This is a genomic window from Pseudarthrobacter lactosi (assembly GCF_055412785.1).
Genome location: NZ_JBVAYS010000001.1, coordinates 1,371,094 through 1,484,699 on the forward strand (window position 1 = coordinate 1,371,094; position 113,606 = coordinate 1,484,699).

Below are 113,606 nucleotides of genomic sequence, written 5' to 3' on the forward strand. Positions count from 1 at the left end.
CCACGAATCCGGGGAACGCCCGGTCCACGGTCAGCAACAGACCACAGGAGACCATGGCCACCAGGCCGGCCCAGCCGAGCACAACCCGCAGGAGTTTCCCTGGTTTCAGGTGCGGCAGACTGAGCGCCAGCAGTGAGCCCAGTGCGAATTCCCACAGCCGTGTCCTGGTGTCGAAGTAGGCGTACGCCTGGTTCGTGGCCGTCTGGTCAATCGAGAACGCGAGCGAGACAACGAGGATCCCGGCGAACGCGGCTGCCACCACGGCCCGATAGCTGGCGTTGTACCGGTGCCGGAGGAGCCGCCACACTACAGCGGAAGCGGCAAAGACGAGCGGCCACAGAATAAAGACCTGCCCTTGGATGGACAGGGACCAGAAGTGCTGCAGGGGGCTCGCCGCGGCGTGGTCCTGAGCGTAATAGTCCACGGCGGTGTCCGCGAGCAGCCAGTTCTGCCGGTACAGCAGGGCCGCCCAGGCCTGGTCAAGGATGACGGGCCAACGGCCTTGCGGGAGGATGAGCCAGGTGCCTGCCAGGACCCCGAGGATCACCACGACGGCGGCCGGCAGCAGCCTTTTGAACAGGTGCAGCCAATGCCGGAGGAGATTGAGCGAGGTACCCGCTTCCACCTTCCGGACGAAGGACAGCGTCAGCAGGAAGGCCGAGATCAGGAGGAAGATATCCACCCCGCCGGACACCCGGCCCAGCCACACATGGTAGGTCACCACCATCAGTACGGCGAGCGCGCGGAGGCCTTGGACTTCGGGACGGAACGAGGGCTTGCGTCCGCCGTTTCCGGTGTGGGGTGCACGGTCCGAAGCAGCGTTGAATCTCGCTATCGACACAAATGACCTTTCGGGACCGGCACGGAAAAACATCAAGCCTACGGGGTTGGCAGGGGCGAGGACCAATCCGAGCCTGCAGGGCAGGGACGCCGGGGCCGGCCGGAAACTAAGCTGTCCCCAGTCCAGGAAAGGGATCTGACGTGATTGTCCAGATGCGCATATGTGTTCCCCAGGAACTCTCCCACGTGGTGCAGGAATGCTGTGAGGACCAGACCGGAACCGCAGAAGTGGCAGTTCTGAAGGGAGCGTCCGTGGAGCCTCGTGGCGACCTCATCGAAATCCAGATCGCCCGCGAATCGGTGGAGGAGCTGTTGGAGAAATTGCACGTCCTCAAGGTGCATGAAGCGGGATCCATCTCCATTTCAGCGCCCGAGCTGGTCATCTCCCGGCGCGCGGACTCCGCGGAACAGGCCGCCCCGGGCGACGGTGCGGATGCCCTGATCTGGGACGAAGTGACCCGGCAGACCGGTGAGGACTCACGGCTGACCTGGAGCTACCTTGCCTTCCTGGTCCTCGCCACCCAGCTGGCCGCCATTGGCATCGTGACTGACTCGACCATCGCCATTGTGGGTGCCATGGCGGTAGGTCCGGAGTTCGGCCCGCTGGCAGCCCTGGCCGTTGCGCTGGCGAGGGGCAAATGGCGGCTGGGCCGGCACGCCGCCGTAGCCCTGGGGGTGGGTTTCCCGGTTGCCATGCTGCTGGCTGCGTTGAGCGCGTGGCTGTCGGTGCCTCTGGGCCTCTTCCCCGCCGACGTCCTGGACAGTGGTTCGGCTGTGGAGTTCATTTACCATCCTGGGCCGTATTCGCTGATCGTCGCCGTTTTGGCGGGGGCGGCCGGAATGCTGTCAGTCATCAGCCGGCGTTCGGCCGCCCTGATCGGCGTCTTCATCTCGGTGACCACGGTGCCTGCAGCAGGATTCGTGGCCGTGGCGCTGGTCCTCGGCGAATACCAGAAGGCTGCGGGCTCGGCGCTGCAGCTGCTGGTCAACCTCGTAGGAATCGTTGCGGCGGCAGTGGCCGTGCTGGTTTTCTACCGGCTGGTCACCAGGCAGTTGCCGGAGGCCACAGCCCGCCAGCTCAGATGGAGGCTGCGGCGGACTCGCGGCTGACGGGGACCGGGATTTTTCCGGCGAGGTAACGGGCGTCGCGCCCGGCCCCGGGCAGCGTCGCCGAGGCCGCCGCGTACAGAAATTCCTGGCCCAGGAAGAACAGCCCAGGGGTATCAAGTGCCACGCCGCGCCGCTGCCTGGGCAGCGCACCGCCGTCGAGCATTGCCTGATCCATCCAGCCGAAGTCATCCCGGAACCCGGTGCACCAGATCACGTTCGAAACCTCAAGCCGGGTCCCGTCCGCCAGCACCGGCATCCCGTCCGCCACCCCGCTGATTCGCGGCACGAGCCTGACGCCTGCAGCGGCAAGGTCCCTTGACTTCGTCCTGATCAGGGGCGCCGCGTGTGCTGTGAAGGAGGGTGCTGCTTTGCGGCCGATCGGGTTGTTCAGCGTGAGGACGTGAAGCCCGACAAACCGCACCACCGGCAGGAAGTACCGTGCCGCCGTCGGGCCGTGCTTCACGGGAATCTCACCGCCGGGCTTGCCGGCCACGATGGTGGGATGGCTGCGGGACACTTCCAGGCCGATCTCCGCTCCCGAGTTCCCCCGCCCCACAACCAGGACAGGTCCTTCCTGCAGCTGCCCCAGGTTCCGGTACTCGCTGGAATGGAACTGGACGACGGCGGGGTCCAGGTCCGCGGCGAAATCCGGTATTTTCGGTGCTTGGCTGCAACCCGTGGCGACGACGACGTTATGTGCCTCCCAGCGGCGGCCGTTGGAAGCGGCGACGAAGTGGTTGTCTTCCCGCCACAGGTGGTCGATCCGGACGCCGTTATTCACAGGCAGATGGAACCTTGCGGCGTACCCCTCAAGGTATCCGGCAACATCGTCCTTCGTCGGGAAGGACAACGGATCCGCCGGGAACGGAAGGCCCGGAAGTCCGTCATACTTTGCGGGCGTAAAGACCCGGAGCGAATCCCAGCGCTGGCGCCAGGCGTCACCTGTCCTCGGATTGGCGTCCAGGATGAGGAACGTCCGGTTCTGCTCTTTCAGGTAGCGGCCCAGGGCAAGGCCTGCTTGCCCGCCACCGATGATCATGGTGTCCAGCGTGCCGGGTGAATGGTTGGTGTTCATGACTGCGCTCCTTGGTGATTGAAAGGGATTCCTTTGGCTGAACTTTCCGGCTGGCCGGGCGGCGTGCTGTCCGTCCCGTCGTGTTCTGCTTCCCGGTACCGGAGCCACCATGCCAGCATCAGCGCGGATGCCAGGAGGTATGCCAGGTGCAGGGCCCAGATGGGTCCGGCGGGGAGGTTGAAGACGTAGACGGAATGGACGGCGTTGGCAACGTTGGTCAGCAACAGGTTCCCGAGGCTGTAGGAGGCCAGGTTCTTCGTCCGGGCCGCCTTGACCAGCATCGGCAGCATTCCGGCGGCGAACAGCACCGTCGAAAGGGTGCCGGCGAGGACTGGAAGGTTCATGCTTTGAGGCTATGGCCGGGCCCCTGACGGCCGCGTCGGCCGAATTATGCAACTTCGGTCACGGCGCGGCTGGGTATTTCTATGTAGGCCGCGCTCGTGCCGTGCCGCCGCAGTTTGGACGTCAGCCTGCGAGCCCGTGCTCGTAGGCGTAGCTGGTGGCGGCTGCCCGCGAAGACAGTCCCAGTTTCAGGAAGATGTTGCTGACATGCCGGGCAACCGTCTTCTCGCTCAGGTACAGTTCGCCGGCAATGGCCCGGTTGCCCTTTCCGGTGGCCACCGCCTGAAGGATTTCAAGTTCGCGGCGGGTGAGGAGGCCGGCCGTGTGCGGCGTGGGTCCTGCGTCCGGCATGCCTTCGTGCAGCAGCGTCGCCGCCCAGGTTGCCGCCGGCGCCGCGCCCAGGTCCAGGAGCACAGCGTGGGACGCCTCCAGGTACATGAGCGCCGAGGCCTCATCACCGAGCACGCGGCAGGCACGGCCGGCCAGCGCCTGGCAGCGTGCCGCTTCGAACGGTACACCGAGCTCCTGCCACAGTCTCCACGCCTCCCGGAGCGGCTTCAGGGCAGCCGAGGGGTCGCCGTCGGCCAGGCGGACCGCGCCGTCCGCCTGGCCGGCAACGGCCCGGACCATGGGCATAGGGCTTTCGAGGGCCAGGGCAACAAGCTCCTGAGCGCCTCGCCGCGCGGCTTCCAAGTCGGAGGCGGCCAGCTCGATCTCCACCAGTGCCGGCAACATGTTCCGGCGGGTAGCCTCGTCCGCCGCCCCAGCTGCCCGCCGGATCATCGCCTGTGCCTGCTGCGCATTTCCGCGGGCCAGCCAGAGGAGCGCGAGGCCAGGCTGCGGCTCATAGCCAGAGCGGGCGGCCTGCCCATAGGAAGCTTCGGCGTCGTCCAGTTTTCCACTCAGCCGTTCCACTTCGCCCTGTTGGTAGTAGCCGCCGTAAAGCGCCTGGGGGTCACCATTCACGGAAAGTCCCTGGGCAGCCGCAGCCGCCATCAGCGCCTCGGCCCAGGCCCCGTGGAGAATGAAGAGTTCTGCGCGGTGTGATTGGCACTGGCCGCTGAACGACATCATGTCGGGGCGTGCACTGCACCAGCGATCCAGGGCAGCCGTCCATTCCAGGGCCCGCTCCAGGTCGAAGGCCAGGTGGCAATTGCCAATTACAGCACAGTAGATAATTCCTGACGGGATCGGGGAGAGTTCACCTGCCGTAACGGCCACCATGACCTCGTCGAACATCCTGAGTCCCTCGTCAGGGTGACCAAGCATCAGGGTGGCCTGCCCTGTGCCGAGGAGGCCCAGCGCGGACAAGTCTTTGTCCTGGAATCTTTGGCCGAAGTCCGCAACTTTGGAGAAGACCGTCAGGGCTCCTACCGGATCACCGCCATAGAGCTTGCCGAGGCCCATCGGAACGAGCAGTAGGCCCTGCACCGCGTCCGGCTCGGCCAGTTCATCCACGAGCCGCTGGCCGCGGGCAAACCACCCACCAGCCCGGGCCGGCTCATCCAGGAACATCAGCTGCATCCCCATCCAACCGGCACACCGGGCGGCACCAACGACGTCGCCCACAACCAGGTATTCCTCATGGGCCCGGGTGAGGGTCTCGAGCCCAGTTGTGCTCTCCCCGGTCAGGATCTCGGCCGTAGCGAGCCGTTCCAGATCGGCAGCCGGCAGCCCGCCGTGCTTATCGGCTTCACGGAAGGTCTGGTTGGCCTCGGTCCAGCGATGTTCCTGGAAGGCTGACCTGCCTCGGTCAATGCCTGTTTCAGCTGACATCTGGCCCCTTTTCGGATACCAACCGTCCAACCAGTTGGCCCGCCGCACGCCGGGCGTGACGGCACTTAAGCGCCACGGTACGCCCGCTCAAGAACCGGCACAACCTACGAACGCAGCAGTGCACGCAATGTCTGAATGGTGTCGGCCTCCGCGGCCGTCTTGTCGTCGCGGTAACGCTTGACGCGTGCGAACCTCAGCGCGATTCGGCCCGGATACCGCGAGGACTGCTGCACGCCGTCGATCGCTATCTCAACCACCGTGACAGGCTCAATCCAGACGGTACCCGCCGTTCGCCGCACCTCAAGCTGCTGGAACCGTTCGGTCTGCCAGCGCAGCAGCGCGTCGGTAAGGCCTTTGAAGGTCTTGCCCACCATCACGTAGGCGCCGGGTTCGCCGAACTCGCCAGTCGGGTCGAGGGCTCCGAGGTGCAGGTTAGACAGCAGCCCGGTGCGGCGTCCTGACCCCCACTCACAGGCGAGCACCACCAGGTCGTAGGTGAGCACCGGCTTCACCTTGATCCAGTTGGACCCACGCCGACCGGCCGCATAGGCCGCTCCGATCGCTTTCACCACAACACCCTCATGGCCCGCGGCCAGCGAATCGCGCGACACCCTCTCGGCAACGGCCGCATCCGCTGTGATCTCCCCCGGGATCCGGTACCCGGGAGCGATGTGCTCGAGCACGCCGATGCGCGTCGACAGTGGCTCCTCAAGCAGGTCGCGCCCGTCAATGTGCAGCACGTCGAAGAACCAGGGATGCAGCACGGTAGCGCGCACCGCATCCGCACCGAACCGCGACATGGTGTCCTGGAAGGGTCGGGGGCGGCCGTCCTCGTCGAGGGCTAGGGTCTCCCCGTCGAGGATCACATCGCGTACCGGCAGCCCGCGCACCACCTCCACCACCTCGGGCAGCCGGTGGGTCACCTCGGCCAGGGTACGGGTGTAGATGCGAACATCGTTGCCGGCGCGGTGCACCTGGATGCGCGCGCCGTCGAGCTTGTATTCCACAGATGCTTCCCCCGTTAACTCCAGCGCCGCGCTGGCGCTGGCCGCGGTGGAGGCGAGCATGGGCTGCACTGGACGGCCGACGACAAGGCCCACGTCGTCAAGCTCGGCTGCCGTACCCGTGATGGCCAGCAGGGCGGTTTCGCCGAGATTGCCTGAGAGCATCGCGGCGCGGCGTACGGCGTCGACGGGCCTGCCGGCAGCGCGGGCCACAGCATCCGTCAGGACGCCCTCAAGCGCACCCGTACGCAGTTCACCGAGGAGCACGCCGGCGATGAAGGCCTGTTCGCGCTCGGTGGCCGCGGCCGTGAGCAACCGGAGGGTCGCGGCACGCTCCGCGGCTGATCCAGCGCCTGCGGTGGCCAGCAGCCGATCCAGCGCAGCGTCCAGGTCGGTTACCGTCAGGCTGGGCTCGGCGGCCGGCTCCCCCATGGCCGCAGTCATGCCGCGCCAGCCGACTCCTACGCGGCCCTGCCGCGGCTGGGCGATGAGCAAGCCAACGGCCGTCGCGATGTCAACGGGCTCGAGCCGGCGCAGCAGATCGGCCAGTGCGTCGACCTTCGCGAGCCGGGAGCGGGTGGACGCGACGGCATCCGTGGTTTTCACGAGCTCGTCGAGCAGCATGGCACCAGTCTGCCACGGCCGCTGACTCTGGACAGTGCCGGAACGTAGTTCCAGACTCGAGGCATGGGAATCATCGTCGCAAACCTGTTCCTCACCCTCGACGGCGTCTACCAGGGCCCAGGCGGCCGCGAGGAGGACACCGAAGGCGGTTTCGCGTTCGGTGGCTGGCAGGCGCCGGTATCCGATGACGAGGCCGGCGCGGCCATCAGCGCCGAGATCGAACGCATCGATGCCCTGCTTCTCGGCCGGAAGACCTACGACATCTTCGCGGCCTTCTGGCCAAACCAGTCTGATGACATCGGCGCTACGCTCAACCGGGTGCCGAAGTTCGTGGTCTCGAACACGCTGACCGCTCCGACGTGGTCCGGAACTGCTGTGCTGCCTGACGCTGAGGCGGCGGGCCGACTCCGCGAGGAATATGACCAGATCCACATGTTTGGCAGCGGCGTCCTCATCCGTTCATTGCTCGCGGCAGACGTGATCGACCGCCTCCACCTCTGGCTCTATCCCATCACCCTCGGGCAGGGCAAGCGCCTCTTCGATTCCGGCACTATCCCCGCCTCCTTCCGGCTCGTTGAGCCGGCTCGCACGTTCCCGAAGGGCGCGGTGTCGCTGGTCTACGAGCGCGCGGGCGACGTCGAGACTCTGGACATGCCGGGCACATAGGGCGGGCGCACAAAAAACCGGCCCAGCCGAAGCTGGACCGGTCTTTTGATGCAGAGGCCTGGGCCTAGTGGCTGTGGCCTGCGTGCTCGTCTTCGTTTGCGGGCTTCTCCACTACGAGGGTCTCGGTGGTGAGAACCAGCGCAGCGATGGACGCCGCGTTGCGCAGTGCTGCACGCGTGACCTTGACCGGGTCAATGACACCGGCCGCGATCAGGTCCTCGTACTCGCCCGTCTTGGCATTGAAACCGTTGTTGGTTTCGAGCTCGGCAACCTTGGCGGTGACAACGTAGCCGTCGAAACCGGCGTTCTGGGCGATCCAGCGAAGCGGCTGGACCAGCGCGCGGCGGACAATGCCCACAGCAGCGGCGGCGTCGCCTTCGAGTGCCTTGACTGCAGGATCCTCGTCGAGGGCCTTCAGGGCGTGGATCAGTGCGGAACCGCCACCGGCCACGATGCCCTCTTCGAGGGCGGCGCGGGTGGAGGACACTGCATCTTCGATGCGGTGCTTCTTTTCCTTCAGCTCAACTTCGGTGGCTGCGCCGACCTTGATGACACCGATGCCGCCGGCCAGCTTGGCCAGGCGCTCCTGGAGCTTTTCCTTGTCCCAGTCGGAGTCGGTGCGGGTCAGCTCGGCGCGCAGCTGGGAAACCCGGGCTGCGACGTCTTCTGCGGAACCGGCGCCGTCAACGATGGTGGTGTTGTCCTTGGTGACCGTGATGCGGCGGGCGGTACCCAGCACCTCAAGGCCAACCGAATCCAGGCTGAGGCCCAGTTCCGCGGAGATGACCTGCGCACCGGTGAGGGTGGCAATGTCCTGCAGCATGGCCTTGCGGCGGTCGCCGAAGCCCGGAGCCTTGACGGCAACAACGTTCAGCGTGCCGCGGATGCGGTTGACGATCAGCGTGGACAGGGCCTCGCCCTCAACGTCTTCGGCAATAATGAAGAGCGGCTTGGAGCTCGCCAGCGCCTTCTCCAGCAGCGGCAGGAAGTCCTGCACGGAGGAAATCTTGCCCTGGTTGATAAGGATAAGGGCGTCTTCGAGGACGGCTTCCTGGCGTTCGGAGTCGGTCACGAAGTACGGGGACAGGTAGCCCTTGTCGAACTGCATGCCTTCGGTGAGGACCAGCTCGGTCTGCGTGGTGGAGGACTCCTCGATGGTGATCACACCATCCTTGCCGACCTTGCCGAATGCCTCGGCGAGGAGCTCGCCGATTTCGTCGCTCTGGGCCGAAATTGCTGCCACGCTGGCAACCTGGGTGCCTTCAACGGGGCGTGCGTTCTCGAGCAGGCGGGCTGCAACGGCTTCAACGGAAACCTCGATGCCGCGCTTGATCTGGCCCGGAGCGGCGCCAGCAGCAACGTTGCGCAGGCCTTCCTTGACCAGGGCCTGGGCGAGCACGGTGGCCGTGGTGGTGCCGTCGCCGGCAACATCGTTGGTCTTGGTGGCCACTTCCTTGGCCAGCTGCGCGCCAAGGTTTTCGTACGGGTCATCCAGCTCGATTTCGCGGGCAATGGTGACGCCGTCGTTGGTGATCGTGGGGGCGCCCCACTTCTTGTCGAGCACGACGTTGCGGCCGCGGGGGCCGAGCGTCACCTTGACAGTGTTGGCGAGCTTATCGATGCCGGCTTCAAGCGACCGGCGTGCAGCGTCGTTAAACGCAAGCTGCTTTGCCATGGTTTTGTCCTTTCAAAGACAGAACCCCGCGCTGCTGTTCAGTCAGGGACGGAACAGCGGCACGGGGATCCAAAGAGTTACTTTACGACGATCGCCAGGACGTCGCGGGCGGACAGCACGAGGTACTCGTTGCCACCGGTCTTGACTTCGGTTCCACCGTACTTGGAGTAGATAACAACGTCGCCAACGGCTACGTCGACAGGTACGCGGTTGCCGTCTTCAAAGCGGCCGGGGCCTACTGCAACAACTTCACCCTCCTGCGGCTTCTCCTGTGCGGAGTCCGGGATAACCAGGCCGGAAGCCGTGGTCTGCTCGGCTTCGAGCGGGCGGACAACAATACGATCCTCAAGAGGCTTAATAGAGACCGACACTCGGACCTCTCCTTCTACGTCAGCAAAAAATTCATGGACATTTGAGCTGCTTCACCGTGGCTGGCAAACCGTCGTCGCGGTGCCGGCAGCAGCCTGGCTGGCAGCTCTTCGTGTGTTAGCACCCTCCTAGGGAGAGTGCTAATGATGACTCTATGTACTGGTTAGCACTCGGTCAAGGCGAGTGCCAGAATTATGTCTCCGGCGAACAGACTTTACCGGCCGGTGAGGTCCTCAAAATCGACGTCCTCGTCCCCGTTGTCCCCTTCATACACGGTGCCCCGCCGCAGGTATAGCACCACGGCTCCGCCCACGGCAGCCAGCAGTGAGACCACCAGCAGGATGATGCCGCCTACGCGCGCCCCGGCGTAAAGGCCGCGGATCTCACTTGCCTCGTCCGTGGCGTCCTGGATGTTCTTGCCGCCCACGGAGTAGACCGTGGCGTTGAACGTGTCCAGAAAGAAGATGATCACGAGCAGCGCGACGCAGACCACGGCCACTGCGGATCCTGCAATCAGCGCGGGGCGGGCGAACTTCACCAGGTCCGGGTTACTGGCTTGGGGTAGTCCGGACGGCTGGGTGCCTGCGCTGTCTTCCATGCCTTCAACCCTAGCCGGATCTGGGCGCCGGGCCACCTCCACTAGGCTTGAACCCATGGCTCAAGCACCGCAGGACCAGATCGCCCCACTGCTCACGAGCGAAGGCTGGGAGCTCCTGGCGTCCCTGGGCCCATACCGCGAGGACAAGGCCTTCGAGCTCAACGCGGCCCTCCGCAAGGCCGGCCACTCCCCCGCACTGGTCTCCGCCGTCCTCACCCAGTCCCGGCTCCGGACCAAGGCCGAGCTGAAGTTCGGCGAGTTCGCCCGGAGCATGCTCTTCACGCAGGCCGGGCTGGAACAGGCCACGCGTCTCACTGTTGCTGCTCGCCATGCCGAGCGCTTTGCGCAGGCCGGCGTCCGGCATGTGGCGGACCTTGGGTGCGGCCTTGCCGCGGACTCCCTGGCACTGGCATCGATGGACATCACGGTCACCGCCGTGGAAATGGACGAAACCACCGCCGCCTGCGCCACCGTGAACCTCATCCCCTTCCCCAACGCCACCGTGGTGCATTCGGACGCCACCACTGTTCCCCTGGAAGGGGTCGACGGCGTCTGGCTGGATCCCGCCCGCCGCGTCACCTCCACGTCGGGTACCAAGCGGATCTGGGATCCTGAGGCGTTTTCACCTCCGCTGTCCTTTGTGGAATCGCTCGCGGCCACAGGGCGCGCCGTTGGCGTCAAAATGGGCCCCGGCATGCCGCACGAATCGGTTCCCGCCGGCTGCGAGGCGCAATGGGTATCGGTGGGCGGCGACGTCACCGAGGTGGCCCTGTGGTTCAACTCCGTGCGCCGGCCCGGAATCCGCCGGGCCGCGCTGCTGCTTGGCCCGCAGGGTGCCGCCGAGCTGACCAGCGCTGACGATTTCGACGGCGGTCCGGTGGCGCCAGTGGGGCCGGCGGCGGGCTATCTGTATGAGCCTGATGGTGCGGTGATCCGCGCCGGCCTGGTGGCCGACGTCGCACTTCAATTGGGCGGGCACCTGCTGGACGAGCACATCGCCTACATCTGCGCCCCGGAACTGGTGGACACACCCTTCGCCCGGGCGTACAAGGTCCTGGAAGTGATGCCGTACAACGTCAAGGCGCTCAAGGCCTGGGTGAAGGAGAACGGCATCACGGTGCTGGACATCAAGAAGCGCGGCACGTCGGTCACCCCGGAGGAACTGCGCAAGCAGCTGTTCGCCGGAAGCAAGGGCGGCAGCAAGAACTCAGGGAAGAAAGCCGGACAAAAAACAGCCACCCTGGTCCTGACCCGCATTGGGGAGGACCGGGTGGCCATCTCGGTGGAACCCGCCTAAAACAGTGAACTGGCCTGAGACCCTGTCCTACTGCGTGCGCATAAAGTCCTCGGCGGCCCGAACCTGCTCGTCGGTGGGCCGGACTCCTGTGTAAAGCACAAACTGCTCGAGCGCCTGAATGGTGGCTACTTCGGCGCCCGTGATTACCTGTTTCCCGGCGGCGCGGGCCGCCTTGATCAGCGGCGTCTCGGCCGGTAGCGCCACAACATCGAACACCACTTTGGCTGCCCCGATCGCGTCTTCCGGGAAGGACAGCGAGTCCACGTCCGGACCGCCCGCCATACCGATGGGGGTGACGTTGATGATCAGGTCAGCGGTGCCGCCGTCGAGCGTTGCCCGCCACTGGAACCCGTACTGCTCAGCGAGCGCCCGGCCGGTGTCTTCGTTCCGGGCGATGACCGTGACGTCCGTGAAGCCGGCGTCGCGCAGGGCCGCGACGGTGGCCTTGGCCATGCCGCCGGCGCCCTGGACCAGCACCGAATAATCCACAGGCACGGCGTTGCCGGCGAGGAGCTGCTCGATGGCGGTGTAGTCGGTGTTGTAAGCCTTGAGGTGCCCATCCGTGTTCACGATGGTGTTGACCGAATCGATGGCTTTGGCGGAAGGATCCAACTCATCCACGAGGGCCATCACGTCCTCCTTGAACGGCATGGACACCGCACAGCCGCGGATGCCCAGGCCCCTGACGCCGGCGATCGCCTGGGCCAGGTCGGTGGGGGCGAAGGCCTTGTAGATCCAGTTCAGGTCCAGCTGGTCGTAGAGGTGGTTGTGGAACCGGGTCCCGTTATTGCTGGGCCGGGCCGACAGGGAAATACACAAGGTCATGTCTTTATTCAGAATGGGCACCTGTCCATTAAAGCGCCATTGACCGATTCGGCGATGCGTTGTGGGCCAAATTACGGGCAGCCCGTCCCGGCCGGATAGCTTCCGACGGCGGCGGGCAGCTTTCCCGGGGCAGCCGCATTGCCTGCCAGCACGGCAACCAGGGCGTCAAAAGCACCCGGGGTACGGCCGTACAGCGCAATTTTCACCGGCGCGCTGGAATCCTGCAACGGCCACGGCGCATCCAGGGCCACGGCGATATCGCCACCGACCGGACGGCCGGCGTAACCGATGAGGCTGACCAGAGGGCCCGCCGCTGTGCCGAGCCCGGCCTTCGCCGCGGCCGCCTCAAACCGTGCCCGGTCCTGCGCTGATCCGCCGGCGATCCGGATGCTGCCCTGGACGATTGGCGCGCCGCAATGTCCGGACAGTACCGTGAGTGCGGCCGCGGAGACCCGCGCCGAGAGGTCCCCGCTGCTGCCTGGGGCGGCGCTGGCAGGGGCCGAACCGGCAGGTGGCGACGTGACGCGGCCGCGCCAGGTCATCATGGTGGCCACCCGGATGGCGGCTTCATCCAGGCGCGCCGCGGGCAGGGTTCCGGCGGCCACGGCACCCACGATGGCCGCGTGGGCCTGCCCCACGTCCGTAGGCATCAGCAGCAGGTCTGCACCGGCGGCCAGCGCCGCCGTTGCTGCGGAGCCGCCCGGGTATTGCTTTTGGACTGCCCCCATGTTGAGGGCATCGGTCACGGCCACACCCTTGAAACCCATGCCGCGCAACGCAGCGTAGGTGGGGCCGGACAACGACGCCGGGATGCCGGGTTCCAGGGCCGGTACGGCGATGTGCCCGGTCATGACCATGGGCACGCCAGCGGCGATGGCTGCCCGGAACGGCTTCCAGTCCCGGGCCTCAAGCTCCGCGATGCCCGCGGGCTGCACCGGGAGGTCCTGGTGCGAGTCGACGGTGACGGAGCCGTGCCCCGGAAAATGTTTGACGGCCGGCAGGACGCCGGCCTCCTGCATGCCCTGGGAGAACGCCACGGCCAACGCTGCCGCCGCATCCGGGTTGCCGGACATTGACCGGGCACCGATGGTTGGATCCGCGGGACCGATGGTCACGTCCGCATCGGGCGCGAAGTCCACGGTGAAGCCCAGAGCCCCGATCTCCGCAGCCAGGGCCCGGCCGGCGTCCTTGGTGAGCGGCACATTTCCGGTGGCTCCGTAGCTCAGGGCTGTTGGCCATTCGGTCAGGGGTGCGCCGAGCCGCGCCACGATGCCGCCCTCCTGGTCCACGCCGATGAGCCCGGGCCAGCGCCTGCCGTCGGCCTTCGTGGCCTGGGCGAGCCGGGCGTTGACCGCTGCCAGGGCAGCCGGATCCGCCTGCCCGCGCGCGTCGAGCGGGACGTTGTCGCCCATGATGATGGACCCCGCCAGATGGAGGCGTTCTATGGTTGCGGCCTGGGATTCGGCATCGGTGCCGGCATATACCGGCATCAGCACCTGGCCGGCCTTCTCCTCGACCGACATCGCCGCCACGGCGGCTACGGCGGCATCCTGGTCCCGCTGTTCGGGGCCCCAGCCCAGCGGACGGAGCCCGGGGTCAGGTGAGGGGGAAGCAGACGGGGGCGCCGTCGTCGGACGCCCTGATTCCGGGGTCGAGCCCGGCGCGGGGCTGGAGGTCGCCGGGGTGGGGGTGGGAACCGCCGTGCAGGCCGTCATGGCGGCCACGGCGGCGGCCGCGAAAAAGAGGGTGGATTTGTGAATACACTCACGGCTCCATATGAACAAGGCCATCAACTCGATGCTACCCCTGCACTAGACTTGAATGCGGCGCGTGCCCAGTGATATCCGAACAGTTAGGGGAACGCATGAAGATTGATTTCGCTTCATCGAAGCAATCAACTCTTGGTGTGGAATGGGAGCTGGCCCTGGTGGACGGCCAGACCGGCGAACTGGCATCGGTCGCCAACGAAGTGCTCAGCGGCGTGGTTGCCAAGCACCCCGAACTCAACGAAGACGACGAACACCCGCACATCAAGCAGGAACTGCTGCTCAACACCGTGGAGCTGGTCACCGGCATCTGCGAAACTGCCGCCGAAGCCAAGGAAGACCTCAGCAGGTCCCTGGCCGCCGTCCGCGAAATCACCGATCCCATGGGCGTGGAGGTTTTCTGCGCAGGCAGCCACCCGTTCAGCCCGCCGCAGCTGCAGCCCGTGACGGACAAGGCCCGGTATGCGAAGCTGATCGACCGCACGCAGTGGTGGGGCCGGCAGATGGTCATCTACGGCGTACACGTCCACGTGGGCCTGGACCGGCGCGAAAAGGCCCTGCCTGTGATGGACGGGCTCCTGAACTACTTCCCGCACTTCCAGGCCCTCTCGGCGTCGAGCCCGTTCTGGGGCGGTGAGGACACCGGCTACGCCTCGCACCGGGCCCTCATGTTCCAGCAGCTTCCCACCGCCGGTTTGCCGTTTACGTTCCGCTCGTGGACCGAGTACGAGTCCTACGTCCAGGACATGTTCACCACCGGTGTGATCGACACCCTGTCCGAAATCCGCTGGGACATCCGGCCGGTCCCGAACCTGGGCACGATCGAGATGCGGATCTGCGACGGCCTGGCCACCCTGGAGGAAGTGGGCGCCATTGCCGCCCTCACCCAGTGCCTTGTGGATGAACTCTCCACCACGCTGGATAACGGCGGGACCATCCCCACGATGCCGCCGTGGCACCTCCAGGAGAACAAGTGGCGTGCCGCCCGCTACGGCATGGAGGCCATCATCATCCTCGACGCCGCCGGCAACGAACAGCTGGTCACCGACCACCTTCTGGAGACTTTGAACCGGCTGGAGCCGGTGGCCGCAAAGCTCGGCTGCCCCGACGAACTGGCGGACGTCGAAAAGATCATCCGCCGCGGCGCCGGGTACCAGCGGCAGCGCCGCGTCGCTGCCGAGCACGGCGGCGACCTGCAGGCCGTGGTGCTGGACCTGGTCCAGCAGATGCGGAACGGGCCGACGGGCTGACCTCGCCCTCCCGAAACGGGGCACTTCGACACGGACACGCCCGCCGCCGTCGTAAATTACGACGACGACGCGCCCAAAGTGCCCCGCGACGGTTCGCCGGGGGTTTCGACAGGCTCAACCACCGGAAGCTTTACGGGAGGCGTTAGGCGGGGAGTGACACCGCGGTGACCGGCATCGAGGAGTCGGGAGCGAAGCGGATGCCGCTGGGCCCGATCCCGGCCATCACCAGCTGCGCGCCGAGGGCCGCCACCATCGCGCCGTTGTCCGTGCACAGGTCCAGCGGCGGCACATGGAGTTTGATTCCGGCTGACGCACAGCGCTGGCCGGTGAGTTCCCGCAGCCTGGAGTTAGCCGCCACTCCCCCGCCCAAAAGAACGTCCTTGATGCCATGCTCACGGCAGGCCAGGACGGCCTTGGACGTGACCACATCCACCACCGCTTCCTGGAAAGCTGCGGCGATGTCGGCCACCGGCACCTCTTCGCCGCGGGCCTCGAACTGCTCAACGCAGCGGGCGACGGCGGTCTTCAATCCGCTGAAGGACCAGTCGTAGCGGTGCGGGCCGGGTTCCTCGGCGGTGCCCATGTACTTGGGCTGGCTGAGACCGCGCGGGAACCGGATGGCTTTGGGGTTGCCGGTGCGGGCAAGCTTGTCGATGGCCGGGCCGCCCGGGTAGCCAAGGCCCAGGATGCGGGCCACCTTGTCGTAGGCTTCGCCGGCGGCGTCGTCGATGGTGGAGCCGAGGAGCTGGACGTCGCTGGTGATGCTGTTGATCTTCAGGATCTCGGTGTGCCCGCCGGAGACCAGGAGGGCACCCAGGTTCTCCGGGAGACGGCCGCCATGGCCGAGCCCAACCGCATGGCCGGCGGCATTGCCGGCCCCGCGGCCGGCGGCAGCACCGCCGTCGGGGTTTCCGTCCAGGAGCCCGACGCCGACATGCGCCACCAGGTGGTTGATGGCATACAACGGCTTTCCGGTGGCCACGGCCAGGGCCTTCGCGGCGCAGACCCCCACCATCAGGGCGCCAGCGAGCCCCGGGCCTGAGGTGACGGCGATGGCGTCCACGTCCTCCAGCGTCACGTCGGCGTCTGCCAGGGCCTGCCGCAGTGTGGGCACAAAGGCGTCAAGGTGTGCGCGGGAGGCGATCTCGGGGATCACGCCGCCGAACCGGACGTGCTCGTCCATCGAGGAGGACACCGTGTTGGTCAGCAGCGTGGTGCCGCGGACAATACCGACGCCGGTTTCGTCGCAGGAGGATTCGATGCCCAGCACCAGGGGCTGCGAGCGGTTCATGCCTTGCCTGCTTCTGTTGTGGGATCGGGGGTTGGTTCCGGATGGGCCGATGTGAGGTCCGGGGCTGCTGCGGAGTCGTGTGCTGTGACTTCGGGGACCAGCTGAAGCCGCATGATCAAGGCATCGACGCCGTCGCGGTAATACCCGCGGCGGATGTGGATCTGTTCGAAGCCGAACCGCATGTACAGCTGCTGCGCCCGGGGATTATCCGCTCGGACCTCCAGGAGGACGTCCGCGGCACCGCGGTGCCGGGCTTCGTCGATCAGCCGGGTCAGGAGCGTTGAGCCGATGCCCTTGCCTTCGAATTCAGGCACGACGGCGATGGTCTGGACATCCGCGATGGGCTCGATGCACATCAGGCCGGCGTAGCCCACAATGGCGCCGCCGCGTTCCGCCACCAGGTACCGGCGCGTTTCGTGCTGGGACAGTTCGGACAGGAACATGTGCAGCGGCCATGCGTCGGCCGGGAACAGGCGCTGTTCGATGGCGTCCACGGCGGGCACGTCTTCCAGGGTCATGTCCCGGAAGACCACGCCGTCGGCGCTGGGAGGGTCGGTGCTGGTCGGCATGTTCACAGCGCCCGCTTCCGTGGGCCGGGGACCTGGGCATCGGATTCGCGGAGGTACAGGGGTGTGGAGTCGAGCAGCTGCCCGCCGGCTGCGAGCCGGGCCAGGGCGAACTGTCCGAGGTAGAGGGCGTCGGGCTGCTCGTTGCTGAAGCCGGGGTCTGCGCGCAGCACCTCGCTGTAGAGTCCGGCGCCGGCGCCGTAGGCAGGGAGGCCCGGCAGGTCGGCGGCAAAGCTGACGTGCGGGCCGTCCTCGAGCTGCGGCAACTGGCCGTCGGCGAGGCTATACCGCGCCCAGTAGACCTCTTTGCGCCTGGCGTCCGTGACCACCAGGAATTCGGCTGCGGCATCGGTGGACTCCGCGACTTCCAGCGCCACAGCGTCCAGGCTCATCAGCCCGTACAGCGGTTTGTCCCAAACGAAGGCGAGCGTCCGGGCAGTTGCGATCCCCGAGCGGAGGCCGGTAAACGGGCCAGGGCCCACGCCCACGACGATCGCGTCAATGTCCGGGCCTGTGACCCCGGCCGTGGAAAGCAGGTCCTCGATGCCGGGGGCCAGTACCTCGGCGTGGCTGCGGGTGTCCTCGGTGGAGAAGCTGGCCACCACGCCTTCAAGGGCGTCGTCCGAAACCAGGGCCGCGCTGGCCACGGCGGAGGTGTCGATGGCGAGAATGAGCATCAGGAAGTCCCTTCGATGACGCCGCCCAGGGCAGGCTTGGTGCTCCAGCGGGGACCGAACCCGCGAAGCACGATGGTGCGGGGTTCGTCCAGGTCCTCGGAGTCAAAGTCCAGGATTTCGGTATGGCCGGGGATGTGTTCCGACGAGCCCGCCGCGTCCAGGCCGATCGCCCGGTGCAGGTCCACTTCCAGCCGGCTCTCGCTCAGGTGTTCCACCCGGCCGCGTCCCCACTCCACCACGGTCACGGACGAGTCCAGCGTGTTTTCCAGGTCAATGTCGTCAATTTCCGACGCCGATCCCAGCCGGTACGCGTCCACGTGCACCAGGTCCGGGCCACCAGGCCGCGGGCCGTCGGGCAGGTTGGGATGGATGCGGACCAGGACAAAGGTGGGCGAGATGATGCCCGCGCGAACGCCCAGGCCTTCGCCGAGGCCCTGCGTGAACGTGGTTTTCCCGGCACCCAGCTCGCCGGTCAGCACCAACAGGTCCCCGGCCTGCAGCTCCGCCCCCAAAGCGGCGGCGAGCGCGTGAGTCTGGTCCGCCGTCGTGACTTTCAGAGTCTCTTCCCAATGGGGCATCTCTACTGGGGGCACGCTCACGGTGTCGCCTGCCCGGCGTCGGGATTTCCTCCGGCAGGACGGCCGACGGCGGGACTTTCGTTAATGACCCGGCGCGGCACCCGCGGGCTGATCCGGGTCACGATCTCGTAGTTGTTGGTCCCGGCGGCGACCGCCCAGTCATCCGCCGTGGGACCGCCGTCGTCCCCGTTGCCGAACAGCACCGCTTCGGCGCCGAAGAGGTCTGCGCCGGCGGGGCCGATGTTGCCGAGGTCGATGACCATCTGGTCCATGGCGATCCGGCCCACCACGGGGTAGGTCCGCCCGGCCACCCGGACGGGACCGCCGGTGGCGATCCGGGGCACGCCGTCCGCGTAGCCCAGCGGGATCAGCGCCAGGGTGCTGGGGCCGCTGGTGCGGTAGCGCAGGCCGTAGGAGACGCCCTGCCCGTCGGGGACCTGCTTGCATTGGGACACCAGGGTGCGCAGCGTCATCGCGGGGCGGAGGCCGAGTTCGGCGGACGTCTGGCCTTCGAAGGGCGAGAGGCCGTAGATGCCCAGGCCCACGCGGACCATGTCAAAGTGAGTATCGGGGCGGGACAGCGTGGCCGGGGTGTTGGCCAGGTGGCGGACTTCGGGGTCCACGCCGGCGTCCTCGGCCACGGCCAGCACCTCGCGGAAGGCCGCCAGCTGTTCATCGGTTTCCGGCCGTTCGGGTTCATCCGCCACGGACAGGTGCGAGAAGATGCCCACCACCCGCAGGAGGCCCTGGTCCTGGTACTCCATGGCTTCGCCCAGCAGCTGGTCCCAGGCATCGAGCGCTACGCCGTTCCGCCCAAGGCCAGTGTCCACTTTCAGGTGGATCCGTGCGGGTCGCTCCTGGTCACGGGCGGCGGCCACAATGCGGTCCAGTTCCCAGCCGGAGCAGCCGATGTCAACGCCGGCAGCCACGGCTGCGGCGAAGTTGCTTTCCGCCGTGTGCAGCCAGGCCAGCAGGGGGGCTTCGATGCCCGCCGCCCGCAGTGCCAGCGCTTCGGAGATGTGCGCGACGCCCAGCCAGGATGCGCCGGCTTCGAGGGCGGCCCTGGCCACCGGAACCGCGCCGTGTCCGTACGCATCGGCCTTGACCACGGCCATGACCTTGGCGGGTGAGGCCGCGTCCGCCAGCCGCCGCACGTTGTGGCGGATGGCGTCCAGGTCGATGACGGCTGACCGCTCGTACCGAGGGTCAGGTCCTAAGGCCGCGCGGAAGTCACCGGTTATTACGGGATAAGTCACCTTAGTGATTCTAGTGCGGGCGGCCCGGCCGCAAATCACAGCGGGATAATCGCGGCAGGTTCCGGTGCCGCTGGCGCCGCTGGCGCCACATCCGGTGGCACTGAGGCGACGCCCCGCCGTCGGCCGCTACGCGTCGGACAGGTGCGCGATGGTGGCGGTGGCCCGGCGCTGCGCGGCCAGCGGGACGTCGCTGATAATGTCCGCCAGGAAACCGAAGCGGCGGAGCCACTGGCTGCTCTGGCGCTCCGGCCGGGCGTTGGCCCGCTTCCACCAGTCGGCGATATCGCCCCAGCCGGGGGCCGCCAGCGAACCGCCCACCTCCTGCACAGCCAGGGAGGCGCACAGATTGGCGAAACGGAGCCGGTTTCCCAGCGGCCAGCCGGCCAGGCTGCCCACGATGAAGGCCGCGTCAAAGCAGTCGCCGGCCCCGGTGGGATCGAAAGCAGTCACGGGCAGCGACGGCACCCACTCCTCCTCCCCTGTTTCCGAATCCACGGCCATGGCACCCTGCGCACCGAGCGTCACCACGGCCACAGGCACCCGGTCCGCCAGCGCATACAGCGCGGACCACGGATTGTCCTTCCCCGTGAAGGCCATCGCCTCGCGCTGGTTGGGCAGGAAGGCATGGAAATACTGCAGGTTCTCGAGCCGGACCGGTGACCACTTCCCGCTGGGGTCCCAGCCCACGTCCCCGAACAGTTTCACGCCTGCCTGCTGCGCGGCCACGGCCCACGGCTCAATCTCCTCGTCGAGCGCGGCGATGCCGGCGAGCGCAGTGGGCGGCGAACCGATCAGTTCCGACGACGTCACCGGGGCCGGGTGCCCATGCGTCACCAGGGAACGGTCGTTGTGGACGCTGAGCGAGACGGTGACCGGGGAATGCCACCCCGCGACGCGGCGCGACAGGCTCAGGTCAATGTGTTCCTGCCCGGCCAGTATTTTCCAGTTGTAGTCCCCGTAGCCGTCGTCCCCGAAGGCGGCTGCCAGTCCCGTGCGCAGTCCCAACCTGGCCGCGGCAATGGCCTGGTTCGCGACGCCGCCGGGGCAGCTGCCCATACCCTCGCTCCAGATTTCCGTGCCCGGCTCGGGCGCGTGCGGCAGCCCTGTGAAGATGATGTCCTGGAAAACCGTGCCGGCCAGCAGCAGGTCGAACCCGCCGTCGGACTGTGCGCGGACGGTTGAGAGCGGATCGAAGCGGCGGTCCGGGATGGCGTCCATGTCGGCAGACTACGCCCTGCCGCGGCGCCACGGTAGGGGCGCGCCCGGCGGCCCCCTAGACTGCTGACTATGCGGCTAATGATTGCCGGCGGCGGCGGATTCCGCGTGCCGCTTGTCTACCGGGCGCTGACGTCCGGCGCGTTTGCGGGGCTGGTCAGCGAACTGGTGCTGTTCGACGTCGACCCTGCCCGCCTCAGTGCCATCACCGCGGTTCTGCGCGCCATGCCGGAGTCGGCCGACCGGGAAGGCGACCGGCCCCCGGCGATCAAGACAACCACATCACTGCCGGACGCGCTCCGCGGAACGGACATGGTGTTCGCCGCAATCCGCCCCGGCGGCACGGCCGGACGCATCGCGGACGAACGCGTGGCCCAGGACCTGGGCATGCTCGGACAGGAAACCACCGGAGCCGGCGGCATTTCCTACGCCCTGCGCACCATCCCCGTGATGCTGGACCTGGCGCGGCAGATGCGGGAGCGCTGCCCCGACGCCTGGCTGATCAACTTCACCAACCCGGCCGGCATGGTCACCGAGGCCCTGCTGCCTGTCCTGGGCCGGAAGGTCATCGGGATCTGCGATTCGGCGGGCGGACTGGTGCACCGTGCTGCCCGCGCGTCCGGCCTGCCGCTGCCGGACGGAAGGCTCGACGGCGTGGGGTACTACGGTCTAAACCACCTGGGCTGGCTCTACCGGCTGGAGTCCGGCGGCCGGGATCTGCTGCCCGGCCTGCTGTCAGACCCTGTGGCCCTCCATACCTTCGAGGAAGGCAGGCTTTTCCCGCAGCCGTTCCTCAAGGACCTCGGCGCCCTGCCCAACGAATACCTCTATTACTACTACAACCGCAACAGCGCCGCGGCGGCCATGCGCGCCATGGCCCAGACCCGCGGCGAGTCCATCCACCACCAGCAGGCCGAGCTGTACCCGCGGCTGGCCTCAGCCGGAAACCGCGCCTACCGGCTGTGGGACGCTGCCCGCCGCTCGCGAGAGGAAGGCTACCTGGCCGAGGCACGGACCCACGGCGAGCAGCGCGACGAGGACGACCTTGCCGGTGGCGGCTATGAACGCGTGGCCCTGGCAGTGATGCGGGCCCTGGCGGGCGGCCGCGGTGACAGCCAGCTGATCCTGAACACGCGCAACTCCCTTCCTGCAGCCGGGGCAGCCCCACCGAAACCGGCCATTCCGGGGCTGCCGGCGGACGCCGTCGTCGAGGTCCCCTGCACGGTGACGGCCGACGGCACGGTGCCGCTTCCGCAGTCAGCTCCGGGCCGGAAGCAACTCGGGCTGATGCGCCGGGTCAAGGAGGTGGAGCAGCTCACCGTCGGGTCAGCCACCCACGGTGACCGGGCGGCCGCCGTCGACGCATTCAGCCGGCATCCCCTGGTGGACTCCCCCGCCCTGGGCGCCAAGCTGCTGGCCCGCTACGAGCGCGCGTTCCCTGCGCTGCTGGAGCTCTGGCGCGGCTAAAGCTTCCGGTACATCACGTGCAGGCCCACGTATCCGAGCGTGGGATGGTTGAACGCCTCGGGGATGGTGCCGAGGATTTCAAAGCCCATCCCCTGCCACGCGGCCACCGCGCGGACATTGCTTTCCACCACGGCGTTGAATTGCATGGCCCGGAAGCCAGCATCCCGGGCCGCTGCCAAGGAGTATGCGCACAGGCCCCGGGCCACGCCCTTGCCGCCGTGGCCGCTGTGGACCATGTAGCCGGCGTTGGCCACGTGGCTGCCGCCGCCGCCCTGGTTGGGGTGCAGCTCGCCGGTGCCGATCACGCCGCCGTCGGCCGTCACGGCCACAAACGCCTGGCCGGGCGCGTCCTTGAACCAGCGGGCGCGGGCGTCGGCCTCTGTGGTGTCCCGGTCCCAGGTGAACGTCTCACCGGACCGGACGACGGGCTCCAGAACGGCCCACATGCCGGGCCAGTCGGCGTCCGTGGCGGGGCGGATCGAGTAGTCCGCGGAACTGGGCGGAGTTGTGGCTGCTTTCACACGCGCCACGTTAGCAGCCGCTCACGCGCCGGGAGTCCGCCCGGGAGCGGCTGGAGTAGTGTTTTACCGAGTGGGCAAACAGCGGGGCCCACGCCGCGCCAGCGGTGGGAAGGAGAAGCCATGACATTGATCCGCAGGGTCGCGTTGCTCTCCCTCCACACCTCCCCGATGGAGCAGCCAGGCTCCGGCGACGCCGGCGGGATGAACGTCTACATCCGCGAGCTGGCCTCGGCCCTGGCCGATACCGGCGTGCAGGTTGAGATCTTCACGCGCTCCACCTCAGCCAAGCAGGCCGCCGTCGAACATCCGAACCCCGGCGTGTGCGTCCACAACGTGCTGGCCGGGCCGCCGCGGAAGATCCCCAAGGAAGAACTGCCGGAGCTGCTGCACCACCTGGTGGCCGAGATCGACCAGATCCGCCAGCGCCAGCCGCACGGCCGCTACGACGTCATCCATTCGCACTATTGGGTGTCCGGGATCGCCGGCCTGGAGCTCTCGGAGCTCTGGGGTGTGCCGCTGGTCCACACGATGCACACCATGGCCAAGGTCAAAAATCTCCTGCTGGAGTCCGGCGAACAGCCCGAGCCGCGGCGGCGTGAGGAGGGCGAGCACCGGATTGTCGACGGCGCCGCCCGCCTGGTCGCCAACACCACCGCCGAAGCCGAAGAGCTGGTATCCCACTACGGTGCTGATTACGACCGCATCGATGTGGCGCCGCCGGGCGTGGACCTCAGCACCTTTACACCCGCGTTCCGCGCGCGGTCCCGGGCCGAACGCGGTGTTTCGCCGGAGACGTTCCACCTGGTGTTCGCCGGCCGCATCCAGCGGCTGAAGGGCCCGCAGATCCTGCTCAAAGCCGCGGCCCTGCTTCGCGCCCGGCGGCCCGAGATCGATCTCCGGCTCACTATCCTGGGCGCCCTCAGCGGCAACAAGGACTTCAACCTCCGGCACCTGATCGCGGAGTCCGGACTGGACGACGTCGTCACGCACCTTCCCCCGGTCAGCGCCAGTGACCTGGCGTCCTGGTTCCGGGCGGCAGACGTTGTGGTGATGCCCTCCTACAGCGAATCGTTCGGGCTGGTGGCCATCGAGGCACAGGCCTGCGGGACGCCCGTGCTGGGCACCCGTGTGGGCGGCCTGTCCCGCGCCATCTGCCATGGCCGGACCGGGCTGCTCGTGGACGGGCACCATGCCAAAGACTGGGCGGACGCGCTCGAAGCGATGTACGACGATCCGGACACCCGCGCCGACATGGGACGGGCCGCGGCCATCCGCGCGGAGAACCTGGGGTGGAACCGCACAGCCGCCATCACGCTTGATACCTACCACGCCGCCGTCGAACAGCAGCTGGCCAGCCGGTTGATCCCGGCGGTGCCGGCACCGTAAGCGGCGGGCAGCCGCCGTCGGCCTTCAGCAACCGGCCCCAACCAAAGGACAAGGATGTCTGAACGGGATACCCTCAGCGACCTCGAGATCGCACGGCAGGCAACGATGAGGCCCATCGAGGAGATCGCGGCTGCCGCGGGAATCAACGCCGAGGCACTGGAACTGTACGGGCGGTACAAGGCGAAGGTTGATCCGGCACTGCTGAGCGCTCCGGCGCCAGCCGGGAAAGTGGTGCTCGTGTCCGCAATGTCGCCCACGCCCGCTGGTGAGGGGAAGTCCACCACCACCGTGGGGCTCGCCGATTCGCTGGCCCGGGCCGGGCACAAGGTGATGATCGCGCTGCGGGAACCCTCGCTGGGTCCTATCCTGGGCATGAAAGGCGGCGCCACCGGCGGCGGCTACTCCCAGGTGCTGCCGATGGACGAGATCAACCTGCACTTCACCGGTGATTTCCATGCCGTGACGTCGGCGAACAATGCCCTGATGGCGCTCGTGGACAACCACATCTACCAGGGCAACGAGCTGAACATCGACCCCCGGCGCATGACGTTCAAACGCGTCCTGGACATGAATGACAGGTCGCTCCGCGAGGTGATCATCGGCCTCGGCGGGCCCACCCAGGGTGTCCCCCGGCAGGACGGCTTCGACATCACCGTGGCGTCGGAGATCATGGCCGTCTTCTGCCTGGCCACCAGCCTGGCTGACCTCCGCGAGCGCCTGGGCCGGATCACGTTCGGCTACACGTACTCCCGGGTTCCGGTCACCGTGGCGGACCTCGGCGTCCAGGGCGCCCTGACCCTGCTCCTGAAGGAAGCCATCAAGCCCAACCTGGTGCAGACCATCGCCGGCACTCCCGCGCTGGTGCACGGCGGGCCGTTCGCCAACATCGCGCACGGCTGCAACTCTCTGATCGCCACCCAGACGGCGCGGCGGCTCGCGGACATCGTGGTCACCGAGGCCGGTTTCGGCGCAGACCTGGGCGCGGAGAAGTACATGGACATCAAGGCGCGGATCGCAGACGTGGCGCCGTCCGCCGTTGTGGTTGTGGCCACCGTCCGCGCGCTCAAGATGCATGGCGGCGTGCCCAAGGACCGGCTGACTGAGCCGGACCTTGAGGCGCTGCAGGCCGGCGTCGCGAATCTCCGGCGGCATGTGCACAACGTGGAGAAGTTCGGAGTGGCGCCGGTGGTTGCCATCAACAGGTTTTCGTCCGACACCCAGGAGGAGCTGGACTGGCTGCTGGAGTGGTGTGCGGCTGAGGGGGTCCAGGCCACAGTGGCGGACGTATGGGGCCGGGGTGGCGGCGGGGACGGTGGCGACGATCTTGCCGCCAAGGTCGTTGCCGCGGTTGCTGCGCCGAACAGCTTCCACCATCTGTATCCCCTGGACCTGCCTGTGGAGGAGAAGATCCGGACCATTGCGCGGGAGATCTACGGGGCCGACGGCGTGGACTTCTCTGTCCCCGCCCTCAAACGCCTGGCCGAGATCGAAAAGAACGGCTGGTCCGGGCTGCCCGTCTGCATGGCCAAGACCCAGTACTCCTTCACTGATGATGCTTCCCGGCTTGGGGCTCCCAAAGGCTTCACCATCCACGTCCGGGACCTCATCCCCAAGACCGGCGCTGGCTTCATCGTGGCCCTGACCGGAGCCGTCATGACCATGCCAGGCCTGCCCAAGGAGCCCGCCGCGATGCGCATGGACGTAGACGGGCAGGGCAACCCGGTCGGCCTCTCCTGAACGCTCTCTCACCTTTGGGGGCCTTTCGAGGCGACGCTCTCTCACCTTTAGAGCCTTTCCGGGTGACGCTCTCTCACCTGTGGATAACTTCTGCGAAGGCCGGCTACTCTGAGGAACAATGCCGGTATGGACAAGCAGACCGCGCTTCCCACCACATTGGCATCCGGCCCGTTCACGCTCACGGACGCCAGAGCAGAAGGCGTCCGTCGGGATCGTCTCCTCCGGCCCGACGTCGCGCATGTCAGCCGCGGACTGTACCGTCCCGCAGACTGGGATTTCGAACTGGAGGCGGCCGCCCGCGCGCTCTCGGCGGCCACTCCGGGTGCGTGGATATCGCACGTGACGGCGGCCCGGCTTCGCTGTTCATGCCTTCCACCGTGGCTCTCCGACTCCACAGAACTACACCTCAGCAAACCGCGCGCCTTGCCGAGTGTTCGCCGCAAAGGCGTGATTGGGCATACCGTGATCGCGGCTGATGACGAGGTCGAATCGGTCGACGGAATCCGCTTCAGCACGCGGTCGCGCACATGGCTGGACATGGCCCGGGTCCTGCCTTTGAAGGACCTCGTCAGCCTCGGTGATGAGTTGATCCGGATGCCACGGCAGGAGTTTGAAGGCCGTGACGTACCGTTTGCCACCGTTGGGGAGCTGCGCGCCCTGACGAACCGCCACAAGAACCTGCAAGGAATCGTCCGCGCCCGCGAGGCCCTGGAGCTCATGCGAGTGGGAGCGGATTCCGGCCCGGAGACCCTGCTCCGGCTGGCAATGCTTGACGCCGGCGTCCCCGAGCCCCAGCTTCAGGTCACACTGCGTGACGCAGACCCGGTGTCGCCGTCGGCGGACTTGGGATACCGCCATCGGCGCGTGGCCATCCAGTACGACGGCGGCCATCACCTCATGCCCAAACAGCAGCTCAGCGATCGGCGAAGGGACAAAGCCTTCGAAGCCGCTGGCTGGACTGTCCTCACCTTCGATAAGGATGATCTGGCCGACGGATTCGAACGCGCCGTCAAGATGATCAAAAGGGAACTGCGGTCCGCCTGGGTGGATCCCGCCGTCGTGTCCGGCTTTTCGCGCTCGATGTAGCGAGAGAGCGTCCGCCAAAACCGCGCCAAAAGTGAGAGAGCGTCGCACGGGGGCCTTAAACGCCGGACGCTCCCCCACCGAAAAAAGTGAGAGAGCGTCCGTCAAAAACCCACCAAAGGTGAGAGAGCGTTTAGCGCTCCAGGTCGCCGCGGATGAAGGCCTCGACCTTTTCGCGGGCGAGGTCGTCGTTGAACTGCTCCGGCGGGGACTTCATGAAGTAGCTCGAGGCGGAGAGCAGCGGGCCGCCGATGCCGCGGTCCAGACCGATCTTGGCGGCGCGGATGGCATCGATGATCACGCCGGCGGAGTTGGGTGAGTCCCAGACTTCGAGCTTGTATTCCAGTGATACAGGGGCGTCACCGAAGTTGCGGCCTTCGAGGCGGACGAAGGCCCATTTGCGGTCGTCGAGCCACTGTACGTAGTCGGACGGGCCGATGTGGACGTTGCGCGGTGCAATGTCGGCTTCGACGTTGGACGTGACGGCCTGGGTCTTGGAGATCTTCTTGGACTCGAGGCGGTCGCGCTCCAGCATGTTCTTGAAGTCCATGTTGCCGCCGACGTTGAGCTGGTACGTGCGGTCCAGGGTGACGCCGCGGTCTTCGAAGAGCTTGGCCATGACGCGGTGCGTGATGGTGGCACCGATCTGGCTCTTGATGTCGTCGCCCACGATCGGGACGCCGGCGGCGGTGAACTTGTCGGCCCATTCCTTGGTGCCGGCGATGAACACGGGGAGGGCGTTGACGAACGCCACGCCGGCGTCGATGGCAGCCTGCGCGTAGAAGTGGGCGGCATCTTCGGAACCAACCGGGAGGTAGCAGACCATAACGTCGGCCTTGGATTCGCGGAGCGCGGCGACGATGTCAACGGGCTCTTCGGCGGACTGTTCGATGGTCTCGAGGTAGTACTTGCCGAGGCCGTCGAGGGTGTGGCCGCGCTGGACGGTCACGCCGGTGGGGGGCACGTCGGCGATCTTGATGGTGTTGTTCTCGCTGGCCAGGATGGCGTCGGCTAGGTCCACGCCCACCTTCTTGCCGTCAACATCAAAAGCGGCAACAAACTGGACATCGTTGACGTGGTACTTGCCGAACTCTACGTGCATCAGACCCGGGATCGTGGCCTGGGGATCGGCGTCACGGTAATACTGCACGCCCTGGACGAGCGAGGCGGCGCAGTTACCTACACCAACAATGGCAACACGAATCGGATTTGCAGACACGGAACTCCTTTGAAGAAAACTTCAGCCGCCAGGACGGTCAGAACCTGAAGGGTACGACGGCGGCACGCTGGCAGTGCGCCAGTCGGCGCCATTTCATCTTACCCAACCAAGAGGGGGCCGGGATTGTTCCCGGCCCCCTCAGTTGCTGCGTTACGTGGCTACTTCTGCTTCCACAGGTTGATGTCCGATTCCACGGCGAACTCGTCGATGGCATTGACCTCATCCGCGGTGAAGTCCAGGTTGTTGACGGCGGAGAGGGTGTCTTCGAGCTGCCGGACGCTGGACGCGCCCACGAGTGCCGATGTTACGGAGGAGCCTTTGCCCTGATCGCGGAGGATCCAGCCGATCGCCATCTGCGCCAGGCTCTGGCCCCGGCCCTCGGCGATGCGGTTGAGCCCGCGCACGCGGTCCAGGTTCTCGTCCGAGATCATGGCTTCGTCCAAAGACTTGTGCTGCGCTGCCCGGGAATCCGCGGGCACGCCGTTGAGGTAGCGGCCCGTGAGCATCCCCTGGGCCAGCGGTGAGAAAGCGATACAGCCCGCACCTACCTCTTCCAGGGCCTGGTAGAGGTTGGGGCTGCCGTTCTCGGTCCAGCGGTTCAGCATGGAATAGCTCGGCTGGTGGATCAGCAGCGGCGTGCCGAGTTCCTTCAGGATGCGGGCCGCTTCGAGGGTCTGGGCCGGGGTGTAGGACGAGATGCCGGCGTACAGGGCTTTGCCCGAACGGACGGCGTGGTCCAGTGCGCCCATGGTCTCTTCCATCGGCGTTTCCGGGTCCGGCCGGTGGCTGTAGAAGATGTCCACGTAGTCCAGGCCCATGCGCTCCAGGGACTGGTCCAGGCTGGCCAGCAGGTACTTGCGGGAGCCAAAGTTGCCGTACGGGCCCGGCCACATGTCGTAGCCGGCCTTGCTGGAGATGATGAGTTCGTCGCGGTACGGCTTGAAGTCGTCCTTGAAGTGGCGGCCGAAATTGGTCTCGGCGGCGCCGTAGGGCGGACCGTAGTTGTTCGCGAGGTCGAAGTGGGTGACGCCCAGATCGAAGGCCCGGCGCAGGATGGCGCGCTGCACTTCGAAGGGCTTGTCGTCGCCGAAGTTGTGCCAAAGTCCGAGGGAAATGGCCGGCAACTTCAGCCCGCTGCGTCCGACGCGGCGGTAGGGCATGGTGTCGTAGCGGCTCTCCGCAGCTGTGTAAGTCATATCTACTATCCTGCCAGCCATGTCTCACATAACAGCACAAAATCGAACTATTAAGCCCGGAGCTAAGGTCCGGCCGGAGGCAATCCACTCACGACGTCGTCAATCGCCTTTTGGTATTGGGGCGCCTGTAGGTAGTCGCTGTGGCTGACCACGAGGAACTGGTACGTGAACGGATCCATCTCCTGGGCATAGGGATCTGCCCCGGCGTTCTCGGCACCTCCCGGACCCTGATAGAGAACCGGGAAACCGAGGTAGTCGGTCTTGCGGTAGAGATTCACCCATCGATTTGGCCCGGGCCCGAGGACGTGGCTTAGATTCACATCGAACTGAACCGTCGGTTGGCCCGTGATGATGCGCTCATGGTCAGGACCTCCGGCCGCGGTGAGTTTTGTCCGGCCCCCCGGTGCCGTGGCAAGCACAGCCGGCCCCAGGAGTTCCGGGAAGAACCGGCCAAAATAGGACCTCAGCTGGGTGCCGTAGGTCAGCAGGCCGATCCTGTTAAAGGGCAGGTCAGGCCGCGTGGACTTGAGGTGGAACAGAGCGCTGACGGCGATCACCGCTCCCAGGCTGTGCGCGGAGATCGCCACCATGCCGGTTTTGGCAGGCGGCGCGCCGTCCGTACCGTCCAGCCAGGCGGCGATCCTGGCGGCAAATTCGGGGACCGCCCGCTCGCCATAACTCGGCGGACCGAACGGGTGCGCGGTCTTGGGCATAAAGCACATCAGGTCCCAGAGGAGTGCCAGTGGCCGGGAGTTCGGTTTGGCCGACATCACGGCCAGAACGGCAATCGTTGTGCCGGCAGCGGCAAGTCCAAGGGCCCCCATCCCTTCGAGGAACCCGTACAGACCAGCCGCGCCGGTGACCAACCAGTCCTTTAAGGCCCCCAGAACCAGGGCTAAAAGTAGTCCCAGGAATATGAGGATGGCCAGCAGCGAGACCACAGCTTCTGCACGGTGCGCGAGGGAAGCGGTCCGCCGCGCAGAGACGAGTTTCCGGGCGGCGGATTTCTGGTGCGGCAGAGGCGGCGGAGCGCCATAGGCTCCGAGGAGGTCCGCGACGGCGTTGGCGTCCGTGTTCCATGCCATCGATCGCACGGCTTTCCACGAGCACAGAATCCAGGTGATGGCCGCCGCCAGAATCACGGCCAGGAGCAGCCCGCTGAAGGCCGTGAAGACGGACGGCGGAACCAGGACGTCGTCGGCGATGGGTCCGAATCGCCACATTTCATCGTTAGTGGTGCTTCGCCGTTCGTAGTTGCGCTGCAACAGCGTTGCGGCGGCTCCCACAATCGCGCAGCTGAGGATGGTGGCCGTTCCCAGCGCGAGCGTCGCCAAGACGGCCGAGCCTTTACCCCGCCAGCCCAAAGTGCGCCTGTCGTGTCCCTTCCTCGCGAGGAGGCACATGCTGAAGATCAAGGCCAGCATGACCAACATGAGCCCTGCAGGGGCGAAGCCCAGACCCAGCATGACTTTTGCCCCCGTGCCGGCGGGTACGCCACCGCTGAAAACTGATGCTCCCACCGCTGCGAGCGTGGTGGCACCGGCGACCCAGGCAATCGGCCACAGCCACGGCGCGCCGTTCCGGGAGGGCAGATCGGGATTCTCCGAGGACTGCCGGACCGTTTCGATCGCGGCGGCGAGCACCGTTCCGGCGGCAACCAGCCACACCACCAGCATGATGAAACCGAAGGGCCAGATTCGCTCCGGTGCCAGATTCGCGATGCAGGCCGTGAGCGTTTTCAGGCCTCCGCAGTTCTCGGCGTCGATTCGCGTCCAGAAGCCATCCCACCCGATGATGGCGGCAACCGCGGCCAGCGACGCCCAGACATGCAGCCAACCGTTGTAGCGGACCATATCGTGTGCAACCCATATGTCCCGGATCATGAGGCTGGGGATGACCTGTGGTTCTTCGCTTGCCGTTTCGGGCGTTTCGGGCGAGCCGGGCCGAAGGTTTGGCCTGGGGTGAAACCGCGTCCGTGCCAAGTATGCGATGGCAGCCACGATGCCTACGGCCACAAGGGGTATCAGTGCGAACAAGGCGACACGACGGCCGCGGGTCCAGCCGGCCAGGCCGTCCACGAACGCAGGCAGCGCGGAGCAGACACGGCGTTCCTGGTCCGGAACGTCGGCCGGAAAACATTGGACGGCGATGAGGTCCATCGAGACCACGGCCGCCGTCACCACAAAGTAGAGGGTCAGAACCAGTGCGAAGAGCCGGATCCGTCCCGCGCCGTCGCCCCCGTGCGCTACTCCGTCGGCGTAGCCGATGTGCGATTCTTCCTGCCCGGACACCGGGCCCGTAACCGCCTGCTGCTTCACGGCGGGCAGCGGGCGGCTCCAGTACGCGGCGTTAGTCAGTCCGAACGGCATCAGTAGGAACCACGCCGTCCGGACCGCGGCGTCGGCCACTTTGCCGGCCAGCCCTACCCCGGTGAACCGTGCCAGCCGGCCCCAGGAATACGCCTCCACCACGCGCGGGCTGCCACGGTTGGCCCCGGCACCGTCCCCGGCACCGCCCGCACCGGAGTCCGCAGCGGCTCCCGTCCCGGACCTGGCCCGGTAGAACCCGGCAAGCTCATCACCCCAGGACAGCTCGACGTCGTCGGGCGTGAGCGTCCGCTTGCCCGATCGGAGGAGCTCGTGGGGCGGCGTGTTGCGGATGCCGTGGATCCGGAGTTCAAGCGTGGCAGAAACCGTACTATCCGCTGGTTCACCCATGACGGCCTCCATCGCCCGTACACTTCCGAGCCGCCCATCACGGCCGGTCAGTACGCGAATAGTACGCCCGGGTCACTCCAGTGTCTACGTTACCTCGAGGCTACTTCCGCCCCAGCAGTAAGAACCGCCCCACTATGCGCCGCCAACACGAACGAATCGCCGTCCAGCAGAGAGGCCTCGTCCGTCGACAGCAGCACCGTGCCCCCCACACCGTCCAGCCGCACCGGCGACGCCGAGAAGTTCAGCAGTACCTCAACGGACCCGCGCCGGAAGCGCAACCAGCGGGCGTCGTCGTCGAACGTCACGTCCGTTTCCGCGAATCCCAGCCCGGCAACGTCGGGGTAAGCGCGCCGCAGTGCAGTCAGCGCGCGGTAGAGCGAGAGGAGCCGCGCGTGGTCACCCTCAGCGGCCTCCGCCCAGTTGAGCCTGGAGCGCCGGAACGTTTCGGGATCCTGTGGATCCGGGACGACGGCGGGATCCCACCCCATGCGTTCGAACTCGCGGATCCTGCCCTCCGCCGTCGCCTTGCCCAGTTCCGGTTCGGGGTGCGAGGTGAAGAACTGCCACGGCGTGGACGCGCCGAATTCCTCGCCCATAAACAGCATGGGCGTAAACGGCGAGGTCAGCGTCAGCACTGCGGTCACGGCCAGCGGGCCGTACGGCAGTGACTGGGACAGTCTGTCGCCGATGGCCCGGTTGCCGATTTGGTCGTGGTTCTGGCTGCACACCACCAGGGCCGCGGGGTGGACCAGCGAGGTATTGATGGGCCGGCCGTGGTGGCGTCCGCGGAAGCTGGAGTAGCTGCCGTCGTGCAGGAAGCCGTCCTTGAGGACCTTAGCCAGCACGCCGAGCGACGCGAAATCGCCGTAATACCCGGCGGTCTCGCCGCTGACATTCACGTGCACGGCGTGGTGGAAGTCGTCGCTCCACTGCCCGGCAAGGCCGTAGCCGTTGGCATCGCGGGGGTAGATCAGCCGCGGATCGTTGAGGTCCGATTCGGCAATGAGTGTTTTGGGAAGCCCTGTCTCCGCGGCGATGGCATCGCCCAGCGCGCCGAACTCTTCCAGGAGGTGCACCGCCCTCTCATCGCGGAGTGCATGGACGGCGTCCAGGCGCAGTCCGTCCACGTGGTAATCGCGCAGCCACAGGGCCGCGTTGTCCAGGATGTATTCACGCACGACGTCGGATCCCGGGCCATCGAGGTTGACCGAATCGCCCCATGTGTTGGCGTCGCCCTGCTTGAGGTAGGGGCCGAACTTGGGTAGGTAGTTGCCGCTGGGTCCGAGGTGGTTGTAGACCACGTCCTGGATGACGCCCAGCCCGGCGGCGTGGGCGGCGTCCACAAAGCGCTGGTAGGCCGCGGGCCCGCCGTAGCCTTCGTGGACCGCGAACCACTGCACGCCGTCGTATCCCCAGTTGTGGGTGCCGTTAAATCCGTTGACGGGCAGCAGCTCCACGAAGTCGATGCCCAGGTCCGCGAGATAACCGAGCTTGTCCGCGGCGGCGTCCAAGGTCCCTTCGGGGGTGAAGGTTCCCACGTGCAGTTCGTAGATGACCGAACCGCGCAGTTCCTTCCCCTGCCAGCCGGCGTCCTGCCAGGCGTAGGAGCCGGGATCGAAGGTGCGGGAGAGCGCATGGACGCCGTCCGGGAGGCGGCGGGACCGGGGGTCCGGCAGCGGGTGCGTTTCGCCGTCGAGCAGGTAGCCGTAGTCCACGTCTTCGTCCGCCGGCGCGTCCGGCGCGGACCACCAGCCATCGGCGCCGGAGTCCCCGGACACCTGCTTCATGGGGTACTGCTGCCCGTTGGCGAGCAGCGAGACGGCCGAGGCGGCCGGGGCCCAGACATCGAACCGGCCGGAACCGTGGTGCGTCAGGCTCATGCGTTGTCTCCGTTCACGGGCGCCAGCAGCGCCACAGGGTAAGGCTGGAGGATATCGGCCACATGTACAGGGCCCGGGCCGTGCGTACGTCCGGTCAGTTCGTCCCGCATGGCCGTGGAAAGTTCGACGGCGGTGTCCCGCCATCCGCCGGCACTTTCCAGTCCGAAGGGAAGCCGAGTTGCCAGGGTCAAGGCGCCGGGTGTGCCGCCTGTGCCAGTGCTGTCCGCACCTCGGTCGAACGCCACCAGGTGGTCAGCGGCGGGGCCGGAAACAACAACGGGACGGTATCCCCGGAGAAGTTCGGGCCGGTCCCGGCGGAGCCGGAGCGCCCGGGAGGTCACCAGCAGTTTGGCGGCCTCGTCCCGGAAGTCTCCCGGGAGTGTGCCCGCATCCTGTGCGGCCAGGGCAGCCACGCGGCGTTCAAAGTCCACGGGCCGCCGGTTGTCCGGGTCCGTCAAGGACCGGTCCCAGAACTCGGTGCCCTGGTACACGTCAGGGACGCCAGGCATCGTCAGCTGGATGATCTTGGCCGCCAGCGAGTTGGTTGCGGCCAAGGCATCCGTCCGGGCGACGAAGTCCTCGATCACCGCGGTGACCCTGGCGTCGTCGAACACTGCATCCACGGCGGCCTTGACGCGTGATTCAAACTCCGCATCAGGGTTGGTCCACGTGGTGGAGTTGCCGGCCTCGCGGGCAGCCTTCTCGGCATACCCCTGAAGCCGTTCCCGGGACGCCGGCCACGCTCCGATGACTGCCTGCCACAGCAGGGTTTCGAACGGACCGTCAGGCACCGGGGCCAACTCCCGGAGGGTGGTCAGCGTAGCCGTCCACTCAGCCGGGATCTCCGAGATCACGGAGATCCGTGCCCGGGTGTCCTCGCTGCGTTTGGTGTCGTGCGTGGACAGAGTGGTCATGGAGAGTGGCAGTTCCTCCTGCCGGCGCCGCATGCGGTGGTGGAATTCCTCAAGGGACACCGAGAACTCGGTGGGTTCAGCTCCCACCTCGGTCAGCGTGCCCAGCCGTGTGTAGCGGTAGAAAGCCGTGTCCTCTACACCCTTGGCCATGACCATCCCGGAGGTTTGCTGGAAACGCACCGCAATGGGATTGGCAGGATCGAGAAGCAACGGGAGGAGTGTGCCCACTGCCTGGGCAAGGTCAGGACGGTGTTCCGCCGCGGACCCGCAGGCTTCCTTCAACACCTCGGAACCTAGCGGAAGGTAGCTGCGGTAGACCGGGAACGAGGCGATGATCTCGGCGATGGCATCGGCAGCCTGCTCCACGGAAAGCCCCTGGGAAGCGGGGACCAGACGTGCCAGCCTCAGCACCTCCGAGCGCAGGATGCCGTCCGCGATCATCCGCTTGGTACCCCGGATCATCTTTGCGTAGTCGGCGGGGACATCCGTACCCCGCAGGGCCGCATCCAGTTCGTCGAGCGCCGCCTCGCCGGCCGGGTCCACCAGGACCCGGTCCACGTCGGATAGGGCGTCGTAGCCCGTGGTCCCCTCACAGGGAAAGTCCCCGGGAAGGTCTTCACCAGGTTCGAGGATCTTTTCGACCAGGACGTAGGCACCCCCGGTGAGGTCCTTGAGCCAGCGAAGGTACCCGACCGGATCCGCCAGACCATCAGGATGGTCCACGCGAACGCCGTCCACCAGGCCGTCGGTGAACCAGCGGCCTACTTCGGCGTGTGCTTCCTCAAAAACATGGGGAAGCTCCACCCGGATGCCCGCCAATGTGGTGACCGCGAAGAAGCGCCGATAGTTCAGTTCGGCATCCGCGCGGCGCCAGGACATCAGCTCATAGTGCTGGCGTCCGTGGACCTCCTGCGGGGAATCCCCCGGCGTGTAGCTACCTGCGGCCAGCGGAAACCGGTGGTCGTAGTACCTGAGCTCCCCATCCTTGACTTCAAGCTTGTCCAGGTCCGCATCCGATCCCAGCATGGGAAGACGGATCTTCCCGCCGGCCAGGTCCCAGTCGACGTCGAACGCTTCCGCGTACGGTGAGCCGCGCCCTTCCTGCAGCAGTGACCACCACCACGGGTTCTGCGCCGGCGTGGCCACGCCCACGTGGTTGGGCACGATGTCCACCAGCACGCCCATGCCATGCTCCCGCGCGGCTGAGGATAGGGCCAGCAGCCCTTCCGGGCCGCCCCGCTCCGGGTCCACCGACGACGGGTCCGTCACGTCATAGCCGTGATCGGAACCTTGTTCCGCCGTCAGGATCGGAGACAGGTAGACCCAATCCACGCCCAGTGATTTCAGGTACGGAACGGTCGCGGCAGCATCGAAGAGCGTGAAGCTGCTGCGGATCTGGAGCCGGTAGGTGGATGCCGGAACCTTCATTTGGCCTGGTCTTTCGGCTTGCTGACCTTCTTCGTTTTCTTTGGCTCCGGCACGGTGGGCGTGCTGAGCGCTTCGGTCTCGCTGGTGCTCGTCTGGGTCAGTGCCGCCAAGGACGCAGCTACTGAGTGGTCCGGTTCGGCTTCCTCCACCATGTGTGCTCGAAGGACCACCAGGGACTTGGAATCAACAGGAATGGCCTGGCCGGCCTTCACCGGTGCAGTGTCAGCGTTGTGGCCGGCAGTGTCGATGATGATGTCCCATGCAGGTGCGTACTCGTCATTAGGAAGGGTGAACTTCACGATGTCGTCATGCGCGTTGAAGTACAGCAGGAAGTTCACATCGGTGATCCGGCGCCCGCGGACATCCTTGCCTTGGATCCCGTCACCGTTGAGGAACATGCCCACCGAACGGCCGAAGCCGCTGTCCCAGTCCTCGGGTTTCATGGTGTCGCCTTCGACGTCAAGCCATACGATGTCCGGCAGCCGCTCGCCTTCGCCTCGCAGCACAGGGCGCCCGTCGAAGAACCGGCTCCGACGGAAAGTGGGGTGTTTGGCCCGCAGCGCGTTGACGGCGGCCGTGAACTCTACGAGGGGCTGGTCGATGTTCTCCCAGTTGATCCACGTCAGCTCGGAGTCCTGGCAGTATCCGTTGTTGTTGCCCTGCTGCGTGCGGCCCATTTCGTCACCGTGCAGCAGCATGGGCACACCCTGGGACAGCAGCAAGGAGGCAATGAAGTTCCGCTGCTGGCGGGCGCGCAGCCCCAGGACAGCAGGATCGTCCGTGGGACCTTCGGCCCCGCAGTTCCAGGACCGGTTGTGGGATTCGCCGTCGTTGTTGCCTTCGCCGTTGGCGTCGTTTTGCTTCTCGTTGTAGGACACGAGGTCCGCCAGGGTGAAGCCGTCGTGGGCGGTCACGAAGTTGATCGAGGCCACGGGGCGGCGGCCCGAGTGCTCGTAGAGGTCGGCGGAGCCGGTGATGCGCGAAGCGAATTCGCCAAGGGTGGCCGGCTCGCCGCGCCAGAAGTCGCGGACCGTGTCGCGGTACTTTCCGTTCCATTCCGTCCACTGCGGCGGGAAGTTGCCCACCTGGTAGCCGCCGGGTCCAACATCCCAGGGTTCTGCGATGAGCTTGACCTGGGACACGACGGGGTCCTGCTGGATGAGTTCGAAGAATGTGGAGAGCTTGTCCACATCGTAGAATTCACGGGCCAGGGTGGAGGCGAGGTCGAACCGGAAGCCGTCCACGTGCATTTCCGTGACCCAGTACCGCAGCGAGTCCATCAGCAGCTGCAGCGAGTGCGGCTGGCGGACGTTCAGCGAGTTGCCCGTGCCCGTGTAATCCATGTAGTGCTTCTCGTCGCCCTCCATCAGGCGGTAGTACGAGGAGTTGTCGATGCCCTTGAAGGACAGTGTGGGGCCGAGGTGGTTGCCTTCGGCGGTGTGGTTGTACACCACGTCAAGGATCACCTCGATGCCTGCCCGGTGCAGGGAACGGACCATGGCTTTGAAGTCCTGGACTTGCTGGCCGGTATCGCCCGTGGAGCTGTAGGTGTTCTGCGGCGCGAAAAAACCGATGGTGTTGTAGCCCCAGTAGTTGTTCAGGCCCTGGTCCTGCAGCGTGCCGTCATTGACGAACTGGTGCACCGGCATCAGTTCAATGGCGGTGACGCCGAGCTTCTGCAGGTGCGAGATGACGGAGGGGTGCGCCACGCCGGCGTAGGTGCCGCGCTGCTCCTCGGGGATCTCAGGGTGAAGCTGGGTGAGGCCCTTCACATGGGCCTCGTAGATGACCGACTTGTGGTACGGGATGCGCAGGTTGTGGTCGCCGTCCCAGTCAAAGAACGGGTTGATCACCACGCCCATCATCATGTGCGGCGCGGAGTCCTCGTTGTTGATGGAGTCCGGCTCGCCCAGGTTGTAGGAGAAGAGCGACGGGTCCCAGTCCACCTGCCCGTGCACAGCCTTGGCATAGGGGTCCATCAGCAGCTTGTTGGGGTTGAAGCGGCTGCCGGAGTCCGGGTCGTAAGGCCCGTGGACGCGGTAGCCGTATTTCTGGCCTGGCTGGACCTGCGGGACATAGCCGTGCCACACGTAGCCGTCCACTTCATCGAGCGTGAACCGCGTTTCCACGCCGTCGTCATCGAAGAGGCACAGCTCCACCTTTTCGGCGTGTTCGCTGAACAGCGCAAAGTTGGTGCCGGTTCCATCAAAAGTGGCTCCAAGCGGATAAGCCGATCCGGGCCAGATTTCCATGCATGCTCCTCATTGTTGTGCGCCAACGCGCTCCGGACACTCCGGACCACGCTGCCGTGCAGAACCTATGCCTACCGTAACGGGTGGCTGTGACTATTACGTTTCCCGGCCACCAATTAACGAAGCATGCTGACTTTACCCCAAATCTCCGGTATGGCATCCGCAATCCGGCCAGCCGTGAGCGGCCCGTCGCCGGACGCGGCCGCCCCGGCCCGGCCATGGAGGCTGGCGCCGAGGGCGGCGATTGCCGCCCAGCGCTCATCCGGATCGATGCCCGCGTCACGGAAGCGCCCGACGTCGGACCCCAGCTGGGCGAGCAGCGCACCGATGATCCCGGCCAGGACGTCGCCGCTCCCGGCGGTGGCGAGCCACGCCGTGCCGTCCGCCTGGCTGTAGAAATCCTGGAAAGGCGACGCCACCAGTGTGGTGGCGCCTTTCAGCAGGACTGTGGCCTCGGTCAGCACCGCGGCATGCCGGGCAGCACCGAGGGTGGAGGCCTCGACGGCGGCGCGGTCCGGGGCGGGATCGAAGTCGGGGCTATCCGGGGACGAGGCGAGGCGCTGCAGGAGGGACGCCAGCTCGCCGGCGTGCGGCGTCAGCACCACCTGCGGCCCCAGGACCGCGGGCAGGGCAGGCAGGGCACCGGCGTCGGCAATCACGGGCAGGCCGGACTCCACCGCGTCGCGGGCGCGCCGGAGCTGTTCAGTGTCGCCGGGGCCCATGCCTGAACCCACCAGCCACGCCTGGACGTGTGTGTCCGCCACGGAGCCCGTGCTGCACACCACTTCCGGGCAGGACTGCCGCACCAGGTTGGCTACCTCGGGCGGGCCCAGGTAGCGGACCATCCCCGCACCTGCAGCCAGTGCACCCCGGCAGGCCAGCACGGCGGCGCCCGGATAATCGGCGGATCCGGCCACAACGCCCAGGACGCCGCGGGAGTACTTGTGCGAGCGCCTCCCGGGCTGCGGCAGGAGCCGGGCAAGGTCCGCCGGCTCAAACCGCCGCAACGCCGGCCACGGCAGTTTCTCTTCGATGCCGATGGGCACAACGTGGACGCGGCCGGCGTGATCGGCGCCCGGGTCGGCCAGAAGCCCCACTTTGGCTGCCCCGAATGTTACGGTCACATCCGCAGCCAGGACCGGCGCATTGGCTTCCCCGGTGTCGGCATCCACGCCGCTGGGGACATCGCAGGCCACCACAATGCCGGGCTCTCCGGATGACATGCGCACATCCGAAAGACTCCTGACCAGGTCGGCGGCAGCTCCGCGAAGGCCCCCGCTGGCGCCCGTTCCCAGGATTGCGTCAATCACGACGTCGGCACCCGCCACGTGTGCCGCCAGCTGGCTGGCGTTGGATTCGGTGAGGAGGTGCACTCGGCCGCCGGCGCGCTCAAAAGCAGCCAGCGCCTCGGGGTGGGCCGTTCCGGCGGTGAGCACCGCCGTCGTACGCATTCCCCTGGCAGCCAGGAACGAGGCGGCGAAGAGGCCGTCTCCCCCGTTGTTGCCTTTGCCCACCAACACGGCCACGCTGGCGCCGTAGAGCCGCCTGCCGCGTGCCTTCAGCTCGTGGACCACCGCGTTGGCGAGCCCGTGGGAGGCCCGTTGCATCAGGACAGCGCCCATCCCGGCATTCAGGAAAGGCTGTTCGGCCGCCCTGATCTGGGTACCGGTATAGGCGCTGATCATGGGGTCAGGTCCGTTGGTGGGTTGAGCAGCGGGTGGCTCAGCCTTCGGCCAGCACCGTGGCGGTGGCGATCCCGCCGTCGTGGCTCATGGAGACGTGCCAGCGCTTGACGCCCTTGGCCTCGGCCACCGCGAGGACGGTGCCCTTGACCTGGATCGTGGGGCCGTGCTGGTCCAGGCCGATCCAGCAGTCCTGCCAGTTCATGCCGGCCGGCGCGCCGAGGACCTTGGCCACGGCCTCCTTGGCGGCGAACCTCGCAGCCAGCGAGCGGGTGTTCAGTTCGCGCTCCGCGGGCACGAACAGCCGGACCCGGAGCCCCGGGGTGCGCTCAAGCTGGCGGCCGAACCGCTCGATGTCTACAACGTCTACGCCAATGCCAACAATCATGGCGCTATTCTACGGGGACGCTCATGACCTGCTGCACACAGCGCGCTGTGCGTCAGTCAACAAAAGCCCCGAGCCTAGGGCTCGGGGCTTCCGTTTCGCTGGCAGCTGACCGGCGCAGGGCAGGTCAGGCCGCGGTTATTCTACGGTGACGCTCTTGGCCAGGTTGCGCGGCTGGTCCACGTCGTAGCCCTTGGCCGAGGCGAGTGCCAGGGCGAAGATCTGCAGCGGGACCGTGCTGAGTAGCGGGGCCAGCAGGGTGTCGGTCTCGGGGATGTAGAAGACGTGCTCGGCGTAGGCCTTCACGGCCTCATCGCCCTCTTCGGCGATCACGATGGTCTTGGCGCCGCGGGCCCGGACCTCCTGGATGTTCGAGACCACCTTGGCGTGCAGGGAGTCGCGGCCGCGCGGAGACGGAACCACCACAAACACGGGCTGGCCTTCCTCGATCAGCGCGATGGGGCCGTGCTTGAGCTCACCGGCGGCGAAGCCTTCGGCGTGGATGTAGGCGAGCTCCTTGAGCTTCAGCGCACCTTCCATGGCCACCGGGAAGCCGACGTGGCGGCCCAGGAACAGCACGGACTTCGCATCCTTCATGGACTTGCCGAGGTCCTTGATCTCGCCCTCGTGGTCCAGGATCGTCTGGATCTTGGCGGGGATCTTGTTCAGGTCCGCCAGGATGTCCTTGATCTCGCCCTGGAACTTGTTCCCGCGCAGCTGCGCCAGGTACAGGCCCAGGAGGTACGCAGCGGTGATCTGCGCCAGGAACGCCTTAGTGGAAGCAACCGCGATCTCCGGGCCCGCGTGGGTGTAGAGAACGGCGTCAGATTCCCGCGGGATGGTAGAGCCGTTGGTGTTGCAGATGGAGACAGTCTTGGCGCCCTGTTCCTTGGCGTAGCGGACCGCCATCAGCGTGTCCATGGTCTCCCCGGACTGGGAGATCGAAACGATCAGGGTGTTCGCGTCCACGATCGGGTCGCGGTAACGGAACTCGTGGGAGAGCTCCACCTCGGTGGCGATCCGGCACCAGCGCTCAATGGCATACTTGGCCACCTGCCCGGCGTACGCGGACGTGCCGCAGGCCAGGACAATGATCTTGTCAACGTGCTTGAGCAGTTCCGGGTCGATCCGCAGCTCATCGAGGGTCAGCTTCCCGTCGATGTCCGAGCGGCCCAGCAGGGTCTGCAGCACGGCGTTGGGCTGGTCATGGATTTCCTTCTCCATGAAGGACGGGAACCCGCCCTTTTCCGCGGATTCCGGATCCCAGTCCACCTTGTATTCCTTGCCCTCGGCCGGGGCACCGAAGAAGTCGGTGATTTCCACCGTGTCGGCGGTGATGGTGACGATCTGGTCCTGGCCCAGCTCTACGGCACGGCGGGTGTAGTCAATGAACCCGGAAACATCCGAGCCCAGGAAGTTCTCGCCCTCGCCCAGGCCAACCACCAACGGCGAGTTGCGGCGGGCCGCCACCACAACGTCCGGCTGGTCAGCGTGAACGGCGAGGAGGGTGAACGCACCCTCAAGGCGCTGGCAGGCGAGCTGCATCGCGGCGGTCAGGCCGCCGTCGGACGCCCCACCATCGAGCTGGGTGCGGAAGATATCGCCCAGCAGCACGGCCGCGACCTCGGTGTCCGTCTCGGACTCGAACGCGTAGCCCTTGTTCACCAGCTCCAGCTTGAGCTCGGCGAAGTTTTCGATGATGCCGTTGTGGATCACGGCCAGCTTGCCGCCGTCGGCCAGGTGCGGGTGCGCGTTCTGATCCGTGGGGCCGCCGTGCGTGGCCCAGCGGGTGTGCCCGATACCGGTGGACGTCTCCGGCAGCGGGTGTTCCTCCAGCTCGGCGAGGAGGTTGCTCAGCTTGCCGGACTTCTTCCGGGACTCGATGGACCCCTCGGAGACCACCGCCACCCCCGCAGAGTCGTAACCCCGGTACTCCAGGCGGCGCAATCCCTCAAGGACCACATCCAACGCACTGTGACCGACATTCACACGGCCAGCAGAATGGCCCACATATCCCACGATTCCACACATGCGCACCAGCTTATCGGCAGCCGGGTTGAGATCTAAACTTACGGTGCTCCATTTCGCTCTCAGCCGCGTGAGGGGCAGAATCTCTAAAGTGACTTTGCAACGCAATGAAGCGAACGGTGAGGGTGTCTCCCCGTTCGTTGAGCTGGACCGCCAGACCTGGTCCCGGCTCGGCGCCCAGATGGAGCAGCCCCTTAACGAAGAGGACATTGTCCGCCTGCGTGGCCTCGGCGATCCCCTGGACATGAAGGAGATCCGCGAGGTCTACCTGCCCCTGTCCCGGCTGTTGCACCTGTACGTGGAGGCCGCGGGCCAGCTTCATTCTGCCACCACCACCTTCCTGGGCGAGAAGACCCAGCGCACTCCGTTTGTCATCGGCGTGGCCGGCTCGGTGGCCGTGGGCAAGTCCACCATCGCCCGCGTGCTCCGGGAAATGCTGCGGCGCTGGCCCGGTACGCCCAACGTTGAGCTGATCACCACGGACGGCTTCCTCTACCCCTTGGCCGAGCTCAAGCGGCGCCAGCTGCTTGAACGCAAGGGCTTCCCCGAGTCCTACGACCGCCGCGCGCTGCTACGTTTTGTGAGCGAGATCAAGGGCGGCGCGGAGGAAGTCCGGGCACCCTGGTACTCGCACGTTACGTATGACATCGTGCCGGAGAAGGAAGTGGTGGTCCGTCGCCCGGACGTGCTGATTGTGGAGGGCCTGAACGTGCTGGCCCCGGCCCGTCCGCGCCACGACGGCAAGCAGGGGCTGGCGCTGAGCGATTTCTTCGATTTTTCCATCTATGTGGACGCCAAGACCTCCTTCATCGAGGAGTGGTACGTGGAGCGGTTCCGGAAGCTCCAGAGCACCGCGTTCGCGCAGCCGGAGTCCTACTTCCACCGCTACGCCTCGCTGTCCCCCACCGAGGCGGAGAGCACTGCCCGGGACATCTGGAAACGCATCAACGAGCCCAACCTGGAGGAGAACGTCCTTCCCACCCGGGGCCGGGCACAGCTGGTCCTGTCCAAGGACGCGGACCACTCCATCCGCCGCATGCTCCTGCGGAAGGTTTAACCCACATGTGCCACAACTGCGTGGCAGGCGGCCCCGCGGGGGCCAGCCGCCGCTCCTTCGCCCGCTTCCTCGCGGCCGGAGCCGGACTGACGGTCTTGGCAGCGTGCACGCCGGAGGCACCGGCGGAAGTGACGCCGTCGTCGTCCTCTGCTGCCCCGGCAGTGACCTCCGCGTCCCCCTCCGCAGTGGCCGCCCCGTCAGTGGAAAGCACGACGGCGGCAGTTGAGCCGCCGCCGCAGGCTCCCGTAGCGCCGTCGGCAGCGCTGCCCCGCCAGTTCCCCCTGACCGATCCGGCCAGCCCGTGGCTTGTGGTCAACAAGCACCGTCCACTGGCGCCGGCGGACTACGTACCGGCAGATCTGGTCCAGCCCAACATCCCGCTGGCCGTTTCGGGCGAGGCGTCCCTGCTGAACAGCACGACGGCGGCGGCCGCGGAAGCGATGTTCGCTGCGGCCGCGGCGGACGGCGTGAGCATGACGCTGGCGAGCGGTTACCGTTCGTATGGGACGCAGGTGGCTACGTACAACGGCTATGTGGCAGCGCGTGGCCAGGCTGATGCGGACACCGCCAGCGCCCGGCCCGGCTACTCAGAGCACCAGACCGGCTGGTCGTTCGACATCGGCGACGGCGGCGGTGCATGCGGCTTCCAGCCCTGCTTCGCCGATCAGCCGGCGGCGGTATGGGCAAAAGCGAACGGCCACCGCTTCGGATTTGTGGTGCGGTACCCGTGGATGTTCCACCCGATCACCGGCTACTACTACGAGCCGTGGCACCTGCGGTACATCGGTGTGGAGGCTGCCACCGACATGGCGACCCGGGGCATCAGCACCGTGGAAGAGTACTTCGGTGTGGAAGCGGCTCCCGGTTACCCTTGAACACCGTGCCGATGTGTTGCAGGGGCGTCATCCCCTGTCAACGGCGATGCGCTAGCTTGGTACTCATGCTGACAGGATTCAAGAATTTCATTATGAAGGGCAATGTCGTTGACCTTGCCGTAGCCGTTGTGATGGGTGCCGCATTCAGCTCCGTCGTGACCTCTATCGTCCAGGGCCTGCTGACGCCCCTGATCGGACGTCTATTCAGTGCCAAGGGCGTTGAAGAGATGCAGTGGGAGGGATTCATGTATGGGTCCGTCATCTCCTCCATCATTTCTTTCGTGCTGGTGGCCGCCTCCATCTACTTCGTGGTGGTACTTCCCATGAACCACATGATCGAGCTCCGTAACCGCAGGCTGGGAATCAACAAGGACGTCAAGGAAGAGGCTGCGGAAGACCCGCAGATCGCCCTGCTCACCGAAATCCGCGACTCGCTGCAGCAGCGCACCCCGTAACTTCACCGCAACTAAGTGTGGCCCGCTTCCTGATGGAGGCGGGCCACACTTGTTTGCGTCTTGGATCAGATACGCGGCAGTTAGTCAGTGACCAGCTCGAGCGCGAGTTCGGTGCGGACCACGTTGACAAGGCGCTCGGCGATGGCTTCAGCCGTCGCTTCATCGGCCGCTTCCACCATGACGCGCACTACAGGCTCAGTTCCAGACGGACGGAGCAGGACACGTCCGGTATCGCCCAGTTCGGCCTCGGCCACGGCCACAGCCGCTGCCAGAACCTCGGAGCTGTGTACGCGGCTGCGGTCAACTCCCCTGACGTTGATAAGTACCTGCGGGAGCTTGGTCATCACGGTGGCGAGCTCCTTCAGCGTTTTGCCCGTCAGTGCGATCTGCGCCGCCAGCTGCAGGCCGGTGAGGACGCCGTCGCCGGTGGTGGCGTAGTCAGCGAAGATCACGTGGCCGGACTGTTCGCCGCCGAGGTTGAATCCGCCGTCGCGCATGCCCTCCAGGACGTAACGGTCCCCCACTGCTGTTTCGCGGACGCTGATGCCCGCTTCACGGAGCGCGATCTTGAGGCCGAGGTTGCTCATGACGGTGGCCACAAGGACGTCATCGGTCAGCTTGCCGGACGCCTTCAGGGCCACAGCCAGGATCGCCATGATCTGGTCGCCGTCCACTTCGGTGCCTTCGTGGTCCACGGCGAGGCAGCGGTCAGCGTCGCCGTCGTGGGCGATGCCCAGATCCGCTCCGTGCTTGACCACGGCGGCCTGAAGGGGGCCGAGGTGGGTGGAGCCCACGCCGTCGTTGATGTTGTGGCCGTCCGGATCGGCGCCGATGACGATGACGTCAGCGCCGGCGTCCTTGAAGACCTGGGGTGAGCAGCCGCTGGCCGCGCCGTGGGCGCAGTCCAGGACAACCTTCAGTCCGTCGAGGCGGTGCGGGAGCGTCTGCAGGAGGTGGACGATGTAGCGGTCCTCGGCGTCGGAGAAGCGCTGGATCCTGCCCACGTCGCTGCCGACCGGCCGCACGGGCTCCTTGCTCATCTGTTCCTCGATGGCGTTCTCGACGTCGTCGGGGAGCTTCTGGCCGCCGCGGGCGAAGAACTTGATCCCGTTGTCCGGTGCCGGATTGTGGGATGCCGAGATCATCACGCCGAAGTCGGCGTCGAGGTCGGCGACGAGGTAGGCCGCGGCCGGGGTCGGGAGGACTCCGGCGTCGTAGACGTCTATACCGGAGCTGGAGAGGCCGGCCTCGACGGCGGCGGCGATGAATTCCCCGCTGGCGCGGGGGTCGCGCGCCACCACGGCGCGGGGCCTGGTGCCGTTCGTATTGCGGTCATGACCGAGCACGACGGCGGCCGCCTGGGCCAGGTTCATCGCCAGCTCGGCAGTCAACAGGCCGTTAGCCAGGCCTCGGACACCATCTGTTCCAAATAATCTAGACATCGTGGACAAGTCTAGAGGATGGGGCGAAACGCACCGCTTTGCGGGGCCGCACTCAAAATTGCTCCGGCCGCCGTCCGCCCGTGATCCCTCCGGATTCTGCAAAAGGCAGGTTATGCTCGCTGCAGCAATCTGGACCGACGGCAGGGGACGTAGGCATGCTAGCACCTCGCATTCAACTGAATAGCCTCACGGGCCTTCGTTTCTTCGCAGCAATAGCGGTTGTCCTCTATCACGTCCATCTGTATTTCCCCGCGTTATCCGACAGCCTTGCCATATTCGGTTACGGCTACACGGGTGTCAGCTTCTTCTTCATCCTGTCCGGATTCGTTCTGGCGTGGTCGCACCGTCCGAACGTCCGACCCGGGCGGTTCTATTGGCATCGGGTCGCCCGGATCTGGCCTCTTCACGTTTTGACCATGATTCTGTCCATTTGGATTCCGATGTTGAGTGCCTCGTCATCGGCAAGTTGGTTCGCGGCGCCGTTCGTCTTGACCCTCACTCAAGCCTGGATTCCGGCAAGTGGCTTCCTTAGCGCATTCAATGGAGTTTCATGGTCGTTATCGTGCGAGGCATTCTTCTATTTGCTATTCCCACTACTTTTCAGGCAGCTGAGCCGTCGCGGACGAATGGCCGGGCTTGCCGGGATTGCCGGAACAGTCTTTGTAGTCATGATCCTTATTGGCATCGGACTTTCCGCGTACACGTCGATTCCGCTGGCGAATTACTTGTTGGGAACCATGCCGCTTTACCGAATGGGAGAGTTCGTCCTTGGTATATGCCTCGCGATAATGATGAAACGGGGCTGGCGCCCGTCCCTTCACCTAGTCCACGCAGCCGGGCTGACAGCGCTCCTTGCAATGGGCTTATTCGTGGCGTCACTGATCTTGAGCGGGATTCCTGGGTCCGTGCCAGTGATCTTCGCCAACGCGACCATGATCCCCGGCTTCGTCGCACTAATCTCTGCGGCTGCAAGCCGTGACCTATCCGGGAATAGCACCGTGCTCGGTTCAAAGACTTTGGTCCGACTGGGCCAGTGGTCGTTCGCGCTATACCTCGTTCACGAGCTGGTGATCCGCCTGGCCAGACCTTTCCTGGCTGAGATGTCCGTAGAGGCAACCGTCGGTACCGCAATCCTTGCCGTCACTGCTTCGATCGCGTCATCCGGACTTCTCCACGAGTTCGTTGAGAAACCCGCTGAGCGATGGTTGCGCCCTCTGGCTACTCGAAACAAATCGTCCGCTGGAGTCCTCCAAGACCAGCCGCCCTCCAGAGAATAGGCAGTCCGGCGATTCCCTGAGACCACCCGGCGCAATACCAGCCCAGGCTGGTGCCACTTACACGCCGTTGGCCTGGGGTGTTTCTGGTGGCTGAGGTTCTTCCGGCTCAAGGGGGAGACCTGCCTGGATACGCCTACGGTCTTGCCTCCAAGATTCCTGCAGTCTCAACAATCGTCTTCCTCCGCCTCCGATAATGAAGACAGCTGCCGTGATCATGAGCAAAGCCACAAGGCCAATGGCCCAATAGGTTCCGGGATCGTCTGCGTTGGGCCTGAAGATCACAAGGACAAGGATCGATAGGAGCATGAGGATATTGCCGGAGTGAAACGGCCCGAACATAGCGAAGAATGCATCACGCGTGGCACTGCTTGATCGGCACCTCATACATGTTCCCATCCTGTTCCTGAGACTCCTAGCGGACCTGGCAACGCGGAAGCCCGGATATTCCTTGGCGAGCCATTCCCCGAATTTCTTATTGACACCATCGAGACCTCCTGCGCCCTGCGAAATCATCGCGTCCACAGCGTGAGTCTGCATTTCACCGACCTGGCCGTTCCCGAAGCCCCCTACATTGAACCTCAAACCCGTTTGGATCAGCTCGCAGCTGGTCCGGGGGAATCCCGTTTGAGGAATTTAAGCGGGAAACTCTCTCGCTTTCGCTGGCATGGAACCTGTGAATCTCATCGATAAATGGCGGGATTTTCGCGGCGCTAAATGGCGCCCCGGATGCCCGTAAGCCAAACCTTCGGTGGGACGTTCGCTTTATTTGACTATCAGCCTGCTTCCTAGAGTTCGTCGGTCGCTGTTTCGTGCTTGGTGAATTCCTTTGGGTCTGTGCCGGCTCGTCAGGCCCACTTGCCGAGCAGTTCCTTATTGGCCTCCCGCAGGGCCTCGAACCCTGCCTCGGGGAAGCCTTCGCGGCGCCGCCACCAGGCGTCCGGCGTTCGAGAGATCACCATCCGCTTGCCAGCACCGAAGGGAAGTATGTGCCAAGCGTCTTTGGGTTGCAGGTCAGCGTGCTCTGGTCCGAGGACTTGCAATGCGAAAATCCCTGGAGCTGTCGTCTTTACGAGGGAGTGGTCGGATTCGCACTCCCGATCCGAGGGGCCGGGGATTCCCCACTGGATCATGACGCTGCGGGCTGTTACCGCCCCGAAGGTATCAACAACAACAGCCGCGTAGTCGTACAGCGGTGCGAGGTCCTGAAGTAGGGCTGTCAGGGCATTTATGCCCTCGGGAGCCCCGTCCTTGTATTCGGTGCCGGGCACGATCCACCCCTCACGGGTGAACTCGACGTACCAGTCGCCGTGGGGTGTGGGGAACAGGAGCCTCGCCACCCCGATGTCTGCGCAGCAGCGTGTCAGTACAGCCGCGACCTGGTTCGGCTCGCACCTGGACATGGTGAGAGGGAGACCCGCGTGGATGGGCCCTTTGGTGTTGTCCGCGGCCCACCGGGCCAGACGAAACACCAGGTCCTGGAAAGCGGACGATTCGACTGCCCAGCACGATTGGTTGTCCTTCACATCCCGGAAGGCCAGCGGCGCCCCGTCCCTGTCGATGGCGGCGTCCACCGAGCAGATGGCCGCGTTATAGGCGTACCGTCCCATCCGTGGCCGTGGACCGAGACGGTCGGCGCAGGCCGTGATGGTGCCGGTGAAGCCAAGGGGTTGAATCGCCTCGGCGATGCTCTCCGCGATCTGCACGGCGTGGCTGGGGCCGCTCACCGGGAAGACGTAAATGGCTATTCCTTGGCTGACCTCGACGGCATGGAAACGCTGGTGGGGTGCATAAGTCACTGTTATCCCCTCAATAGCCTCGTCGACGTCAGCGACCGATGGCTGTTCAGAGTCCGGGGCAGGGATGCAGAGGAACCCTTGCGTGAAGGTCGCAAAGGTACTGACCCTACGGATCTTGGCGGCCTCAATGGTGACTCCACCAACCATCACCAGCTTGCTTGGTGCATTCATGAAGTGATCCAAGCGTGATTACGTGGCAATGGCAAGGGTGTTCGCCCCGAACAACGGGGTCGTTTGATTCTGGGAAGGGTCGAAGAAATGCGTGTAGAGCGATGCATACCAGCGGGTTACCTGGGTCCCCCTCTGGCCTGGCCGGAGGCCCAACCGCTGCTTCCGAAGACCCATGTCATTCCGCCTCAGGAAGGTTCCCGTAGGACCCTCCCGAGAAACTGCCGGTGAAGGTGCGACAAACGGACGCCGACGCGCCTCTTAGCTGCCTGATGACTTGAAAAACAGAAGCTTTTCAAGACAGCACTTTGAGCTTGGGGAGGGGTTAGTTGTGAATCGCAGCTGTATTTGACGTTGTTCTGTCGGCGGTAAATGGCGGGTGTACGTTGGGGGGAAACCGTCCAGGGGACAACCTTGCGTGAGCGTTTCGGGCCCCGCGCCGGCGGTGGCGCCTGGTCATGGGATTTCGCGACCTTGACGAGTACGAGGCATGACGGGCAGCGTGACTAGGTCAGTCATGCCGGCCAGTCTCGCGTCGATTCCTGTCGTGCCAGATCCGGGTAGAGAGGCAGAACACCGTGAAGGTCAGGGCCGCCAGAACCAACGTCAGCCAGTGCATGACTGGGTTGAGTGGGCCCACGCCATGCAGGAAGCTCGACAGCACGGACCAGCCTGCTATCCCGGAAACTGCCATGACGACAAGGAACAACCAAGATGGCGAGTTCAAAATCGTGTCCCAATATGCCCGAAGCATATGGCTCCTCACATCGAGAATCTACAATTCGACTTGACGGGCTGATTTCGCTGGAGTGACGGATTTGATTCCGGGTAAGCGCCCGTTGGCGAGGGTTGAGTTCACGGTGAAGCGACGGCGTTACTTGTCTTAGAAACGTCTTCTCGCTGAATGGTTCATATCGTCCAGGCCAAGCGCCCTTGTTTCCGGAAGCGGGAACTGAACATGTCCGTCTGAGTCCTATTCGTTGGCGTGCGACGGCCAGATCGTCCGGGTCGTGGCCGACAGGTGTAGTTCCATACTTCCCTTTGCCCGACGGCGGCAGCTACGCTCACGATGAGACGAACTTGGGGGAAGCTAGCGACATGGGCGGCGACGGAACCACCAAGTGACGAGCAGCAGGGCCACGTGGCGGGCCGTGTACTCCATGTTCGGACCCTACGCAATCGCCAACGTCTTCATGGTCGTGGCCGGCGTCCTTGCCATCGTGTTTCAGCCCAAATATGGCGATCCGGATAGCCTATGGCCAGCAGTCGCGATGGCCGTCGTCATGTTCGTGGCATGCATCTTCCTGGTGAAAGGATCGCTCCGGTTGAGGCAGGTCGGCAAATCGGCGAGAGAGGACCGTCGGCGTATCGCAGCGGGCTTCCACTGGACCCCGAAGACCACGAAGACAGGGACAGATAAGCCAGTCGCTTCGGAGGAGCAAGAGTGCAACTTGGCGTGGTCCTGATGATCATCGGTCTGGGTTGGTTTGTTTTTAGCAAGCGCACTGCGCGGCGCCAGGCAGTCATCATCGAGGGCATGCTCAGGCTTCGGGCTCCGTTGGGCGGCGAGCAGGTCCGCGGATTGCAGATCGTAGGACTCTTGTTCTGTTCTCTGCTCTTCTTGGCGGGCCTTGCGATAGTGCTTTTGAACGCTTTCCTGGGGTAGCAGCCGGTGCCAACTCAGAGGCCAATCGGAATGTGGCACTGTGGCCTGATGAACAGGACTTATCGGGGCATTGTGCCCTTCCCGGCATGACCGGCCTTGGGGGACGCCGGCATCGACAGCGTGTTTGAACGCCCAGGGCCACGGCCGGTTCCATGGCTGGGGGTATCTATCGCAAGCTCTCACGTTGATCCGTTTGGGGAACTTCGATCGGGACGCTCGTCGGCTTCGTTGTGGGTTGCCGGCACGCCGTGACTACGTGGCATAGACCAACGATTCCGGCAGTATCCCCAGCTTTACAGCCTCCTCGGGTTCTCCCACCGATACTGCGCCCTCGGCAGAGACGAGCTCCTCTTTGTTGTGGACCGACACTTGAAACGCCTCGGCCGGAGCTTCGACCCGGATGACTTCACTGATGCCCAGGCCATTGCCGCAGTAGAACGGATCACCCGCGGCAACCTACGGCTCCTCGAACGGCAATTTCCCAGACCACCCGCGTCCTCAAAATCAACCAACTCCAAACCATCACCGATGACGTCGTCGAAGCAGCAGCAAGCATTCTCGTCATCGGGAACTAGCGACAGAGCGAAAATAGAACACCGCCACCTAGCGCCACACTCCACACATGGAACCTACAGGTCGATGATCTTGGCCTCAGGACGGCAATCTGCCTAGATTCAGGCCGGCCACATACACAAGATCCAATCCACGGGGTAGTCGAGATGCTTGAGACGAGCTACCTTTCGAACATCTCGAGTCCGTCACGATTTTCGGTCTGTTCCTCAGAGACGGAGGCCGGTCTGAAAACGTCGTGGACACTTTCCATATCGGATGCGGCACGCCATCAGGGCGCGGACGGAGACGGACTAAAGGTATTGGTCGAGTCGGGCCACAGTGTCACATGCAAGTTTTGGTCTAATTCCGAAGGTTCGCCCGTGACATTGATACATCTGATTCGCATGGATGAACAAGACCTGTATTGGCGAAACTCCCGGCTGCTCTACGTGTGCGCACTCCGTCACTACCTGCCCTCCGGCCAGAGCGTTCACGTCAACTACTTGGAATAACTGGGCAGTACCTGTCTTTGCCGAAAAGCCTCGCCCCCGGCCTTTCGGCACGCCTACGATTCCATGCATGACACCTAGCTATGGGGGCTTGGCGCTCGAAATTGTAGTACCGGTTTTCAATGAGGAAGCCGTACTCGAAAACAGCATCTCAAGGCTCGCCGAATACCTGACGCACGAAATGCCTTCGACGTGGAAAATAACCATTGCCGACAACGCAAGCACCGATCGGACACCGGTGATTGCGGCTCGACTCAGCGAGCAACTGCAGAATGTTGAATATCGCCGTCTTGAGGTTAAGGGGCGCGGGTTCGCGCTCCGGGATGCATGGGGCGCCTCCGAGGCAAGAGTCCTGGCCTACCTTGACGTGGACCTCTCCACCGACTTAGCCGCACTCCCGCCGTTGGTCGCCCCTCTTCTTTCAGGGCACTCCGATATTTCCATCGGCACGCGTCTTGGCCAGAGTTCGCGGGTGAGCCGAGGGCCGAAGCGGGAATTCATTTCGCGGTCCTACAATTTCCTGCTTCGGCGGACAATGCAGGTACGTTTTTCCGATGCCCAATGTGGATTCAAAGCAATACGGGCAGATGTCGCTCAGCTTTTGCTCCCGTATGTAGAAGACAACGGATGGTTCTTCGACACTGAATTGCTGATCATCGCCGAACGTTCCGGGCTGCGTATTCACGAGATCCCCGTTGATTGGGTGGATGATCCGGACAGCCGCGTTGACATCAAGCAAACCGCCCTTGACGATATTCGAGGCATGATTCGCGTGGCCGGTTCGCTGGTCAAGGGCTCCATTCCTGTCCAGGCAATCTATGCAGAGCTCGGACGACGCCCGATAGTTCCCCCAGGCCGCCCCAGCTTCTTCGGACAGGTGCTGCGCTTTGGCCTTGTTGGGATGGTTTCGACGCTAGCTTTTGCGCTGTTGTATCTGGTTCTTCAGGGACCGTTCGGCGCCCAGGAGGCGAACTTCTTGGCACTGCTGCTGACGGCCGTCGGCAATACAGCTGCCAACCGAAGGTTCACCTTCGGTATCACTGGGCCAATGAAATTGTTTACCCAACAGTTCCAAGGGCTCATCGTCTTTCTGCTTGCGTGGGCAATCACTTCGTCGTCGCTACTTGTCCTGCATTCGGTTAATCTAGACGCCGGGCCAAGTGCCGAGCTGCTGACGCTGACGGCTGCCAATGTATTAGCAACGCTAATGAGATTTGTGCTGCTCCGGATCTGGGTTTTCCGGGTCCGCCGCAGTGACGAACGCTCCGCCCTACTCGCGCTTCGGCCTGCTGGACAGTCCGTCCGTTGAGTGTCTCCGAGGTGAGTCGGGTTGCGGCCCGGCGGAGTGGTCGCGCCGTCAACACGACTATTCCGTGGGAGAGGATTGGGCTGGCTGCCCTCTTAGTGGGCACGGCGGCATCGTTCCTTTGGGGTCTGGACCGCAACGGCTGGGCAAACCCCTACTACTCCGCAGCCGCACAGGCCGGCTCCCAGGACTGGAAAGCCTTCTTCTTCGGTTCCCTTGACGCCGGCAACCTCATCACCATCGACAAGCCGCCGCTCAGCATCTGGATCATGTCGCTCTCCGTTCGGCTCTTCGGACTCAATTCCTGGGCCCTGCTGGTCCCCCAGGCCCTTATGGGCGTCGCTACAACATGGCTGATCTACAAAATCATCCGCCGCAGCCACCCCGCCGGGCCCGCACTGCTCGGCGGCCTGATCTATGCCACAACCCCCGTCGTCGTACTCATGTCGCGCTACAATAACCCCGAACCCCTCATGGGCCTCCTCACCGTCGCCGCCGTCTACTTCGTCATCCGAGCAATCGACGACAACCGCTGGGTCTGGTACCTGCTCGCCGGAACGGCACTCGGACTCGGATTCATGGCCAAACAAATCCAGGCCTTCCTCCCAATCCCGGCCCTCATACTCGCCGTCCTGCTCTTCGGCGCCGGCACACTGGGATCCCGGATCCTCCGCCTCGTGGCATCCCTAGGAGCCCTCGTAATCAGCGGAGGCTGGTGGCTGGCCATCGTCGACCTCACCCCGGCCGCCAACCGACCATACGTCGGCGGATCCACAACCAACAGCATGCTAGAACTCACACTCGACTACAACGGCCTAGCACGGTTCATCAGGATTCCTATGAGTACCAGCGGAACAGCCGCCAGGCCCGGCACAGGCAGTGAGGCACCATACGACGGCGGCTTGTCCCGACTCTTTAACGGAAATTTTGCACCCGAGGCAACTTGGCTGCTTTTCACGGCGGGGGCAATCGTTCTGCTCCTGGCCGTCTTGCCGTATCTGTTGGACAAGTCCGCTGCTGCCCGAGCTATCGGCCTCGTAGCGGGCACATGGTTCGCGTCGACCTACCTGTTACTCAGTTTCATGGGAACAATGATCCACACGTACTACGTATACTCCTTAGCTCCGCCCATCGCGGTAACGGTCCCTATCGGTCTAGCCGTCCTGTGGAAGGCACGAAACCGCCTTCCGGTCCGCCTGATTGGTGCCGCCATAATCGGAGGATCTGCGTATTTGGGAATGCGAATCTTGCACTACAGCGACGAATATCCCTGGTGGCTCGCTACGGGCGTACTGCTTGCCGGGATCGTGGCAGCGATCGGTTGGACTTTCGAATTGCGCCCACTTGCTACCCGGGTCATGTGGTCCGTGCTTGTTATCAGTCTGGTCGGTGGTCCTGTGGCGACGAATTTGCATACTCTGTTCAGCCCGCAACAGGGTACAAATCCCATTTCCGGACCCCTCTCCAACGATCCTCGCGCAATTTCCCGTCATCTTGAGGAGATACGCAAGGGAAACCCCGCTTGGGCACAGCAAATTGCATACGGGGCCGTCCCCGACTCAGACGTTCTCGCGATGATGGCGGACACGGCTACTGAGGCGACTTGGATAGCTGCCACGTACTCGGCGCAAAATGCGGCCCAGTATCAGTTGGCTTCCGGCCGTCCCGTGCTGGCCATCGGCGGTTGGTTAGGAACGGATCCCGCACCAACGCTGGAACAGTTTGTTTCGCTGGTGGCCGAAGGGCGCATTTCTTACTTCATTTGGCAGCAGGATCTATTGGACCTCGACCAGCTAGGGCCCGAAACGGTTGCCATTTCGCGGTGGGTGGACGACAACTTTTCTTCAAGGACGACCAATGGGGTGCGAGTCTATGATCTTCGTGGGTGAAAGTTCGTTCACATGAGAACAACGACGACAACGAGCCCGGTTGCGGCCCGGCAGAGTGGTCGCGCCGTCAGCACGCCTATTCCGTGGGAGAGGATTGGGCTGGCTGTCCTCTTAGTGGGCACGGCGGCATCGTTCCTTTGGGGTCTGGACCGCAACGGCTGGGCAAACCCCTACTACTCCGCAGCCGCACAAGCAGGCTCCCAGGACTGGAAAGCCTTCTTCTTCGGTTCCCTTGACGCCGGCAACCTCATCACCATCGACAAGCCACCGCTCAGCATCTGGATCATGTCGCTCTCCGTTCGGCTCTTCGGACTCAATTCCTGGGCCCTGCTGGTCCCCCAGGCCCTTATGGGCGTCGCTACAACATGGCTGATCTACAAAATCATCCGCCGCAGCCACCCCGCCGGGCCCGCACTGCTCGGCGGCCTGATCTATGCCACCACCCCCGTCGTCGTACTCATGTCGCGCTACAACAACCCCGAACCCCTCATGGGCCTCCTCACCGTCGCCGCCGTCTACTTCGTCATCCGAGCAATCGACGACAACCGCTGGGTCTGGTACCTGCTCGCCGGAACGGCACTCGGACTCGGATTCATGGCCAAACAAATCCAGGCCTTCCTCCCAATCCCGGCCCTCATACTCGCCGTCCTGCTCTTCGGCGCCGGCACACTGGGATCCCGGATCCTCCGCCTCGTGGCATCCCTAGGAGCCCTCGTAATCAGCGGAGGCTGGTGGCTGGCCATCGTCGACCTCACCCCGGCCGCCAACCGACCATACGTCGGCGGATCCACAACCAACAGCATGCTAGAACTCACACTCGACTACAACGGCCTAGCACGGTTCATCAGGATTCCTATGAGTACCAGCGGAACAGCCGCCAGGCCCGGCACAGGCAGTGAGGCACCATACGACGGCGGCCTCAGCAGGCTATTCAACGCAAACTTTGCGCCGGAGGGAGCCTGGTTGCTGTTCACGGCGCTAACCTGTGCACTCGCGCTGGTGATGCTGTGGCGCCAGTCTGGTGATGCGTCCATAAATGCGTCGGCTTTGGCGACCATGGGCGTCATTTGGCTGGCCTCCGTTTACACAGTCCTAAGCTTCATGGGCTCCATGACCCACACGTACTACGTGTTCTCGATAAGTGCGCCAATCGCGGTGGTGGTCCCCTTGGGACTCTTCGTGCTCTGGAGCCAAAGGCATCGGCTTGTTTCTCGACTCATCGGCACCGTGCTGCTGATCGGAACCGGATATACCGCGGCCCGGATCTTCCAATACAGCGATGAATGGGGCGCCTGGCCGCTCATCGGCATGAGCGTGACTGTTCTCTCTGCAGCCGGATGGCTTCTTGCTGCGACAAAAACCCAACGAATGGTCACCCTCGGGCTGATGACGCTGGGTTTGGTCATAGCACCAATCGCAACGAATTTGATCACGTTGCCCCGTTCTCACAGTGGAACGAATCCGATCTCAGGCCCGGCAGGCAACCACCCGGAATCCTTGTCCGCTCATCTTGAAGCGGCACGAAAGGGCGATCCGCCAATAGCCAGGCACTTGGGGTTCGGTGTGGAGCCGTCGACGGCAGTAACCAGTCTGCTTAGGGCAACAGCGGGATCAGACTGGGCTGCCGCTACTTACACAGCCCAGAATGCAGCGCAGTATCAACTTGCTTCGCAACGCCCGGTCATCGCTCTTGGCGGATGGCTTGGGGAAGATCCAGCCCCCACTTTCGGCCAGTTCATTGCTCTCGTAGAAAGCCAGCGAGTTTCGTACTTCATTTGGCAGCAACCCATCGTGGACGAAGTGCCATTAGGCAGGGATGCTGTAGCTATCACAGATTGGGTTCGGTCGAACTTCAAGGGGGAAAGCATTGACGGCATCACAATCTTCGATCTTAGGCATTGACGGGGCCAGGCCCTACGGCGGACCCCCTTCAGAGCGCACACCAGCATGGGAACGGTGGGCACTCCTGGGCATAGTTTCCATGGCTGCTCTCATCTACGTCTGGGGTTTGGACGCCAACGGCTGGGCAAATGCCTACTATTCGGCGGCCGTTCAGTCGGGCCAGCATGATTTCGCAGCTCTCTTTTTTGGATCCGCAGACTGGGGCAACTCCATAACAGTAGACAAACCTCCATTGAGCCTGTGGGTCATGGGGCTGTCCGTTCGACTCTTTGGACTGAATTCGTGGGCCCTGCTTCTTCCTCAGGCGGCAATGACGGTGGCGAGCGCTCTGTTGATCTATCGTGTGGGGCGGCCACACCTTCCCGCAACATTGGCCCTACTCGCCACTGCTGTCTTTGCGACCACTCCAATCACGGCGCTATTGGCGCGTTATAACAATCCCGATCCCCTTATGGTGCTTTTAATGCTTTCGGCCCTCTATGCGGGAATTAGGGCCACCGTGTCGGAACGAAGTCGGCTCCTTTACATAACTGCCTCGCTTCTTTCGCTGGGGTTTCTGGCCAAGCAACTCCAAGCATTCCTGGTGCTGCCAGCCATAATCCTGGTCTTCCTGCTCTATTCATCATTTGCTTGGCGCAAACGGCTTGTCACGGTTCTCTTAGCTGGCCTGATTCTTGTTACCGGTTCGCTGGCGTGGCCTTTGGCCACAGATCTAACACCGGCCGAGTCTCGCCCCTATGTCGGGGGCACGGCCACAAACAGCACGATCGAACTAACGCTTGGCTACAACGGACTCGATCGAGTTCTGAAGCAGGAAGATGACCCTTCGCTGGCTCTTATGCCCGAAGAGATGCGGAGCGCTGATAGCGATGCCGGGTTCTTCAGACTGTTCAACGCCAACTACGGACAAGAGAGCGGTTGGCTACTAATCCCAGGTCTTCTTGCGTGTGTCGCCATCACAGTACAGCTATTGAGAGGGAGGTACGGTCGAAATAAGTCCATATTCTGTGCGGCCGCTGTTTGCTGGATGATGACTACGTACGTCGTACTGTCCTTCATGGGGAGCAGCTTTCACTCGTACTACACCGCATCTCTGGCAGCACCGATGGCTCTGTGTCTCGGCCTAGGCGCTGAGCTACTCCTCACTCCCGGGAGTACACGACTAAGCCGCGTCGGCGTTGGCCTGGCAGTAGTTACCAGCTGCATCTTTTCCCACGGAATGTGGCAGTTGAGCGAGGAATATCCAGGATGGCTAGGCCTGGTGCTCCTTTACACCGGTATGGTGTCCGGCGCGGCGGTCATGCTACCTGCACCGCGAAAATGGATCACTCAGACGGCTTCGTGGTTGGCTATCAGCAGCCTGCTCGTGGGGCCCATCTATTGTGCGGCGATCACCCTTGGATCTCCGCAGACTGGTTCCAATCCACTTTCCGGGGGCGTCGTCAGCAACCCGAATTCACTCAGCCGTTTCCTGCAAGGAGTCAAGGTTCAGAATCCGGCCTGGGCCACAGGGCTGGCCATTGGCAACAGTCCGACGCCTGGCATAGCGGAGCTTCTTCGCAGTGCGGACACCGGCTGTACATGGGCAGCCGCTACCTATCCTGGCCAGACCGCCGCCCGCTTCCAGTTAGAAGTGAACAGGCCAATAATGCCAATCGGGGGCTTCGCTGCAAAAGATCCGAGCCCGACACTGGAACAATTTCAACAGCAAGTGCAGTCTGGGCGGCTGTGCTATCTGGTCGAACAGCCTGAGCAACTCAGAGTTCCTGGAAACAGCTCAGAATTGCTGGCCATACATGACTGGGTTCGTATCACATTTCGAGCTGAAGAGATTGATGGAGTCAACGTCTACCGCCTCAGAGGTTAACTCGGGCTCCTGTCCACTACGTCGGAGCGGCGGCATCACCAAAATCACGTGGGCTGGATTCCCATCGCGGTGCCCCCGTTACCCCCGGAGGACGGAGGCCGACGATTCCTGATTCATACCCGACATTGAGGTCCGAGTGTTGCACGTAGATCAGCCCAAGTTTCGAAGGGCGATCGTAGGCGCGATTGGAAATGCTCATTAGATTCGTTCTCGCGCTCCTAGCCTATGGTTTACGGGTGGGTGACGCCCTTATCGCAGTCGTGTGGTTCCTGCCTCTGAACCTTGGTCTCGCATACATGGACATGAGGAAGAAGCCTGATTCGCCCTGAGCTGCACACCCACAAGGGACGTCTCCCGGCTTCGAATGAGTCTCGCGGACGTCCCTTCAGCCCGGTTGGGTTGCCGACCGGCCGTTAGACAGATTTCACGCCTTTGGCTCGCGGACCGGAGCGCTCCATACGCCCGTGCCAGCCGCTCCTGCAGACGGCTGTTCTCATCGGTGAGCTGTTGGAAGCGTTGGTGGCCAGTTGCAGCCGCCGCTGCGTAGATGTCTCCGACGCTCGAATAGACGACCCCGTTGGCGACGTTCTACCTGGCTATTTCCACTGCTGGAGCTGCTCCAGAACGTCTGGCTTGGTGTAGAGCCAGGAGGGTGATCTTCCGGCTGTTCTGGCCAGCTCGCTGACAGTTGGGGGTTGTGCGGTTTGGTCAAGTTGCTAGAGGGGGCATCCTCTGCTTGTTGGCGCGCTTTGTCTGATGGTTGGCGTGCGGCGGCCAGGAGGTTATGTGTGTTGTCAGTTCGCATCGTTGATGCTCCCGTGCCGGTGCTTTGGATGGTGCGATGACGCTTTCCAGGTTGGCCGCGACGTGTCGGTTCATTTCGACGACTCGCGTTTGCCCTGATGTCTCGGCCTAGGCTTTGAGTCTTTTGGTGGAGCGTAGATGGTCGAGGTGCTCGGTCAGGAAGTCGGTGAGGACGTCACCTTGATTCAGGACCACGGAGACGGCCTGATCCAAGACCACCCACAGTCATGCTGACCAGCGCCTAATGCGCACTCTCATCTGCCGTGCGGAAGCTTCATGACTGGGCTATTCGGCCGATTCATTAGCGCGGCGGATTCGCGGTTCCGCTGGGTCGGGCGAATCTCCATATCCGAGAATTATCCAGGGTTTGCACCAAGGGGGCTTCGGCAAGCGTGCCGAAACAGCTCAGCGCAAGTCGATAGTGTCTTATGCTGGCAAAACCGTTGGACTTTGGGTGGGAGCAGATATGAAAAGACGTCGGCTATTCGGCGTAACGGCAGCCGTCACGGGCCCACAGGCCGTTATTTCAGCGACATCCCGTGGAAAATCTTTCCGTTGATCAGGCTCCTGATCGTCTCTTACATCGTCATTGTGGCCTACACCGTGGGCTATTCCGGACAATTCAAACTTCCCACGATCATCCATCCGGGATTCCCCATTCACCGGTTCTTGGGAAAGGTGAACCTTGTCCTCCACGGATGCGCCATAGCCATAGCCCTTACTCTTCCGCCTCTGACGGAATTCCAAGGCATAACGACACTGTCGTACTTTTCGGCGCTCTTCGTGGCAGTATCACTCGCCATATACCGGTGGCGTCCCCTCAGCCTCTTCGTGCTCCTGTTTCGCCCGCAAGGAAAGCGGGGTAAACCGCTGGCGGAACAGGCCCGCACCCGATGGCCGTACGTTTGGCTGTGCAGTGCCGGGTACCTCCTGATGCTGATCTACATCCAGACCATTTTCGGAAGCCAGTGGTAAATGGGCGCCGTTGCTCCCTTTCTAGCTGCAGATAAGTGCTATTTCAATCCATGCCACACGAGCAAGAATCTGAATTCGGGTGAGGCGGTTGACACGTATTGAAGAGGGCCATCAGGCTAGCCTGCGGATTGTTGGGTGATCGTATGGGCGAGTCAGTATGAGTCGGTGCCGCTTTCGATGATGGCGCCATTGAAGGTCAGCCGGTCCACGATCGCGGCACAGAGACCTGGATCGGCGAAGGTCTTTGTCCAGCCCGAGAACGACTCTTTGCTAGCGATGGCCACGGAGTTCTTTTCCTCGCGTTCGGTAAGAACTTGGAACAACAGCTCTGCACCGCTGCGGTCCAGTTCCAAATAACCAAGCTCATCAATACACTGCAGGTCCACTCGCCCGTAGCGAGCAATAGTCTTGGCCAAGACTTTCTCGTCCGCGGCCTCGACGAGTTCGTTCACAAGCCGAGTCGCCTGGGTGTATTTGCCCCGGCAGCCCTTCTCCGCAGCCGCGGTCCCGAGGCCGATAAGCAGGTGGGATTTGCTGGTTCCGGAGTCCCCGATCAGGCACAGGGGTGCGCCTTTGCGGATCCAGTCCCCGGTGGCAAGGGTGTGGATGGTGGCGGGGTTGATGTTCGGGTTCGCGTCGAAATCGAAATCCCCCCGGCCACCTGTCCCGCGGAAACGCGGCTGCCTTGACGCGGCGGATCGAAGATCGCCGGTCCCGATCATCAGACTAGGCGAGCAGCAGTTCGGCCAGGAAGCCCTGATAGCTGAGTTGTTCCTTCCCGGAGATGGTCAGGGCTTCGTCCAGGACCGCCCGGACCGTGGGCAGGCGGAGCCTCCGGCATGCCTGGTCCACGGCCGCGACAGCGGCCTGTTCGGTCAGGCCGCACCGCCGGCGCAAGGTCGGTGTGATGGTGGTGGCCGGTGCGGTGGGACTCATGAGATGTTCTCCTTCGATGCTGTTCCTGCGGGGTGTTTGGCGCATTTCGCCAGCAGCTCGTCATAGGCACTGACCGATGGCACGGGCCGTGTGTCCGGCGGGAGCCCGGCGATGACGGCGGCGGGGTCCATGAGACGGCGCTGGGTGAGACTGACAACCCGTTGCACATTCACGTCCGAGTGAGCACCGGGCCGGACCCACCCTGGAATGAATCGTCGCGTGTCTGCGGGCTTCGATGGCGACAACATCGGCACTGACCGTGCCCACTCCCAGCGCCGCGGTGATACCTGCCTGCACATCGCCGGCGTCCATGGAGCGGTGGAGCAGCAGGACATCGATGAGTTCACGGGTTCCGTCGGCGCCGCCGTTGACCCGACGGGAGGCGGCCCAGAACGCCTCATGCGCGCTGGTGAATGCACCGGACTCCCGGGCCCGGGAGTTGATCAATGGGAACGAGTCGGGAAGCCTTATCTCAATGCAAAATATGGCCAGATGATTTGCTTAACCGCCATCATGAAGATGACTGTCGTGAAGATAGACTTCCCAGCCCCCAGCGCACGGATCGTCCCCGTGTCGACAAGCCATCCGAGCCCGGCCCTCTCCAGCCCTCGGCCTCTTACATTCTCCGCCCAAATCTCCGCAGTGCGTTCGTAGTTTCTCCAGGTCAGGAGGCCGACCCCAAAGACGGCTGCCAGAAATACTAGAACCGGAACGAGCAGGAGCAAATTGAAGACATGCGGTCCGAGGCGGAAACCTACAGAAATTGGAGCGCAGCAAAAAGCAGCTGCAGCACTCCCAGCCTGAATGATGCGCAACATCCGTACATGCCGTGGCAAGCGCCGGTGCTCAAATAGCGCTCTGCGAAACCCACCGCACATGTTCCCCCCAACTCTCGCTTATTAACCGCACCCTATACCGCCGCAAGGGGAGAGCCAATGCCGGAAGCCCTCATCAAGTGAGCCAGCAGAGGCGACAGCACCACAGCCTCTGGCACGGCGGGCAGGCAGCTCACTACTAAAGCAGGAGGGGTTAGTCGCCGCCCGCTCAAAGTTCCTGCAACGGAACGGCATGCGGTCCTGGATCAGGCCGTCCTCGTGGTGCTGAATTAGGTTGACATACGCAGGCTCTGAAGTCGGCCAGCCTCGGCCCACGGAAGCAATAGCGATCGGAGCACCCATGACGGCCCGAACTGAGCAGCTGGGTGACGCCAGGGAACTGTCTCACCACCGCGGTCCCAGAATGAAGTCGGGCCGGCCCGCGACTTCGGTATCGGCCAAACAAACGCCGCTTCGGCCATAAACCAGATTTCTGGATACGTGAAAAGCCCGCCCCGCCAATGGCGGGACGGGCTTCCGTGCAAGCGGGTTTAGCGCTTGGAGTACTGCTGAGCCTTACGGGCCTTCTTGAGACCGGCCTTCTTACGCTCGATGACGCGTGCGTCACGGCGCAGGTAACCGGCCTTCTTCAGGGTGGCGCGGTTGTTCTCGGTGTCGATCTCGTTCAGTGAGCGGGCGATCCCGAGGCGCAGGGCACCGGCCTGACCGGAGATGCCGCCACCGTGGATGCGGGCCATGACATCATAAGCGCCATCAAGATCGAGGATCTTGAAGGGCTCGTTGACGTCCTGCTGGTGCAGCTTGTTCGGGAAGTAGTTCTCCAGCGTGCGGCCGTTGATGGTCCACTTGCCGGTGCCGGGGACGATGCGCACGCGGGCAACAGCTTCCTTGCGGCGGCCAACTGCAGCGCCGGCAACAGTCAGTGCCGGGCGTTCCTTCTTCGGCGCTTCTGCTTCCGCAGGACCGCTCTCCGAGGTGTAGCTGGTCGGGTTTTCCTCAGCCACAACGGCCTCGGTGGTCTCTTCGTTCTGAGCCACGATTCTCCTTGTATAGATAAGTTGTTTGGTGGCCAGGACTACTGGGCGACCTGGGAAATTTCGAACGTCTTGGGCTGCTGGGCGGCGTGCGGGTGCTCTGCACCGCGGTACACCTTCAGCTTGCCCAGCTGCTGCGCAGCAAGGGAGTTCTTGGGGAGCATGCCCTTGATTGCCTTCTCAACGGCGCGGACCGGGTTGGACTCCAGGAGTTCCGCGTAGTTGACGGAGGTCAGGCCGCCCGGGTAGCCGGAGTGGCGGTATGCGCGCTTCTGCTCCAGCTTGGCGCCGGTCAGGGCTACCTTCTCAGCGTTAATAATGATGACGAAGTCGCCCATGTCCATGTGGGACGCAAAGGTGGCCTTGTGCTTGCCGCGCAGCAGGATTGCGGTCTGGCTCGCAAGACGACCAAGGACAACGTCTGTGGCGTCAATGACGTGCCACTGGCGGTTGATATCGCCGGGCTTCGGGGTGTACGTACGCACGGTTTTTGCCTCGTTCTTGTTCTGGCGTTCTTGTTTAGGTGTCACTCAAGCGTGTGCACCTACTATCTATGCGCTACCGGAACAGAGGTGAGGGCTCTATGTAACCAGTAATCCTGAAGTCCCGAATGTGCTCGTTGAGTAGTCATCCTGCAACCGGATTCTCAAGCGGGCACGCATCATCGAGAAAGGACACGCACAACGACTACCAATGTTAGCTTGAATCGGGCCTCGGGGTCAAAATGGGGTAGCCGGCCGCTCATTGGCCACCAGCCGGACTGACGCACGCAGGGGGATCAAGTGACTTCTTTGGAGCTGACCACTAGCAGCGGACCTTTCTTCACGGTCGGCATAGGGCTCATGGGAGCCACACTTTCGTTGCTCTCCGAGCTCCTGATCACTAGGTTCCTCCCCCGATTCGGCAGACGGCCATCGCTACTCGTGAGAGTTGCGACGGCGTCGATCACAGCGGCTGTTTGCTTCGCGTTTGCTCTCCGCATTGAAGATGTACTTCTACTGTCGGCATTCGTCTTTCTCGGCGTCCTCGGAATTCAGCTCGCACGAATTGATATCGAGCTGCATTTACTCCCCAATCCCCTCGTGTTGCTCCTCCTAGCAGGTGGGGCGGCACTCTTTGCGGCGTCCACTCTTGCCGGCCAACCGTGGAGCGACCTCCTGAACGCGGTCTCGGGTGGAGCAATCTTGTTCGTCCTTTACTTGGCCTTGGCCGTGATTTCCCCAAATGGCATCGGGATGGGCGACGTAAAGCTAGCTGCTCCGGTCGGTCTCTACTTGGGGTACTTAGGCTGGACCCAACTGTTTTATGGCGGGCTGCTCGGCTTCATCGTCGGCGGAGTTGCCTCAGCCATTTTAGTCAGGCGTGGCCGCGACAACAGGCCCACGGAAGTGGCGTACGGGCCATCAATGCTGGCAGCGGCCATTACGGTGATCCTCGCTTCAGCCTGAGTTTGGTGCCGTATTCCAGGCGCTTGACCGCAGCGCACCGGAGCCTCCAAGTAGTTCCACGCTGCCGAATCATCCAAAACTGAGTACTCCATTTACGTGGCCAAGTACGAGCTTCTTCGGTGTTCAAAAAATTCGAGTACAACTACGCATTGTTGCGATTCTCACCCGGTGCAATTCTTTAGCTAGCGAAAGTCCAGCAGCTAAAGAATTATGGGGGCCGCTGGAAATTCGTTGAAATAATCCACATCAATTTCACCGAATTAAGGAATCCTAAAATGACTGCAATCATGGTCTCCGTTCTGGCTTTTGTCTCCGGAGTCAAGGACCGTTTCACCTCCGAGAAGGGCGCAACCGCAACGGAGTACTCGCTCCTCGTTGCGTTCATCGCCCTGCTCATCATCCTCGGGGTGACCGCCTTCGGCACCGCGCTGAACAACTGGTTCTCAACCCTGGGATCTCGCGTAGGCACCTGGTAAAGACCCGGAGGCAAAGTGTGCCGCGTTCGATCAAAGTCTGACGCGGCACACTGTCCGGCCAAACCGATGCGGCAACTGCCACCAATGTGATGCCGGCACCCATTTGATCGCCTGGGGCGATTAGCCGGGCCACCATTTGGCCCACTCTCACGAAAAGGAAATCAAGAAATGACTTCACTCATGGTCTCAATGCTTGCCTTCGTATCAGGCATCAAGGACCGTATCGCATCCGAAAAGGGCGCAACCGCAACTGAATACTCACTCCTTGTTGCGTTCATCGCTCTGCTCATCATTCTCGGCGTCACCGCTTTCGGTACCGCCTTGAACAACTGGTTCTCATCTCTCGGCTCGACGGTCGGGACCTGGTAGCCGCAACCTTCCGCGGGTGTGCCGCTCCACGGGCGGCACACCCCAAAACACCAACCATCCTCGGGGGACCCGTTGAAGAAGACCTGCAAGGAAAGCACAGACCACAAGAGCCGTGGCGCCGTAGCTGTCGAGTTCGCCTTGGTCGCGCCGCTGCTGCTTGCTCTTGTCACCGGAATCGTCGAATTCGCCCACGCCTACAATGCCCAGATCTCGGTAACGCAGGCGGCCCGTGAAGCGGCTCGGACTATGGCCGTCAAGAACAATCAAACTGACGCCAAAGCTGCGGCAGTCGCTGGAGCACCTGGACTTACGGGGACCTTCGGGTACACGTTCGCGCCTACCGCCTGCGCCCCGGATACAACGATGAAAGTCACCATTTCCTACAGCTCGCCAACAATGACCGGGTTGTTTGGAAGTTCCGTAACCCTGACCGGAGTAGGAGCAATGCGATGCGGCGGTTAACTAGTCACCCCGAATCCCGGGAGCGGGGCGCCGTCGGTGCCCTCGTAGCTGTCGTGATGCTAGCGCTGATTGGCGCCGGCGCCCTCGCCGTCGACGCAGGGCAAATCTATGCAGAGCGGGCACAGCTCCAGAATGCTGCAGACGCCGGCGCTCTTGCCGGTGTTGATCTTTGCGCGGCCTCCGGATGTACACAGGCTAATGCTGATGCACTGGCGGCTTCGTTGGCCAACAGTAACTCCAACGACTCCAAATCGACGGTTCAATCTGTGGATCTATCGGTTGCAGGCCAGGTTTCCGTAACCACTTCAACCAAGGACGGCACCACAAACGCCGGGTTCCTTAGCAAGATGTTCGCGAGCGTCCTCAACGCTCCCCCGGCGACGGTGGGAGCCACGGCAACAGCCAAATGGCTGTACCCCACCAAGGGTATTTCGATCCTCCCGCTAACCTTCGCTACTTGCGAATTCAAGGATGACGGTATGCCTCACAAAATCCTTACCCAGGGTGGCGGCGGTGGCGCGCAGGACTGCAACGGACTCAACCCGTCCAACCAGATCATTCCCGGTGGCTTCGCATGGCTGAAACCCGATGCAAATGTGGGCTGCAAGGTCACCGCCGAAGTTGGCCAGTGGAGTCAAACAAGCACCGGCGCATCAGTACCTACCGGTTGCATGGATCTGTTCAATCCATCTATCAACCCGTCTTTGGCGGGCTCCACTGTTGCGCTGCCGGTCTACAAATACACATGCAATGGGATGACAGCGCAATTCGGTTCGTGCAGTGGAAACAACGTGTATTACTACATTGAGAAATGGGCAGGCTTCAAGCTCCAGGCGTGGAGCTTCTCAGGCCAAGCCAAGTACAACGAGAGCGTCTTCAGCAGCAGCGAGAAGGGCCTCTACGGAACCTTCGTGGGCTACTCCGCAGATCCGAACCTCTTCACCGGAGGCTCCACCACACCCAACGGCAATGTCATTGTCATCGGGCTGATCAAGTAAGAAACAACTAAGGGGAGAAATGAAAACACGCCTACTGGGAGGCATCGCCGCGCTACTCGTTGCAATCATCGGCACAGTCCTTCTCATAACATATGTTCAAAGCGCAGATCAACGGGCCATGGCAGGGACAGAAACGTCCGAGGTCTTGGTGGTTCAGAAAGCCATTCCGGCCGGGACTCCCGCGAGCGAAATCGGCGGCTCTGTCGCCCTGAAGCCCATCCAGAAGTCCAGCCTCACCGAGGGGACTGTCACGGAAATTTCAGAGCTCGGCAGTAAAGTCACCGCAGTCTCCCTGGTTCCCGGCGAACAGCTCCTGACTAGCCGTATGGTTGATCCCGACTCGTTCCTAGGGCCGTCAAGGGTTGCGGTGCCGGATGGTATGCAGGAAGTGACGATCAAGCTGCCCATCGAAAGGGTGGTGGGCGGAAAGATCACCGCAGGCGACACTATTGGCATCTTCATTTCGCTTCAGGAGACGTCTACCAACGGCGCAGGAGAGACGGCAACTCAGTCCTCGGGCACACAACTCACCTTCCACAAGGTATTGGTTACCGCAGCCCAGTTCAGCAACGGCAGCGCCGCCCAGCCTGATGCCGCCCAGAAAGGCGAATCCGACGGCGCGCTGAGTTCAGGAAACAGTAACCAAAGTGATGGCACGTTCCTGATCACCGTGGCACGCAACTCCGTCGAAGCAGAACGCCTCATCTACGCGGTCGAATTCGGCAAGATCTACTTGTCCAAGGAGCCGGCCGAAGCCACCGAAGGAAACACCGGTGTGGTTGATAAGACCAAGGTATTCCGATGAGCCGCTTCGTTCTCATCACGCCGAACACAGATTTCGAACGCCGCGTTCGGATGGCCACCGCCGGCATGCCTGGGTCCCTGCAGTACTTTCAGGCCGACTACCTTCCGCAGGGTCCGGCGGAAGTACTCAAGCAGCTCCTCGGTGAGCCGCCCGAGGTCTTCATCCTCGGTCCGGGACTTCCAGAAGACGACGCGCTGAAGTTCGCGTCGGTCATGGATTTGCAGTATCCAGAGATCAGCATGATCCTGGTGGCCGAGGAGTCCTCAGAGGTCGCCATCCAGGCGATGCGGGCCGGTGTGAGGGATCTTCTCGACCCTGCGGCTGAAGCGGACCACATCAGGATCATCGTGGAACGGGCCAGTCTGGCCGCTGCGGGTCGTCGTCGAGGCCTCGCACCGAGTAGCTCCGAACACCATGAGCATGCTGAAGGCGGCCGCATCATCGCCGTCATCTCACCGAAAGGCGGAGTGGGCAAGACCACGGTGGCGACCAACCTTGCTGTCGGACTGGGCCAACTGGCTCCTATGGGGGTTGTAATCGTGGATCTTGACCTGCAGTTCGGCGATGTTGCCAGCGGGCTAATGCTGGACCCCGAGCACACCATCACTGATGCTGTAGTGGGCGCCGCTAGCCAGGATTCCATGGTCCTCAAGACCTACCTCAGCGTGCATCCGGCAGGAATTTACGCCTTGTGCGCGCCACGGAACCCTGTGGAAATGGACCGCATCAGCGGCGACAACGTCAGCCACCTTCTTAAGCAGTTGCAGAAGGAGTTCCAATACGTGGTGGTTGATACGGCCCCGGGACTGGGTGAACATGTCCTGGCTACTCTGGATCTCGCGTCCGATGCCGTCTGGATCTGTGGCATGGACATCCCCAGCATCAGGGGCCTCCGCACCGGAAGCCAGATCCTCGCGGAACTGAATCTCCTACCCGACAGGCGCCACGTGGTCCTGAATATGGCCGACCGGAGGACCGGCCTGACGCTGCAAGACGTGGAAGCCACCATCGGCGCACCGGTCGACGTTGTCTTGCCTCGATCCAGGACAGTTCCGTTCTCAACCAACAAGGGCGTTCCCCTGCTTCAAGACGGTAGCCGGGACCCCGCCACCAAAGGACTGCGCCAGCTGGTCGACCGGTTCAAGCCGAATTGGGAAGCCAGACCTCATAAGAAACTGCACAGAAGGGCGGTAGTCCAGTGAACCTCTCACGCAGACTAGAAAAAGTGCGCGGTACGGAGTCACCGACGGCGCTGGTCGAAGCCGTACCGGCGAACCCGTTTGCGGCACAGGCTGGACCGGCAGAGCCGGCAACTCTGGGCCGAATTCACGAGGCCAAGACAGCAGAAACGGCCTACGCCGCGGACGTTGTTGAGCTCACACAAACGGCGGCCGTCGCAAGCGGCGCCCTTGGAGCCCTCAAGGAGCGTGCCAGCCAGGCACTCTACGAACGGTTGGGCGCACGCATCACCGACTCTTCGCTCGAAGAAGCCGAGTTGCATCAGTACGTCAAAGACGAACTCAAGATTGTCGTCGATGAGGAACAAGTACCGCTGACAGGGACTGAGCGCCAGCGGCTGATCCGGGAGATCATCGATGACGTCCTTGGTCACGGGCCAATCCAGCGCTTCCTGGACGATCCGACCGTGACTGAGGTCATGGTCAACCGATACGACCAAGTTTACGTGGAGCGCGATGGCAAGCTGACCCTGACAGACACGAAGTTCGCTTCCGATGATGCCCTCCGGCGCGTCATCGAAAGGATCGTGTCAAAGGTCGGCCGCCGCATCGACGAATCGTCGCCCCTCGTGGACGCGCGACTTGCAGACGGTTCCCGGGTGAATGCAATCATTCCGCCGCTGGCTGTCAATGGGCCCGCACTAACCATCCGAAAGTTCGGAGGAAGCGCCCTGACGGTCCAGAAGCTGATCGGTTACGGCAGCCTTTCGCCGGAGATGGCTGAACTGCTTCAGGCATGTGTCCTGGCCCGGATGAACATCATCGTCTCCGGGGGTACCGGCACAGGAAAGACCACACTGCTGAATGCCCTTTCGTCGTTCATTCCGTCTTCCGACCGCATCGTCACCATCGAGGATGCGGTGGAACTGCAACTGCAACAGGATCACGTGGTCAGGTTGGAAAGCCGGCCGGCCAACATCGAAGGCAAGGGTGAGGTTGCCATCCGCGACCTCGTGCGAAACTCTCTCCGTATGCGACCCGACCGTATTGTCGTCGGTGAGGTCCGCGGTGGCGAATGTCTAGACATGTTGCAAGCCATGAACACAGGACACGACGGATCCTTGTCCACAGTCCACGCAAACTCACCGCGGGACGCTATCGCCCGTCTTGAGACCCTTGTCCTGATGGCCGGCATGGATCTCCCGCTCAGGGCAGTGAGGGAGCAGGTGGCATCCGCTGTCAACCTCATCGTCCACATATCCAGGCTCCGGGACGGAACCCGAAGGGTTACGCACATTACGGAGGTCCAGGGAATGGAGGGTGACATCGTCACGCTTCAGGATGCATTCGTCTTCGACTACTCTGCCGGTGTTGATGCAAGCGGCCGATTCCTGGGCAAGCCTATTCCCACGGGTGTGCGGCCGCGGTTTACCGACAGGTTCGTCGAGCTCGGCATCCACATCTCTCCCCAAGTCTTTGGGGCCCAGCCCGTCAGGGGCCGATAGCCATGGGAGCCGAGTTGCCAGTGGGCATCTTCATCGGTGGGCTATTCCTGGTCTACGTGTCTCTCGGGCTCATCTTCGGAGTGGTCGTAAGGGGTCGGGCGGGAGTCGCGCTTTCGCGAAGGCGTCCTGATGCTGTTCAATATTCCTCAAGCTTGACCAGGCTGACGGAACATGCCACGGGGATTCTGAACCGAAGCCTGAAGAAGCGGCCCAGCGGTTTATTCAACCGCGAGAAGCTGGAGCAGGCAGGCCTCCACAAGGAGCCGGGCGACTATCTTCTGATGGCGGGAGCAATAACCCTGGTGGCGGGAGTGCTCGGGTTCCTCCTCGGGGGACTCGGGATCAGCATCCTCTCCGTTTTGCTATCCCCGTTTCTGCTCCTGGTGTTCCTGAACATGCTCATTTCGCGGCGCCGGCGGAAGTTTGACACGCAGGTGCCGGACACACTTCAGATGTTCGCCGGTGGTCTCCGCGCAGGACACAGCCTACTGAGGGCCATCGATGCGGCTGCTCAGGAAAACGACGGGCCGATGGCCGAAGAGCTCAGTCGCGTCATCAACGAGACGCGGATTGGACGCGACTTGGGCGAGTCCTTGGCTGACGTTTCCCGGAGAACGGCCAGCGAAGACTTCTATTGGATTGCCCAAGCCATTGAGATCCACCGAGAGGTGGGCGGCGATCTCGCCGAAGTCCTTGACCACGTCGGCGAAACAATCAGGGACCGGAACCAGGTTCGGGGACAGGTACGGGCCTTGAGTGCGGAAGGTAGGGTTTCGGCGGTCGTCCTGATGGCACTGCCGATCCTGATGTTCTTCGGTCTGTTGATCTTCAATCCCACTTACTCCAAGGTTTTCACCACCACGGTTGTTGGATTCCTTATGGTGGGTGCCGCCATTGTCCTGCTGTCCATCGGTGGGTTTTGGCTCAGCCGAATCATTAAGCCGAAGTACTAGGAGGCGGACGAAATGCAACCCATCGCATTAGCAGCAATCCTGGCCATCATTCTTCCGATCTCGGGCATGATCTGGCTGGCGTTCACGGGCGATCGCGCCGGAATTCGTAACATCCAAACCAATCTTGGACGCCGGCCCAGCCAAGTTGCCCAGTCGTTGAATGTCAATGAGCAAATCGCTGCCCTCTCCAAGCGGCTCACACCCCGAAGCTACGAAGCATGGCTGGACAAGCAGTTGGCTGGAGCAGGCAGGCCTAAGCAATGGCCACTGGCACGCATCATCATGGTGAAGCCGATGCTGGCTTTCGGCGGAGCAATTCTGGGGCTCCTCGTCTTCCTTGGCGCTCCGTCCGCTGGACGAGTCGTTATAGGCGTCGTGATCGTGGCGTTGGCGTACTTCGTGCCTGACATCCTGTTACGGAACCGGGCCCAGAAGCGTCGCGAGGAGATCCGGCTCGAACTTCCTAACGCGCTGGACCAGATGCTGATCTCGGTTCAGGCGGGATTGGGTTTCGAGACCGCCATGGGCCGGGCTGGTGAGAACGGGCGGGGTCCACTTGCAGACGAACTCATTAGGACACTACAGGATATCCAGGTGGGCCGGTCCAGGAAGGAAGCCTACTTATCGCTGGCCGAGCGCGTCGATGTTCCTGACGTGCGCAGCTTCATCCGGGCAGTTGTTCAGGCGGACACTTACGGCATTGCGATTGCAGGTGTGCTGAAGATTCAAGCCAAGGATATGAGAATCAAACGGCGGCAGCGGGCGGAAGAACATGCAATGAAGATGCCCGTCAAGATGCTCTTCCCGCTGATCTTCTTTATCCTGCCGACGCTGTTCATCGTACTGCTGGGGCCGGCCGTGCTTCAGATCATGGCCGTCTTTTCCTAGGAGTACCCGTGTTCTTGCAGCTAGCAGTCAACGTCCGTCGGCTCGTGGCAGCTTTGCAGTCCCTGATAAAGGACCAACGTGGCGCAACGGCCACTGAATACGGGATCCTCCTTTCCTTCCTGGCCCTTGCCCTGGTACTCGGAGTAACGGCTTTCGGACAGGCCTTAAACCTGCATTATTTGGGAATGACAACGACCCTCAAAACGGCCCTCGGGCTTCCTTGATCCCTGAGCCCCATTCCCATCGCGCCACACGGCGCCCCAAAAGCCGGACCCCCTCGGAACCCAGAACCGAGGGGGTCCGTTTGCGTGCCCGATTAGACACTACTTCGCAGCATCGGCACAGGATTTGCGTAGGGAAAGTGCAGGAAACGCGCAGCCGAGGAAATCCTTGCGCAGGATGCTGCAAGTTCTCATCAACATCGCATCAAGCGTTGCTAGTTTCGTGCTTGAGCTGGTGCAGGACCAGCCACCCGAACTCGCTCAGGAGTCGAAATGCTTTCTCTCTACACCAACCTCATGATCCGCCTTCGCAGTGAAGAAAAGGGCGCCACCGCCGTTGAATACGGCATCATGGTCGGCCTCATCGCTGTTGTCATCATTGTCGCCGTTGGCCTCCTCGGAGGGACGTTGACCACTATGTTCGAATCAGTGAAGTGCCAAATTGGTGGCGGCACATGGACCGACGTCGCCCAGACCACAACAACGGCCGCCGGCGGAACCTGCGCTCCCTGAGACGAGGCACCTCCCTCGAGCGCACCACCAGGCATCCGAGTGGCGGCGGCATTCAAGCCGCCGCCACTCTTCTCTCCCATACCCCGATGCGACTGACCGAAAGGCGCCACCATGTCCAGGGCATCCGAGCGTGGAGCCGTCGCGGTCGAGTTTGCGATCGTGGCGCCCCTCCTCGTCATGCTGCTCCTTGGCATCATGGAGTTCAGCCGCGCGTATAACGCCCAGGCCACACTCTCCGCCGCCGCCCGTGAAGGGGTCCGGGTCATGGCAATCTCCAACATCCCGGCGACTGCCAAAACAGCAGCCAAAAACACGGCACTTTCGCTGAAACCGGGGCTGGCGGACACAGACATCGCCTTCAAGAACCTCGATACGGGCACCGCCGTCTGCGCACCGGGCAACCGCATGAGCATCACCATTACATACAACCTGTCCACAATGACAGGCATAGCCGGCCCGTTTCCCATGACGGGAAAGGGAGCCATGCTATGCGGCGGCTAACTCCATCGAGCCCAAAGAACGACAGCGAGCAAGGCGCCGTCAGTGTGATCGTTGCACTCATGCTGGTGGCGCTGCTGGGGTTCGGAGCGATGGCTGTGGACGTGGGCATGCTGTATGCGGAAAAAACGCAGCTCCGCAACGGAGCCGACGCCGCTGCGCTGGCCATTGCTCAAAGGTGCAGCCGTGACCCGAACAACGTGGACTGCTCCACTACTTCATCCCTGGCAGCAGGTCTCACCAACGGCAACGCCACGGACGGTCTCAGCCATATCAAGTCCGCGGTGCTCGACAAAACCGCCCACACCGTGTCAGTTACCGCTGGCGCCCAGGAGTCTGGCCACTCCCCCAACGAAGTCTCACTATTCTTCGCCCGAGTCCTTGGGATGGACACTGCGGAAGTCACGGCCAGCTCATCGGCCCAGTGGGGTACGCCATCCAAGGGTCCCGTGATCCTGCCGTTGGCCATTGCCCGCTGCAAACTCAATCTGGTGCCGGGTGCGTTGACCGGCGCCGTCCAGGTGTTGGACCAAAGTTTCAGCGGCTGTGCTGGGATACCAGGCGGATTCGGCTGGATGCCGACCTCGGGAACGCAGTGCACCCTCACCGTGACCGCCGGGGCTTCGAACAACGCGGGACTTTGGTTCAGCGTCGATCCCGGCGCCAGTGCACCAACGGCCTGCGTGGCCGCGGACTTCGCCAAAGTGAATGATCAGACCGTACTCCTGCCGCTATATGACGTGGCGACAGGGACCGGCTCTGGAGGCAAGTACTACGTCAGCGGCTTTGCGGCATTTCACGTGACTGGCTACCACTTTGCGAACTTCAACTGGTCAACCGGCGGAACGATTCAGAACAAGACCATCCGAGGCTACTTCGTGAGGTTTGTGTCCCTTTCCGAGGCTTTCGAACTCGGCAACACCCCCGACTACGGGACGACTGTTGTCCGTCTCACCCCCTAGCAAGAACCGAAATTACAGGAGCACTCAGTGAAGTCACGTTTGTTGGCAGGAGTGGTGGCAGTCCTGCTGGCCATCGTCGGGGCTGTCATCGTTGTGTCCTACGCACAGGGCGCCGACCAACGGGCAGTCCGTGACCTGAACCCGGTAGGCGTCCTGGTGGTCACTAAGGCTGTGCCGGCCGGCTCTTCGGCAGAGACGTTGAAGGCAGCCGTGGCGCTGCAGCAACTACCGGGCACCGCCGTCGCCAAGACCGCTCTGGACACTCTGGACGGCTCGGGCGGAAAGGTCACTTCCGCAGATCTTGTCCCTGGCGAGCAGCTGCTGGCCGAACGCCTCGTCTCCCCAGAAGAACTGAAGTCCTCGGGCTCCGTACCAGTGCCCGCAGGGCTACAGGAAATCTCCTTCCAACTGGAGCCGCAGCGCGTCGTCGGTGGACGCGTGACGCCAGGCGACCATGTTGGCATCTTCATCTCCATGCCCACCGGCGGCATCGAAGCAAAGTCGGACAAGGAAACCGTCCAGCTGTCCATCCACAAAGCGCTGGTGACCGCCGTCCAGCGGGCGCCCGAAGGCGCAGCCGCAAAACCAGCACCGTCGGCGAGCGCGGAACCTGCACCGGACCCGCGTGACGTGAACCTTCCCACCGGATCGCTGATGGTCACGGTCGCTGTGGACGACATCAACGCCGGCAAGATCGTCTTCGCCGCAGAGTACGCGTCCATCTGGCTCAGCAGGGAGCCCCTCGACGCCCAGGACAGCGGACCACGCATCATGATCCGGCCGGACGTCTACAAATGAGCCGCTTCGTCCTCATCACCCCTGACGTAGACTTCGACGCCCGTCTCCGCCAGGCCGTTGCCGGTGGCCTCCAAGGCGGCGTGCAGACGTTCGTCACCAGCCTGCTGCCAACGGACCCCCATGAACTGTTCGCGCACCTGAACCAGGAGCAGCCCGAGGTGCTGGTACTCGGACCGGAAGTTCCCGTTGACGACGCCCTCCGGCTAGCCACTGTGCTGAGCGTCAGCTTCCCGGAACTCAGCGTCATCCTGGCCACCGATCCCGATCCCGATCCCGATCCCAGCTTCCTGCTTCACGCCATGCGTGCAGGTATCCGGGACATCGTCCCCCCGGACTCCGATGCGGCACAGATCCGCGTTCTCCTGGAGCGCGCCAGCCAGTCCTTCGCCAGCCGCCACCGTACGCTGGCGCCCCCGCAGGCAACGGAATCCGGCAAGGGCCTTGTCATCGGTGTCTTCTCACCCAAAGGCGGCGTGGGCAAGACCACCATTGCAACCAACATCGCCATCGGACTGGGCAAAGTTGCGCCGATGAGCGTCGTTATTGTGGACCTGGATCTCCAGTTCGGAGACGTCGCGTCAGGCCTCTACCTCGATCCCGAACACACTGTCACGGACGCGGTCTCCTCGGCAGCCAGCCAGGACTCCCTGGTCCTCAAGGCGTTCCTGACCGTCCACCCGGGCAGCATCTACGCCCTCTGTGCTCCGACCACACCCATCGACGCGGACGAGATCACACCCGACCAGATCAGCCGCCTGCTCGAACAGCTGTCCGAGCAGTTCCAATACGTGGTGGTTGACACCGCGCCAGGACTGCCCGAAATAGGGCTCGCGGCCATGGAAAAATGCACCGATGTGGTCTGGGTCAGCGGCATGGACATTCCCAGCGTGCGTGGTCTGCGGTCCGGGCTGGATATCCTGCGCCGGCTGGACATCCTTCCCGAGACCCGGCACGTGGTGCTGAACATGGCGGACGCCAAGAATGGCCTCACCGTCCAGGACCTGGAATCGACCATGGGCGCGCCCGTTGACGTAAGCATCCCGCGGTCCCGGGCGGTGGCCCTTTCCACGAACCGCGGTATCCCCGTGCTCCAGGAGCAGGTCAAAGACCCTGCGACCAAAGGGCTCAATCAACTCGTCGAACGGTTCAACCCCGCGTGGCGGGCAAAGTCCCAGCGCAAGCTGCACCGAAGGGTAGTGGTCTAGATGAAACTTTCAGAGCGCATTAGCGCTGCCGAGGCAAAAACCCAGACCGGACAACACGCGGTTCCCGTCAGGGCCTCGTCCCCCACCCTGGAACTGCCGCGTCCAGACGTCTCCGCCCAGCGGGTGCAGTGGTTTGACCAGAGTTCGGAACAACGTACGACGACGGCGGCACCGCCTGCCGCCGTCGTCGTCGCCGATCATCCGGAAGAGGTGAGAGTCAAACCCCAGCAACCAGTAGACGCTTTTGCCGCCCTCAAAGAGAGAGCTGGCACGGCCCTTTTTGAGCACCTCGGCGCCCGGTTCAGCGACTCAGCCATCACCGAACAGGAGCTGAAGTCGTCTGCCAAGGACGAACTCACCCGGATCATCGACGCCGAACAGGTACCGCTCTCCCCCGAGGAACGCGCGCGCCTGGTCCAGGACGTGGCCGATGATGTCCTGGGCTACGGCCCGCTGCAGCGGTTGCTGGATGATCCGGCAGTCACGGAAATCATGGTCAACCGCATGGACCAGATCTACGTGGAACGTAAAGGCCATCTCACCCTGGCGGATTCGCGCTTCAGCTCCGAGGAGCACCTGCGCAAAGTCATCGAACGCATCGTGTCGAAAGTGGGGCGCCGCATCGACGAATCCTCGCCCCTTGTGGATGCCCGGCTGGAAGACGGATCGCGTGTCAACGCAGTAATCCCTCCCCTGGCCGTTGGCGGATCATCCCTGACCATCCGTAAGTTCAGCAAGGTGCCCCTCACTGTCCGGAACCTCATCGACTTCGGCACACTCACGCCGGAAATGGCGGAACTGCTCAACGCCTGCGTCAAAGCCAAACTCAACATCATCGTGTCCGGCGGAACAGGTACGGGCAAAACCACGCTGCTCAACGTTCTGTCTTCTTTCCTGCCGTCCAACGAACGGATCGTGACCATCGAGGATGCTGTGGAACTCCAGATCCAGCAGGACCACGTGGTCCGGCTCGAGAGCCGCCCGCCCAACACCGAAGGAAAAGGTGAGGTGACCATCCGCGAACTGCTCCGGAATTCGCTGCGTATGCGCCCGGACCGCATCGTGGTGGGTGAAGTCCGCGGCGGTGAATCACTGGACATGCTCCAGGCCATGAACACCGGGCACGACGGCTCGCTCTCCACGGTGCACTCCAACTCACCGCGCGACGCCGTGGCCCGCCTGGAGACCCTCGTGCTCATGGCCGGCATGGACCTGCCGCTACGGGCCATCCGGGAACAGATCGCCTCCGCCGTCAACCTCATTGTCCAGATCTCGCGCCTGCGCGACGGGACCCGGCGCATCACCCATGTGACCGAAGTCCAGGGCATGGAAGGCGACATTGTGACTCTCCAGGATGCCTTTGTTTTCGATTACTCTGCCGGCGTGGACGCCCACGGGCGCTTCCTTGGCAAACCGGTGGCCACAGGAATCCGGCCCCGGTTCATCGACCGTTTCGAGGACCTGGGGATCCACGTTTCACCTGCGGTGTTCGCCACTCCGGCGGGCGCCGCAACAATGGGCGACGGCAAAGGCTAGGCAAAGATGCTGATTATTCTGGGAGCCGCACTCCTCTTCGTCGCCCCTGTCCTGGTGGGTATGGCGCTGGTGCTGCCGCGAACACCCGACATCGCGCTGGACCGGCGCCGGCCGTATGAGGCGGAGCCGCCGTCGGGCCTTACCCGGCTGACCAGCGCCACCGTGGGAGCCCTGGACACGTTCCTGGCAGCCAGGAACGTCCGGCTTTATAACCGCGACGCACTGGAAACTGCAGGGGTCCGGATGAGTCAGGCCGAGTTCATGGTGCTGGTCATTGCCGGTGCCATCGTGGGCGCGCTCGTGGGGCTGGTGATCGGCGCACCCTTTGTCTCAGTCCTGCTGGTCATCCTGGCTCCCGTCGTAGGGCACGTCCTGCTGGGGTTCCTGGCCGGCAAACGGCGGGCCAAGTTCGATCAGCAGCTGGGTGACACGCTGCAACTCCTGTCCGGGGGCTTGCGGGCGGGGCACAGTATCCTCCGTGCCGTCGACGCAGCGGCGGCCGAGTCGCAGAGCCCCACCTCCGAGGAGATGCGCCGCGTCATCACCGAGACCAGCCTGGGCCGTGACCTGCTGGATTCCCTGACTGACACGTCAGAGCGGATGCAGAACGAGGACTTCGTCTGGATCGCCCAGGCCATCCAGATCAACCGCGAAGTGGGCGGAAACCTGGCGGAAGTCCTGGACCAGGTCAACGAGACCATCCGCGAGCGCAGCGAGATCAAAGGGCATATTAAGTCCCTTGCTGCGGAAGGGAAGTTCTCCGCCTATATCCTCATCGCCATGCCCATCGGCATCGTGTTGATGCTGATGACGGTAAACCCCGGTTACATGAACTCGATGTTCACCCATCCATTGGGGTGGGGCATGATCGGCGCTTCGGTGGTCCTGATGACGATCGGCAGCCTGTGGATGCGCAAAATTATCGATCTGAAGTTCTGAGGCGACGATGAGTCCACTGATTATTTCCTCGCTCCTGCTGGTCTCCGTGCCTATCGGCTACCTGGCCTGGGCTGTCCTCTCCGTAGACCGGAAGGCACGGAGTGCCACGGTGGCTATCCTGAACCGGGGCCGACGGTCTGCCGAGGCGCCTGAGAAGAAATCCGCAGGTCTTTTGGAAGGCATCGGGTACCGTCTGGCGCCCCCTGTCTACGTCCGCAAACTGGACAGACTGCTGGCCCTGGCCGGCCGGCCCAATGGCTGGCCACTGAGCCGAATCCTTATGGCAAAGCCGGCGCTGGGTCTTGTGGGAGCCTCGCTGTTTGTCCTGATCAGCACGAGCAGCCCTATGCCCATGATGAAGCTCGCCGGCCTGTTCCTCCTCTTCCTGGGCTACTTCATCCCGGACCTGATGCTCTACAGCAAGGGCCTGGAGCGGCAAAAGGCCATGCAGCTGGAACTGGCCAACACCCTGGATCAGATGCTGATCTCCGTAGAGGCCGGCCTCGGCTTCGAAGGGGCGATGGCCCGGGCCGGCGAAAACGGCAAGGGGCCGCTGGCCGACGAACTGGTCCGCACCCTGCAGGACATGCAGGTTGGCCGCAGCCGCCGGGAGTCATACCAGGCACTGGCCGAGCGGACCAGCATCCCGGAACTGCGAAGCTTCGTCCAGGCGGTGGTGCAGGCCGATGCATACGGCATTGCCATCAGCCGCGTGCTGCGGATCCAGGCCAAGGTCATGCGAGTAAAGCGGCGGCAGCGGGCCGAGGAGAAGGCCATGAAACTCCCAGTGATGATCCTCTTTCCCCTGCTGTTCTTTATCTTTCCCGTGCTCTTCATTGCCATTCTGGGGCCAGCGGTTATCAACACGGTTGTCACATTCAGCGGGCAATAACGCCGGATACCACCAGTCAAGGCTGACTCAAGGTTTCCACAGGATCTACTGAAAATGGGCTCTCACGTTACTACAGGAAGTAGCCTTGAAGCATGGATAGTCCACCACTCACCTCCAGCAGCGGGGGTGTCCCTGCTGAGCCGTCGGCTGCGGGGGCTGCTGCGGGCGTGGGCTCGGTCCCGCCGAAGTCGGGCGACGAGCCCACTCGCTGGGTCGAACCGGATATCCTGGCGGAGCTGGAAGAAGAGCTGGACGGCCCCGAACTTGCCCTTGGATTCGCCCGCGATTACGCGTCTTTGTGGGACCAGCGCTACAGCCGGCTCGCGGCAGCGGTCCACACCGAGGACCGCCCCGTTGCGTTGGACGCCGTCATCAGCCTGCGGATCGCTTCAGCCATGGTGGGCGGGATCCGGTTGTCAGTTCTGGCCCAGGCCCTGGAGGATGCCATCCGCGGCAGCGACTTCGTCCAAGGCCAGGCCCTGCTGGGAATCGTGGCCGAACACGGCGTGCGGACAGTCTCCGAGCTCCAGGCGAGCTACATCCTCAAGAACGACTAGTGATCGGCCCCCGGCCAGCCCGGCAGGTCGGTCCGGTTCGGCGCCAGCCGGTAGCCCACTCCCCGCACAGTCTGAAGCCAGCGCGGTGACAGCGGATCCTCCCGCAGCTTGCGGCGAAGGTTTCCCACATGGACTTCCACGGCCCGCTCGTCAGCCTCACTGATGTAGGCATCAGCCTCATACAGGTCACCCCGGACCGCACGCACCAGATCGGACCGGGTGCATACTGCCCCCTCGCCGCGGAGCAACGTGTGCAGGAGGTCGAACTCGCTGCGCGTTAGCCCGGGGTCTACCTCACCAATAGCCACGGTGCGGGTCCGGTAGTTCAACGTGAGCCCGTTGTGCTGGAGAACGCCCGCGTGGGTGAACGTTGCCGGCGCGGCGGGAGTTGAAGCCCATGCAGCAGCCTCGGGAGGACTGGTGACCTCATGGCGCGGCCTGCGCATCATGGCCGCCACCCTGGCCCGGAGTTCACGCGGCCGGAAGGGCTTGGCGATGTAGTCATCCGCCCCGGCGTTCAGGGCAGAGAGCAGATCGGGTTCCTCGGTCCGGCCGGTCAGCATGACCACATAGGCATCACTGAAATTCCGGATGCGCCGCAGGACTTCGAAACCGTCAATGTCCGGCAGGCCGATGTCCAAGGTGACCACCTGGGCCTTGTTATGTCGGACAACCTCTACGCCTGCCCGCCCCTCGGCGGCAGTATGGACCTCAAAGCCCGCCTGACTCAGGATCCCCTCAAGGAGGTTCCGTACATCGGCGTCGTCTTCAATGACTACCGCTACCCCAAGATCTTCCATGTCTATCCCTGTTGCCAGGTGGACGAGGTCCCCATCAGCCCAGCGCTAATCCCTCGTCCACTCCAACTCTCTATACGGTACAAGTATGAACGGCAGATAACACGCCTTCCAGAGATTAGTTTTGGAAAAGTCAATTAGCATGACATCGCAGCACATTAGGATTCGAAGGGTTGATTACCTCAGCGTTGAGATAGTCGGCTGCATCATTTTATTGGGGACGGAATGGGGTGCCGTCAGGAAAGTTGGAGACTCAGAATGGTTCGACGTCCCTCGCCACGGGGAGTTGCCCTCTACTTCAGGAAGCTCGGCCCCCGCACCCAGGTGGCCTTGTGCCAGCTTCCGCTGTCCCTGATTGTCTCCGTCATTGGCGTGGTGACGCCCTTCGGCTGGCCATCGCTGCTGTCCAGCCCCGTCTATCTGGCCGGACTAGGACTGCACGCCGTCCTCTTCCTCGCATGTTTACTGATTCCCTGGGAGCGCATGCGCCATAGCGCCTACCTGATCATTCCGGTGCTGGACCTTCTCGCGGTGGGACTCTTGCGCAACGGCGCCGCGCCGCTCCTGCCGGGTCTGGCAATCCTGGTGGTGTTTCCGGTGATCTGGCTCGCCGCTTCAGGGATGCTGGTCCGGACCAGCCTCGTGCTGAGTGCAGTCGGTCCACTTGTGATCATGGTTCCCTCCACTGCCCCGAAATTGCCCAACCTCACGGCTGCGGACATCACGGCCCTCGTTCTTTTCCCGCTGGTGATGCTTGCCGTTTCCCTCGCAATACGATTCGCCAGCGTCAACATGCGCGTCCAGCAGCGTGAGCTGCAAGCCATGGGCCAGGAGCTGCGGGAGCTGCTCGCCGCGAGCCGGGAACGGGAGAAATTGCTGATGACCATCCTGGACGCCACCGACGTCGGCATAGTTGCCGTCGATTCGAACGGTGACCAGCTGCTGGCCAACAACATGATGCGGCGTTGGCACCAGACCGCCGCACCCGCCGGCGCCGTGCCTGGCGACCACAGCGAACAGCGGGTATTCGCCCAGGATAAAGTGACTCCCCTGCCGCCGGACAAACGTCCCCTCCGGCGCGCCATCGAGGGTGAATCGTTCGCGGACTACCTCGTCTGGATCGGCGATGTCCCGCAGCAGCGCGCCGTATCCAGCGCCGCCAGGCCACTAATGGACGACGGCGGCCGCCTCACCGGAGCGGTGGTGGTGTACAGCGACGTGACTGGGCTGGTTGAAGCCATGGCCGCGAACCAGGAACTGGTCTCGAACGTCTCCCACGAATTCCGGTCCCCGCTCAATTCCATCCTAGGCAACATCGACCTGGTACTCGAGGACAGCGACAGACTTCCCGACGTTGCGGTCCAGCGGCTGGAGGTGGTGCAGCGAAACTCGGAACGGCTGCTTGCCCTGGTCTCGGACCTGACGCTCGAGGCATCCGCAGCCCTGAACGTCCACCCGAAACGCACCGACATCTCCGGCCTCGTGGAGACCAGCATCGGCTCAGCCCAGGCGCACGCGGAGCGGTCAGCAGTAGCGCTGGTGGCCGACGTGCCCTCGCCGCTCTGGGCCTATGCCGACCCGCTGCGGATCGGCCAGGCATTGGACAACCTGGTGTCCAACGCCATCAAGTACTCCCCCGACGGCGGCACCGTGACCATCAGCGCCGCCGGCACCGCGGACTGGGTCAAGCTGGTTGTTCAGGACACCGGGATGGGCATGGAGCCGGATGACGCCGCCAAGGTCTTCAGCCGGTTCTTCCGCGCCGAGTCGGCACGGGACGCAGCCATCCCCGGAGCCGGGCTGGGCTTGTCCATCACCAAGACCATCCTGGAACGCCACGGTGGTCAGATCTCTTGCGTTAGCAGCCCCGGAAACGGGAGCACGTTTACCATGACCCTGCCCGTCGAGGTCGCTGGTTAAGCGAGCCCGGCTTCGACGCCAGGTGGTTGAGCCCATCGTCGCCAAAGGCGCTATTGCCAAGCGCGACGGCGGCCGGGTCCCCTTCGAGGTGACCTCGGCCGCCGCCTTCAATCGGTTACTTGCAGCTCACGTCCACCCAGTAGGTGACGTCAGCGCCCGGTCCCGCGGCTGCCACGTCGAAAAAGACAGTGGAACTGTTGCCCCGCACCTTCCCGGGGCTGCCGTCCGGCAGTTTGACTGCGGTGATGTCGCAGCCGGGCTGGTCCTGAACCTTGATGCTGTGCCGGCCCTCCTCTGTGGCCTCAAAGTGTGCCTCATGGTAAGCCAGTACCGCTGGGTTGTATTCGGAGAACTTGATGTTGGTGGCTCCATTGGTGTCGGTCCATTCGGCTGCGTAGCCGTCCATGGCGGCACCGTTCTTCCAGAACCTGACGTCAATTTCTACGATGATGTCGCTCCGGACCTTGAAGTTGTCCACCTTGCTGTAGCGGGGGACAAAGCAGTGCTTGTTGCCGGGTGCATCGCAATCCAACAGGTTTGTCGGGCTGACCCACACCTTGTACACACCGCCGTTGTTGGGAGTGGTGCTGTACGGGAACAGTTGAACAGTTGCGCCGCCGTCCTCCCCGTCCGCGCCGACGGCGTGCTTACAGGAATTGTCAACGACGCCCATGATGACGCCGCTGGCGTCCACAGTGAACTGACGGCATGACACGTCATCCGTGGAGAGCAGTGTCGCCCCCGAGGGGTCGGTCACCTGGAACGAGTACGTTCCCGCAGGCAGGCCGGCGGCGTCGTCGGGCGCGTTGATGCCTGGCCCGCCGTTGAGGTAGACGGACTCCTTGGAAGGATAGATGTTCAGGTTCACCGGAACACCGGAAGAGTCTGTGGTGAAGATGGCTCCGGAGAGTTGTACTGGGGGTGCCGCTGTTGCCGGCGCGGCGAATGGTCCTGCGGCAGCGAGGATAATCGCGCCTAAAATGGCGAACTTCTTATACATGGGTTCCTCTGATCAGCGAGTAGGGATAGCTACACCCGTTGCGCAGTTGATCGCAGGCACTCCCCAGTAAAGTCAACGATCCACCCCAACCCGGAACCTTAGGTTGGGTGAAAGCTGCACCTCAGATGCCCGCATCCTACGCCTCGTGGCGGCGGGCAGCAACGATCGGTGGGTGAGCCTGTCAGTAATCCAACAAGCTCAACCACCGCTCAGTGCTTGCGGACCGCCCTCGTCAGCTCGGCGCGGGCCAGCATCTCGTCGTCGGACGGGTAGGCCACTTCTTCAAGGACCAGCGGGTGCGGCGCGGCCAGCACGGACTTGGCGTCGCGCTTCTTGGCCAGCAACCGCTCATGCAGCCAACCAGGCTCCTCGATGCCCTCGCCCACGAACAGGGCCGAGCCAACCAGGGAGCGCACCATGTTGTGGCAGAAGGCGTCGGCCTGGACTGTGGCCACAATGACGCCGTCTTCACCGCGGTGGAACTCGAAGCGCTGCAGCTCGCGGACCGTGGTGGCGCCCTCGCGCGGCTTGCAGTAAGACAGGAAGTTCTGCAGCCCCAGCAGCTGCGAGGCACCGGCGTTCAGCAAGTCCACATCCAAGGGGCTTTGGTGCCAGAGCGTGAAGTACCGTTCGAGCGGATCCCACAGGGCGGGACCGTCCGCGATCCGGTAACTGTACCGCCGCCACAGCGCGGAAAACCTGGCATCGAATCCGATTGGCGCCAAGGACACGAGGTGGACCTCGATAGCCCCGCTCAGGTCCCCCAACCCCCTGCTGAGGGCGCCACGAATCCGCCGTAGGAAGGCGACGGCGGGATCCAGTTCGTGCCCGCGCGGCAACTTCAGCCACTCAGCCTCGGTCAGGTCCAGGTGCACCACCTGGCCGCGGGCGTGCACGCCGGCGTCGGTACGGCCCGCCACGGTGACCCGGATGGGCCGGCGGATCAACAGCGCCAGCGCCTCTTCCAGGATGCCTTGGACGGTCCGCAATCCCGGCTGCACTGCCCACCCGTTGAAGGGGCCGCCGTCGTACGATAAATCAAACCGGACACGCAAAAACCCGCCGCCCCCCAAAACGGGGGCAGCGGGTTTTTGGTCGTTCATAGACATAAGTCTACTGGAGCGTCAGAGACTGATTACTCAGCTTCGACGGCCTGTGCAGCTTCGCCACCGGCAGGCACGAAGCCTGCGGCTGCGGCGGACTCTGCAGAGTCGAACCAGACTTCAGCAGTCGTGGCGTCGTACCAGCGTGAGCCGGGAACGTGGTACTTCATGGAGTCCTCGTTGCCCTTGACCTCGAAGCCCTCAGGGGCGACGTTGTCAGCCGTAGCAGGCTTGGAGCCGGCGTACTTGGCTTCAGCAGCTTCGGTCTCGGCGGCTTCGGTCTCAACAACCGGAGCTTCTTCAGCAACCGGAGCAGCCTTGGCAGCAGCCTGGGTAGCCTCGGCCACAACGGCCTGCTTGGCGGAAACCGGCTCGAGAACCAGTTCGATGACAGCCATGGGAGCGTTGTCGCCCTTACGGTTGCCGATCTTGGTGATGCGGGTGTAGCCGCCGTTGCGGTTCTCCACTGCCTGTGCAATGTCGGTGAACAGCTCGTGGACAATGCCCTTGTTGCTGATCAGGCCGAGTACACGGCGGCGGGAAGCCAGGTCGCCACGCTTGGCGAAAGTCACCAGGCGCTCGGCGTACGGCTTCAGTCGCTTGGCCTTGGTCACCGTGGTGGTGATCCGCTTGTGCTCGAACAGTGCGGCGGACAGGTTCGCGAGCATAAGACGCTCGTGAGCCGCTCCGCCTCCGAGGCGCGGACCCTTAGCGGGGGTAGGCATAATAGTTTCTCCTCATATGGAAGCCAGTGGGCTGCGCACACCGTGGTGCATCCAGCCAGCCGGCCAAGATCTGTTTGTTAGAGTTCGTCGTCGCCGAAAGCGGCGTCGTCCTCTTCAATTGCTGCGGCGCGTGCTGCGAGGTCAAAACCGGGAGGCGAGTCCTTGAGGGACAGGCCCAGTTCAACCAGCTTTGCCTTGACCTCGTCAATGGACTTCGCACCGAAGTTACGGATGTCCATGAGGTCAGCCTCGGAGCGTGCAACGAGTTCACCCACGGTGTGGATGCCCTCACGCTTGAGGCAGTTGTAGGAACGGACGGTGAGGTCCAGATCCTCGATCGGCAGTGCCATGTCTGCTGCCAGGGCAGCATCCGTCGGCGACGGGCCAATCTCGATACCTTCAGCTGCGGTGTTCAGCTCGCGGGCCAGACCGAAGAGTTCCACCAGGGTGGTACCTGCGGAAGCAACAGCATCGCGCGGGGCGATAGCCTGCTTGGTCTCGACGTCGACAATGAGCTTGTCGAAGTCGGTGCGCTGCTCAACACGGGTTGCTTCCACGCGGAAAGTAACCTTCAGGACCGGCGAGTAGATCGAGTCGACCGGGATACGGCCGATCTCGGAGTCGCCGGACTTGTTCTGAGCTGCCGAAACGTAGCCGCGGCCGCGCTCGATGGTCAGTTCGAGTTCGAACTTGCCCTTCGAGTTCAGCGTGGCAATGTGCAGATCCGGGTTGTGGAATTCGACGCCGGCCGGCGGAGCGATGTCCGCGGCGGTGACGACTCCGGGGCCCTGCTTGCGCAGGTAAGCCACAACCGGCTCGTCGTGCTCGGAGGAAACCGACAGGCTCTTGATGTTCAGGATGATCTCAGTGACATCTTCCTTGACACCCGGAACCGTGGTGAACTCGTGCAGCACGCCATCGATCCGGATGCTGGTTACAGCAGCACCGGGGATGGAGGAGAGCAGGGTACGGCGGAGGGAGTTTCCGAGGGTGTAGCCGAAGCCCGGTTCCAGCGGTTCAATGATGAAACGCGAGCGGTTATCGGAGACTACCTCTTCGGAGAGGGTGGGGCGCTGTGCAATGAGCACTTAGGTTTCCTTTCGGCGAGCATCCGCTATATGACGCAACACAGGTGGTGGAAATTCGGTCTGAAGACTTAACGCGGCTGGGCTTGCCCGGACCGTTGACGGTCCGGGCAAGCTCAAGCTGCTGGAAAAGCCTTAGACGCGGCGGCGCTTCGGCGGACGGCAGCCGTTGTGCGCTGCGGGGGTGACGTCCTGGATGGAGCCAACCTCCAGGCCAGCGGCCTGCAGCGAGCGGATTGCGGTTTCGCGTCCTGAACCCGGTCCCTTGACGAAAACGTCAACCTTGCGCATGCCGTGCTCCTGCGCACGCTTGGCAGCAGCTTCGGCAGCCATCTGGGCTGCGAACGGGGTGGACTTGCGTGAGCCCTTGAAGCCAACCTCACCTGAGGAAGCCCAAGAGATAACAGCGCCGTTCGGGTCCGTGATGGACACGATGGTGTTGTTAAAAGTGCTCTTGATGTGCGCCTGGCCCAGCGCGATATTCTTTTTGTCCTTCTTACGCGGCTTGCGAACCGCGCCACGAGTCTTCGGGGGCATTTTTTCTCCTACAGAAAGTTATTGGGGGAAGACGAGTCAATCCCGAGGGATTTAACGAGCCTTCTTCTTGCCTGCAACGGTGCGCTTCGGACCCTTACGGGTACGTGCGTTCGTCTTCGTACGCTGTCCGCGCACTGGCAGGCCCTTGCGGTGGCGAATACCTTCGTAGCTGCCGATTTCAACCTTGCGGCGGATATCAGCTGCTACTTCGCGGCGAAGGTCACCCTCAACCTTGTAGTTGCCTTCAATGTAGTCACGAAGTTCTACCAGCTGAGCATCGGTGAGGTCCTTAACGCGGACGTCAGCGCTGATGCCAGTGGCAGCCAGGGTTTCGTGTGCACGGGTCTTGCCCACGCCGTAGATGTAAGTAAGCGCAATTTCCAACCGCTTTTCGCGGGGAATGTCTACGCCAGCGAGACGAGCCATAGAGGCAGTGCTCCTTGAATAAACCGGAGGTCGTAGGCAGTACACCCGCACGTTCTGTGCGGCCCCAGCCTCCGACCGGGGGTTAGCTGTCCGGGCTCATACGTCCCAGTTCAGCTTGTGCTGCCTTTTATTTACTTGCGTGGGTTAGCAACCCAGGATTTCCCTCAGGAGGGAAATTAGCCCTGGCGCTGCTTGTGGCGCGGGTTCTCGCAGATCACCATGACCCGGCCATTACGGCGGATCACTTTGCACTTTTCGCAGATCTGCTTGACGCTCGGCTTGACCTTCATGGCGTTCCTTTGCGTGTGGCAGTTGGTCAACTGGAGCAGCCGTCAGCTCACGCTGAGGCCGCCCAGAATTTACTTGTAGCGGTAGACGATACGACCCCGAGTGAGGTCATAAGGGCTCAGTTCCACCACTACCCGGTCCTCAGGGAGAATCCTGATGTAGTGCTGGCGCATCTTGCCTGAGATATGCGCGAGTACGATGTGCTTGTTGGTCAGCTCAACGCGAAACATCGCGTTAGGCAGCGCCTCAGTCACAACGCCTTCGATCTCAATGACCCCGTCCTTCTTGGCCATACCCTCCGCTAACTGTTGTTGCCGCAGCCCTGCCGGATTGCACCGGACATGACCACGAACGTTTTTGTTGGATCGGTTATCACCTCCGGCCCCAAACAGGGCACAGCTGGGCAGACAACCAACAAACCACTTTACTGTAAGTGGGTAGAAAGTCCAAACCAAAAATGAAAGTGCACACCCTACCCGGAAATTGAACTCGCCGAAATCCCGTCCAGGATCGCCAGGCGTACGACGTCGGCTGCCGCACTCTGCAGGGTAATGAGACTCACCTGCCGGGCAGTTTCAGTACTCCGGTCCAAGGGCACGTCGCCAGTGGCGAGGCAGAACACAGTATCCCCATCGGCGAGCGTGTGCGACGGGTTCAACGCCCGAGCGAGACCAGCATGCGCCGCGGAGGCAGTCCGATAGCATTCCGCCGCATCGAGCAGGGCGTTTGTCGCCACAATTACAAGTGTCGTATTCAACGTAGGCGGCGCGTCTAAGGTGGGCCCACGCGAGCCGGGTTCCCTGGCCGAGCTTGCGAGGTTAGGGGGCTCGTGGGGCGGCACGACCGAGCGCGCGGAGGGTTCGGGATTCCCCGGAAGCACCTCCACGGGAAACCCCAAGGCGTTCACCACGGCCAGCGCCCCCACAACCACACCGTTCTCGAGCGTGACCGAAGCCGTACCCACTCCACCTTTGAACTGTCCGTGTCCGATCATCGCCCCGGTGCCTGCACCCACGCTGCCGCGTCCGACGTCGTGCCCGTCTTTTTCGGCAGCGGCCGCAACGGTCGCCGCGTAGCCCATGTCCGCCGTCGGGCGTGCCGAGAAGTCACCACCGCGGCCCAGGTCGAAGATGGCGGCGGCGGGAACGATCGGCACCACGCCCCCGGTGACGGCGAAACCCCGGGCGTTCTCCTCGCACCAGCGCTGCGCGCCATGAGCGGACACGAGCCCGTACGCACTGCCACCGGTGAGGACGACGGCGTCCACTGTGGACACCAGCGTGGTGGGATCCAGGGCGTCAGTCTCATGCGTTCCCGGGCCCCCGCCCCGGACGTCCACCGACCCGGTCGTGCCGGGCGGCGGCAGCACCACGGTGACGCCTGTCAGCCAGCCGTCCCCGGTCTTCTGCTCGTGGCCAACCCTGATTCCCGGCACATCCGTGATTGCTCCCATGCGATCCATTCTGCGCTATCGCAGTACAGCACTTCCCGCCCGTCAGGCAAACACTATGCAATACTGCAAGCAACACAGCGTTAATGGGCAATGAAGCCTTCAATAACTATCCTCTGACGAGGGCTTATGCGGGATTCTGCCCACCAGCCGTGTGGTGAAGTATGCCTAGATCCCCTGCCCATCGGCCAGCCATTGCAGGCCCCGATCCGTTAGAGACACCAATGACCCGGCAACTCGCTTCCACGTCACCGGCCAGTCCGCCCGACCAATCCGGTCCGCCCGGCAAACACCAGACCCGGCGCTGGTCCGGCCGGGCCCGGCGGGACTTCTTCGTCTTCCTCGCCCTGGCACTCCCCAACCTGATACTGATCGCAGTATTCACGTACCGGCCCCTCATCAGCAACATCTACTACTCAACCCTCGACTGGACCCTTGGCTCCGCATCGGCCACCGTGGTGGGAATCGACAACTACGTCACATTCTTCACCAGCGACGACGCCCCCAAGGTACTGGGCACCACCGCCGTGTTCACACTGGTGACCGTCGGCGGCTCCATGCTGCTGGGGCTTGTCATCGCGTTAGCGCTGAACTCCAAGGTACGGGGCACCACGTTTGCCCGGTCCGCTGTCTTCGCTCCTTATGTGCTCTCCGGGGTGGGGGTTGGCCTGGTCTGGCTTTTCATCTTCGATCCGGGATACGGCGTCCTGGCCTGGATTCTCCGCGGCATCGGCCAGCAGAGCCCGCAATGGATCAACGATCCCCAGCTGTCGCTGGTGATGGTCATCCTGGTTTATGTCTGGAAAAACCTTGGCTACTGCGCCGTGGTATACCTCGCGGGCCTGCAGTCACTGCCGCAGGACGTCATGGAGGCTGCCTCGCTGGACGGGGCGAACGGATTCAGGCGCTTTCTCAGCATGTCCATCCCGCTCCTGTCCCCCACCACCTTCTTCCTCCTGATCACCACCATGCTGAGCTCACTCCAGGCGTTCGACCTGATCCGGATCATGACACCCCTCGGAACCGGCACCAGTACCCTGATCTACGAGGCCTACCTGCAGGCGTTCGGCGCGTTCAACAGGGCAGGGTACTCCGCAGCGATTTCCGTGGTCCTCTTCGCCATCCTGCTGGTCATCACTGTCCTGCAGTTGCGTTTCGTGGAACGGAAGGTGCACTACTCATGAGTTCGCTCTCTCCGGTCAACCCTGACCCAACGGCTCCCCCTGTCGCACCATCCGAAACTTTCATCCCCCGGGACCGGCCCTTCTCGGCACGGAACCTCATCCAGACCATCGCCGGCGGCTACGTTCCCCTGCTGCTGGCAACGCTGGTGGTTTTCCTGCCCTTGCTGTGGATGATCCTGAGCTCCTTCAAGCTGCCCGGGGAAATCATCACCATGGACCTTAAAATCCTGCCGGCGAGCCTGAACCCGGAGAACTACAACATTGCGATGACTACCGTGCCGTTCGCGCAGTTCTTCATCAACAGCACCATCGTCACGGTGGTGGGCTCGACTATTAAAGTCCTGCTGGCCATCCTCACGGCCTACGCACTGGTATTCGTGCGCTTCCCCTTCAGGAACGCCATCTTCATCCTCATCCTTGTGGCCCTGATGGTCCCGCCGCAGGTCTCCATCCTGCCGAACTACATCCTGATCGCCGGGCTGGGCGGCAAGAACACCCTGTGGGGCATCATCCTGCCGGGGCTTGGCACAGCGTTCGGGACGTTCCTGCTGAGGCAGCACTTCCTGACGCTGCCTGCCTCCATCCTCGAGTCCGCCGAGATCGACGGCGCCGGGCACTGGCGCCGCCTGTGGCAGATCGTGGTCCCCGTGTCCATTCCCTCCATTGCCACCGTGGCGCTGGTGACGGTGGTCAGCGAATGGAACGAATACATCTGGCCGCTGATCATCACCGACCGTCCGGAAACCATGACGTTGCCCGTTGGCCTGACGCTGCTGCAGAACTCCGAAAGCAACGCCTCCGGCTGGGGCATCCTCATGGCCGGCGCCGTGCTGGTCATCGTGCCCATCCTGGTGGTCTTCGCAGCGCTCCAGCGTTACATCGTCGCGGGCCTCACCCAAGGCAGCGTGACCGGCTGACCCCGGCTCCGCCGTCGTTCTTCCACCCCAACAGCAAGACCTTCCTAGGCAACAACCGAAAGGAACCATCATGGCAACAAATCTGGACCGGAGGCATTTCCTGGGGCTGGCTGGCGTAACGGCCGGCGCCGCAGCGCTTTCCGCCTGCGGGGGGCCTGATACCGGCGGCACCACCACCTCAACGGAAGCCGCGGAAATCGACTTCAGCGGCGTGAAGCCGGCGGCGAAGATCGACTTCTGGACCAACCACCCCGGCAAGTCCCAGGACGTCGAGAAGGCCATCATCGAAAAGTTCCACGCGAAGTACCCGGATATCCAGATCAACCTGGTAACGGCCGGCGCGAACTACGAGGAAATCGCCCAGAAGTTCCAAACGTCCCAGGCCGCCAAATCGGGACTGCCCGGAGTAGTCGTGCTGTCCGACGTCTGGTGGTTCCGCTACTTCACCAACGGCAGCATCATTCCGGTCGACGGGCTCATCAAGCAGCTGGACATCAAGGTTGACGATTTCCGCCAGTCCCTGGTGGATGACTACAAGTACGATGACCGGCAGTGGGCGCTCCCGTACGGGCGGTCCACGCCGCTGTTCTACTACAACAAGGACCACTTCGCCGCCGCCGGCCTGCCGGACCGGGCACCGGCAACATGGCAGGAATTCGGCGAATGGGCCCCCAAGCTGAAAGCGTCGTCCGGGGCGCAGTACGCCTACATCTATCCCGCCCTGGCTGGCTACGCCGGCTGGACACTGCAGAACAATCTCTGGGGCTGGGGCGGCGCGTGGTCCAAGGATTGGGAGATCACGTGCGATTCTCCCGAAGCCGTGGAAGCTCTGCAGTGGGCCCAGGACTCGATCTACAAGCACAACTGGGCCGGCGTCTCGTCCAAGGAAGCCGCTGACGACTTCTCTGCCGGCCTGACGTCTTCCACCATTTCCTCCACGGGCTCGCTTCTGGGCGTCCTGAAGTCCGCCACGTTCAACGTCGGCGTCGGCTTCCTGCCAGGCGGGCCTAAGGAGACCAGCGGCGTGTGCCCCACCGGCGGCGCAGGGCTGGGCATCCCCAGCGGCATTAGCAAAGAGGAACAGCTCGCCGCAGGAACGTTCCTGAAGTTCATGACCGAGCCGGAAAACACGGCAGCGTTCTCCGCTGCCACCGGTTACATGCCCACCCGTACTTCGGCGGACATGGCCACGGTGCTGGCACAGACCCCCCAGATCAAAACCGCCATGGACCAGCTCGCCGTGACCAAGGTCCAGGACCGGGCCCGCGTGTTCCTGCCCGGGGCTGACCAGGAGATGGCCAAGGCCGCCGCCAAGATCCTCACCCAACAGGGCGACGTGAAGGCCACCTTGACCGAGCTGAAGAAGACCCTCGAAGGCATCTATACCAAGGACGTCAAGCCCAAGCTCAAGGCCTGACCCCTGGACCGCGCCGCCCGCGCCGCCCGTGACGATGCGCTGAGTGCCCCGCGATACGCAAAATCCCTGCCGCTACCGTTATTTCGGTAGCGACAGGGATTTTGTGCGTCGGCAGGGCATCTGCGTGGCGAAACCTACGGGATCGGGACAGGCACGACGCCGAGGGGCACCAGGTGCTCCGCTCCGCCGTCGGGGGCTGAAAGTACCCAGATCCCCTTCTCATGGACGGCAACCGAGTGCTCCCATTGGCACGAGCGCTTGCCGTCAGTGGTCACCACGGTCCAGTCGTCCGCCAGCACGGCGGTGTCGATGCTGCCGCGGACCAGCATGGGCTCGATGGCCAGGCACAGTCCGGGCTTGATCTTGGGGCCGCGGTGGGTGGTGCGGTAGTTCAAGACATCCGGGGCCATGTGCATCTCGGAGCCGATACCGTGGCCAACGTAGTCCTCCAGGATGCCCAGCGGCTTGCCCGGTACGGACGAGACGTAGTCGTCGATGGCTGCGCCGATGTCGCCCACGTGGCTGCCGCTGGCCAGCGCGGCGATGCCACGCCACATCGCGGCCTGGGTGACGTCGGAGAGCCGCTGGTCCTCAGGGTCAACCTTGCCCACAATGACGGTCCGGGCAGAGTCGGAGTGCCAGCCGTCAACAATCGCGCCGCCGTCGATCGAGATGATGTCGCCGTCGTTGAGGACTTTTCCGCCGGGGATGCCGTGCACCACTTCCTCGTTCACGGAGGTGCAGATGGTGGCGGGGAAACCGTGGTAGCCAAGGAAGTTCGACTTGGCGCCGGCCTCGTTCAGCACCGCGGCGAAGACGTCGTCCAGCTGCTTGGTGGTGACGCCGGGAGCGGCGGCCGCCACGGCGGCGTCGAGCGCGCGGCTCAGCACCAGCCCGGCGTCGTGCATGATGCGCATCTGGGCGTTGGTCTTGTATTCGATACGGGGCTGGCCGAAGGCCATGGTGTGTCCTCTCAATGGCTGAGGCCCCTCCCGGATGCCGGGAGGAGCCTCGAAAAGCTGGTGTGCCTGGCTTAGGCGGCCTGCGCTGCCTTTATCGCCTGCATAACGCGGTCGGTGACCTCGTCGATGCCGCCGATGCCGTCAACCTGGGTCAGGATGCCGCGTTCGGCATACTTGGCCACAACGGCTTCAGTCTGCTCGTGGTACAGGTCCAGGCGGTGGCGGATAACGGCTTCGTTGTCGTCGCTCCGGCCGGTTTCCTTGGCCCGGCCCAGCAGGCGGGAGACGAGTTCCTCGTCATCGGCTGTGAGCTGCAGGACGACGTCGAGCTTTTCTTCGCTGTTCGCGAGGATACCGTCCAGGTAGTCCACCTGCGCCGTGGTGCGCGGGTAGCCGTCCAGGAGGAAGCCGTTTTCGACGTCGGACTCGCTGAGGCGGTCACGGACCATCTTGTTGGTGACGCTGTCCGGAACGAAGTCCCCGGCGTCCATGTACTTCTTGGCTTCGATGCCAAGAGGAGTTTCACCCTTCACGTTGGCGCGGAAGATATCACCGGTGGAAATCGCCACGACGCCGAGGCGCTCGGAAATGCGTTCCGCCTGCGTACCTTTTCCGGAACCGGGGGGTCCAATAATCAACATTTTCGTCATCGCAAAAGCCCTTCGTAGTGACGTTGCTGTAGCTGCGCATCTATTTGCTTGACGGTTTCAAGGCCAACGCCCACCATGATCAGGATCGAGGTGCCACCGAACGGGAAGTTCTGGTTTGCGTTGATCAGTACCAATGCCACCAGCGGAATCAGCGCCACGAAGCCCAAGTACATGGCGCCGGGCAGCGTGATCCGGGAGAGCACGTACTGCAGGTAATCCGCGGTCGGTTTTCCGGCACGGATACCCGGGATGAAACCGCCGTACTTCTTCATGTTGTCGGAGACCTCTTCAGGGTTGAAGGTGATCGCGACGTAGAAGTAGGTGAAGAACACGATCATGGCGAAGTACAGCGCCATGTAGATCGGGTGGTCGCCTCGGGTCAGGTTGTTGTTGATCCACTCAACCCAAGGCGCGAGAGCCTCGCCCGCTTTGGGCTGGTTGAACTGTGAGATCAGTCCCGGCAGGTAAAGCATGGACGATGCGAAGATCACGGGGATCACGCCTGCCATATTCACCTTGATGGGAATATAGGTGCTGGTGCCGCCGACGGTCCGGCGTCCGATCATCCGCTTGGCGTACTGCACCGGGACACGGCGCTGGGACTGCTCGACGAAGACCACCAGGGCAACGGTCACCAGACCGATGATCAGGACCATAAAGAACGTACCGGGGCCCTGTGAGCTCCAGATGGCGCCCAACGACGTGGGGAACGTTGCCGCGATGGAGGTGAAGATGAGCAGCGACATGCCGTTGCCCACACCCTTTTCGGTGACGAGTTCGCCCATCCACATGATGAGGCCGGTACCGGCGGTCAGCGTGATGATCAGCAGGATCGTGGTGATGATGCTGTCATCAGGGATGATCGGCAGGGCACAGCCCGGAAGCAACTGGCCTGAACGTGCCAGCGACACCAGCGTCGTGGCGTTCAGCAGGCCCAGGGCAATGGTGAGGTACCGCGTGTACTGGGTGAGTTTGGACTGCCCGGAGGCGCCCTCCTCGTACAGCTCCTGGAACCGGGGAATGACCACCCGGAGCAGCTGCACAATAATGCTGGCCGTGATGTACGGCATGATGCCCAGCGCGAAGATGGACACCTGAAGCAAGGCACCGCCGCTGAACAGGTTGACGAGCTGATATAGCCCGCCAGCGGTCTGACCGTTCTGCAAGCATTGCTGGACATTCTGGTAGTTCACACCAGGCGAGGGGATGAATGCACCCAAGCGGAAGATTGTGATGATTGCCAGCGTGAACAACAACTTGCGTCGCAGATCAGGCGTGCGAAAGGCCCGGCCAAATGCGCTAAGCAAGCGTCCTCCTGTGTTGTTTATAAGCGTGGTGTGATGGGGACAATAATCCCAACAACCGAGTCTAACGGGTGGATCGGCCATGCGAATAATCGGCGAACCCGCCATTGCGGCGAACGGGCCGAAATAGTCGGCAGGCGGATGCGAAAAAACTCCCGGCGTGCAGGGCCCTGGGGGCCTCGCACACCGGGAGTTCACAACGGGCGTTCGCCCACCGTCTACTAGAGAGCGGTGGTGCTTCCGCCTGCTGCTGCAATCTTTTCTGCGGCGCTGGCCGAGAATGCGTGGACGGTGACGTCAACCTTGACGGTGATGTCGCCGGTGCCAAGCACCTTGACGGGCTGGTTCTTGCGAACGGCACCCTTTTCGACCAGGTTCTCCACGGTGACTGTGCCACCTTCCGGGAACAGCTCGTTGAGCTTGTCCAGGTTTACAACCTGGAACTCAACCCGGAACGGGTTCTTGAATCCGCGCAGCTTCGGCAGGCGCATGTGCAGCGGCAACTGGCCGCCGGCAAAGCCAGCCTTGATCTGGTAGCGGGCCTTCGTACCCTTGGTACCGCGACCAGCGGTCTTACCCTTGGAACCTTCACCACGACCAACTCGGGTCTTGGCGGTCTTGGCACCCGGGGCGGGACGCAGGTGGTGAACCTTCAGCGTGTTCTGCTTCTCAGCAGTCGCGCTCTGTGCCGCTTCGGCGGTCTTCTTCTCGGCCATTACTTCGCCTCCTCTACAATCACGAGGTGCGGAACCGTGTTGAGCATGCCCACGGTCACGGCGTCGGCGGTGCGGACAACGGTGTGTCCGATCCGCTTCAGGCCGAGGGACCGAAGGGTCGCAATCTGGTTCTGCTTGGCGCCAATGACGCCCTTGATCTGGGTGATCTCCAACTGAGCGTCGGAGGGAATCAGGTTCTTAGCCATGGCTTAGACACCCGCCTTCTGGTTCAGGATTGCCTTCACCATTGCCGGCGGAGCAACCTCGTCCAGCGGCAGTCCGCGGCGTGCTGCCACTGCTGCCGGCTCTTCGAGCTGCTTCAGCGCAGCAACAGTCGCGTGAACGATGTTGATGGCGTTGGAGGAACCCAGCGACTTGGAGAGGATGTCGTGGATGCCCACGCACTCCAAGATGGCGCGAACCGGACCACCGGCAATAACACCGGTACCGGCGGAAGCCGGACGCAGCATTACGACGCCGGCAGCGGCCTCACCCTGAACGCGGTGCGGGATGGTGTTCCCAATGCGGGGAACGCGGAAGAAGGACTTCTTGGCCTCTTCAACGCCCTTCGCGATTGCTGCGGGAACTTCCTTAGCCTTGCCGTAGCCCACGCCGACCATGCCGTTACCGTCACCAACGACGACCAGAGCGGTGAAGCTGAAGCGACGACCACCCTTGACCACCTTGGAAACGCGGTTGATGGTGACAACGCGTTCAATGAACTGGCTCTTCTCGGCTTCGCGGCCGCCGTCGCGGCCACCACGGCCACCACGGCCGCCGTCGCGACCGCCCTGAGCACGGTCGCCACGCTCGCCGCCACGACGAGCGCCACCACGGCGGTCATCGGCAGCCGCTGCGGGCGCAGTGGTCTCAGTGGCCGGAGCAGCTACGGCTTCAGTAGCCTTCTGATCTGCAGACACAGTGTCCTTTTCCTTGTTTGCTTCCGTCACAGTGACAGCCCACCTTCACGTGCACCGTCAGCGACGGCGGCGATCCGGCCGTGGTACTTGTTACCACCGCGGTCGAAGACAACTGCTTCGATACCGGCAGCCTTGGCACGAGCGGCAACGAGCTCGCCAACGCGCTTGGCCTTGGCGGTCTTGTCGCCTTCGAATGCACGAAGGTCGGCTTCCAGTGTGGAGGCGCTTGCTACGGTCAGGCCCTTGGTGTCATCGACAACCTGGACGAATACGTGGCGTGCGGAACGGTTGACGACCAGACGAGGACGTACAGCCGTGCCGGAGATGCGCTTGCGGATACGAAGTTGGCGGCGGCTGCGCGAAGCAGACTTGCTCTTGTTCGTACGCTTCTTGTTAATTGAGATGGCCATGGTTACTTACCAGCCTTTCCGACCTTGCGGCGGATGACTTCGCCTGCGTAGCGGATGCCCTTGCCCTTGTACGGGTCCGGCTTCCGCAGCTTGCGAATGTTGGCAGCAACCTCGCCGACCTGCTGCTTGTTGATACCTGAAACAGAGAGCTTGGTCGGGGTCTCAACTGCAAAGGTGATGCCGTCCGGTGCGGTGACATTTACCGGGTGGCTGTAGCCGAGAGCGAACTCAAGGTCAGATCCCTTGGCCTGAACGCGGTAACCAGTACCAACGATTTCAAGCTTCTTCTCGTAGCCCTTGGTAACGCCCTCGATCATGTTGGAGATCAGGGTGCGGGTCAGGCCGTGGAGTGAACGGGAGGCGCGCTCGTCGTTCGGGCGGGCGACAGTCAGGGTCTCTGCTTCCAGGGAAACCTCGATCGGGCTGGCCACAGTGTGGTTCAGCTCGCCTTTGGCACCCTTGACGCTGACGACAGAGCCGTCAACCTTGATCTCAACGCCGGCAGGAACGGTGATGGGGAGACGTCCAATACGTGACATTATTCTCTTCCTTTCCCGTTACCAGACGTAGGCGAGGACTTCGCCGCCCACGCCCTTCTTGCCGGCTTGCTTATCAGTCAAGAGGCCGGAAGAGGTGGACAGGATTGCGACACCCAGGCCACCGAGCACGTGCGGGAGGTTGGTGGACTTTGCGTAAACACGCAGGCCCGGCTTGGAAATACGGCGAACGCCAGCGATTGAACGCTCGCGGTTCGGTCCGAACTTAAGGTCCAGGGTCAGCTTCTTGCCAACCTCTGCGTCTTCTTCTTTCCAGGAGGCGATGTAACCTTCAGCCTTCAGGATGTCGGCAACGCGTGCCTTGAGCTTGCTGTACGGCATGGACACGGAATCGTGGTAGGCCGAGTTTGCATTGCGCAGACGCGTAAGCATGTCTGCGACCGGATCAGTCATTGTCATTTGGGCTTTTGCCCTTCCTCATAACGGTTTCCTCGCTTCGGCCTCTGCACATACGGCAGTGCTAAAGCGAAGGACCTGTTACGTAGTTAGATTAGTCTTCGGCCTTGAACGGGAAACCAAGCGCCTTGAGCAGCGCGCGGCCTTCGTCGTTGGTCTTGGCGGTGGTTACAACCGTGATGTCCATGCCGCGTACGCGGTCGATGGAATCCTGGTCGATTTCGTGGAACATAACCTGCTCGGTCAGACCGAAGGTGTAGTTGCCGTTGCCGTCGAACTGCTTGCCACTGAGGCCGCGGAAGTCGCGGATACGGGGCAGAGCCAGCGTGACCAGACGATCCAGGAATTCCCACATGCGGTCTCCACGCAGAGTTGCGTGTGCGCCGATGGGCATGCCTTCGCGCAGCTTGAACTGTGCGATCGACTTGCGGGCCTTGGTTACCTGCGGCTTCTGGCCGGTGATCAGGGTCAGATCGCGGACAGCGCCGTCGATCAGCTTGGAGTCCTTAGCGGCATCTCCAACACCCATGTTCACAACGACCTTCACCAGGCGGGGAACCTGGTTGACGTTGGTGTACTTGAATTCCTCAACGAGCGTGCTCTTGATGGAATCGGCGTACTTTGTCTTCAGACGAGGAACGATCTTCGTTGCCGGAGTCTCGAGAGTCTCAGTCATTAGATGTCCTTCCCGGAGCTCTTGGCCACGCGGACACGCACTTCGCGCTTCACGCCATCGCGCTCAACGGTCTCGGTGCGGAAACCGACGCGGGTGGGCTTCTTGGTGGACGGGTCAACCAGAGCCACGTTGGAGATGTGGACCGAAGCTTCTACGACCTCGATGCCACCAGTCTTGGTGCCGCGCTGCGACTGACCGGCCTTGGTGTGCTTGGTTACGCGGTTAATGCCTTCAACCAACACGCGGTTGGTCTCGGGGAATACGCGCAGAACCTTGCCCTGCTTACCCTTGTCGCCGCCGCGCTCAGCCTTGGCGCCAGTGATGACCTGAACGAGGTCACCCTTTTTGATCTTAGCCATGGACTAGAGCACCTCCGGAGCCAGAGAAACGATCTTCATGAACTTCTTGTCACGAAGTTCACGACCAACCGGTCCGAAGATACGGGTACCGCGGGGGTCACCGTCAGCCTTCAGGATCACAGCTGCGTTCTCGTCAAACTTGATGTAGGAACCATCCGCACGGCGGCGTTCCTTCTTGGTACGGACGATGACTGCCTTAACAACATCGCCCTTCTTTACGTTGCCGCCCGGAATTGCATCCTTGACGGTAGCGACGATGACGTCGCCAATGCCTGCGTAGCGACGGCCAGATCCACCGAGAACGCGAATGGTAAGGATTTCCTTAGCACCCGTGTTGTCGGCGACCTTGAGTCGCGACTCCTGCTGAATCACTATTTACTCCTTGCGTCGCGCCGGTTCTCAGACCGAAAATCTTCCTACGGAATGAGCCTTGCGGAACGGTTGATCGGGGTGTCTCTTGACCTGCCTGGATTTTGCCAGACCAGGCCTAAACTCCCGTGCCAAAAACATTTGCTTCCCAGGCGGATTCGGACAGGTCCGAGGCGCTAGGGGGCACTATGCCGTGGCACGATTGTTTACGAGGTTGATGACGGCGCACAGAGGGCGCCATACAAACTCAATATCCTAGCACAGTTAGGGCCATCTCCCATATCACACGGCGGCTTACAGAGCACACCCATGGACACCGGTAAACGTGGACACCGGTAAGCTCCGCAGGGCCGGTAACGCACGACGGCGGCACGCACGGCACCCTTTCGGCCCACCACCGGTGCCACTCCCCCGGAAACCCGGCCTCCCGCCGTCGGCCGTCCCCAAAAACCCGCTCAGCGTGGCCCACCCAGCCAGCGCACCGGCCGCAAAATGCGGGAAACCCCCGCTCCCAAAAGGGAACGGGGGTTTCCGGTGCAGTACCTGCAGGCAGGCTGCGGGTGTTACTTAGCCTTTTCGAGGATCTCGACCAGACGCCACCGCTTGGTAGCGGACAGCGGGCGGGTCTCGGCGAGGAGAACGAGGTCGCCGATGCCGGCGCTGTTCTCTTCGTCGTGAGCCTTGATCTTGGTGTTGCGGCGGATGACTTTGCCGTACAAAGCGTGCTTTACGCGGTCCTCTACCTGGACAACGATGGTCTTTTCCATCTTGTCCGAGACTACGTAGCCACGCTTCGTCTTACGGTCACCGCGCTCGGCAGCGGTAGCTGCCGCGGAAACAGTTTCCGTCACGTTCTCGTCCTTTTCACTCACTTGGCATCCTCCTCGGCCTCAACCGTGTCAGCCTTTTCGGCCTTCTTGGTTGCAGCCTTCTTGGACTTCTTCTCTTCCTTGGCTTCCACAACCGGTGCGGCAACCTCGGCACGAATGCCCAGTTCGCGCTCACGGAGAACGGTGTAGATGCGTGCGATGTCCTTCTTTACCGCGCGCAGACGACCGTGGTTCTCCAGCTGACCGGTGGCGGACTGGAAACGCAGGTTGAACAGCTCTTCCTTAGCCTTACGGAGTTCTTCAACGAGTCGCTCGTTGTCGAACGTGTCCAGCTGTGCGGAGACAAGTTCCTTGGATCCTACTGCCATTTCTATTCACCACCTTCGCGACGCAAAATGCGTGCCTTCAACGGGAGCTTGTGGATTGCCAGGCGCAGGGCCTCGCGAGCTACCGATTCCTCGACGCCGGAGATCTCAAAGAGAACCCGACCCGGCTTGACGTTTGAGACCCACCATTCCGGCGAACCCTTACCGGAACCCATGCGGGTTTCGGCAGGCTTCTTGGTGATCGGACGGTCCGGATAGATGTTGATCCAGACCTTGCCGCCACGCTTGATGTGGCGGGTCATCGCGATACGGGCAGACTCGATCTGACGGTTGGTGACGTATGCCGGGCTCAGAGCCTGGATACCCCACTCACCGAAGGAGACCTTGGTGCCGCCCGTAGCAGCGCCGGAACGACCCGGGTGGTGCTGCTTACGGTGCTTGACTCGACGTGGGATAAGCATTTAAGCCTGTCCTCCTTCTACTGCAGCAGGTGCAGCCTCAACTGCCGGAGCAGCAGCAGCCGGAGCTGCCTCTGCTGCCGGACGGTCGGTACGACGACGGCGGTCACCACGGTCAGCGCCGCCGGCGCCACCCGGGCGGCCCGGACGGTCGCTGGCACCGCGGCCACGGGACGGAGCAGCAGCTGCCTGCTGAGCCAGTTCCTTGGCGGTGACGTCACCCTTGTAGATCCACACCTTCACGCCGATGCGGCCGAAGGTGGTCTTGGCCTCGTAGAAGCCGTAGTCGATGTTCGCACGGAGGGTGTGCAGGGGCACACGGCCTTCGCGGTAGAACTCCGAGCGGGACATTTCTGCGCCACCCAGTCGACCGGAGCAAGCGATACGGATGCCCTTGGCACCTGCACGCTGAGCGGACTGCATTGCCTTCTTCATCGCACGGCGGAAAGCCACGCGGGAAGTCAGCTGCTCAGCAACGCCCTGGGCAACAAGCTGTGCTTCCATCTCGGGGTTCTTGACCTCGAGGATGTTCAGCTGGACCTGCTTGCCCGTCAGCTTCTCAAGCTCGCCGCGGATGCGGTCTGCTTCAGCGCCGCGGCGGCCGATAACGATGCCGGGACGTGCCGTGTGGATATCCACGCGGACACGGTCACGGGTGCGCTCGATCTCAACCTTGGCGATACCGGCGCGCTCCATGCCAACTGACATGAGCTGGCGGATACGGATGTCTTCGCGAACGAAGTCCTTGTACCGCTGTCCGGGCTTGGTGCTGTCAGCGAACCAGTGCGATACGTGATCGGTGGTGATGCCGAGTCGGAACCCGTGCGGGTTAACTTTCTGTCCCACTTAGCGAGCCTCCTCTTTCTCAGGTGTAGCGACTACCACAGTGATGTGGCTGGTCCGCTTCTTGATCTGAAATGCACGACCCTGAGCACGCGGCTGGAACCGCTTCATGGTCGGGCCTTCATCAACGAACATTTCGCTGATGATGAGGTCGCTTTCGTCAAACGAAACACCGTCGCGGTCCGCGAGGGACCGGGCGTTTGCGATTGCCGACTGTACTACCTTGAATACCGGCTCCGAAGCTGCCTGGGGGGCAAACTTCAGAATTGCCAGAGCCTCATTCGCTTGCTTACCACGAACAAGGTTGACGACGCGCCGGGCCTTCATAGGCGTTACGCGGATGTGACGCGCAATTGCCTTGGCTTCCATTGCTTTCCTTCTCTCGTCTTTGACGTAAGTGCAGGCGCCTAGCGGCGCTTGCCCTTACGGTCGTCCTTGACATGGCCGCGGAATGTCCGCGTGGGAGCGAATTCGCCGAGCTTGTGCCCGACCATCGACTCGGTGACAAACACCGGAATGTGCTTGCGTCCGTCGTGTACGGCGATCGTGTGCCCGAGCATGTCGGGGATGATCATCGAACGGCGGGACCAGGTCTTGATGACGTTCTTGGTGCCCTTATCGTTTTCCCTGGCTACCTTTACAAAGAGGTGCTGGTCAACGAAAGGACCTTTTTTCAGGCTGCGTGGCATGTGTCCAGGCTCCTATCGCTTGTTCTTGCCAGTACGACGGCGACGAACAATAAGCTTGTCGCTCTCTTTGTTGGGACGCCGGGTGCGGCCTTCCCGCTTACCGTTCGGGTTGACGGGGTGACGTCCACCGGACGTCTTACCCTCGCCACCACCGTGCGGGTGGTCAACCGGGTTCATCGCGACACCACGGACGGTCGGGCGAACGCCCTTCCACCGCATGCGGCCGGCCTTACCCCAGTTGATGTTCGACTGCTCGGCGTTACCGACCTCGCCGACGGTTGCGCGGCAGCGCACGTCAACGTTGCGGATTTCGCCGGAAGGCAGACGCAGCTGGGCGAAGCGGCCTTCCTTGGCAACAAGCTGGATCGATGCGCCGGCGGAGCGGCCCATCTTGGCGCCGCCACCCGGACGCAGTTCAACTGCGTGGATTACGGTACCAACCGGGATGTTGAGCAGCGGCAGGTTGTTACCGGGCTTGATGTCAGCACCGGAACCTGCCTCAACAACGTCACCCTGGGAAAGCTTGTTCGGGGCGATGATGTAACGCTTGGTGCCATCAACGTAGTGCAGGAGGGCGATGCGAGCCGTGCGGTTCGGATCGTACTCGATTTCGGCAACGCGGGCGTTGACGCCGTCTTTGTCGTGGCGACGGAAGTCGATCAGACGGTACTGGCGCTTGTGGCCACCACCCTTGTGACGGGTCGTGATCTTACCGGAGTTGTTACGGCCGCCCTTTTTGGGCAGCGGACGTACCAACGACTTTTCCGGCGTCGACCGCGTGATTTCTGTGAAGTCCGCTACGCTCGAGCCACGACGGCCCGGGGTAGTCGGCTTGTACTTACGGATTCCCATAATTTATTTCCTCGTTAAAGTGGTCTCCGCTACGAGAGCGGACCGCCGAAGATGTCGATGGTGCCTTCTTTGAGGCTCACAATTGCACGCTTGGTGTTCTTGCGGGTACCCCATCCGAATTTGGTTCGCTTGCGCTTACCGGCACGGTTGATGGTGTTGATCGATTCGACCTTGACGGAGAAAATCTTCTCCACGGCCAGCTTGATCTCGGTCTTGTTCGAGCGGGGGTCCACCAGGAAGGTGTACTTGCCCTCATCGATCAGGCCGTAGCTTTTTTCCGATACGACGGGTGCAAGCACGACGTCGCGCGGGTCTTTGATGGTGGCTGCACTCACTTGGCATCCTCCTCGTTCTTTGCTACTGCCCGGTCAGCAACGAATGCTTCGTAGGCAGCCTTGGTGAAGACAACGTCGTCAGAGACGAGTACGTCGTAGGTGTTCAGCTGGTCTGCGTACAGAACGTGAACACCGGCGAGGTTGCGCACGGAAAGTGCTGCAACATCGTTGGCGCGCTCGATGACAACCAGCAGGTTCTTGCGCTCGGAAACTCCGCGCAGCGTTGCCTGTGCGTTCTTGACGGACGGCTTGGTGCCCTCCACCAGTTCGGCAACAACGTGGATGCGTCCGTTGCGTGCCCGGTCAGACAGTGCGCCGCGCAGTGCAGCAGCAATCATCTTCTTGGGGGTGCGCTGGCTGTAGTCACGCGGTGTGGGACCGTGGACTACGCCACCACCGGTCATGTGAGGAGCACGGATTGAACCCTGACGGGCGCGGCCGGTGCCCTTCTGCTTGAACGGCTTGCGACCTGCACCGGAAACCTCGGCGCGGGTCTTGGTTTTGTGGGTACCCTGGCGAGCAGCAGCGAGCTGGGCTACGACGACCTGGTGCAGCAGCGGCACGTTGGTCTGAACGTCGAAGATCTCTGCAGGCAGGTCAACCTTGACAGTGCTAGTCATTGAACTAGGCTCCCTTCACGGCGGTGCGTACGAGTACGACCTGGCCGCGGGCGCCGGGGACGGCACCCTTGATGAGGAGCAGCGACTTCTCGACGTCAACTGCGTGAACCGTGAGGTTCAGCGTGGTGTGACGAACGGCGCCCATGCGGCCGGCCATTTTCATGCCCTTGAAGACGCGGCTCGGGGTGGATGCGCCACCGATTGAACCGGGCTTACGGTGGTTCTTGTGAGCACCGTGTGAGGCGGGAGCACCGTGGAAGCCGTGACGCTTCATAACACCGGCGAAGCCCTTACCCTTGGTGGTGCCAATAACGTCGATCTTCTGGCCGGCTTCGAAGAGCTCAACAGAAAGCTCCTGGCCCAGCTCGTAAGTGTCAGCATCTGCAGTGCGCAGTTCGACGACGTGGCGGCGAGGCGTGACGCCTGCCTTTTCAAAGTGACCAGCCAGCGGCTTGGTGACCTTGCGGGGATCGATCTGGCCGTAGCCGATCTGAACAGCTACGTAGCCATCAGTGGCTGCGTTGCGCAGCTGGGTGATGACGTTCGAATCTGCCTGGACCACAGTGACGGGGATGAGCTTGTTGTTCTCGTCCCAGACCTGGGTCATGCCGAGCTTCGTGCCCAGCAGGCCCTTTACATTACGGGTTGCGGTCATAGTCTCTCAGCACCTCCCTACAGCTTGATTTCGATGTTCACGTCGGCCGGCAGGTCGAGACGCATAAGCGAATCAACAGCCTTCGGCGTGGGATCGATGATGTCGATAAGACGCTTGTGCGTGCGCATTTCAAAGTGCTCGCGGCTGTCCTTGTACTTGTGCGGAGAGCGGATAACACAGTAAATGTTCTTCTCCGTCGGCAGCGGCACGGGGCCAACTACCGTTGCGCCTGCGCGCGTGACCGTCTCAACGATCTTCCGTGCTGAAACGTCAATGACCTCGTGGTCATATGACTTCAGCCGGATGCGGATTTTTTGTCCCGCCATGTCGCCTGACTCTCTTTCAGTTAGTGCTGCTCCCAGTGAGGGCTGCTCTGTTCACTTTCTTGTTGCATGTGGCTGCCGAAGCATTTGAAGTCTGAACTACCACCCGCCGCACAAGCTGAATCCGGATTAATCCGGGTTCCTCAACCTGCCGACGTAACCGACCCCCGCGGTCGGGCGTGTCGCGCTTAGCACGCATACAAATCCGCAGTTCCATGGGGAGTGGGTTATGTTTGGGCTTCCACTTGGACCCTGACACCCGGCATTATCCGGATCGGGACACGAAGAAGCGCTTGAACAACTCATCTAGTATGCCGGATATTATGCCCAGAAGCGAATCTGCAGGCTGGTAGCTCCCATTACACCGGACGCGCCAGCACACTGCGCATTCGGACCTTGCGCCGCCCGGAGTCATTGCCTTCGGCAACATCCGAATGGATGATGGGGGGATGACCGTCGAACATGACGTTTCCGTCCAGGATCTGGCCGGCCGTCTGCCCCGCTCGTTCACCCTGGGAGTTGCCGCGGCCGCCTTCCAGATCGAAGGCGCCCTCGCCGCTGACGGACGGGGTCCCTCAGGCTGGGACGCCTTCTCCGAAAAACCTGGCGCCATCATCGATGGACACTCCCCCGCCGTGGCCTGCGACCACTACAACCGCTCGCCCGAAGATGTGGCTCTGATGCGGGACCTCGGCGTCGATTCCTACCGCTTTTCCATCTCATGGCCGCGGATCCAGCCGGACGGCCACGGCGCGTTCAATAGACAGGGCCTGGACTTCTACGACCGCCTGATCGACCAACTGCTCGAGGCCGGCATCTCGCCCATGGCCACCCTCTACCACTGGGATACTCCCCTGCCCTTGGAGCACCGCGGCGGCTGGATGAACAGGGCCACCGCCGAACGCTTCGCTGAGTATGCGGGCGAGGCCGGCCGGCGTTTTGGTGATCGCGTGGACCAGTGGGTCACACTCAATGAACCGGCCTCGGTGGTGCTCAACGGCTACGCGCTGGGCGTCCACGCCCCCGGACGGGATCTCCTCTTCGCCGCGTTTCCTGCTGTCCACCACCAGCTGCTTGCCCACGGCATGGCCGTCCAGGCGCTGCGTGCAGCAGGGGTCCGCGGCGGAATCGGCGTGACCAACCTCCACTCCCCGGTCCGGCCGGCAACCCGGAAAATCACGGACAAGTACATCGCCCTGGTGTTCGACCTGATGCTCAACCGTATCTATGCCGATCCGGTCCTGCTGGGCCGGTACCCGCGCCCGCCGCTCATCGCCAAGCCGTGGTTCCGGTCCTTCGGCAGAATCTCCGACGCCGACCTCCGCACCATCCATCAGCCCTTGGACTTCTACGGCCTGAACTATTACTACCCGACAAAAGTGGCTGCCGGCAGGGGTCCGGCCGAAAGCCCCACGGGTCCCGCCGAGGCCATGGTGCGGGTGCCGTTCCACCAAGAGACGTTTCCCGAATACGGCACCACGGGTTTCGGGTGGCCAGTAGCACCCGAGCATCTAGGCATCCTGTTGCGCGAGCTGAAGGACCGCTACCGGGATGCCTTGCCGCCGATCTACATCACGGAAAGTGGTGCCAGCTTCCCTGAACCCGACCATGTAAGCGGCCCCATCCGGGACCAGCAGCGGATCAATTACATAGCGGACCACCTGCGGCACGCGCTGGAAGCGACGGCACCGGGGGGAATCGCCCACGACGTGGACCTCCGCGGCTACTACGTCTGGACCTTTATGGACAACTTCGAATGGGCTGCAGGGTATTCGCAGCGCTTCGGCCTGGTGCACGTGGATTTCGAAACTCTGGAGCGCACACCCAAGGAATCGTTCTACTGGTACCGGGCGCTCAGCCAGGCCCGGAAAGCCCTGGCCGGCGAAGGCCCTCCGGCGTGAAGCCGCTCGGCTGAACTGGCTGGCACCCGACTGAACGGCCGGCGAACGCCCTGCTGACGCCTGCCGGCCGTCCTTGCTACTTGTCCTTGTTTGCCCGGTTGATGCGCTTGGCGCGGTCAATCTCAGTGCGGAAATGCTTCTTGGCCCAGAAAACTCCGGCGACCACGGCTACCGCGATGATCAGAAAAATCAGCCATCCCATGATGTACTCCTCTCGCTGTCAGCAACAGTATCAGTGCCGGCGTGACGGTTCCCTACCCTCGCTGGACGGCCGGTTGGACTCTGGACCAGGGGTTATCTCCGGCTCCTCGTCCGGCGCTTGGCCGGCCGTTCCACGGTTCAACCGCCAGACGGCAAAGACGATCAGCCCGACGGCGATGAACGCCAGCAGCAGGAACGTGTACTGCCGCATTGCCCACAAAATGCAGGCTGCCACCCCGGCGGCGCCCCACCAGACAAACAGCCGTTCCCCCAAGCCAAGTCCTGCCGTGAGCAGGAGCGCCAGAAGCACCAGAACCCACAGTTGCTGGCCACCGTTGCCGCCGAACACTACGCCCAGGCCGCTCAGGGAGAGCAACACCGACGCCGCGCCCACCAACAACCGGCCGGCAACTTGGTTGCCGGTGAGGTAGCGCAGGCCACCTAGGACAGCGGCCAGGAGCACGTACCACTGAACAACCCAGAACGGACTGGGAAGGCCGGTCAAAAGCCGGCCCGCGCCTCCACCCGGCGCGTCCAGTCCGAAGATGGCGGCACGCTGGACCGCCATGGTCAGGAACAACGCACCCACCTCCAGGGCGATCCTTCGCGCCCTCGCTGGTGCCTCACGGTAGGAGATTCCGACGGCGGCAGCCAGTACGGCCGAGGCCGCCCAGGACGTTGCATCGTGCCGGATTCCAACGAACACCACCAGGACGAGGCCGAGGAAGGCCGTGCCGGCCAGCGACCAACGACGCACCGGCTCAGCCTGCAACTGGTCGCTGCGCACGAGCCGCACCGCATAGAGGGCAGCCGAGGCCACGCCCGCACCCGTCAGCCACGGCAGGAACCCGCCCCAGGCGCCCGGAACATCCGGATAGGCCTCCGCCGCCAAGGCGACGGACCCGCCGAGCGCGGCCAAGGCTGCCGGCGGATACAGGACCGGCAGGTCCTCGACGTGCGACGCGGTAAAGCCCACCGCTGACAGGACCAGTACAGCCGCCCCCGTCACCCAGCCGGCCGCCAACGGCGAAATCAACAGCCCAGCACCGGCAAAGGAGCCGGCGGTAACCAGCCAGAGCCAGTGCTCGACATCCGCGGCGCCGGCGTCCTGCCGCCGACGCAGGATGCCAGCAGCGGTCGCGAGCAGCGCAATACCCAGCAGAGCCACGGCAGTTCCGGTGTGGCTCAGGACTGAGGTCACAAGGAACGTCCCGCTGAACGTGAACAGCGGGCCCAGGGCAAGCACGCCGAACAGCCCCGCATACACAGCGAAGTAGCGGGCCCCCCGGGCACTGAAGAGTCTCCTGGCCACCACAGCAGACACCAGCAGCATCACCAGTTCCAGCAGCACTACCCAGCGGCCGCCGTCGTCCTCCTGCCCCGGCAGCCCGAAACCACCGGGCCTGGTCACGTACGCGAGCGGGAGCAACGCCTGCCCCGCCAGGGTGATCCAGACTGCGGCCTGCTGGAAGGGGATGTCCGTCAGCCGTGAGCGCATCACCCAGCGGACGGCATGCTGGGCCGCGAGCACGACGGCAAAGGTTACCGACACCACGGTGGGCGAGGCGGTGATGTCGTAGCTGAGGACCAAGGCCAGGCCTGCGGTCAGCACCCGGGCTGCCACAAAGTACCAGCCCTTCCTGGCCCGCCGGTGCTCGGCCACCACCATCAGCGTGGAGTAAACCGCGAAGACACCGAGGATCAGTTCCACCCGAAGCGCATCGCCAGCGCCGAGGACCAGCAGGACAACAAATGCGAACGGGGCAAGCCAGGCGGCAGCCCTCTCGCGGCGGAGCAAGTACCCCGCGGCGGCGGCGCCGAGGGCCACAAGTCCTGCAGCTGAGGTCCCCTGCCAGTCGGCGGAACCTGCCTGCGCAAGGCTGGCGCTGCCCGCCAGTTGGAGAAGGATCAGGGCGCCCGCGTCCGCAAGAATCCCGCGGGGAGCACGACGGCGGATGGAGGCCACCAGCGGAAGGCACAGCTGAAGTGCCAGCACGGTCAGCAGGATCGTTGCCGGATGGACCACTTCGGCGGCGATAACCACCGGGCCGCTGTCCTGCTCCAGCTGGTGAAAAGCAGTCAGGGCCAGGACCGTGGCTGCTGCCCGGGCGAACCACCAGTACGCCCAGCGGTGTTGGCGCAGGCGCAGGCGCATCGCCGTGATGACCAGGTACGCCACCACCAGCAGCAGCGCCACGTTGCCGGTGCCTTGGGACACGGCTTGGAACCCGACGGTCGCGGCCACTAGGGACATACCCAGCGGCGCGGCCTCCCACACCGTTGCAACCCAGTCCGCTTCCGTGGCCGGCCGTGGAACCATCAGAGCTCCTATGGCAAACGCCACAGCAAGCTGGATGAGCAGGCCGATGGCCGTCAGGCCGTGGTCCGGTGAGGTCTCAAAGACCTGCAGCCCGGCCAGGACCGCCGCACCCCCGGCAGCGAAGACGCCCAGGGTTGCCTCTGGCGCCAACGTCCGCACCCCCGCGCGTTCCAGCAGCGCCGTAAGAAGTTGCTGGCACACCAGGGTCAGCAACAGCGCGAACACTGACGCCTCGGCCCGGCCTGGACCCTCACCCACCACGGCCGCGACCGATACTGGAACAGCAACCGTGAGGGCCAACCGGGCCCCCAGAACCAACCTGCCCCGGAAATCACCTGCTGCGACGGCCCCGCGGATCGCCCAGAAACCGGCCGCAGCGAACAGCATGCCGGCGAACGGCCACGCACCCATCGAAGGAGAAACGATGCCGGCCAATGCCAACGCTGCAACAGGCGCCCATTCCGCCCGGCCTGCCCACCTGGCGGCAAGCACCATGCCCGTGGCCAGCGATACGGCCACCGGAACCCAAAGCGGCACGGTTGCCTCAGCTTCGAGTGAACCGTAGCCGTCAATAGCATCGAAGAAGTTAGTAGCCATCTTCTGAATGCTGAACGCCGTCGTGGCAACAAGTTGGAGAGCGAATGTAACCAGCGCATCGATCTGCCAGCGCGCTCCGTTGGCAGCGGGGCCGTTGGCAGCGGGGCCGTTAGCAGCGGGGCCGTTAGGGGCGGCGGACGATTCAGCCTGCCGCAGCTCGGGGAACCACAGTGTCAGCCTTGCCGACAGAAGCGCCAGCCCCGCTGCCTGCGCGCCGAACAGTACGACGGCAACGAGGAGTGCATCGCTCCCCCGGCCGGTCAAATGCCAGATTTCGACGGCAGCAGCCACGGTGACGGCACCCCGTGCCGCGTAGAAGTTGATCAACCGGAACCGCCCCGGAACAGCGGCCATCAGGGCGAAATAGATACCGCACATCCCGATGACCAGGGCGTACTCTGCCTTGTCCAAGAGTAGGGGTACGCAGGTCGCGGCGACGGCAACGGCGGGAACCACCAACGGGTGCAGGACCATCAGCGGCCTGGCATACACCGGCGGCAGCCACCGCGGACGCGCGAGGGCAAGGCACGTCAGCAGCACGGCGACGGCTATGAGCACAGCGAAATACCAGACGAGCGCGCCGCCCAGGACTGAAACGCCGGAGAACGCCGTGGAGGCCACGAATGTGAGGGAAAGGTACACGAGGACCCTGCTCTCCAGCCGCACCGCCGCTGCAACATATGCGGCGGTGCCGATCAGCGACGTGATCATCCAAGCCGACGGGCCGTGAGGCAAGGCGAAATTGTACAGTGCCAGGCCGGTCACGGGAACCAGGGCGAGCCCGGTGCCGGTGAAGGCGACGGCGGCTGGCTTCAGCCGCGGGACCCTGGCATGCAGCACAAATCCGGCTCCATAGAACAGCGCCGTGACTGCGCAGACACCGGCAAAACGCAACATAGGCGGAAGACTGGTACCGATGAAGAGCGCTGCTGCAGCCACCAGCAGCAGGCTGGCCACGTACAGCGTGACGTTGATGTTCTGCCGGTCCCGCTTTTCACGTCGGGCCCGGCTCTCGGCAGGTGTCTCCGGATAGGTCTGGAACGACGCTGCCGGAGACTGTGGCGGAATCCCGCGCGGCGCAGGCGCGCTGTTTGATGGAGGCGAAGCGGGCGCCGAAACAGGGGTTGCCAGGGTGACCATTCGTTCAGAAGGTGATACCGGCCCTGACCCCGGCGGTGCAGGCGAAACTGCCGCCAAAGGCAACGCCGGCGCCAGAGGGATGCTGACTCCGGCGGGCACTGATG

109 protein-coding genes and 3 pseudogenes (2 of these 112 only partly in view) are annotated in these 113,606 nt (G+C 63.4%); 45 read left to right on the forward strand and 67 right to left on the reverse strand.

Annotation, left to right across the window (positions count from 1 at the left end; all coding sequences use genetic code 11):
- Positions 1-874, reverse strand: the beginning of a protein-coding gene (locus tag ACZY0Q_RS06290) for an acyltransferase family protein (RefSeq protein ID WP_463916267.1). Its footprint begins 1,229 nt before the window's first position; the window shows 874 of its 2,103 coding nt (coding positions 1-874); the start codon lies at positions 872-874; its stop codon lies off the left edge, out of view.
- A 107-nt stretch (positions 875-981) separates the two neighbouring features.
- Here ACZY0Q_RS06290 and ACZY0Q_RS06295 point away from each other — a divergent pair, with 107 nt between their 5' ends.
- Positions 982-1,950 carry a DUF389 domain-containing protein gene (locus ACZY0Q_RS06295; RefSeq protein ID WP_463915310.1) on the forward strand — a complete coding sequence of 323 codons (969 nt, stop codon included), beginning with the start codon at positions 982-984 and terminating at the stop codon, positions 1,948-1,950.
- On the opposite strand, the gene ACZY0Q_RS06300 is transcribed toward ACZY0Q_RS06295, so the two are convergent.
- The 4 genes from ACZY0Q_RS06300 to ACZY0Q_RS06315 all read right to left on the reverse strand — a co-directional run bounded on the left by ACZY0Q_RS06300 (position 1,919) and on the right by ACZY0Q_RS06315 (position 6,771).
- Entirely contained in the window at positions 1,919-3,025 is a 1,107-nt protein-coding gene (locus ACZY0Q_RS06300; RefSeq protein ID WP_463915311.1) for a flavin-containing monooxygenase, read from the reverse strand. The genes ACZY0Q_RS06295 and ACZY0Q_RS06300 overlap by 32 nt on opposite strands.
- Entirely contained in the window at positions 3,022-3,369 is a 348-nt protein-coding gene (locus ACZY0Q_RS06305) for a hypothetical protein (RefSeq protein WP_463915312.1), read from the reverse strand. Before ACZY0Q_RS06305 ends, ACZY0Q_RS06300 begins: the two co-directional genes overlap by 4 nt.
- 121 nt (positions 3,370-3,490) lie before the next feature.
- The gene (locus tag ACZY0Q_RS06310) at positions 3,491-5,143 is read right to left on the reverse strand and encodes a helix-turn-helix transcriptional regulator (protein ID WP_463915313.1); all 1,653 of its coding nucleotides are present in this window, start codon (positions 5,141-5,143) and stop codon (positions 3,491-3,493) included.
- A 104-nt stretch (positions 5,144-5,247) separates the two neighbouring features.
- Positions 5,248-6,771, reverse strand: a complete 1,524-nt coding sequence (locus ACZY0Q_RS06315; protein ID WP_463915314.1) for an ATP-dependent DNA ligase — start codon at positions 6,769-6,771, stop codon at positions 5,248-5,250.
- A gap of 63 nt (positions 6,772-6,834) precedes the next feature.
- On the opposite strand from ACZY0Q_RS06315, the gene ACZY0Q_RS06320 reads away from it, so the two are divergent.
- The gene (locus ACZY0Q_RS06320; protein WP_463915315.1) at positions 6,835-7,437 is read left to right on the forward strand and encodes a dihydrofolate reductase family protein; all 603 of its coding nucleotides are present in this window, start codon (positions 6,835-6,837) and stop codon (positions 7,435-7,437) included.
- A gap of 64 nt (positions 7,438-7,501) precedes the next feature.
- Here the strand turns inward: ACZY0Q_RS06320 and groL are convergent, their stop codons facing one another.
- From groL to ACZY0Q_RS06335, 3 genes are all read right to left on the reverse strand, one after another.
- The gene (groL, locus tag ACZY0Q_RS06325) at positions 7,502-9,112 is read right to left on the reverse strand and encodes a chaperonin GroEL (RefSeq protein ID WP_185261169.1); all 1,611 of its coding nucleotides are present in this window, start codon (positions 9,110-9,112) and stop codon (positions 7,502-7,504) included.
- A 77-nt stretch (positions 9,113-9,189) separates the two neighbouring features.
- Positions 9,190-9,483, reverse strand: coding sequence for a co-chaperone GroES (groES, locus tag ACZY0Q_RS06330; RefSeq protein WP_056344177.1), 294 nt, complete (start codon positions 9,481-9,483; stop codon positions 9,190-9,192).
- Between the two features lie 212 nt (positions 9,484-9,695).
- Positions 9,696-10,079 (reverse strand): hypothetical protein, encoded by a 384-nt coding sequence (locus ACZY0Q_RS06335; RefSeq protein ID WP_463915316.1) that lies wholly within the window; start codon positions 10,077-10,079, stop codon positions 9,696-9,698.
- 55 nt (positions 10,080-10,134) lie between these two features.
- On the opposite strand from ACZY0Q_RS06335, the gene ACZY0Q_RS06340 reads away from it, so the two are divergent.
- The gene (locus tag ACZY0Q_RS06340; protein ID WP_463915317.1) at positions 10,135-11,376 is read left to right on the forward strand and encodes a class I SAM-dependent methyltransferase; all 1,242 of its coding nucleotides are present in this window, start codon (positions 10,135-10,137) and stop codon (positions 11,374-11,376) included.
- A 27-nt stretch (positions 11,377-11,403) separates the two neighbouring features.
- On the opposite strand, the gene ACZY0Q_RS06345 is transcribed toward ACZY0Q_RS06340, so the two are convergent.
- On the reverse strand, positions 11,404-12,222 hold the full coding sequence (locus ACZY0Q_RS06345) for a shikimate 5-dehydrogenase (protein WP_463915318.1): 819 nt from the start codon (positions 12,220-12,222) through the stop codon (positions 11,404-11,406).
- A gap of 50 nt (positions 12,223-12,272) precedes the next feature.
- A complete protein-coding gene (locus tag ACZY0Q_RS06350) occupies positions 12,273-13,724 on the reverse strand; it encodes a glycoside hydrolase family 3 N-terminal domain-containing protein (protein ID WP_463916269.1) in 1,452 nt (483 codons plus the stop codon).
- A gap of 341 nt (positions 13,725-14,065) precedes the next feature.
- On the opposite strand from ACZY0Q_RS06350, the gene ACZY0Q_RS06355 reads away from it, so the two are divergent.
- Entirely contained in the window at positions 14,066-15,217 is a 1,152-nt protein-coding gene (locus ACZY0Q_RS06355) for a glutamate--cysteine ligase (protein ID WP_463915319.1), read from the forward strand.
- 142 nt (positions 15,218-15,359) lie between these two features.
- Here ACZY0Q_RS06355 and tsaD read toward each other — a convergent pair whose 3' ends face one another.
- From tsaD to ACZY0Q_RS06385, 6 genes are all read right to left on the reverse strand, one after another.
- The gene (gene tsaD / locus ACZY0Q_RS06360) at positions 15,360-16,508 is read right to left on the reverse strand and encodes a tRNA (adenosine(37)-N6)-threonylcarbamoyltransferase complex transferase subunit TsaD (protein ID WP_463915320.1); all 1,149 of its coding nucleotides are present in this window, start codon (positions 16,506-16,508) and stop codon (positions 15,360-15,362) included.
- Positions 16,505-17,077 carry a ribosomal protein S18-alanine N-acetyltransferase gene (gene rimI / locus ACZY0Q_RS06365; RefSeq protein ID WP_463915321.1) on the reverse strand — a complete coding sequence of 191 codons (573 nt, stop codon included), beginning with the start codon at positions 17,075-17,077 and terminating at the stop codon, positions 16,505-16,507. The genes tsaD and rimI overlap by 4 nt, the downstream gene beginning before the upstream one ends.
- Before the next feature lie 2 nt (positions 17,078-17,079).
- Positions 17,080-17,751, reverse strand: coding sequence for a tRNA (adenosine(37)-N6)-threonylcarbamoyltransferase complex dimerization subunit type 1 TsaB (gene tsaB / locus ACZY0Q_RS06370; protein WP_463915322.1), 672 nt, complete (start codon positions 17,749-17,751; stop codon positions 17,080-17,082).
- Complete coding sequence (gene tsaE / locus ACZY0Q_RS06375; protein WP_463916270.1) at positions 17,751-18,329, reverse strand: tRNA (adenosine(37)-N6)-threonylcarbamoyltransferase complex ATPase subunit type 1 TsaE; 579 nt, start codon at positions 18,327-18,329, stop codon at positions 17,751-17,753. Before tsaE ends, tsaB begins: the two co-directional genes overlap by 1 nt.
- Before the next feature lie 17 nt (positions 18,330-18,346).
- Positions 18,347-19,585, reverse strand: a complete 1,239-nt coding sequence (gene alr / locus ACZY0Q_RS06380) for an alanine racemase (RefSeq protein WP_463915323.1) — start codon at positions 19,583-19,585, stop codon at positions 18,347-18,349.
- 126 nt (positions 19,586-19,711) lie between these two features.
- Entirely contained in the window at positions 19,712-20,803 is a 1,092-nt protein-coding gene (locus tag ACZY0Q_RS06385) for a PfkB family carbohydrate kinase (protein ID WP_463915324.1), read from the reverse strand.
- Positions 20,804-20,872: 69 nt separating this feature from the next.
- On the opposite strand from ACZY0Q_RS06385, the gene ACZY0Q_RS06390 reads away from it, so the two are divergent.
- Entirely contained in the window at positions 20,873-22,267 is a 1,395-nt protein-coding gene (locus tag ACZY0Q_RS06390) for a family 4 glycosyl hydrolase (protein ID WP_463915325.1), read from the forward strand.
- Here the strand turns inward: ACZY0Q_RS06390 and ACZY0Q_RS06395 are convergent.
- Positions 22,264-22,788 carry an N-acetyltransferase family protein gene (locus tag ACZY0Q_RS06395; RefSeq protein ID WP_463915326.1) on the reverse strand — a complete coding sequence of 175 codons (525 nt, stop codon included), beginning with the start codon at positions 22,786-22,788 and terminating at the stop codon, positions 22,264-22,266. The genes ACZY0Q_RS06390 and ACZY0Q_RS06395 overlap by 4 nt on opposite strands.
- Before the next feature lie 120 nt (positions 22,789-22,908).
- On the opposite strand from ACZY0Q_RS06395, the gene mshA reads away from it, so the two are divergent.
- From mshA to ACZY0Q_RS06410, 3 genes are all read left to right on the forward strand, one after another.
- A complete protein-coding gene (gene mshA / locus ACZY0Q_RS06400) occupies positions 22,909-24,174 on the forward strand; it encodes a D-inositol-3-phosphate glycosyltransferase (protein WP_463915327.1) in 1,266 nt (421 codons plus the stop codon).
- A gap of 54 nt (positions 24,175-24,228) precedes the next feature.
- Positions 24,229-25,911, forward strand: coding sequence for a formate--tetrahydrofolate ligase (locus ACZY0Q_RS06405; RefSeq protein ID WP_463915328.1), 1,683 nt, complete (start codon positions 24,229-24,231; stop codon positions 25,909-25,911).
- A gap of 126 nt (positions 25,912-26,037) precedes the next feature.
- Complete coding sequence (locus ACZY0Q_RS06410) at positions 26,038-26,997, forward strand: DUF559 domain-containing protein (RefSeq protein ID WP_463915329.1); 960 nt, start codon at positions 26,038-26,040, stop codon at positions 26,995-26,997.
- 130 nt (positions 26,998-27,127) lie between these two features.
- Here the strand turns inward: ACZY0Q_RS06410 and ACZY0Q_RS06415 are convergent, their stop codons facing one another.
- The 9 genes from ACZY0Q_RS06415 to glmS form a co-directional block, all read right to left on the reverse strand.
- The gene (locus tag ACZY0Q_RS06415; protein ID WP_056344223.1) at positions 27,128-28,213 is read right to left on the reverse strand and encodes an inositol-3-phosphate synthase; all 1,086 of its coding nucleotides are present in this window, start codon (positions 28,211-28,213) and stop codon (positions 27,128-27,130) included.
- Between the two features lie 158 nt (positions 28,214-28,371).
- Positions 28,372-29,409: an L-glyceraldehyde 3-phosphate reductase gene (gene mgrA / locus ACZY0Q_RS06420; RefSeq protein WP_463915330.1), complete on the reverse strand. Its 1,038-nt coding sequence runs from the start codon at positions 29,407-29,409 to the stop codon at positions 28,372-28,374.
- A gap of 62 nt (positions 29,410-29,471) precedes the next feature.
- Positions 29,472-32,126: a hypothetical protein gene (locus tag ACZY0Q_RS06425; protein ID WP_463915331.1), complete on the reverse strand. Its 2,655-nt coding sequence runs from the start codon at positions 32,124-32,126 to the stop codon at positions 29,472-29,474.
- A gap of 89 nt (positions 32,127-32,215) precedes the next feature.
- Complete coding sequence (gene treZ, locus ACZY0Q_RS06430) at positions 32,216-34,006, reverse strand: malto-oligosyltrehalose trehalohydrolase (protein WP_463915332.1); 1,791 nt, start codon at positions 34,004-34,006, stop codon at positions 32,216-32,218.
- Entirely contained in the window at positions 34,003-36,348 is a 2,346-nt protein-coding gene (treY, locus tag ACZY0Q_RS06435) for a malto-oligosyltrehalose synthase (protein ID WP_463915333.1), read from the reverse strand. The genes treZ and treY overlap by 4 nt, the downstream gene beginning before the upstream one ends.
- Complete coding sequence (glgX, locus tag ACZY0Q_RS06440; RefSeq protein ID WP_463915334.1) at positions 36,345-38,600, reverse strand: glycogen debranching protein GlgX; 2,256 nt, start codon at positions 38,598-38,600, stop codon at positions 36,345-36,347. The genes treY and glgX overlap by 4 nt, the downstream gene beginning before the upstream one ends.
- Before the next feature lie 116 nt (positions 38,601-38,716).
- Positions 38,717-40,285, reverse strand: a complete 1,569-nt coding sequence (locus tag ACZY0Q_RS06445; RefSeq protein WP_463915335.1) for an NAD(P)H-hydrate epimerase — start codon at positions 40,283-40,285, stop codon at positions 38,717-38,719.
- Between the two features lie 37 nt (positions 40,286-40,322).
- Positions 40,323-40,670: a holo-ACP synthase gene (locus ACZY0Q_RS06450; RefSeq protein WP_463915336.1), complete on the reverse strand. Its 348-nt coding sequence runs from the start codon at positions 40,668-40,670 to the stop codon at positions 40,323-40,325.
- A 135-nt stretch (positions 40,671-40,805) separates the two neighbouring features.
- Positions 40,806-42,698 (reverse strand): glutamine--fructose-6-phosphate transaminase (isomerizing), encoded by a 1,893-nt coding sequence (glmS, locus tag ACZY0Q_RS06455; protein ID WP_463915337.1) that lies wholly within the window; start codon positions 42,696-42,698, stop codon positions 40,806-40,808.
- A gap of 88 nt (positions 42,699-42,786) precedes the next feature.
- On the opposite strand from glmS, the gene coaA reads away from it, so the two are divergent.
- From coaA to mscL, 3 genes are all read left to right on the forward strand, one after another.
- The gene (gene coaA / locus ACZY0Q_RS06460; protein ID WP_463915338.1) at positions 42,787-43,752 is read left to right on the forward strand and encodes a type I pantothenate kinase; all 966 of its coding nucleotides are present in this window, start codon (positions 42,787-42,789) and stop codon (positions 43,750-43,752) included.
- Positions 43,753-43,757: 5 nt separating this feature from the next.
- Positions 43,758-44,627 carry a M15 family metallopeptidase gene (locus ACZY0Q_RS06465; RefSeq protein WP_463915339.1) on the forward strand — a complete coding sequence of 290 codons (870 nt, stop codon included), beginning with the start codon at positions 43,758-43,760 and terminating at the stop codon, positions 44,625-44,627.
- A 65-nt stretch (positions 44,628-44,692) separates the two neighbouring features.
- Positions 44,693-45,082, forward strand: a complete 390-nt coding sequence (gene mscL / locus ACZY0Q_RS06470; RefSeq protein ID WP_463915340.1) for a large conductance mechanosensitive channel protein MscL — start codon at positions 44,693-44,695, stop codon at positions 45,080-45,082.
- An 80-nt stretch (positions 45,083-45,162) separates the two neighbouring features.
- Here the strand turns inward: mscL and glmM are convergent, their stop codons facing one another.
- A complete protein-coding gene (glmM, locus tag ACZY0Q_RS06475) occupies positions 45,163-46,524 on the reverse strand; it encodes a phosphoglucosamine mutase (protein ID WP_463915341.1) in 1,362 nt (453 codons plus the stop codon).
- A 155-nt stretch (positions 46,525-46,679) separates the two neighbouring features.
- Here glmM and ACZY0Q_RS06480 point away from each other — a divergent pair, with 155 nt between their 5' ends.
- Positions 46,680-47,801, forward strand: coding sequence for an acyltransferase family protein (locus tag ACZY0Q_RS06480; protein ID WP_463915342.1), 1,122 nt, complete (start codon positions 46,680-46,682; stop codon positions 47,799-47,801).
- A gap of 845 nt (positions 47,802-48,646) precedes the next feature.
- On the opposite strand, the gene ACZY0Q_RS06485 is transcribed toward ACZY0Q_RS06480, so the two are convergent.
- On the reverse strand, positions 48,647-49,768 hold the full coding sequence (locus ACZY0Q_RS06485; RefSeq protein ID WP_463915343.1) for a hypothetical protein: 1,122 nt from the start codon (positions 49,766-49,768) through the stop codon (positions 48,647-48,649).
- 1,118 nt (positions 49,769-50,886) lie between these two features.
- On the opposite strand from ACZY0Q_RS06485, the gene ACZY0Q_RS06490 reads away from it, so the two are divergent.
- The 7 genes and pseudogenes from ACZY0Q_RS06490 (at position 50,887) to ACZY0Q_RS06520 (ending at position 61,235) form a co-directional block, all read left to right on the forward strand.
- Positions 50,887-51,231 carry a hypothetical protein gene (locus ACZY0Q_RS06490; protein ID WP_463915344.1) on the forward strand — a complete coding sequence of 115 codons (345 nt, stop codon included), beginning with the start codon at positions 50,887-50,889 and terminating at the stop codon, positions 51,229-51,231.
- A 458-nt stretch (positions 51,232-51,689) separates the two neighbouring features.
- A pseudogene (locus tag ACZY0Q_RS06495) lies at positions 51,690-52,006 on the forward strand (TniB family NTP-binding protein); the annotation flags it as partial.
- A gap of 556 nt (positions 52,007-52,562) precedes the next feature.
- Entirely contained in the window at positions 52,563-53,801 is a 1,239-nt protein-coding gene (locus ACZY0Q_RS06500; RefSeq protein WP_463915345.1) for a bifunctional glycosyltransferase family 2/GtrA family protein, read from the forward strand.
- The gene (locus ACZY0Q_RS06505; RefSeq protein ID WP_463915346.1) at positions 53,798-55,687 is read left to right on the forward strand and encodes an ArnT family glycosyltransferase; all 1,890 of its coding nucleotides are present in this window, start codon (positions 53,798-53,800) and stop codon (positions 55,685-55,687) included. The genes ACZY0Q_RS06500 and ACZY0Q_RS06505 overlap by 4 nt, the downstream gene beginning before the upstream one ends.
- Before the next feature lie 12 nt (positions 55,688-55,699).
- Positions 55,700-57,589, forward strand: a complete 1,890-nt coding sequence (locus ACZY0Q_RS06510) for a glycosyltransferase family 39 protein (RefSeq protein WP_463915347.1) — start codon at positions 55,700-55,702, stop codon at positions 57,587-57,589.
- A 79-nt stretch (positions 57,590-57,668) separates the two neighbouring features.
- On the forward strand, positions 57,669-59,456 hold the full coding sequence (locus ACZY0Q_RS06515) for an ArnT family glycosyltransferase (protein ID WP_463915348.1): 1,788 nt from the start codon (positions 57,669-57,671) through the stop codon (positions 59,454-59,456).
- Positions 59,457-60,815: 1,359 nt separating this feature from the next.
- Positions 60,816-61,235 carry a hypothetical protein gene (locus tag ACZY0Q_RS06520; protein WP_463915349.1) on the forward strand — a complete coding sequence of 140 codons (420 nt, stop codon included), beginning with the start codon at positions 60,816-60,818 and terminating at the stop codon, positions 61,233-61,235.
- A 152-nt stretch (positions 61,236-61,387) separates the two neighbouring features.
- Here ACZY0Q_RS06520 and istB read toward each other — a convergent pair.
- The 4 genes and pseudogenes from istB to rplM all read right to left on the reverse strand — a co-directional run bounded on the left by istB (position 61,388) and on the right by rplM (position 64,526).
- Positions 61,388-62,171: pseudogene (gene istB / locus ACZY0Q_RS06525) on the reverse strand (IS21-like element helper ATPase IstB).
- Positions 62,168-62,636 (reverse strand): annotated as a pseudogene (locus ACZY0Q_RS06530) (IS21 family transposase); the annotation flags it as partial. The pseudogenes ACZY0Q_RS06530 and istB, both read right to left, overlap by 4 nt.
- A 901-nt stretch (positions 62,637-63,537) precedes the next feature.
- Positions 63,538-64,044, reverse strand: a complete 507-nt coding sequence (rpsI, locus tag ACZY0Q_RS06535) for a 30S ribosomal protein S9 (protein ID WP_463915350.1) — start codon at positions 64,042-64,044, stop codon at positions 63,538-63,540.
- Between the two features lie 38 nt (positions 64,045-64,082).
- Entirely contained in the window at positions 64,083-64,526 is a 444-nt protein-coding gene (rplM, locus tag ACZY0Q_RS06540; protein WP_058931751.1) for a 50S ribosomal protein L13, read from the reverse strand.
- A gap of 297 nt (positions 64,527-64,823) precedes the next feature.
- On the opposite strand from rplM, the gene ACZY0Q_RS06545 reads away from it, so the two are divergent.
- The 20 genes from ACZY0Q_RS06545 (at position 64,824) to ACZY0Q_RS06640 (ending at position 81,244) form a co-directional block, all read left to right on the forward strand.
- Positions 64,824-65,489, forward strand: a complete 666-nt coding sequence (locus tag ACZY0Q_RS06545) for a prepilin peptidase (protein WP_463915351.1) — start codon at positions 64,824-64,826, stop codon at positions 65,487-65,489.
- 275 nt (positions 65,490-65,764) lie between these two features.
- Positions 65,765-65,965, forward strand: coding sequence for a Flp family type IVb pilin (locus ACZY0Q_RS06550; RefSeq protein ID WP_463915352.1), 201 nt, complete (start codon positions 65,765-65,767; stop codon positions 65,963-65,965).
- Positions 65,966-66,133: 168 nt separating this feature from the next.
- Positions 66,134-66,334: a Flp family type IVb pilin gene (locus tag ACZY0Q_RS06555; RefSeq protein ID WP_463915353.1), complete on the forward strand. Its 201-nt coding sequence runs from the start codon at positions 66,134-66,136 to the stop codon at positions 66,332-66,334.
- A gap of 18 nt (positions 66,335-66,352) precedes the next feature.
- Positions 66,353-66,796, forward strand: a complete 444-nt coding sequence (locus ACZY0Q_RS06560) for a TadE family protein (protein ID WP_463915354.1) — start codon at positions 66,353-66,355, stop codon at positions 66,794-66,796.
- A complete protein-coding gene (locus ACZY0Q_RS06565; RefSeq protein WP_463915355.1) occupies positions 66,784-67,794 on the forward strand; it encodes a pilus assembly protein TadG-related protein in 1,011 nt (336 codons plus the stop codon). Before ACZY0Q_RS06560 ends, ACZY0Q_RS06565 begins: the two co-directional genes overlap by 13 nt.
- Positions 67,795-67,912: 118 nt before the next feature.
- On the forward strand, positions 67,913-68,599 hold the full coding sequence (gene cpaB / locus ACZY0Q_RS06570) for a Flp pilus assembly protein CpaB (protein ID WP_463915356.1): 687 nt from the start codon (positions 67,913-67,915) through the stop codon (positions 68,597-68,599).
- On the forward strand, positions 68,596-69,801 hold the full coding sequence (locus tag ACZY0Q_RS06575; protein WP_463915357.1) for an AAA family ATPase: 1,206 nt from the start codon (positions 68,596-68,598) through the stop codon (positions 69,799-69,801). The genes cpaB (ACZY0Q_RS06570) and ACZY0Q_RS06575 overlap by 4 nt, the downstream gene beginning before the upstream one ends.
- On the forward strand, positions 69,798-71,282 hold the full coding sequence (locus ACZY0Q_RS06580) for a CpaF family protein (protein ID WP_463915358.1): 1,485 nt from the start codon (positions 69,798-69,800) through the stop codon (positions 71,280-71,282). The genes ACZY0Q_RS06575 and ACZY0Q_RS06580 overlap by 4 nt, the downstream gene beginning before the upstream one ends.
- A 20-nt stretch (positions 71,283-71,302) precedes the next feature.
- Positions 71,303-72,235: a type II secretion system F family protein gene (locus ACZY0Q_RS06585; RefSeq protein WP_463915359.1), complete on the forward strand. Its 933-nt coding sequence runs from the start codon at positions 71,303-71,305 to the stop codon at positions 72,233-72,235.
- Between the two features lie 12 nt (positions 72,236-72,247).
- Positions 72,248-73,123: a type II secretion system F family protein gene (locus tag ACZY0Q_RS06590; RefSeq protein ID WP_463915360.1), complete on the forward strand. Its 876-nt coding sequence runs from the start codon at positions 72,248-72,250 to the stop codon at positions 73,121-73,123.
- 44 nt (positions 73,124-73,167) lie between these two features.
- Complete coding sequence (locus ACZY0Q_RS06595; protein ID WP_463916272.1) at positions 73,168-73,347, forward strand: Flp family type IVb pilin; 180 nt, start codon at positions 73,168-73,170, stop codon at positions 73,345-73,347.
- Positions 73,348-73,617: 270 nt separating this feature from the next.
- Positions 73,618-73,857 carry a Flp family type IVb pilin gene (locus ACZY0Q_RS06600; RefSeq protein ID WP_463915361.1) on the forward strand — a complete coding sequence of 80 codons (240 nt, stop codon included), beginning with the start codon at positions 73,618-73,620 and terminating at the stop codon, positions 73,855-73,857.
- A 111-nt stretch (positions 73,858-73,968) separates the two neighbouring features.
- Positions 73,969-74,358 carry a TadE/TadG family type IV pilus assembly protein gene (locus tag ACZY0Q_RS06605; protein WP_463915362.1) on the forward strand — a complete coding sequence of 130 codons (390 nt, stop codon included), beginning with the start codon at positions 73,969-73,971 and terminating at the stop codon, positions 74,356-74,358.
- A 44-nt stretch (positions 74,359-74,402) separates the two neighbouring features.
- Positions 74,403-75,317, forward strand: coding sequence for a pilus assembly protein TadG-related protein (locus tag ACZY0Q_RS06610; RefSeq protein ID WP_463915363.1), 915 nt, complete (start codon positions 74,403-74,405; stop codon positions 75,315-75,317).
- Positions 75,318-75,344: 27 nt separating this feature from the next.
- The gene (cpaB, locus tag ACZY0Q_RS06615; RefSeq protein WP_463915364.1) at positions 75,345-76,115 is read left to right on the forward strand and encodes a Flp pilus assembly protein CpaB; all 771 of its coding nucleotides are present in this window, start codon (positions 75,345-75,347) and stop codon (positions 76,113-76,115) included.
- Positions 76,112-77,320, forward strand: a complete 1,209-nt coding sequence (locus ACZY0Q_RS06620) for an AAA family ATPase (RefSeq protein ID WP_463915365.1) — start codon at positions 76,112-76,114, stop codon at positions 77,318-77,320. The genes cpaB (ACZY0Q_RS06615) and ACZY0Q_RS06620 overlap by 4 nt, the downstream gene beginning before the upstream one ends.
- Positions 77,321-78,856, forward strand: coding sequence for a CpaF family protein (locus ACZY0Q_RS06625; protein ID WP_463915366.1), 1,536 nt, complete (start codon positions 77,321-77,323; stop codon positions 78,854-78,856).
- A gap of 6 nt (positions 78,857-78,862) precedes the next feature.
- A complete protein-coding gene (locus ACZY0Q_RS06630; RefSeq protein WP_463915367.1) occupies positions 78,863-79,795 on the forward strand; it encodes a type II secretion system F family protein in 933 nt (310 codons plus the stop codon).
- A 7-nt stretch (positions 79,796-79,802) separates the two neighbouring features.
- Positions 79,803-80,687 carry a type II secretion system F family protein gene (locus ACZY0Q_RS06635; RefSeq protein WP_463915368.1) on the forward strand — a complete coding sequence of 295 codons (885 nt, stop codon included), beginning with the start codon at positions 79,803-79,805 and terminating at the stop codon, positions 80,685-80,687.
- Positions 80,688-80,779: 92 nt separating this feature from the next.
- A complete protein-coding gene (locus ACZY0Q_RS06640) occupies positions 80,780-81,244 on the forward strand; it encodes an Hpt domain-containing protein (protein WP_463915369.1) in 465 nt (154 codons plus the stop codon).
- On the opposite strand, the gene ACZY0Q_RS06645 is transcribed toward ACZY0Q_RS06640, so the two are convergent.
- Positions 81,241-82,044: a response regulator transcription factor gene (locus ACZY0Q_RS06645; protein WP_463915370.1), complete on the reverse strand. Its 804-nt coding sequence runs from the start codon at positions 82,042-82,044 to the stop codon at positions 81,241-81,243. The two genes, ACZY0Q_RS06640 and ACZY0Q_RS06645, sit on opposite strands and share 4 nt — an antisense overlap.
- 255 nt (positions 82,045-82,299) lie before the next feature.
- Here ACZY0Q_RS06645 and ACZY0Q_RS06650 point away from each other — a divergent pair, with 255 nt between their 5' ends.
- Entirely contained in the window at positions 82,300-83,961 is a 1,662-nt protein-coding gene (locus tag ACZY0Q_RS06650; protein WP_463915371.1) for a sensor histidine kinase, read from the forward strand.
- A gap of 115 nt (positions 83,962-84,076) precedes the next feature.
- On the opposite strand, the gene ACZY0Q_RS06655 is transcribed toward ACZY0Q_RS06650, so the two are convergent.
- From ACZY0Q_RS06655 to ACZY0Q_RS06695, 9 genes are all read right to left on the reverse strand, one after another.
- Complete coding sequence (locus ACZY0Q_RS06655) at positions 84,077-84,961, reverse strand: hypothetical protein (RefSeq protein ID WP_463915372.1); 885 nt, start codon at positions 84,959-84,961, stop codon at positions 84,077-84,079.
- A 209-nt stretch (positions 84,962-85,170) separates the two neighbouring features.
- Complete coding sequence (locus tag ACZY0Q_RS06660) at positions 85,171-86,064, reverse strand: tRNA pseudouridine synthase A (protein ID WP_463915373.1); 894 nt, start codon at positions 86,062-86,064, stop codon at positions 85,171-85,173.
- A gap of 32 nt (positions 86,065-86,096) precedes the next feature.
- A complete protein-coding gene (rplQ, locus tag ACZY0Q_RS06665; RefSeq protein ID WP_463915374.1) occupies positions 86,097-86,789 on the reverse strand; it encodes a 50S ribosomal protein L17, sunset domain variant in 693 nt (230 codons plus the stop codon).
- Positions 86,790-86,866: 77 nt separating this feature from the next.
- The gene (locus ACZY0Q_RS06670) at positions 86,867-87,877 is read right to left on the reverse strand and encodes a DNA-directed RNA polymerase subunit alpha (protein ID WP_056344331.1); all 1,011 of its coding nucleotides are present in this window, start codon (positions 87,875-87,877) and stop codon (positions 86,867-86,869) included.
- 132 nt (positions 87,878-88,009) lie between these two features.
- Positions 88,010-88,411: a 30S ribosomal protein S11 gene (gene rpsK / locus ACZY0Q_RS06675; protein WP_018769149.1), complete on the reverse strand. Its 402-nt coding sequence runs from the start codon at positions 88,409-88,411 to the stop codon at positions 88,010-88,012.
- Between the two features lie 51 nt (positions 88,412-88,462).
- Positions 88,463-88,837, reverse strand: coding sequence for a 30S ribosomal protein S13 (gene rpsM, locus ACZY0Q_RS06680; protein ID WP_028275004.1), 375 nt, complete (start codon positions 88,835-88,837; stop codon positions 88,463-88,465).
- Positions 88,838-89,013: 176 nt separating this feature from the next.
- Positions 89,014-89,127 (reverse strand): 50S ribosomal protein L36, encoded by a 114-nt coding sequence (gene rpmJ / locus ACZY0Q_RS06685; RefSeq protein ID WP_009358722.1) that lies wholly within the window; start codon positions 89,125-89,127, stop codon positions 89,014-89,016.
- Positions 89,128-89,196: 69 nt separating this feature from the next.
- The gene (infA, locus tag ACZY0Q_RS06690) at positions 89,197-89,418 is read right to left on the reverse strand and encodes a translation initiation factor IF-1 (RefSeq protein ID WP_009358723.1); all 222 of its coding nucleotides are present in this window, start codon (positions 89,416-89,418) and stop codon (positions 89,197-89,199) included.
- Between the two features lie 179 nt (positions 89,419-89,597).
- A complete protein-coding gene (locus tag ACZY0Q_RS06695) occupies positions 89,598-90,578 on the reverse strand; it encodes a P1 family peptidase (protein WP_463915375.1) in 981 nt (326 codons plus the stop codon).
- A gap of 221 nt (positions 90,579-90,799) precedes the next feature.
- Between ACZY0Q_RS06695 and ACZY0Q_RS06700 the strand changes: the two genes are divergently transcribed.
- The 3 genes from ACZY0Q_RS06700 to ACZY0Q_RS06710 all read left to right on the forward strand — a co-directional run bounded on the left by ACZY0Q_RS06700 (position 90,800) and on the right by ACZY0Q_RS06710 (position 94,093).
- Complete coding sequence (locus tag ACZY0Q_RS06700) at positions 90,800-91,759, forward strand: carbohydrate ABC transporter permease (protein WP_252567634.1); 960 nt, start codon at positions 90,800-90,802, stop codon at positions 91,757-91,759.
- Positions 91,756-92,676: a carbohydrate ABC transporter permease gene (locus tag ACZY0Q_RS06705; RefSeq protein WP_252614130.1), complete on the forward strand. Its 921-nt coding sequence runs from the start codon at positions 91,756-91,758 to the stop codon at positions 92,674-92,676. The genes ACZY0Q_RS06700 and ACZY0Q_RS06705 overlap by 4 nt, the downstream gene beginning before the upstream one ends.
- A 70-nt stretch (positions 92,677-92,746) precedes the next feature.
- Positions 92,747-94,093, forward strand: coding sequence for an ABC transporter substrate-binding protein (locus ACZY0Q_RS06710; RefSeq protein WP_463915376.1), 1,347 nt, complete (start codon positions 92,747-92,749; stop codon positions 94,091-94,093).
- A gap of 134 nt (positions 94,094-94,227) precedes the next feature.
- Here the strand turns inward: ACZY0Q_RS06710 and map are convergent, their stop codons facing one another.
- The 23 genes from map to rpsJ form a co-directional block, all read right to left on the reverse strand.
- Positions 94,228-95,055, reverse strand: a complete 828-nt coding sequence (gene map, locus ACZY0Q_RS06715) for a type I methionyl aminopeptidase (RefSeq protein ID WP_463915377.1) — start codon at positions 95,053-95,055, stop codon at positions 94,228-94,230.
- Positions 95,056-95,126: 71 nt separating this feature from the next.
- Entirely contained in the window at positions 95,127-95,696 is a 570-nt protein-coding gene (locus tag ACZY0Q_RS06720; protein WP_181037244.1) for an adenylate kinase, read from the reverse strand.
- Positions 95,697-95,701: 5 nt separating this feature from the next.
- Complete coding sequence (secY, locus tag ACZY0Q_RS06725) at positions 95,702-97,012, reverse strand: preprotein translocase subunit SecY (RefSeq protein WP_463915378.1); 1,311 nt, start codon at positions 97,010-97,012, stop codon at positions 95,702-95,704.
- 218 nt (positions 97,013-97,230) lie between these two features.
- Positions 97,231-97,725 (reverse strand): 50S ribosomal protein L15, encoded by a 495-nt coding sequence (rplO, locus tag ACZY0Q_RS06730; protein WP_463915379.1) that lies wholly within the window; start codon positions 97,723-97,725, stop codon positions 97,231-97,233.
- Positions 97,725-97,931: a 50S ribosomal protein L30 gene (gene rpmD, locus ACZY0Q_RS06735; RefSeq protein WP_463915380.1), complete on the reverse strand. Its 207-nt coding sequence runs from the start codon at positions 97,929-97,931 to the stop codon at positions 97,725-97,727. Before rpmD ends, rplO begins: the two co-directional genes overlap by 1 nt.
- A 3-nt stretch (positions 97,932-97,934) precedes the next feature.
- Positions 97,935-98,675: a 30S ribosomal protein S5 gene (gene rpsE / locus ACZY0Q_RS06740; RefSeq protein WP_056344356.1), complete on the reverse strand. Its 741-nt coding sequence runs from the start codon at positions 98,673-98,675 to the stop codon at positions 97,935-97,937.
- Positions 98,672-99,055, reverse strand: a complete 384-nt coding sequence (gene rplR, locus ACZY0Q_RS06745) for a 50S ribosomal protein L18 (RefSeq protein WP_056344358.1) — start codon at positions 99,053-99,055, stop codon at positions 98,672-98,674. The genes rpsE and rplR overlap by 4 nt, the downstream gene beginning before the upstream one ends.
- 2 nt (positions 99,056-99,057) lie before the next feature.
- Complete coding sequence (rplF, locus tag ACZY0Q_RS06750; RefSeq protein ID WP_463915381.1) at positions 99,058-99,594, reverse strand: 50S ribosomal protein L6; 537 nt, start codon at positions 99,592-99,594, stop codon at positions 99,058-99,060.
- Positions 99,595-99,612: 18 nt separating this feature from the next.
- Positions 99,613-100,011: a 30S ribosomal protein S8 gene (gene rpsH / locus ACZY0Q_RS06755; protein WP_056344363.1), complete on the reverse strand. Its 399-nt coding sequence runs from the start codon at positions 100,009-100,011 to the stop codon at positions 99,613-99,615.
- Positions 100,012-100,102: 91 nt separating this feature from the next.
- Positions 100,103-100,684 (reverse strand): 50S ribosomal protein L5, encoded by a 582-nt coding sequence (gene rplE / locus ACZY0Q_RS06760; protein WP_141141211.1) that lies wholly within the window; start codon positions 100,682-100,684, stop codon positions 100,103-100,105.
- Entirely contained in the window at positions 100,684-101,043 is a 360-nt protein-coding gene (gene rplX, locus ACZY0Q_RS06765) for a 50S ribosomal protein L24 (protein ID WP_282329478.1), read from the reverse strand. Before rplX ends, rplE begins: the two co-directional genes overlap by 1 nt.
- A 3-nt stretch (positions 101,044-101,046) precedes the next feature.
- The gene (gene rplN / locus ACZY0Q_RS06770) at positions 101,047-101,415 is read right to left on the reverse strand and encodes a 50S ribosomal protein L14 (protein ID WP_024366126.1); all 369 of its coding nucleotides are present in this window, start codon (positions 101,413-101,415) and stop codon (positions 101,047-101,049) included.
- 560 nt (positions 101,416-101,975) lie between these two features.
- A complete protein-coding gene (gene rpsQ, locus ACZY0Q_RS06775) occupies positions 101,976-102,284 on the reverse strand; it encodes a 30S ribosomal protein S17 (protein WP_275212245.1) in 309 nt (102 codons plus the stop codon).
- Positions 102,281-102,610, reverse strand: coding sequence for a 50S ribosomal protein L29 (gene rpmC / locus ACZY0Q_RS06780; RefSeq protein WP_463915382.1), 330 nt, complete (start codon positions 102,608-102,610; stop codon positions 102,281-102,283). The genes rpsQ and rpmC overlap by 4 nt, the downstream gene beginning before the upstream one ends.
- 2 nt (positions 102,611-102,612) lie before the next feature.
- A complete protein-coding gene (rplP, locus tag ACZY0Q_RS06785; protein ID WP_056344375.1) occupies positions 102,613-103,029 on the reverse strand; it encodes a 50S ribosomal protein L16 in 417 nt (138 codons plus the stop codon).
- Positions 103,030-103,872, reverse strand: coding sequence for a 30S ribosomal protein S3 (gene rpsC / locus ACZY0Q_RS06790; protein ID WP_463915383.1), 843 nt, complete (start codon positions 103,870-103,872; stop codon positions 103,030-103,032).
- The gene (gene rplV, locus ACZY0Q_RS06795; RefSeq protein ID WP_056344381.1) at positions 103,873-104,238 is read right to left on the reverse strand and encodes a 50S ribosomal protein L22; all 366 of its coding nucleotides are present in this window, start codon (positions 104,236-104,238) and stop codon (positions 103,873-103,875) included.
- A gap of 38 nt (positions 104,239-104,276) precedes the next feature.
- Complete coding sequence (gene rpsS, locus ACZY0Q_RS06800; protein ID WP_011775591.1) at positions 104,277-104,558, reverse strand: 30S ribosomal protein S19; 282 nt, start codon at positions 104,556-104,558, stop codon at positions 104,277-104,279.
- 12 nt (positions 104,559-104,570) lie between these two features.
- The gene (gene rplB, locus ACZY0Q_RS06805) at positions 104,571-105,410 is read right to left on the reverse strand and encodes a 50S ribosomal protein L2 (protein WP_056344386.1); all 840 of its coding nucleotides are present in this window, start codon (positions 105,408-105,410) and stop codon (positions 104,571-104,573) included.
- A 29-nt stretch (positions 105,411-105,439) separates the two neighbouring features.
- Positions 105,440-105,745, reverse strand: coding sequence for a 50S ribosomal protein L23 (rplW, locus tag ACZY0Q_RS06810; protein WP_018773664.1), 306 nt, complete (start codon positions 105,743-105,745; stop codon positions 105,440-105,442).
- Positions 105,742-106,365, reverse strand: coding sequence for a 50S ribosomal protein L4 (gene rplD / locus ACZY0Q_RS06815; protein ID WP_463915384.1), 624 nt, complete (start codon positions 106,363-106,365; stop codon positions 105,742-105,744). Before rplD ends, rplW begins: the two co-directional genes overlap by 4 nt.
- A gap of 4 nt (positions 106,366-106,369) precedes the next feature.
- Positions 106,370-107,020 (reverse strand): 50S ribosomal protein L3, encoded by a 651-nt coding sequence (rplC, locus tag ACZY0Q_RS06820; RefSeq protein ID WP_160673120.1) that lies wholly within the window; start codon positions 107,018-107,020, stop codon positions 106,370-106,372.
- A gap of 17 nt (positions 107,021-107,037) precedes the next feature.
- Complete coding sequence (gene rpsJ, locus ACZY0Q_RS06825) at positions 107,038-107,346, reverse strand: 30S ribosomal protein S10 (RefSeq protein ID WP_038464699.1); 309 nt, start codon at positions 107,344-107,346, stop codon at positions 107,038-107,040.
- Positions 107,347-107,792: 446 nt separating this feature from the next.
- On the opposite strand from rpsJ, the gene ACZY0Q_RS06830 reads away from it, so the two are divergent.
- Entirely contained in the window at positions 107,793-109,244 is a 1,452-nt protein-coding gene (locus tag ACZY0Q_RS06830; protein WP_463915385.1) for a GH1 family beta-glucosidase, read from the forward strand.
- A 76-nt stretch (positions 109,245-109,320) separates the two neighbouring features.
- Here the strand turns inward: ACZY0Q_RS06830 and ACZY0Q_RS06835 are convergent, their stop codons facing one another.
- Both ACZY0Q_RS06835 and ACZY0Q_RS06840 read right to left on the reverse strand, forming a co-directional pair.
- A complete protein-coding gene (locus ACZY0Q_RS06835) occupies positions 109,321-109,446 on the reverse strand; it encodes a hypothetical protein (RefSeq protein WP_255527485.1) in 126 nt (41 codons plus the stop codon).
- A 30-nt stretch (positions 109,447-109,476) separates the two neighbouring features.
- On the reverse strand, positions 109,477-113,502 hold the full coding sequence (locus tag ACZY0Q_RS06840; protein WP_463915386.1) for a hypothetical protein: 4,026 nt from the start codon (positions 113,500-113,502) through the stop codon (positions 109,477-109,479).
- Here ACZY0Q_RS06840 and ACZY0Q_RS06845 point away from each other — a divergent pair.
- Positions 113,495-113,606 carry the 5' portion of a hypothetical protein gene (locus ACZY0Q_RS06845; protein WP_463915387.1) on the forward strand. 164 nt of this gene lie beyond the right edge of the window, so 112 of the gene's 276 nt are visible here — the first part of the coding sequence; its start codon is at positions 113,495-113,497; the stop codon falls past the right edge of the window. The two genes, ACZY0Q_RS06840 and ACZY0Q_RS06845, sit on opposite strands and share 8 nt — an antisense overlap.

What these genes read in the sequence shown, in the direction of transcription:
- ACZY0Q_RS06405 (WP_463915328.1), top strand. Translation starts at nt 24,229, where the DNA reads ATGTCTGAACGGGATACCCTCAGCGACCTCGAGATCGCACGGCAGGCA.
- ACZY0Q_RS06485 (WP_463915343.1), bottom strand. Translation starts at nt 49,768, where the DNA reads ATGAATGCACCAAGCAAGCTGGTGATGGTTGGTGGAGTCACCATTGAG.
- groL (WP_185261169.1), bottom strand. Translation starts at nt 9,112, where the DNA reads ATGGCAAAGCAGCTTGCGTTTAACGACGCTGCACGCCGGTCGCTTGAA.
- ACZY0Q_RS06710 (WP_463915376.1), top strand. Translation starts at nt 92,747, where the DNA reads ATGGCAACAAATCTGGACCGGAGGCATTTCCTGGGGCTGGCTGGCGTA.
- ACZY0Q_RS06640 (WP_463915369.1), top strand. Translation starts at nt 80,780, where the DNA reads ATGGATAGTCCACCACTCACCTCCAGCAGCGGGGGTGTCCCTGCTGAG.
- ACZY0Q_RS06650 (WP_463915371.1), top strand. Translation starts at nt 82,300, where the DNA reads ATGGTTCGACGTCCCTCGCCACGGGGAGTTGCCCTCTACTTCAGGAAG.
- ACZY0Q_RS06500 (WP_463915345.1), top strand. Translation starts at nt 52,563, where the DNA reads ATGACACCTAGCTATGGGGGCTTGGCGCTCGAAATTGTAGTACCGGTT.
- rpsK (WP_018769149.1), bottom strand. Translation starts at nt 88,411, where the DNA reads ATGCCCCCGAAGACTCGTGGCGCGGTTCGCAAGCCGCGTAAGAAGGAC.
- ACZY0Q_RS06840 (WP_463915386.1), bottom strand. Translation starts at nt 113,502, where the DNA reads ATGGTCACCCTGGCAACCCCTGTTTCGGCGCCCGCTTCGCCTCCATCA.
- rplX (WP_282329478.1), bottom strand. Translation starts at nt 101,043, where the DNA reads ATGGCTAAGATCAAAAAGGGTGACCTCGTTCAGGTCATCACTGGCGCC.
- ACZY0Q_RS06695 (WP_463915375.1), bottom strand. Translation starts at nt 90,578, where the DNA reads ATGGGAGCAATCACGGATGTGCCGGGAATCAGGGTTGGCCACGAGCAG.
- tsaE (WP_463916270.1), bottom strand. Translation starts at nt 18,329, where the DNA reads ATGCCCCATTGGGAAGAGACTCTGAAAGTCACGACGGCGGACCAGACT.
- rplV (WP_056344381.1), bottom strand. Translation starts at nt 104,238, where the DNA reads ATGGAAGCCAAGGCAATTGCGCGTCACATCCGCGTAACGCCTATGAAG.
- ACZY0Q_RS06600 (WP_463915361.1), top strand. Translation starts at nt 73,618, where the DNA reads ATGCTTTCTCTCTACACCAACCTCATGATCCGCCTTCGCAGTGAAGAA.
- rpsS (WP_011775591.1), bottom strand. Translation starts at nt 104,558, where the DNA reads ATGCCACGCAGCCTGAAAAAAGGTCCTTTCGTTGACCAGCACCTCTTT.
- ACZY0Q_RS06480 (WP_463915342.1), top strand. Translation starts at nt 46,680, where the DNA reads ATGCTAGCACCTCGCATTCAACTGAATAGCCTCACGGGCCTTCGTTTC.
- ACZY0Q_RS06635 (WP_463915368.1), top strand. Translation starts at nt 79,803, where the DNA reads ATGAGTCCACTGATTATTTCCTCGCTCCTGCTGGTCTCCGTGCCTATC.
- cpaB (WP_463915356.1), top strand. Translation starts at nt 67,913, where the DNA reads ATGGCAGGGACAGAAACGTCCGAGGTCTTGGTGGTTCAGAAAGCCATT.
- rplO (WP_463915379.1), bottom strand. Translation starts at nt 97,725, where the DNA reads ATGGCCGAGAAGAAGACCGCCGAAGCGGCACAGAGCGCGACTGCTGAG.
- ACZY0Q_RS06620 (WP_463915365.1), top strand. Translation starts at nt 76,112, where the DNA reads ATGAGCCGCTTCGTCCTCATCACCCCTGACGTAGACTTCGACGCCCGT.
- ACZY0Q_RS06700 (WP_252567634.1), top strand. Translation starts at nt 90,800, where the DNA reads ATGACCCGGCAACTCGCTTCCACGTCACCGGCCAGTCCGCCCGACCAA.
- rplP (WP_056344375.1), bottom strand. Translation starts at nt 103,029, where the DNA reads ATGCTTATCCCACGTCGAGTCAAGCACCGTAAGCAGCACCACCCGGGT.
- rplQ (WP_463915374.1), bottom strand. Translation starts at nt 86,789, where the DNA reads ATGCCTACCCCCGCTAAGGGTCCGCGCCTCGGAGGCGGAGCGGCTCAC.
- tsaB (WP_463915322.1), bottom strand. Translation starts at nt 17,751, where the DNA reads ATGCTCATTCTCGCCATCGACACCTCCGCCGTGGCCAGCGCGGCCCTG.
- ACZY0Q_RS06515 (WP_463915348.1), top strand. Translation starts at nt 57,669, where the DNA reads ATGGCTGCTCTCATCTACGTCTGGGGTTTGGACGCCAACGGCTGGGCA.
- treY (WP_463915333.1), bottom strand. Translation starts at nt 36,348, where the DNA reads ATGAAGGTTCCGGCATCCACCTACCGGCTCCAGATCCGCAGCAGCTTC.
- map (WP_463915377.1), bottom strand. Translation starts at nt 95,055, where the DNA reads ATGGCCTTCGGCCAGCCCCGTATCGAATACAAGACCAACGCCCAGATG.
- ACZY0Q_RS06590 (WP_463915360.1), top strand. Translation starts at nt 72,248, where the DNA reads ATGCAACCCATCGCATTAGCAGCAATCCTGGCCATCATTCTTCCGATC.
- rplC (WP_160673120.1), bottom strand. Translation starts at nt 107,020, where the DNA reads ATGACCGCAACCCGTAATGTAAAGGGCCTGCTGGGCACGAAGCTCGGC.
- glmS (WP_463915337.1), bottom strand. Translation starts at nt 42,698, where the DNA reads ATGTGTGGAATCGTGGGATATGTGGGCCATTCTGCTGGCCGTGTGAAT.
- rpsJ (WP_038464699.1), bottom strand. Translation starts at nt 107,346, where the DNA reads ATGGCGGGACAAAAAATCCGCATCCGGCTGAAGTCATATGACCACGAG.
- ACZY0Q_RS06425 (WP_463915331.1), bottom strand. Translation starts at nt 32,126, where the DNA reads ATGGGTGAACCAGCGGATAGTACGGTTTCTGCCACGCTTGAACTCCGG.
- glgX (WP_463915334.1), bottom strand. Translation starts at nt 38,600, where the DNA reads ATGGAAATCTGGCCCGGATCGGCTTATCCGCTTGGAGCCACTTTTGAT.
- glmM (WP_463915341.1), bottom strand. Translation starts at nt 46,524, where the DNA reads ATGTCTAGATTATTTGGAACAGATGGTGTCCGAGGCCTGGCTAACGGC.
- rpmD (WP_463915380.1), bottom strand. Translation starts at nt 97,931, where the DNA reads ATGGCTAAGAACCTGATTCCCTCCGACGCTCAGTTGGAGATCACCCAG.
- infA (WP_009358723.1), bottom strand. Translation starts at nt 89,418, where the DNA reads ATGGCCAAGAAGGACGGGGTCATTGAGATCGAAGGCGTTGTGACTGAG.
- ACZY0Q_RS06705 (WP_252614130.1), top strand. Translation starts at nt 91,756, where the DNA reads ATGAGTTCGCTCTCTCCGGTCAACCCTGACCCAACGGCTCCCCCTGTC.
- ACZY0Q_RS06645 (WP_463915370.1), bottom strand. Translation starts at nt 82,044, where the DNA reads ATGGAAGATCTTGGGGTAGCGGTAGTCATTGAAGACGACGCCGATGTA.
- ACZY0Q_RS06300 (WP_463915311.1), bottom strand. Translation starts at nt 3,025, where the DNA reads ATGAACACCAACCATTCACCCGGCACGCTGGACACCATGATCATCGGT.
- rplE (WP_141141211.1), bottom strand. Translation starts at nt 100,684, where the DNA reads ATGACTGAGACTCTCGAGACTCCGGCAACGAAGATCGTTCCTCGTCTG.
- ACZY0Q_RS06445 (WP_463915335.1), bottom strand. Translation starts at nt 40,285, where the DNA reads ATGATCAGCGCCTATACCGGTACCCAGATCAGGGCGGCCGAACAGCCT.
- rimI (WP_463915321.1), bottom strand. Translation starts at nt 17,077, where the DNA reads ATGCCGACCAGCACCGACCCTCCCAGCGCCGACGGCGTGGTCTTCCGG.
- ACZY0Q_RS06390 (WP_463915325.1), top strand. Translation starts at nt 20,873, where the DNA reads ATGCGGCTAATGATTGCCGGCGGCGGCGGATTCCGCGTGCCGCTTGTC.
- ACZY0Q_RS06385 (WP_463915324.1), bottom strand. Translation starts at nt 20,803, where the DNA reads ATGGACGCCATCCCGGACCGCCGCTTCGATCCGCTCTCAACCGTCCGC.
- ACZY0Q_RS06510 (WP_463915347.1), top strand. Translation starts at nt 55,700, where the DNA reads ATGAGAACAACGACGACAACGAGCCCGGTTGCGGCCCGGCAGAGTGGT.
- ACZY0Q_RS06450 (WP_463915336.1), bottom strand. Translation starts at nt 40,670, where the DNA reads ATGATTGTTGGCATTGGCGTAGACGTTGTAGACATCGAGCGGTTCGGC.
- ACZY0Q_RS06630 (WP_463915367.1), top strand. Translation starts at nt 78,863, where the DNA reads ATGCTGATTATTCTGGGAGCCGCACTCCTCTTCGTCGCCCCTGTCCTG.
- ACZY0Q_RS06305 (WP_463915312.1), bottom strand. Translation starts at nt 3,369, where the DNA reads ATGAACCTTCCAGTCCTCGCCGGCACCCTTTCGACGGTGCTGTTCGCC.
- ACZY0Q_RS06355 (WP_463915319.1), top strand. Translation starts at nt 14,066, where the DNA reads ATGAAGATTGATTTCGCTTCATCGAAGCAATCAACTCTTGGTGTGGAA.
- rplB (WP_056344386.1), bottom strand. Translation starts at nt 105,410, where the DNA reads ATGGGAATCCGTAAGTACAAGCCGACTACCCCGGGCCGTCGTGGCTCG.
- ACZY0Q_RS06410 (WP_463915329.1), top strand. Translation starts at nt 26,038, where the DNA reads ATGGACAAGCAGACCGCGCTTCCCACCACATTGGCATCCGGCCCGTTC.
- ACZY0Q_RS06835 (WP_255527485.1), bottom strand. Translation starts at nt 109,446, where the DNA reads ATGGGATGGCTGATTTTTCTGATCATCGCGGTAGCCGTGGTCGCCGGA.
- rpmJ (WP_009358722.1), bottom strand. Translation starts at nt 89,127, where the DNA reads ATGAAGGTCAAGCCGAGCGTCAAGCAGATCTGCGAAAAGTGCAAAGTG.
- mshA (WP_463915327.1), top strand. Translation starts at nt 22,909, where the DNA reads ATGACATTGATCCGCAGGGTCGCGTTGCTCTCCCTCCACACCTCCCCG.
- rpmC (WP_463915382.1), bottom strand. Translation starts at nt 102,610, where the DNA reads ATGGCAGTAGGATCCAAGGAACTTGTCTCCGCACAGCTGGACACGTTC.
- ACZY0Q_RS06605 (WP_463915362.1), top strand. Translation starts at nt 73,969, where the DNA reads ATGTCCAGGGCATCCGAGCGTGGAGCCGTCGCGGTCGAGTTTGCGATC.
- ACZY0Q_RS06335 (WP_463915316.1), bottom strand. Translation starts at nt 10,079, where the DNA reads ATGGAAGACAGCGCAGGCACCCAGCCGTCCGGACTACCCCAAGCCAGT.
- ACZY0Q_RS06655 (WP_463915372.1), bottom strand. Translation starts at nt 84,961, where the DNA reads ATGTATAAGAAGTTCGCCATTTTAGGCGCGATTATCCTCGCTGCCGCA.
- ACZY0Q_RS06315 (WP_463915314.1), bottom strand. Translation starts at nt 6,771, where the DNA reads ATGCTGCTCGACGAGCTCGTGAAAACCACGGATGCCGTCGCGTCCACC.
- ACZY0Q_RS06660 (WP_463915373.1), bottom strand. Translation starts at nt 86,064, where the DNA reads ATGAACGACCAAAAACCCGCTGCCCCCGTTTTGGGGGGCGGCGGGTTT.
- rplF (WP_463915381.1), bottom strand. Translation starts at nt 99,594, where the DNA reads ATGTCACGTATTGGACGTCTCCCCATCACCGTTCCTGCCGGCGTTGAG.
- rpsM (WP_028275004.1), bottom strand. Translation starts at nt 88,837, where the DNA reads ATGGCTCGTCTCGCTGGCGTAGACATTCCCCGCGAAAAGCGGTTGGAA.
- ACZY0Q_RS06720 (WP_181037244.1), bottom strand. Translation starts at nt 95,696, where the DNA reads ATGTTGATTATTGGACCCCCCGGTTCCGGAAAAGGTACGCAGGCGGAA.
- ACZY0Q_RS06830 (WP_463915385.1), top strand. Translation starts at nt 107,793, where the DNA reads ATGACCGTCGAACATGACGTTTCCGTCCAGGATCTGGCCGGCCGTCTG.
- ACZY0Q_RS06625 (WP_463915366.1), top strand. Translation starts at nt 77,321, where the DNA reads ATGAAACTTTCAGAGCGCATTAGCGCTGCCGAGGCAAAAACCCAGACC.
- ACZY0Q_RS06350 (WP_463916269.1), bottom strand. Translation starts at nt 13,724, where the DNA reads ATGTCGGTCGAGGAGAAGGCCGGCCAGGTGCTGATGCCGGTATATGCC.
- ACZY0Q_RS06320 (WP_463915315.1), top strand. Translation starts at nt 6,835, where the DNA reads ATGGGAATCATCGTCGCAAACCTGTTCCTCACCCTCGACGGCGTCTAC.
- tsaD (WP_463915320.1), bottom strand. Translation starts at nt 16,508, where the DNA reads ATGAACCGCTCGCAGCCCCTGGTGCTGGGCATCGAATCCTCCTGCGAC.
- mscL (WP_463915340.1), top strand. Translation starts at nt 44,693, where the DNA reads ATGCTGACAGGATTCAAGAATTTCATTATGAAGGGCAATGTCGTTGAC.
- ACZY0Q_RS06550 (WP_463915352.1), top strand. Translation starts at nt 65,765, where the DNA reads ATGACTGCAATCATGGTCTCCGTTCTGGCTTTTGTCTCCGGAGTCAAG.
- ACZY0Q_RS06555 (WP_463915353.1), top strand. Translation starts at nt 66,134, where the DNA reads ATGACTTCACTCATGGTCTCAATGCTTGCCTTCGTATCAGGCATCAAG.
- rplR (WP_056344358.1), bottom strand. Translation starts at nt 99,055, where the DNA reads ATGGCCATCTCAATTAACAAGAAGCGTACGAACAAGAGCAAGTCTGCT.
- ACZY0Q_RS06565 (WP_463915355.1), top strand. Translation starts at nt 66,784, where the DNA reads ATGCGGCGGTTAACTAGTCACCCCGAATCCCGGGAGCGGGGCGCCGTC.
- mgrA (WP_463915330.1), bottom strand. Translation starts at nt 29,409, where the DNA reads ATGACTTACACAGCTGCGGAGAGCCGCTACGACACCATGCCCTACCGC.
- rpsH (WP_056344363.1), bottom strand. Translation starts at nt 100,011, where the DNA reads ATGACAATGACTGATCCGGTCGCAGACATGCTTACGCGTCTGCGCAAT.
- treZ (WP_463915332.1), bottom strand. Translation starts at nt 34,006, where the DNA reads ATGAGCCTGACGCACCACGGTTCCGGCCGGTTCGATGTCTGGGCCCCG.
- ACZY0Q_RS06575 (WP_463915357.1), top strand. Translation starts at nt 68,596, where the DNA reads ATGAGCCGCTTCGTTCTCATCACGCCGAACACAGATTTCGAACGCCGC.
- ACZY0Q_RS06310 (WP_463915313.1), bottom strand. Translation starts at nt 5,143, where the DNA reads ATGTCAGCTGAAACAGGCATTGACCGAGGCAGGTCAGCCTTCCAGGAA.
- ACZY0Q_RS06340 (WP_463915317.1), top strand. Translation starts at nt 10,135, where the DNA reads ATGGCTCAAGCACCGCAGGACCAGATCGCCCCACTGCTCACGAGCGAA.
- ACZY0Q_RS06465 (WP_463915339.1), top strand. Translation starts at nt 43,758, where the DNA reads ATGTGCCACAACTGCGTGGCAGGCGGCCCCGCGGGGGCCAGCCGCCGC.
- rplD (WP_463915384.1), bottom strand. Translation starts at nt 106,365, where the DNA reads ATGACTAGCACTGTCAAGGTTGACCTGCCTGCAGAGATCTTCGACGTT.